Origin of the sequence: Pseudomonas sp. PDM13 (assembly GCF_025685765.1) — a bacterium.
In the GTDB taxonomy this organism is placed as follows: domain Bacteria; phylum Pseudomonadota; class Gammaproteobacteria; order Pseudomonadales; family Pseudomonadaceae; genus Metapseudomonas; species Metapseudomonas solani.
Genome location: NZ_JAOTQU010000020.1, coordinates 1 through 109199, shown reverse-complemented (window position 1 = coordinate 109199; position 109199 = coordinate 1). Strand labels below are relative to the sequence as shown.

The 109199-nt window shown below is 65.7% G+C and carries 116 protein-coding genes, 2 tRNA genes and 1 pseudogene (1 of these 119 running past the window's edge); 70 read left to right on the top strand and 49 right to left on the bottom strand.

What is annotated here, in order from left to right; translation table 11 throughout:
• The 16 genes from OEJ36_RS20660 to OEJ36_RS20585 form a co-directional block, all read right to left on the bottom strand.
• Window positions 1-394, bottom strand: the 5' portion of a protein-coding gene (locus OEJ36_RS20660; RefSeq protein WP_263403160.1) for a hypothetical protein. 8 nt of this gene lie to the left of the window's left edge; 394 of the gene's 402 nt are visible here — the first part of the coding sequence; it begins with the start codon at window positions 392-394; the stop codon falls past the left edge of the window.
• 12 nt (window positions 395-406) lie between these two features.
• Window positions 407-1333 carry a DUF2184 domain-containing protein gene (locus OEJ36_RS20655; protein ID WP_263403159.1) on the bottom strand — a complete coding sequence of 309 codons (927 nt, stop codon included), beginning with the start codon at window positions 1331-1333 and terminating at the stop codon, window positions 407-409.
• 24 nt (window positions 1334-1357) lie between these two features.
• The gene (locus OEJ36_RS20650; RefSeq protein ID WP_263403158.1) at window positions 1358-1786 is read right to left on the bottom strand and encodes a hypothetical protein; all 429 of its coding nucleotides are present in this window, start codon (window positions 1784-1786) and stop codon (window positions 1358-1360) included.
• Complete coding sequence (locus OEJ36_RS20645) at window positions 1786-2913, bottom strand: DUF2213 domain-containing protein (RefSeq protein ID WP_263403157.1); 1128 nt, start codon at window positions 2911-2913, stop codon at window positions 1786-1788. Before OEJ36_RS20645 ends, OEJ36_RS20650 begins: the two co-directional genes overlap by 1 nt.
• A 1-nt stretch (window position 2914) precedes the next feature.
• On the bottom strand, window positions 2915-4732 hold the full coding sequence (locus tag OEJ36_RS20640) for an anti-CBASS protein Acb1 family protein (protein WP_263403156.1): 1818 nt from the start codon (window positions 4730-4732) through the stop codon (window positions 2915-2917).
• Window positions 4732-6018, bottom strand: coding sequence for a terminase large subunit (locus tag OEJ36_RS20635; RefSeq protein WP_263403155.1), 1287 nt, complete (start codon window positions 6016-6018; stop codon window positions 4732-4734). The genes OEJ36_RS20640 and OEJ36_RS20635 overlap by 1 nt, the downstream gene beginning before the upstream one ends.
• Window positions 6005-6475 (bottom strand): DUF2280 domain-containing protein, encoded by a 471-nt coding sequence (locus tag OEJ36_RS20630; RefSeq protein ID WP_263403154.1) that lies wholly within the window; start codon window positions 6473-6475, stop codon window positions 6005-6007. Before OEJ36_RS20630 ends, OEJ36_RS20635 begins: the two co-directional genes overlap by 14 nt.
• A gap of 31 nt (window positions 6476-6506) precedes the next feature.
• Complete coding sequence (locus tag OEJ36_RS20625; RefSeq protein ID WP_263403153.1) at window positions 6507-7169, bottom strand: putative metallopeptidase; 663 nt, start codon at window positions 7167-7169, stop codon at window positions 6507-6509.
• Window positions 7130-7474 carry a phage holin family protein gene (locus tag OEJ36_RS20620; RefSeq protein ID WP_263403152.1) on the bottom strand — a complete coding sequence of 115 codons (345 nt, stop codon included), beginning with the start codon at window positions 7472-7474 and terminating at the stop codon, window positions 7130-7132. The genes OEJ36_RS20625 and OEJ36_RS20620 overlap by 40 nt, the downstream gene beginning before the upstream one ends.
• Window positions 7467-7868: a phage holin family protein gene (locus OEJ36_RS20615; protein WP_263403151.1), complete on the bottom strand. Its 402-nt coding sequence runs from the start codon at window positions 7866-7868 to the stop codon at window positions 7467-7469. The genes OEJ36_RS20620 and OEJ36_RS20615 overlap by 8 nt, the downstream gene beginning before the upstream one ends.
• Before the next feature lie 758 nt (window positions 7869-8626).
• Complete coding sequence (locus OEJ36_RS20610; RefSeq protein WP_263403150.1) at window positions 8627-9205, bottom strand: hypothetical protein; 579 nt, start codon at window positions 9203-9205, stop codon at window positions 8627-8629.
• Complete coding sequence (locus OEJ36_RS20605; protein ID WP_263403149.1) at window positions 9202-9660, bottom strand: RusA family crossover junction endodeoxyribonuclease; 459 nt, start codon at window positions 9658-9660, stop codon at window positions 9202-9204. The genes OEJ36_RS20610 and OEJ36_RS20605 overlap by 4 nt, the downstream gene beginning before the upstream one ends.
• On the bottom strand, window positions 9653-10219 hold the full coding sequence (locus OEJ36_RS20600; RefSeq protein WP_263403148.1) for a hypothetical protein: 567 nt from the start codon (window positions 10217-10219) through the stop codon (window positions 9653-9655). Before OEJ36_RS20600 ends, OEJ36_RS20605 begins: the two co-directional genes overlap by 8 nt.
• 1 nt (window position 10220) lies before the next feature.
• Entirely contained in the window at window positions 10221-11174 is a 954-nt protein-coding gene (locus tag OEJ36_RS20595; protein WP_263403147.1) for a DnaT-like ssDNA-binding domain-containing protein, read from the bottom strand.
• Between the two features lies 1 nt (window position 11175).
• On the bottom strand, window positions 11176-11484 hold the full coding sequence (locus tag OEJ36_RS20590; RefSeq protein ID WP_263154035.1) for a lambda phage CII family protein: 309 nt from the start codon (window positions 11482-11484) through the stop codon (window positions 11176-11178).
• A 2-nt stretch (window positions 11485-11486) separates the two neighbouring features.
• Complete coding sequence (locus OEJ36_RS20585; RefSeq protein ID WP_263403146.1) at window positions 11487-11741, bottom strand: helix-turn-helix domain-containing protein; 255 nt, start codon at window positions 11739-11741, stop codon at window positions 11487-11489.
• A gap of 125 nt (window positions 11742-11866) precedes the next feature.
• Here OEJ36_RS20585 and OEJ36_RS20580 point away from each other — a divergent pair, with 125 nt between their 5' ends.
• The 16 genes from OEJ36_RS20580 (at window position 11867) to OEJ36_RS20500 (ending at window position 20282) form a co-directional block, all read left to right on the top strand.
• Window positions 11867-12499 (top strand): LexA family protein, encoded by a 633-nt coding sequence (locus OEJ36_RS20580; protein WP_263403145.1) that lies wholly within the window; start codon window positions 11867-11869, stop codon window positions 12497-12499.
• Between the two features lie 152 nt (window positions 12500-12651).
• Entirely contained in the window at window positions 12652-12897 is a 246-nt protein-coding gene (locus OEJ36_RS20575; protein WP_263403144.1) for a DUF1654 domain-containing protein, read from the top strand.
• 432 nt (window positions 12898-13329) lie between these two features.
• A tRNA-Gly gene (locus OEJ36_RS20570) sits at window positions 13330-13405 on the top strand.
• A gap of 26 nt (window positions 13406-13431) precedes the next feature.
• The gene (gene csrA, locus OEJ36_RS20565) at window positions 13432-13611 is read left to right on the top strand and encodes a carbon storage regulator CsrA (protein ID WP_263403143.1); all 180 of its coding nucleotides are present in this window, start codon (window positions 13432-13434) and stop codon (window positions 13609-13611) included.
• Window positions 13612-13752: 141 nt separating this feature from the next.
• On the top strand, window positions 13753-14043 hold the full coding sequence (locus OEJ36_RS20560) for a hypothetical protein (RefSeq protein WP_263403142.1): 291 nt from the start codon (window positions 13753-13755) through the stop codon (window positions 14041-14043).
• Window positions 14040-14186, top strand: coding sequence for a hypothetical protein (locus OEJ36_RS20555; protein WP_263403141.1), 147 nt, complete (start codon window positions 14040-14042; stop codon window positions 14184-14186). Before OEJ36_RS20560 ends, OEJ36_RS20555 begins: the two co-directional genes overlap by 4 nt.
• On the top strand, window positions 14176-14649 hold the full coding sequence (locus tag OEJ36_RS20550) for a DUF3268 family zinc-finger domain-containing protein (RefSeq protein ID WP_263403140.1): 474 nt from the start codon (window positions 14176-14178) through the stop codon (window positions 14647-14649). Before OEJ36_RS20555 ends, OEJ36_RS20550 begins: the two co-directional genes overlap by 11 nt.
• The gene (locus OEJ36_RS20545; RefSeq protein WP_263403139.1) at window positions 14642-15058 is read left to right on the top strand and encodes a hypothetical protein; all 417 of its coding nucleotides are present in this window, start codon (window positions 14642-14644) and stop codon (window positions 15056-15058) included. The genes OEJ36_RS20550 and OEJ36_RS20545 overlap by 8 nt, the downstream gene beginning before the upstream one ends.
• A complete protein-coding gene (locus OEJ36_RS20540; protein WP_263403138.1) occupies window positions 15051-15293 on the top strand; it encodes a hypothetical protein in 243 nt (80 codons plus the stop codon). The genes OEJ36_RS20545 and OEJ36_RS20540 overlap by 8 nt, the downstream gene beginning before the upstream one ends.
• Window positions 15290-15550, top strand: a complete 261-nt coding sequence (locus tag OEJ36_RS20535; protein ID WP_263403137.1) for a hypothetical protein — start codon at window positions 15290-15292, stop codon at window positions 15548-15550. The genes OEJ36_RS20540 and OEJ36_RS20535 overlap by 4 nt, the downstream gene beginning before the upstream one ends.
• Window positions 15547-15696: a hypothetical protein gene (locus tag OEJ36_RS20530; protein ID WP_263403136.1), complete on the top strand. Its 150-nt coding sequence runs from the start codon at window positions 15547-15549 to the stop codon at window positions 15694-15696. The genes OEJ36_RS20535 and OEJ36_RS20530 overlap by 4 nt, the downstream gene beginning before the upstream one ends.
• A gap of 4 nt (window positions 15697-15700) precedes the next feature.
• Entirely contained in the window at window positions 15701-16504 is an 804-nt protein-coding gene (locus OEJ36_RS20525; protein ID WP_263403135.1) for a RecB family exonuclease, read from the top strand.
• A gap of 8 nt (window positions 16505-16512) precedes the next feature.
• A complete protein-coding gene (locus OEJ36_RS20520; RefSeq protein WP_263403134.1) occupies window positions 16513-17307 on the top strand; it encodes a hypothetical protein in 795 nt (264 codons plus the stop codon).
• Window positions 17308-17312: 5 nt separating this feature from the next.
• Window positions 17313-17513: a hypothetical protein gene (locus tag OEJ36_RS20515; RefSeq protein WP_263403133.1), complete on the top strand. Its 201-nt coding sequence runs from the start codon at window positions 17313-17315 to the stop codon at window positions 17511-17513.
• 12 nt (window positions 17514-17525) lie between these two features.
• Window positions 17526-18548, top strand: coding sequence for a DNA translocase FtsK (locus OEJ36_RS30480; RefSeq protein WP_317891594.1), 1023 nt, complete (start codon window positions 17526-17528; stop codon window positions 18546-18548).
• A gap of 6 nt (window positions 18549-18554) precedes the next feature.
• A complete protein-coding gene (locus OEJ36_RS20500) occupies window positions 18555-20282 on the top strand; it encodes an AAA family ATPase (protein ID WP_263403132.1) in 1728 nt (575 codons plus the stop codon).
• Between the two features lie 303 nt (window positions 20283-20585).
• On the opposite strand, the gene OEJ36_RS20495 is transcribed toward OEJ36_RS20500, so the two are convergent.
• Entirely contained in the window at window positions 20586-20882 is a 297-nt protein-coding gene (locus OEJ36_RS20495; RefSeq protein WP_263403131.1) for a hypothetical protein, read from the bottom strand.
• 109 nt (window positions 20883-20991) lie between these two features.
• Between OEJ36_RS20495 and OEJ36_RS20490 the strand changes: the two genes are divergently transcribed.
• The 4 genes from OEJ36_RS20490 to OEJ36_RS20475 are packed head-to-tail and all read left to right on the top strand — an operon-like array spanning window position 20992 to window position 25179.
• On the top strand, window positions 20992-22296 hold the full coding sequence (locus OEJ36_RS20490) for a DNA-methyltransferase (RefSeq protein ID WP_263403130.1): 1305 nt from the start codon (window positions 20992-20994) through the stop codon (window positions 22294-22296).
• Window positions 22293-22538, top strand: coding sequence for a hypothetical protein (locus tag OEJ36_RS20485; protein WP_263403129.1), 246 nt, complete (start codon window positions 22293-22295; stop codon window positions 22536-22538). Before OEJ36_RS20490 ends, OEJ36_RS20485 begins: the two co-directional genes overlap by 4 nt.
• Complete coding sequence (locus OEJ36_RS20480; protein ID WP_263403128.1) at window positions 22535-23260, top strand: hypothetical protein; 726 nt, start codon at window positions 22535-22537, stop codon at window positions 23258-23260. Before OEJ36_RS20485 ends, OEJ36_RS20480 begins: the two co-directional genes overlap by 4 nt.
• 11 nt (window positions 23261-23271) lie before the next feature.
• Window positions 23272-25179 (top strand): DNA cytosine methyltransferase, encoded by a 1908-nt coding sequence (locus tag OEJ36_RS20475; protein WP_263403127.1) that lies wholly within the window; start codon window positions 23272-23274, stop codon window positions 25177-25179.
• 272 nt (window positions 25180-25451) lie between these two features.
• Here OEJ36_RS20475 and OEJ36_RS20470 read toward each other — a convergent pair whose 3' ends face one another.
• Entirely contained in the window at window positions 25452-25982 is a 531-nt protein-coding gene (locus OEJ36_RS20470) for a hypothetical protein (protein ID WP_263403126.1), read from the bottom strand.
• 646 nt (window positions 25983-26628) lie between these two features.
• Between OEJ36_RS20470 and OEJ36_RS20465 the strand changes: the two genes are divergently transcribed.
• The 5 genes from OEJ36_RS20465 to OEJ36_RS20445 all read left to right on the top strand — a co-directional run bounded on the left by OEJ36_RS20465 (window position 26629) and on the right by OEJ36_RS20445 (window position 30685).
• Window positions 26629-26982: a DUF4406 domain-containing protein gene (locus OEJ36_RS20465; protein WP_263403125.1), complete on the top strand. Its 354-nt coding sequence runs from the start codon at window positions 26629-26631 to the stop codon at window positions 26980-26982.
• Window positions 26963-27349, top strand: a complete 387-nt coding sequence (locus tag OEJ36_RS20460) for a hypothetical protein (protein WP_263403124.1) — start codon at window positions 26963-26965, stop codon at window positions 27347-27349. Before OEJ36_RS20465 ends, OEJ36_RS20460 begins: the two co-directional genes overlap by 20 nt.
• Window positions 27350-27413: 64 nt before the next feature.
• Window positions 27414-27653, top strand: coding sequence for a hypothetical protein (locus tag OEJ36_RS20455; protein WP_263403123.1), 240 nt, complete (start codon window positions 27414-27416; stop codon window positions 27651-27653).
• Between the two features lie 231 nt (window positions 27654-27884).
• Complete coding sequence (locus OEJ36_RS20450) at window positions 27885-29075, top strand: site-specific integrase (protein ID WP_263403122.1); 1191 nt, start codon at window positions 27885-27887, stop codon at window positions 29073-29075.
• Between the two features lie 20 nt (window positions 29076-29095).
• Window positions 29096-30685, top strand: coding sequence for an ABC-F family ATPase (locus tag OEJ36_RS20445; protein ID WP_031286787.1), 1590 nt, complete (start codon window positions 29096-29098; stop codon window positions 30683-30685).
• Between the two features lie 64 nt (window positions 30686-30749).
• On the opposite strand, the gene OEJ36_RS20440 is transcribed toward OEJ36_RS20445, so the two are convergent.
• The 4 genes from OEJ36_RS20440 to OEJ36_RS20425 form a co-directional block, all read right to left on the bottom strand.
• Window positions 30750-31967, bottom strand: a complete 1218-nt coding sequence (locus OEJ36_RS20440) for a winged helix-turn-helix domain-containing protein (RefSeq protein ID WP_263403121.1) — start codon at window positions 31965-31967, stop codon at window positions 30750-30752.
• A gap of 22 nt (window positions 31968-31989) precedes the next feature.
• Window positions 31990-32490 (bottom strand): DUF3291 domain-containing protein, encoded by a 501-nt coding sequence (locus OEJ36_RS20435; protein WP_263403120.1) that lies wholly within the window; start codon window positions 32488-32490, stop codon window positions 31990-31992.
• 24 nt (window positions 32491-32514) lie between these two features.
• On the bottom strand, window positions 32515-33396 hold the full coding sequence (locus OEJ36_RS20430; protein WP_263403119.1) for a PhzF family phenazine biosynthesis protein: 882 nt from the start codon (window positions 33394-33396) through the stop codon (window positions 32515-32517).
• Between the two features lie 62 nt (window positions 33397-33458).
• The gene (locus tag OEJ36_RS20425; protein WP_263403118.1) at window positions 33459-33689 is read right to left on the bottom strand and encodes a DUF1127 domain-containing protein; all 231 of its coding nucleotides are present in this window, start codon (window positions 33687-33689) and stop codon (window positions 33459-33461) included.
• Window positions 33690-33786: 97 nt separating this feature from the next.
• Between OEJ36_RS20425 and OEJ36_RS20420 the strand changes: the two genes are divergently transcribed.
• The gene (locus tag OEJ36_RS20420; RefSeq protein WP_043242941.1) at window positions 33787-34638 is read left to right on the top strand and encodes a LysR substrate-binding domain-containing protein; all 852 of its coding nucleotides are present in this window, start codon (window positions 33787-33789) and stop codon (window positions 34636-34638) included.
• An 87-nt stretch (window positions 34639-34725) separates the two neighbouring features.
• Here OEJ36_RS20420 and OEJ36_RS20415 read toward each other — a convergent pair whose 3' ends face one another.
• Window positions 34726-35478 (bottom strand): sulfite exporter TauE/SafE family protein, encoded by a 753-nt coding sequence (locus tag OEJ36_RS20415; RefSeq protein ID WP_263403117.1) that lies wholly within the window; start codon window positions 35476-35478, stop codon window positions 34726-34728.
• A 100-nt stretch (window positions 35479-35578) separates the two neighbouring features.
• Between OEJ36_RS20415 and OEJ36_RS20410 the strand changes: the two genes are divergently transcribed.
• Window positions 35579-36532 carry a LysR family transcriptional regulator gene (locus tag OEJ36_RS20410; RefSeq protein WP_263403116.1) on the top strand — a complete coding sequence of 318 codons (954 nt, stop codon included), beginning with the start codon at window positions 35579-35581 and terminating at the stop codon, window positions 36530-36532.
• A 161-nt stretch (window positions 36533-36693) separates the two neighbouring features.
• On the opposite strand, the gene OEJ36_RS20405 is transcribed toward OEJ36_RS20410, so the two are convergent.
• Window positions 36694-37200: an RDD family protein gene (locus OEJ36_RS20405; RefSeq protein ID WP_021216696.1), complete on the bottom strand. Its 507-nt coding sequence runs from the start codon at window positions 37198-37200 to the stop codon at window positions 36694-36696.
• Window positions 37201-37353: 153 nt separating this feature from the next.
• Between OEJ36_RS20405 and OEJ36_RS20400 the strand changes: the two genes are divergently transcribed.
• On the top strand, window positions 37354-37806 hold the full coding sequence (locus tag OEJ36_RS20400; RefSeq protein ID WP_184489401.1) for a MarR family winged helix-turn-helix transcriptional regulator: 453 nt from the start codon (window positions 37354-37356) through the stop codon (window positions 37804-37806).
• Window positions 37807-37955: 149 nt separating this feature from the next.
• Entirely contained in the window at window positions 37956-38981 is a 1026-nt protein-coding gene (locus tag OEJ36_RS20395) for an alpha/beta hydrolase (RefSeq protein ID WP_263403115.1), read from the top strand.
• A gap of 69 nt (window positions 38982-39050) precedes the next feature.
• Here the strand turns inward: OEJ36_RS20395 and efp are convergent, their stop codons facing one another.
• From efp to OEJ36_RS20380, 3 genes are all read right to left on the bottom strand, one after another.
• Window positions 39051-39617 carry an elongation factor P gene (efp, locus tag OEJ36_RS20390; RefSeq protein WP_021216699.1) on the bottom strand — a complete coding sequence of 189 codons (567 nt, stop codon included), beginning with the start codon at window positions 39615-39617 and terminating at the stop codon, window positions 39051-39053.
• A gap of 43 nt (window positions 39618-39660) precedes the next feature.
• A complete protein-coding gene (gene earP / locus OEJ36_RS20385; protein WP_263403114.1) occupies window positions 39661-40788 on the bottom strand; it encodes an elongation factor P maturation arginine rhamnosyltransferase EarP in 1128 nt (375 codons plus the stop codon).
• A gap of 162 nt (window positions 40789-40950) precedes the next feature.
• Window positions 40951-41169 carry a hypothetical protein gene (locus tag OEJ36_RS20380; RefSeq protein ID WP_021216701.1) on the bottom strand — a complete coding sequence of 73 codons (219 nt, stop codon included), beginning with the start codon at window positions 41167-41169 and terminating at the stop codon, window positions 40951-40953.
• Window positions 41170-41352: 183 nt separating this feature from the next.
• On the opposite strand from OEJ36_RS20380, the gene OEJ36_RS20375 reads away from it, so the two are divergent.
• Window positions 41353-41574: a hypothetical protein gene (locus OEJ36_RS20375; protein ID WP_263403113.1), complete on the top strand. Its 222-nt coding sequence runs from the start codon at window positions 41353-41355 to the stop codon at window positions 41572-41574.
• Between the two features lie 77 nt (window positions 41575-41651).
• Here the strand turns inward: OEJ36_RS20375 and OEJ36_RS20370 are convergent, their stop codons facing one another.
• Complete coding sequence (locus OEJ36_RS20370) at window positions 41652-42119, bottom strand: hypothetical protein (RefSeq protein WP_263403112.1); 468 nt, start codon at window positions 42117-42119, stop codon at window positions 41652-41654.
• A gap of 343 nt (window positions 42120-42462) precedes the next feature.
• Here OEJ36_RS20370 and OEJ36_RS20365 point away from each other — a divergent pair, with 343 nt between their 5' ends.
• Window positions 42463-42780 carry a hypothetical protein gene (locus OEJ36_RS20365; protein WP_148304242.1) on the top strand — a complete coding sequence of 106 codons (318 nt, stop codon included), beginning with the start codon at window positions 42463-42465 and terminating at the stop codon, window positions 42778-42780.
• A gap of 229 nt (window positions 42781-43009) precedes the next feature.
• Here OEJ36_RS20365 and OEJ36_RS20360 read toward each other — a convergent pair whose 3' ends face one another.
• Entirely contained in the window at window positions 43010-43756 is a 747-nt protein-coding gene (locus OEJ36_RS20360) for a hypothetical protein (protein ID WP_263403111.1), read from the bottom strand.
• A gap of 268 nt (window positions 43757-44024) precedes the next feature.
• Here OEJ36_RS20360 and OEJ36_RS20355 point away from each other — a divergent pair, with 268 nt between their 5' ends.
• Both OEJ36_RS20355 and OEJ36_RS20350 read left to right on the top strand, forming a co-directional pair.
• On the top strand, window positions 44025-44417 hold the full coding sequence (locus tag OEJ36_RS20355; protein ID WP_263403110.1) for a DUF3592 domain-containing protein: 393 nt from the start codon (window positions 44025-44027) through the stop codon (window positions 44415-44417).
• Between the two features lie 147 nt (window positions 44418-44564).
• Entirely contained in the window at window positions 44565-45644 is a 1080-nt protein-coding gene (locus OEJ36_RS20350; RefSeq protein ID WP_263403109.1) for a hypothetical protein, read from the top strand.
• 75 nt (window positions 45645-45719) lie between these two features.
• On the opposite strand, the gene OEJ36_RS20345 is transcribed toward OEJ36_RS20350, so the two are convergent.
• The gene (locus tag OEJ36_RS20345) at window positions 45720-46286 is read right to left on the bottom strand and encodes a DUF4124 domain-containing protein (protein ID WP_263403108.1); all 567 of its coding nucleotides are present in this window, start codon (window positions 46284-46286) and stop codon (window positions 45720-45722) included.
• A gap of 285 nt (window positions 46287-46571) precedes the next feature.
• Between OEJ36_RS20345 and OEJ36_RS20340 the strand changes: the two genes are divergently transcribed.
• Window positions 46572-47183, top strand: coding sequence for a hypothetical protein (locus tag OEJ36_RS20340; RefSeq protein WP_263403107.1), 612 nt, complete (start codon window positions 46572-46574; stop codon window positions 47181-47183).
• A 29-nt stretch (window positions 47184-47212) separates the two neighbouring features.
• Window positions 47213-47629 (top strand): hypothetical protein, encoded by a 417-nt coding sequence (locus OEJ36_RS20335; protein ID WP_213629305.1) that lies wholly within the window; start codon window positions 47213-47215, stop codon window positions 47627-47629.
• Between the two features lie 156 nt (window positions 47630-47785).
• Here the strand turns inward: OEJ36_RS20335 and OEJ36_RS20330 are convergent.
• Window positions 47786-47875 (bottom strand) — tRNA-Ser (locus OEJ36_RS20330).
• Window positions 47876-47968: 93 nt separating this feature from the next.
• Complete coding sequence (locus OEJ36_RS20325; RefSeq protein WP_263403106.1) at window positions 47969-48187, bottom strand: hypothetical protein; 219 nt, start codon at window positions 48185-48187, stop codon at window positions 47969-47971.
• 199 nt (window positions 48188-48386) lie between these two features.
• On the opposite strand from OEJ36_RS20325, the gene OEJ36_RS20320 reads away from it, so the two are divergent.
• From OEJ36_RS20320 to OEJ36_RS20305, 5 genes and pseudogenes are all read left to right on the top strand, one after another.
• Complete coding sequence (locus tag OEJ36_RS20320) at window positions 48387-49076, top strand: crotonase/enoyl-CoA hydratase family protein (protein ID WP_263403105.1); 690 nt, start codon at window positions 48387-48389, stop codon at window positions 49074-49076.
• A gap of 222 nt (window positions 49077-49298) precedes the next feature.
• Window positions 49299-50324 (top strand): annotated as a pseudogene (locus tag OEJ36_RS30710) (cache and HAMP domain-containing protein); the annotation flags it as partial.
• A gap of 30 nt (window positions 50325-50354) precedes the next feature.
• Window positions 50355-51182: a methyl-accepting chemotaxis protein gene (locus tag OEJ36_RS30705; protein WP_371877147.1), complete on the top strand. Its 828-nt coding sequence runs from the start codon at window positions 50355-50357 to the stop codon at window positions 51180-51182.
• Window positions 51183-51230: 48 nt separating this feature from the next.
• Window positions 51231-52082, top strand: a complete 852-nt coding sequence (locus OEJ36_RS20310; RefSeq protein ID WP_263403103.1) for a substrate-binding periplasmic protein — start codon at window positions 51231-51233, stop codon at window positions 52080-52082.
• Window positions 52083-52151: 69 nt separating this feature from the next.
• The gene (locus OEJ36_RS20305) at window positions 52152-52871 is read left to right on the top strand and encodes a lysophospholipid acyltransferase family protein (protein WP_263403102.1); all 720 of its coding nucleotides are present in this window, start codon (window positions 52152-52154) and stop codon (window positions 52869-52871) included.
• Between the two features lie 70 nt (window positions 52872-52941).
• Here the strand turns inward: OEJ36_RS20305 and OEJ36_RS20300 are convergent, their stop codons facing one another.
• Window positions 52942-53811 carry an alpha/beta fold hydrolase gene (locus OEJ36_RS20300; protein WP_263403101.1) on the bottom strand — a complete coding sequence of 290 codons (870 nt, stop codon included), beginning with the start codon at window positions 53809-53811 and terminating at the stop codon, window positions 52942-52944.
• 189 nt (window positions 53812-54000) lie between these two features.
• On the opposite strand from OEJ36_RS20300, the gene OEJ36_RS20295 reads away from it, so the two are divergent.
• Entirely contained in the window at window positions 54001-54972 is a 972-nt protein-coding gene (locus OEJ36_RS20295) for a magnesium and cobalt transport protein CorA (RefSeq protein WP_263403100.1), read from the top strand.
• A 68-nt stretch (window positions 54973-55040) separates the two neighbouring features.
• On the opposite strand, the gene OEJ36_RS20290 is transcribed toward OEJ36_RS20295, so the two are convergent.
• Complete coding sequence (locus OEJ36_RS20290) at window positions 55041-55763, bottom strand: amidotransferase (protein ID WP_263403099.1); 723 nt, start codon at window positions 55761-55763, stop codon at window positions 55041-55043.
• Between the two features lie 331 nt (window positions 55764-56094).
• Between OEJ36_RS20290 and OEJ36_RS20285 the strand changes: the two genes are divergently transcribed.
• The 3 genes from OEJ36_RS20285 (at window position 56095) to OEJ36_RS20275 (ending at window position 57033) form a co-directional block, all read left to right on the top strand.
• Window positions 56095-56319 carry a hypothetical protein gene (locus OEJ36_RS20285; protein ID WP_263403098.1) on the top strand — a complete coding sequence of 75 codons (225 nt, stop codon included), beginning with the start codon at window positions 56095-56097 and terminating at the stop codon, window positions 56317-56319.
• A gap of 14 nt (window positions 56320-56333) precedes the next feature.
• On the top strand, window positions 56334-56594 hold the full coding sequence (locus tag OEJ36_RS20280; RefSeq protein ID WP_021216718.1) for a hypothetical protein: 261 nt from the start codon (window positions 56334-56336) through the stop codon (window positions 56592-56594).
• A gap of 67 nt (window positions 56595-56661) precedes the next feature.
• Complete coding sequence (locus tag OEJ36_RS20275) at window positions 56662-57033, top strand: glutathione S-transferase N-terminal domain-containing protein (RefSeq protein WP_021216719.1); 372 nt, start codon at window positions 56662-56664, stop codon at window positions 57031-57033.
• Window positions 57034-57037: 4 nt separating this feature from the next.
• Here OEJ36_RS20275 and OEJ36_RS20270 read toward each other — a convergent pair whose 3' ends face one another.
• Complete coding sequence (locus OEJ36_RS20270; protein ID WP_263403097.1) at window positions 57038-57535, bottom strand: hypothetical protein; 498 nt, start codon at window positions 57533-57535, stop codon at window positions 57038-57040.
• 408 nt (window positions 57536-57943) lie between these two features.
• Between OEJ36_RS20270 and OEJ36_RS20265 the strand changes: the two genes are divergently transcribed.
• The 9 genes from OEJ36_RS20265 to OEJ36_RS20225 all read left to right on the top strand — a co-directional run bounded on the left by OEJ36_RS20265 (window position 57944) and on the right by OEJ36_RS20225 (window position 67038).
• Window positions 57944-59215, top strand: coding sequence for an amino acid deaminase (locus tag OEJ36_RS20265; protein ID WP_263403096.1), 1272 nt, complete (start codon window positions 57944-57946; stop codon window positions 59213-59215).
• 77 nt (window positions 59216-59292) lie between these two features.
• Window positions 59293-60645: a GntP family permease gene (locus OEJ36_RS20260; RefSeq protein ID WP_263403095.1), complete on the top strand. Its 1353-nt coding sequence runs from the start codon at window positions 59293-59295 to the stop codon at window positions 60643-60645.
• Window positions 60645-61502: a MurR/RpiR family transcriptional regulator gene (locus OEJ36_RS20255; RefSeq protein ID WP_263403094.1), complete on the top strand. Its 858-nt coding sequence runs from the start codon at window positions 60645-60647 to the stop codon at window positions 61500-61502. Before OEJ36_RS20260 ends, OEJ36_RS20255 begins: the two co-directional genes overlap by 1 nt.
• 3 nt (window positions 61503-61505) lie before the next feature.
• Window positions 61506-62960 (top strand): N-acyl-D-amino-acid deacylase family protein, encoded by a 1455-nt coding sequence (locus OEJ36_RS20250; protein ID WP_263403093.1) that lies wholly within the window; start codon window positions 61506-61508, stop codon window positions 62958-62960.
• A 12-nt stretch (window positions 62961-62972) separates the two neighbouring features.
• Window positions 62973-63365, top strand: a complete 393-nt coding sequence (locus OEJ36_RS20245) for a RidA family protein (RefSeq protein WP_263403092.1) — start codon at window positions 62973-62975, stop codon at window positions 63363-63365.
• Between the two features lie 4 nt (window positions 63366-63369).
• On the top strand, window positions 63370-64275 hold the full coding sequence (locus tag OEJ36_RS20240; RefSeq protein ID WP_263403091.1) for a sugar kinase: 906 nt from the start codon (window positions 63370-63372) through the stop codon (window positions 64273-64275).
• Window positions 64276-64468: 193 nt separating this feature from the next.
• Complete coding sequence (locus OEJ36_RS20235; RefSeq protein ID WP_263403090.1) at window positions 64469-65860, top strand: putative bifunctional diguanylate cyclase/phosphodiesterase; 1392 nt, start codon at window positions 64469-64471, stop codon at window positions 65858-65860.
• A 67-nt stretch (window positions 65861-65927) separates the two neighbouring features.
• Complete coding sequence (locus tag OEJ36_RS20230; protein ID WP_263403089.1) at window positions 65928-66281, top strand: VOC family protein; 354 nt, start codon at window positions 65928-65930, stop codon at window positions 66279-66281.
• Between the two features lie 118 nt (window positions 66282-66399).
• On the top strand, window positions 66400-67038 hold the full coding sequence (locus OEJ36_RS20225) for a cell wall hydrolase (protein WP_263403088.1): 639 nt from the start codon (window positions 66400-66402) through the stop codon (window positions 67036-67038).
• 6 nt (window positions 67039-67044) lie between these two features.
• Here the strand turns inward: OEJ36_RS20225 and OEJ36_RS20220 are convergent, their stop codons facing one another.
• Window positions 67045-67539: a DinB family protein gene (locus OEJ36_RS20220; RefSeq protein ID WP_263403087.1), complete on the bottom strand. Its 495-nt coding sequence runs from the start codon at window positions 67537-67539 to the stop codon at window positions 67045-67047.
• A gap of 40 nt (window positions 67540-67579) precedes the next feature.
• A complete protein-coding gene (locus OEJ36_RS20215) occupies window positions 67580-68458 on the bottom strand; it encodes a LysR substrate-binding domain-containing protein (protein WP_263403086.1) in 879 nt (292 codons plus the stop codon).
• A 154-nt stretch (window positions 68459-68612) separates the two neighbouring features.
• Between OEJ36_RS20215 and OEJ36_RS20210 the strand changes: the two genes are divergently transcribed.
• Both OEJ36_RS20210 and OEJ36_RS20205 read left to right on the top strand, forming a co-directional pair.
• Window positions 68613-69242 (top strand): DUF998 domain-containing protein, encoded by a 630-nt coding sequence (locus OEJ36_RS20210; protein ID WP_263403085.1) that lies wholly within the window; start codon window positions 68613-68615, stop codon window positions 69240-69242.
• A 217-nt stretch (window positions 69243-69459) separates the two neighbouring features.
• Entirely contained in the window at window positions 69460-69984 is a 525-nt protein-coding gene (locus tag OEJ36_RS20205) for a VOC family protein (protein WP_263403084.1), read from the top strand.
• 46 nt (window positions 69985-70030) lie between these two features.
• Here the strand turns inward: OEJ36_RS20205 and OEJ36_RS20200 are convergent, their stop codons facing one another.
• The gene (locus OEJ36_RS20200) at window positions 70031-71083 is read right to left on the bottom strand and encodes an AraC family transcriptional regulator (protein ID WP_263403083.1); all 1053 of its coding nucleotides are present in this window, start codon (window positions 71081-71083) and stop codon (window positions 70031-70033) included.
• Between the two features lie 242 nt (window positions 71084-71325).
• Between OEJ36_RS20200 and OEJ36_RS20195 the strand changes: the two genes are divergently transcribed.
• Window positions 71326-72276: a transporter gene (locus tag OEJ36_RS20195; RefSeq protein ID WP_263403082.1), complete on the top strand. Its 951-nt coding sequence runs from the start codon at window positions 71326-71328 to the stop codon at window positions 72274-72276.
• A 186-nt stretch (window positions 72277-72462) separates the two neighbouring features.
• Here the strand turns inward: OEJ36_RS20195 and OEJ36_RS20190 are convergent, their stop codons facing one another.
• The 4 genes from OEJ36_RS20190 to OEJ36_RS20175 form a co-directional block, all read right to left on the bottom strand.
• Complete coding sequence (locus OEJ36_RS20190) at window positions 72463-73671, bottom strand: DSD1 family PLP-dependent enzyme (protein ID WP_263403197.1); 1209 nt, start codon at window positions 73669-73671, stop codon at window positions 72463-72465.
• An 84-nt stretch (window positions 73672-73755) separates the two neighbouring features.
• Window positions 73756-75066: a D-arabinono-1,4-lactone oxidase gene (locus tag OEJ36_RS20185; protein ID WP_411861038.1), complete on the bottom strand. Its 1311-nt coding sequence runs from the start codon at window positions 75064-75066 to the stop codon at window positions 73756-73758.
• A 94-nt stretch (window positions 75067-75160) separates the two neighbouring features.
• Complete coding sequence (locus OEJ36_RS20180; RefSeq protein WP_021216739.1) at window positions 75161-75529, bottom strand: c-type cytochrome; 369 nt, start codon at window positions 75527-75529, stop codon at window positions 75161-75163.
• Window positions 75530-75702: 173 nt separating this feature from the next.
• Window positions 75703-76194: a GNAT family N-acetyltransferase gene (locus tag OEJ36_RS20175; RefSeq protein WP_263403081.1), complete on the bottom strand. Its 492-nt coding sequence runs from the start codon at window positions 76192-76194 to the stop codon at window positions 75703-75705.
• A gap of 320 nt (window positions 76195-76514) precedes the next feature.
• Here OEJ36_RS20175 and OEJ36_RS20170 point away from each other — a divergent pair, with 320 nt between their 5' ends.
• Window positions 76515-77249, top strand: a complete 735-nt coding sequence (locus tag OEJ36_RS20170) for a metallophosphoesterase (protein ID WP_263403080.1) — start codon at window positions 76515-76517, stop codon at window positions 77247-77249.
• 33 nt (window positions 77250-77282) lie between these two features.
• On the opposite strand, the gene OEJ36_RS20165 is transcribed toward OEJ36_RS20170, so the two are convergent.
• Window positions 77283-77969, bottom strand: coding sequence for an endonuclease (locus OEJ36_RS20165; protein ID WP_184489438.1), 687 nt, complete (start codon window positions 77967-77969; stop codon window positions 77283-77285).
• Between the two features lie 316 nt (window positions 77970-78285).
• Here OEJ36_RS20165 and OEJ36_RS20160 point away from each other — a divergent pair, with 316 nt between their 5' ends.
• A complete protein-coding gene (locus OEJ36_RS20160) occupies window positions 78286-78642 on the top strand; it encodes a hypothetical protein (RefSeq protein WP_021222126.1) in 357 nt (118 codons plus the stop codon).
• Here the strand turns inward: OEJ36_RS20160 and OEJ36_RS20155 are convergent.
• Entirely contained in the window at window positions 78617-79495 is an 879-nt protein-coding gene (locus OEJ36_RS20155; protein WP_263403079.1) for a DMT family transporter, read from the bottom strand. The two genes, OEJ36_RS20160 and OEJ36_RS20155, sit on opposite strands and share 26 nt — an antisense overlap.
• Before the next feature lie 150 nt (window positions 79496-79645).
• On the opposite strand from OEJ36_RS20155, the gene OEJ36_RS20150 reads away from it, so the two are divergent.
• A complete protein-coding gene (locus OEJ36_RS20150) occupies window positions 79646-79882 on the top strand; it encodes a DUF3820 family protein (RefSeq protein WP_021222124.1) in 237 nt (78 codons plus the stop codon).
• Between the two features lie 254 nt (window positions 79883-80136).
• Window positions 80137-84111 carry a trifunctional transcriptional regulator/proline dehydrogenase/L-glutamate gamma-semialdehyde dehydrogenase gene (gene putA, locus OEJ36_RS20145; protein WP_263403078.1) on the top strand — a complete coding sequence of 1325 codons (3975 nt, stop codon included), beginning with the start codon at window positions 80137-80139 and terminating at the stop codon, window positions 84109-84111.
• A gap of 536 nt (window positions 84112-84647) precedes the next feature.
• Here the strand turns inward: putA and OEJ36_RS20140 are convergent.
• The 3 genes from OEJ36_RS20140 to OEJ36_RS20130 all read right to left on the bottom strand — a co-directional run bounded on the left by OEJ36_RS20140 (window position 84648) and on the right by OEJ36_RS20130 (window position 86772).
• Complete coding sequence (locus OEJ36_RS20140) at window positions 84648-85166, bottom strand: ankyrin repeat domain-containing protein (protein ID WP_263403077.1); 519 nt, start codon at window positions 85164-85166, stop codon at window positions 84648-84650.
• A gap of 154 nt (window positions 85167-85320) precedes the next feature.
• Window positions 85321-85617 carry an antibiotic biosynthesis monooxygenase family protein gene (locus tag OEJ36_RS20135; RefSeq protein ID WP_263403076.1) on the bottom strand — a complete coding sequence of 99 codons (297 nt, stop codon included), beginning with the start codon at window positions 85615-85617 and terminating at the stop codon, window positions 85321-85323.
• Between the two features lie 267 nt (window positions 85618-85884).
• Entirely contained in the window at window positions 85885-86772 is an 888-nt protein-coding gene (locus tag OEJ36_RS20130) for a LysR family transcriptional regulator (protein WP_263403075.1), read from the bottom strand.
• A gap of 182 nt (window positions 86773-86954) precedes the next feature.
• Here OEJ36_RS20130 and OEJ36_RS20125 point away from each other — a divergent pair, with 182 nt between their 5' ends.
• A complete protein-coding gene (locus tag OEJ36_RS20125; protein WP_263403074.1) occupies window positions 86955-88193 on the top strand; it encodes an MFS transporter in 1239 nt (412 codons plus the stop codon).
• A 96-nt stretch (window positions 88194-88289) separates the two neighbouring features.
• On the opposite strand, the gene OEJ36_RS20120 is transcribed toward OEJ36_RS20125, so the two are convergent.
• A complete protein-coding gene (locus OEJ36_RS20120; RefSeq protein WP_263403073.1) occupies window positions 88290-88934 on the bottom strand; it encodes a hypothetical protein in 645 nt (214 codons plus the stop codon).
• Between the two features lie 356 nt (window positions 88935-89290).
• Here OEJ36_RS20120 and OEJ36_RS20115 point away from each other — a divergent pair, with 356 nt between their 5' ends.
• From OEJ36_RS20115 to OEJ36_RS20095, 5 genes are all read left to right on the top strand, one after another.
• Complete coding sequence (locus tag OEJ36_RS20115; RefSeq protein WP_263403072.1) at window positions 89291-91966, top strand: hypothetical protein; 2676 nt, start codon at window positions 89291-89293, stop codon at window positions 91964-91966.
• A gap of 129 nt (window positions 91967-92095) precedes the next feature.
• On the top strand, window positions 92096-93205 hold the full coding sequence (locus tag OEJ36_RS20110; protein ID WP_263403071.1) for an AAA family ATPase: 1110 nt from the start codon (window positions 92096-92098) through the stop codon (window positions 93203-93205).
• Complete coding sequence (locus tag OEJ36_RS20105) at window positions 93202-93636, top strand: hypothetical protein (protein WP_263403070.1); 435 nt, start codon at window positions 93202-93204, stop codon at window positions 93634-93636. The genes OEJ36_RS20110 and OEJ36_RS20105 overlap by 4 nt, the downstream gene beginning before the upstream one ends.
• Before the next feature lie 2 nt (window positions 93637-93638).
• Window positions 93639-95480: a hypothetical protein gene (locus OEJ36_RS20100; RefSeq protein WP_263403069.1), complete on the top strand. Its 1842-nt coding sequence runs from the start codon at window positions 93639-93641 to the stop codon at window positions 95478-95480.
• A complete protein-coding gene (locus OEJ36_RS20095) occupies window positions 95477-98446 on the top strand; it encodes a bpX6 domain-containing protein (protein ID WP_263403068.1) in 2970 nt (989 codons plus the stop codon). The genes OEJ36_RS20100 and OEJ36_RS20095 overlap by 4 nt, the downstream gene beginning before the upstream one ends.
• Window positions 98447-98479: 33 nt before the next feature.
• On the opposite strand, the gene OEJ36_RS20090 is transcribed toward OEJ36_RS20095, so the two are convergent.
• A complete protein-coding gene (locus tag OEJ36_RS20090) occupies window positions 98480-101944 on the bottom strand; it encodes a response regulator (protein WP_263403067.1) in 3465 nt (1154 codons plus the stop codon).
• A 308-nt stretch (window positions 101945-102252) separates the two neighbouring features.
• Between OEJ36_RS20090 and OEJ36_RS20085 the strand changes: the two genes are divergently transcribed.
• The 4 genes from OEJ36_RS20085 to OEJ36_RS20070 all read left to right on the top strand — a co-directional run.
• Entirely contained in the window at window positions 102253-104391 is a 2139-nt protein-coding gene (locus OEJ36_RS20085) for a type I secretion system permease/ATPase (protein WP_184489449.1), read from the top strand.
• A 94-nt stretch (window positions 104392-104485) separates the two neighbouring features.
• Window positions 104486-105901: an HlyD family type I secretion periplasmic adaptor subunit gene (locus tag OEJ36_RS20080; RefSeq protein ID WP_043242904.1), complete on the top strand. Its 1416-nt coding sequence runs from the start codon at window positions 104486-104488 to the stop codon at window positions 105899-105901.
• Window positions 105902-105934: 33 nt separating this feature from the next.
• Complete coding sequence (locus OEJ36_RS20075) at window positions 105935-106483, top strand: hypothetical protein (RefSeq protein ID WP_263403066.1); 549 nt, start codon at window positions 105935-105937, stop codon at window positions 106481-106483.
• Window positions 106484-109199: calcium-binding protein (locus tag OEJ36_RS20070; protein WP_317891592.1), on the top strand; the 2716-nt coding region annotated here is incomplete at its 3' end. It lies immediately after the preceding gene.

Sequence of the window (109199 nt, the reverse complement as noted above, 5' to 3'; positions counted from 1 at the left end):
CCGCTTTGGTGGTAGCGGTGGTGTAGGCGGCGTCCAGCTCAGCCAGCGAGACGCCCTCGTCGGCCACCGGCACACCCAGCTCCTTGAGCTTGGCGGTCAGCAGCTCGGCGAGCTTCTTGCGCAGAGTCTCGTCCTTGGAGGTGGGCCCCGGGGTGGCGCCCAGTTCTACCAGCCGAGCCACCAGCTGCTCGCGGGTGTAGCCGTCGGCGGGACCATCGCCTTCCGTGGTCACGGCCGACAGCAAGCTGTGCTTGAGGTAGAAAGCGATGACCTTGTGGGCCTTGATCTTGTCCCAGACATCGCCGTCGACTTCGACGGTCTGTTGGGGCGGGACCAGTACGCCATTCGGCAGGCCGATCGGGGTGACGTTGCCGTTGTTGGTTACCTGTGCCATGTCATGCCCTCCTTACAGGCCGTCGACGTAGAGCATTTCTTTCGGACGGCGCACGTCGGTGCCGCCAAGTCGGAAGATGCCGGGGATCTCGATGCGCAGCGGGCCCGCGTCGTAGGGCTTCAAGAAGCGGTGCGGCATCGGGATGTGGATCTTCACCACGTTGGGGTCACGGCGATAGGCGACCATGCGGGCAGTGTTCCCGGCACCAGCAGTGTCCAGGCGGCGCATGGCACGAATGGTCAGCGGCAGACCGGTCTGCGCGGTGTACACGTTCTTTTCCTTCAGCCAGGACAGAATGGTGTCGGTGCCGTTGTCATTCAGCGGCGTGGTGCTGACGTGCAGGAACTTGCTGTAAGGCATCAGCAGGGTGTCAGCCAGGCCGGTGTAAAGAGTGCCAGCGTATTGACCTGCCAGCGCCTTGTTCACGTCGCCGAGGATCTGCCCGGGGGTGGCACTGTCCCAGTCGCCAGTGGTGGCAGCGGCAGCAGTAACGGTCGGGGCGTTGGTCAGGCCTACGAAGCCTTTGCGGGCATCACCGTACAGCGCGACCTGGTCGACCATCTCTTCGTAGGCGCGACGCGCAGCCGCCGCGTCAAGCCCCGGCAGGTTGATGCCGAGCCATTCCGCCTGGCTGATCTCTTCCAGGCCGTAGCCGTAGCCGATACCCGCCATGTGAACGGCGGTTTCGTGCTTGGCCATGTCGGTTCCGGCCATCGGGATGTCGTCGGCGTTGCCGTTGATCCAGTCGGCCTTACCGTACTTGTCGGAGGAGTAGTAGGTGACGGTCTTCGCCCACGGATGGGCGGAGGTATCCACCGGCACCAGGCCGGGATACTGGATTTCGGGGTACACGGTTTCGTTGACCTGGCGCTCGATGTGCGAGGTCTGCGCAGTAACGAAGCCCAGTGCGGCCTGGGCGTCGAGCAGTCGGTAAGTCATGGTTGGCTCCTGTTTGGTGGCCGATTACGGGGCGGGGGCAGACACGACGCCAAGGCGAACTTGGACGACCTGGCCGGCGGCAGTGGTGCTGGTGTCATAGCGAGCGCCGGGGATCAGTACGCCCCCCAGGGTTACGGTTCCACCGGCGCTAACGGCGCCCGGTGCTGCAACCCAGACGGGGCCTTCGGTGATCAAGCGGGCAGAGTCGTATTGCTTGAAGCCGTCGGCTTCGGCACGCAGCGAGCGCTCTCGTACGGTGATGCCGACAAACTGAGTTGCGGTGCCCGAGTTCTTGATGCCCTTGTCACTGGTGCCCTGGAAGGCAGGGAGACCGAAGCCGATGCCATTGGCATCCTCGACGGTGCGGGAGATGAGGGTTTTCGGAGACGAGTCCACCAGCTGGCCGGGGACCGCGGGGCGCATGTTTTCCGAGTAGGTGTCTTGAACGGCCATTACTTGGCACCTCCAGTTTTCCAGGCGTCCTGCAGACGCTGCTCATAGGCCGATTGACCGTTGTCGCTCGGATTACGGGGCTTGCTGTCCTGCGCGCGGAAGTGCGAACGGACCGGGTCGGGGCCGCCAGCGTCTTCGAGCAGGATGTCGAAGCGGGCGGAGATGTAGGCATCACCCTTGTCAGCGATCGCCGCATCGCCGAGCTTGGCCACCACCGCGGCCTTGCGGATCTCGTCGGCCGACTTGCCGGTATAGTCGCCGTCGGCGATCTGCTTCGCCTTGGCGATCAGGTCGGCGCGCTCTTGCACACGCTTGTCGATGTCGGCGTCGCTGAGCTGCTTGCCCTTCAGGGCGTCGATTTCGGCGTCCTTCTTGGCCAGCTCGGTGTCCTTGGCAGCCAGCACGGTTGCGTGGCTGTCGTTGACGGACTTCAGTTGGAATCCGGCGTCGCTGAGCTGCTTCTTCAGCTTCTCGATCACCTGTTCGCCCTGCTCGGTTACCTCGATGGTGAGGCCGTCGACCAGGATTTTGCGGAGTGCTTCAGCCATGTCATGGCCTCCTGTTGGGGTTGATTGCGCGGTTGGATCAGCGACGGGGGCGCGCTGATCCCCGATGCGCAGTTGCTCGCCGCCCCGAGCGCGATGCTCTTGGCTGAGATGGTTCATGGTCATGGGGCCTAGGTAGGCGTCGTAGGGTTCGCCGGCGGGCGTAAACCCATCCTTGAAGATCACTTCGGCGGTGTAGCCCATGGAAAGCTCGCGCTTCCCGGCCTCGTAATCGCGGATCGCTTCCGCATCCATCAGCACCAGCGGCACACGGACGAAATCGCCGTCGCGCAGTACCTCGCCGCCGGTCTGCCCTACCGCTAACTCCTTCCAGTTCTCGGAGTTGACGTCGGTTCCGGGGTGGCCATTGGTTATGGGCCGGTGGGCGTAGGAGTGCATGGCGTCTTTGTGGAACACCGACTCGGGAGGCCGGTAGACGCGCACGATGGGCATGTCGGGGCGGTCAAGCTCGGAACCCAGGTATTCCTGGATGCCGGTGCGGGCTACCCTTGCGTTGGCCACGAGGTAGCCGTCAGCGGTCCGGCGAACACCAGACACTGGGACGGAGTCGTACAGCAGCATGTCAGTCCTCTTTGGCGGTGTACGCCTTGGCGGGGTTGAGTTCCTCGAACACCTCGGGGCCCAGCAGGATGCGGCCGCGATACGGCACGACCTTGGCCAGGTCCAGCTCGCCGGCGTCGTAGGTGATGGTGATGTGGGGCTGGTACTCGGCGTAGTCCCAGGAGGCGCCAGCCTCACGGATAGTCATGTGTCGCCAGGTCAGTTCCGAGCAGTTGAACAGCAGGACGACCGCGCCCTCGCCGCCCAGGGGCTCGACCAGGCGCGCCCCGCCGGGATGCACCAGCAGCTCGCCGTTCTGATCCCCCCAGGAGCTGCCGACGGCCATCCAGTTCACGGCCTGCCGGCTGTAGGCGATCGTCACGTGCAGGTCATCGGCGGCCAAGGTGGTGCCGAAGCCCTGCGCCGCAGCCCATGCCAGCAACTCGTCGGCGTTGAGCACCTGGCGCGAAACGTAGAGCGACCGGGGCGCAGCATCGGTGACTGCTGTCCGCCGCTGATTCGGCAGGGCCTCGCCCTCCTCTTCGCCTTCCTCCTCGTCGGGCAGCTCGGTGCCGAACTCGTCCAGGGCGGCTTCCAGGCCCGGCAGCACGCTCTCCTCCACCAGCACCGTCGCGGCGGCCTGGCTCAGTGCGTCGCCGGGGAACAGCTTGGTTTCGGCCAGAATCTTGATCGTCTCGGCGGTGCGCTTGCCGTTCTCGGATCGCTCGGTAGCCGTTGGCTGCCACAGCGGTGCCCATACGTAATGGACCTCTGCCGGGCGCGTGCCCAGCGAGGAGCGCAGCAGACACTCGTCGAGCACCGTCATGCCCGGGCCAAGATCCAGCTCCTGGGCGGCCTGGATGCGGTCGTAGTAGTTGCGCAGGTCCGCTTCCCCCGTCGCGTTCAGTCCGGCCGGTGCTTGGCCGAGCAGCCGCGTGGCGGGGATGTCAGCGGCGCCCGACACCTGTTGCAAGAACCTGTCGATCACATCGGGGAGGCCGCTGAAGCTGGCCTGCTTCGTCTCGTAGTCCTCGTCGGCGTCGAGCAGCAGCGTGCCGTTGATGCCCTTCGCCGTGGCGGCCAGGTGGATACGCTCCATCACGCGCCGCTCAAATTCGGGGTCTTGGAGCTGATCCATGAAGTCGGGAATCTTGATGACGTCGACTTTGGCCTCGAATACCAGGCTGGCGACGTTGCCCATGGTGCTGTCGGACTGCTTCACGGCCTCGAACAGCGCCTGCAACACCGAATCGCCCCACCCGTAGTGGCTGGCCTCGCACATCTCCGGGTCGGGATGCTCGGCGCCCTGGAACAGCACCAGCCGCGACGGGTGGATGTCGACCGCGCTGTCGGCCAGGCGGTAGGCCTTGGGCTTCCCGAACAGGTCCGAAGCCGGGTCTTTCTCGATCTCCGTCGGGCTGAGCTGCCGCCTGTTCATGACGGTGAGGTACTTCAGCCCACCCGGGCCAATGCGCGAGGGGTCCAGCGGCAGCGAGGTGTCGCGGTCACCGGTCCCGATGAAGATCGCCGCCCCGCCGAACAGCCGCCCCCGAATCATCGCAGTGCGTACCTTGCTGCGCAGGTGCAGGCGCGTTTCGGTTGCCTCGATCTTCTCGATCTGGGATTTGTCGGCCTGCCATTTGCGCCACTTGCGAGTGGCGTCGAGGGCCGGGATGTCGACGATCTTGCGCGGCAGCCAGGCGCCCCGGTAGGCGTTGACCAGCTCCTGGTCGGAGAGGAACGTCGGCGCATACACGGAGCCCGACGCCTTGTCGCGGCCGGTGCCCAGGTTCGCCACCAGGTTGACCAGCTTGTCGGTGAGGAAGCGGAACGCGCCCATCAGGAGACCCCTGCGAGTGAGTACCGCTTGATGGGGTACTCGTGGTGGATGAAGTAGCCGCCGGCGTCAGGCCGGTGGTCGTTGCCGGCCTTCTTGTCCGGCTCGCCGTTGTCGCCCCACACCTGCTGCTCCAGGTCGTCGGCGTAGGTCGGGCAGCGATCGGCGTTCACGAGGTAGCGCCGCTGGCCCTGCGCGTTGCGGAACATGGCGTTCATGCAGTTGATGCGGTCCTTGACCGGGGGGTTGGCGTCCGGGGCGTGCACGCTGAAGCCCGCCTGCTTCAGGAGAGCGATGTCGGTGAGGCTTGCATTGACCGACTTGCGCGAGTCGCCCGAGGCGTCGGGGTAGATGCGGATCTGCCGCGTGTTGCGGTAGTCCTTGCCGTCGAAGAGCCAGTAGCGCTCCTTCAGCTGGCGGACCATGTCCGGGGTGTCGTAGCCGTTCACGATCTCGTCGACCGCATGGGGCAGGCCCAGGCGCTTCACGTGGACGATTGCGGACATCTTCCCGACGTTGAAGTCCATGCCGACGAAAATGGGCTCGCCGGCCTGGACGGTCTCCTTGCTGGCGTTCAGCGCCCTGTCGTAGGCGGTGTAGATGGTCCCCGCCGTCAGGTTGACGAACTGGCCGTTCAGGTAAGCCCTGATCAGCTGCTCGGGGTAGGACTCCATCAGCGACGGGATGTAGTCCGCCGGCAGGTTGAGTTCGTTCTGGAACGTGGAGGCCTGGACCAGGCCGTACAGCGAGGACAGGTGCGGCTTCTCGCGTATCCCCTTCACGAACTGCTGATAGACGAACTTGAAGCCCTCGGGCGTCGTGGTGACATCCACCCCGTTCTTCAGCCCGTCGACCTTGAAGCGCATGCGCGCAATGATCTTGCGCCAGGCGTGCTGGGCCTTCGCCAGCGCAAGCACGTCTAGCTCGTCGACCAGGGCGTGTCCGATCTTGAAGCCGACGATGGTCGAAGGGTTGTCCATCGACCGGCATATGGTGGTGCTGCGGTAGCGGCCGCCCCAGTAGTAGTCGACCTCCTTGTCGCTCACCTTCACACGGACCTTCACGCCCCAGTCGTGCGCCACCTCCTCGATGGTGGGGAAGAAGATGTCGCGGATCTGCGGGTAGGTCGGCGCGAAGTAGCCGCTGTCGATGCCTGGCCACTTCAGCACGTGCTGCAGGAGGCCCGCGCACCCTACCCAGGTCTTGCCCGAGCCGAACCCGGCGACGAAGCCGCGGAACTTGTGCGGCAGCTGCAGGAAGCGGCCCTGCGGGACGTTAAGCGTCGGCATCGTCTGGCTTCCTCGCGCTCGCGTCGACGATGGTCACCTCTACGGACGACGGGGGCACATCGTCAGGAGGCGTCTCGGCCCGAGCCTGGCGGTTCACGTACATGTCGCCGCACTCCTTGGCGGCCTGCTCCAGGGCCTGCATGGCCAAGGAGATGTTGCGCATGCCCTCGGCCTTCTCCACGAAGCGCCCCAGCGCGCGCAGCCGGTAGGCGCGGTTCGCGATCGCAATGTCGGCGGTCTGCTCCCGGAACTGCTGCCGGCAGTGGTGGAACAGCTCCACCCACTTCTTCGCCAGGCCTCGGCCGGCGTACTTGGTCGGGTCGTGCGACTCCACCTGCTGGCGGCTGACCTCGATGCCGTAGTCCTTCTTGACCTGCTCGGCCACCTGCGATGGCGTGTCGAAACAGGCGAGCGCCTGCACGATGAACGCTTTCACCTCGCCGTTAAGCGCTGCCATAGGGGGTCGTCCGTCAAAACCTGTCAGGGGATCAGGCCGACTTGAGGAGACAGGTTCCGCAGGCCCTCGCGATGTTGGTCAAACCCACCTCTGGCGGGTTGCCGGCGGCCTCGATGAGCCGCTGGACTTCGTGGGTGGGGCCGTAGCGCCGGACAACGCCGACGAACTCCTCCACATCGTGGCCGCGGAGCGTGAGCTTCGGCAGGCCGGCGTCGGTGAACTTGGGTGCGCCGTATTCATCCAGCGCCTGGGCGACGTGGTACAGCTCGTGCTCCACCAGGGCGCAGAAGTCGGCGTCGGAACAGATGGTGCTGTAGTCGGCGGCCAGGGTGATGACGATGTCGGGCACGCGGCCGAACCATTCCCCCATCTGCTGCTCGCCCCGGGCGCGCTGCCAGCCCCCAACACGGAACGCCACCTGTTCGGCCTGGCCCAGCACCATGCGGCCGGCCTTGCGGTAGGTCGTGCTGGCCCACATGAATTCAAGGTCAGCCTCTGCCAAGTGGGCGTGGTCTTCGTTGAACAGCCTGGCCCCTTCGCGGATGAAGGTGGCCATCACCCACTCGCGCAGCTCAGGCGCTGGCACCAGGTCGGCCGGCCAGCGGCCACCGTCGGGGATATGCCCTATGCGGGCAGGCGGGAGGGGTCGCCGGGTTACAGCGTCTGCCCCCTGCGTCGCTCGATTCCGGACCATGGGCGCTCCCAATCCACACGAAGAAGAGCCGCGACGTTGCCGCGTGCCCGGTACAGCTGAATGGTCAGCACCACCAGCAGGCCCACCAGCAACGGCGAGACCGGATCCACCGGCATGCCGTACACCGAGTGGAGCAACACCGACAGGCCGTAGCCGCCGGAGAGGAACGCCAGCAGCCAGGCCATCAGGGACGGGACGAGCTTGTACTGGTGCCCGTCAGGCCTCCAGAAGACGATGCGCAGGCAGAAGGCGCCGCAGGTGACTGCAGCAACTGCTGCCCAGGGGTCGAGAGGGGTGCTAGTCATTGGTGCCTCCGGAACCAGGGCGGCCCAGCGCGTGGCGAGCCCAGGACAGAGCCGCGCGTATCCAGCTCGGCATCTGCCCGCCCTTCACCCACTCGGCCACGCTGATCAGCAGCGTAACGATCAGGGCAGCGGCGACCAGCGCCGGGAGCCCACTGAACGTGGTAACGCCTCGCCCGACCATCTCGGTCGCAACGAAGTAACCACCGATCCAAGAGACCACCAGGTAGCCGAGTCGTGCCCAGATGGACAGGTCACGAGCCCAGGTCACGAAGAAGAGCGCGCCGCCGCAGGCGCCGATCACGGCGCTGATGTCAACGCCGGGGATCATGGAAGCCGCAGTGATGCCGAGGAGGCTCGGTACTGCAGAGGCTGCAATCGAGCTCGGCTCGGTCATGGAAATCTCCAAAGCGGTCGTGTGCGCATAAAAAAACCCCGCGAAGGCGAGGTAAGTTCAAATAAAAAAGCCCAGCAATTCTGCTGGGCCCTGTCGAAAGCTAAAGAACTATTTCTGTATCGATCGTCGGTTCAGGTCTTTCGGCTGTTGATCCTGCGGAGGCAGCTGCTCCTGCACTTTCGTGGGCCCTTGATGATTCCCACTTGTTGCAGCCCCTTTATTCTGGGCCTGCTGATTTTTACCTTGATTATCACTATTTCGGCTGTTCATTCTTTTTCTCCGTTGATGAGGTTGTACATTAAGCCTCTCGCGGGAAATAGATAGTCAATGTAGACCGCCGGTAATAGTGGCTCAATGACTTGTAGAGCCTTTCTACAGTGAAGGCCAGCAGGGCCGGCACCTCAATGCACTACAAGAGCTGCCTCACCTTCAATGTGTGGCATGTACTTATTCAACTCTTCCAAATTAACGAAAGCAGCTTCAAGCTTTCGCCCAACAAAGACACAAAACATCGAGTCATAACCCCCGTCACGAATTCGTTTGGGGACATCCGAACCAATTAATTGCGAAATACTAATTCGCTTACTTTTCATACTCACCTCTTCTGATAAATATCAGTATGACAGAGAAGAGTGATTAAAATATTTCGAAAGAGAAATAAAAAGCCCGACATCTAGTCGGGCCTTGATATTTAAGACATTTCTTTCGAGCGATGAATCGCAAAGTGACAAAAATCTATCAAAACACTCGTCAAATGGTCAAGCGGCCTTGTGCTGCTTGACCACAGCCGCCACCGGCCGAAGGGCTTTTGCATCGAGTTCGTCGATGGTCTTCGCTAGTGTCTCCCACACCACGGCCCAATCCCTGGACCAGTTACTGGCGTCAACGCGGTAGCCGTACCAGTCCTGCACGAACAGGCAGACGCGACCTGGCCCCCACCCTTCCCCGCCCCACACCATGCCGCGGTGCGAGTTGAACGCGGCCATGGCCATCCAGTAGGCCACCGCCTGGCGCCTGGGCGACATCGCCTGCATCTCGGTTGTGAACCAGACCAGGGCGTGAGCGATGTTCAGGTCCTGGCCGTTGCCCACCGGGGAGTAGAGCGCGTGCCCGAAGTGCTGCAGCGGCTTCGGTAGCGTGGCGATGGCGCTCTGCACCAGCCCCGAGGCCAGCATGTGGGCGCATCGGCTGTTGGTTTCCTGCCGCGACGGGAAAGTCTCGTTGGCCACCCTGCCCCGCTTCCCAAGCGTCGCCTTGTCGGCAGCGACGGCCAGGGCCGACGGGGTGCTGTCGTGGAATGCATCGTGCCATGCCTGGCGCGCTCCAATGAGCCTCATACTGCCTCCTGGTGATCTGCGGTGTAGAGCGGCACAACGCGCACCCTCACACCTGGTGTTTCCGCGTAGCGCTTGCGCACCACGGTGTCCACGACCTGGACGTCGTCGACCCACACGGCTCCGTTGAGGCCGTCGAAAATGGCCTTGATGACGTTGTCCATGTCGGGCTTCTTGGTGGGGAAGACTCGGCCGGCCACGGCCAGGGCTTTCAGCTTTTTCGACATCGACTGAGGGATGCTCAGGCCCATGTGCATCTCAACCAGCACCGGGCCGTCGATCAGTGCACGCGCTTGCATGGCCTGGCTGCCGGCATGGGCGATCAGCCCCTCGTAGTTGACGGTCTTCGCCGGTGTGAACAGCCGAGCGTGCTGCCCGACCTTCCCCACCCGCGGCCTGCCCTTCCCCACTGGCTCGCCAGGCACGAAGAACTCGACGATCTGCAGCAGCTCACGCATGGCGGGGCTCCCGGTGGATGCCCATCTTGCCCAGCAGCAACTCGCGCGCCTGCTTGCCGTCCGTGGGCAGCTCCTGCAGGCGGATCAGTTCCTGGGCCTGCTTGTGGGAATGCGCGTACTGCACCTGCATGGGCGATTTCACCTCGTGGCCGATCGCCTCCGGGATGTGGTCGTCCAGCGGCTTGCCCATCACCGCCCTGGCCCGGACGATCGCGTAGTTGCGGCTGAAGCGAGCGCGCAGCCCTTTGTCGTTGAGCCTCGCGCCCTGCAGGTCGAAGGGGCCTGTGGCCCTGGCCGCAACTCGGACGGCTTCGTGGCCATAGACGCCCTTCAGCGCCTGATCCCATGCCTCGTCCTCGGTGGGTAGGCCTTTCACGTGCTGGCAGAGCGCACGGAAGGTGTTGGCTGGCGGCGGCCAGTCGAATTCGTCGCCGCGGTCGACCAGTGCGGCAAGACCGACAGCCAGCTGCGAACCGGTGAGGCCTGCAAGCACCTTGCCCCACACGCTTTCGGGCTTCGGCAACGCCCCGTAGTTCGAAATCCAGCGATGGCCGTACATCTCAGTCATCTTGAGCCAGAAGCTGTCCAGCAGCTTCGTCGCCAGTGTCCCGGTCGGCGTCTCGCTCGGCGATGGCTTGCTGCACTCGGTCGAGGGCTGAGCCAGAGCCTTGCCCACCAGCGCCGCTGCGCGGGGGGCGGTGTGGATTGGTTTTTGTTTGAAGTGGTCCGGCACCTGTTCCTGTGGACTGTGCATAGCGGGTCTTCCTCTTGAGTTCCTGGGCCAGTGCGTGTTCCCACTGGCCCTGGGATTGGTGTTTGTCGGGGCAATTGATCCAGTACGAACGGAACTCGAGCAGGACGTCGTCGCTGAGTGCGGCCGCTTGCATGCCGTTGCGCAGCAGCGTCGCCTTCCAGCCCTTGGGGCTCGGTATCCAGTGGTCATGCATGGCGAAGCGGCCAGCGACGCCGATGGGCTCGCGCGGTAAATCAGGGGGGGTAGGAAGAACTCCGGAGGTGGGCCCCACCTCTGGCCCCACCTCTTCCGAACCTCCGTTCCCACCTACGGCCCCACCTGCCGCGTCGTAGTCGCTGAAGCCCACGTGATCCGGGGCTTCCAGAGTTTCCGGCTTGGCCCCAGCTAAGGCCCCAGGTCTGGCCCCACCTGCGCCGGAAATACGGCCCCACCTCTCCGAGGCGGATTTATCGTGTGCGGCGTGGGGGAGCTGGAACACGAGAGGGCCAACGGATGGCAGAGGCGCGAGAAGGCCCAGGCGGGCCAGGCTGTCCAGGGCGTAGCGGATTTCCTTGCGGGTGGCGGTGTACGCCGGCCGGCCAGGTGACGCGGGGATGCTTAGCAGTTCGCGCAGCATCTGCTCGCTCAAGCGGCGTTCGACCCCAGCAATGCCGGTGGCGAAGTCCATGGCTCGGCGGATCGCGCAGTAGACCTTGAGCAGGTGGTGCGGCTCGTCAAAGAGCGCATTCCACTCGTCGTCGTTGATCTGGAACGCTGGCACTTCAGTCGAACTCCAGCTGGTCGACGCCCTGGATGTGCTCCATGTAGCGCTTCGCCTGGTGGAGGATCGTTTCGATGTCGCGCTCGTGGAAGCAGCGCATTTCCTTGGGAACGATCTTCAGGTCCAGCACCGCCAGGATCTCGGCGAACTGCTGGAACTTCTCCGGCTTCATGCGGCTGATGGTCGCTTCGTCGCAACCCACTGCAAGCGCCACAGGCCCATTGCCTATCGACGCAAGGCGCTGCATGAGAACGGCGAAGTTCTTGCGGGCTCTTACCGTCTGTTCCTGGCTCAATTGCTCCGTGGACATGGCTATGCCACCGATTGGGCAACACCACCCTGCTCCGGAGTCGTGAAGCGCTCTGGATACAGGATGTGGATTTCGGTCAGGTCGCCGCCGAAGACTCGAGCGAGCTTTTCAGCGGTGGTCGGCGAAGCGCGCTGTTCGCAGCGTTCGATCCTGGAAAGGTTGCCGGTATCGATGTTCTCGCCCAGATCACGGAGGCGATCGCAGACGTCAGCGAGTCTCCACTTCCGTTCGGTCCGGGCCTTCTTGAGAGGGGTCATGGTTGGTTGCATGGCTGTGCCCTATGTGAGTGCCAATTAATTCTGCGCACAGCGCAGATTTATTTGCAAGGAAATCTGCGCCACGCGCTTTGCGTGCCACGCAGATGCAGCCGGAAAATCAGGACATGAATATCGGACAAACAATCAGAAAGGCGCGGAAGGCCAAAGGCTGGACGCTCGAAGAACTCGCGCACCGGGTCGGAACCGACACGGGCAACCTCTCTCGTCTTGAGCGTGGCCAGCAGGGTGCTCGCCAGGACCTCCTGCAGAAGATCATCAAGGAACTGGACATCACGATCGGCGCCGAAGGGCCTGCTGGTGAACCCAGCAACGTCTCGCTGGCGGTGCAGCCGGATCGCTCCTACCGCTACCCGGTGCTGAACTGGGTGTCGGCCGGACTGTGGGGCGATGCCCTACAACCGTACGAACCTGGTGCCGAGGAAACCGAGCTCAGCAACTACATGGGCAAGGGCCTTTGCTTCTGGCTGCAGGTCAACGGCGACTCGATGACGGCGCCGATCGGCGACAGCATCCCGGACGGCAATCTGATCCTGGTCGATACCGGCCTGGAGGCCCGCCCTGGACACCTGGTTATCGCCAAGCTGGAGAATGACGACAAGGCCACCTTCAAGCGCTTGGTCCAGGACGGCGGACGACAGTTCCTGAAGCCATTGAACCCCGCCTACCCCCTCATTGAAATCACCAACCACTGCCGCTTCGTCGGCGTTGTCGTAGAGACGAAGCGCAAGCTGGTCTGAGTTCAGATGGACACGAGAGCCCCGCACAAGCGGGGCTTTTTCGTTTACATGACTGAAAAGTTTACATATCGACCAAGGGATATCCCCGGCCGCTATTGAAAGCTCGGTCCCTGCCGAAATACTGTATATATATACAGCAATGGAGGTAACCGATGGATGCGCAGTCCCTACAGCAAACCACCTACCAGTCCTACCGCGCACTGGCGCAACGCGTGCAGGCACTGGTGAGCACACCCCGAGCCCAGATCGAGCACCAGATCGTGCTGGCCCGCGAGCCAGGCGACATGCAGCCAGCCTGGGACCAGTTCCTGGAGGAGATCCGCGAAACAGAGGGGGTGACGCTGACGCCTAGAACCGACGGCAGCATCCATATTGCTTGGTTCGTCTCCCACCGCTAACCCTCTCCTTCCTGTCCCCAAAGCCCGCCGCGAGCGGGCTTTGTATTTTCTGCAATTCTGCGCTTGACGCAGAATTTAATCTGCGCATAATGCAAATCACATTCTGCGCAGAACGCAGAATTACAAGCCGGGTAATCGCCGGCTAGCCCGGGACTCAGCGAATTGAGTGGGCTCACGAGATGAGCTCTCTACCCCCTGCCCCGCAATGGTTTGTCCAGCGGGACCGACAGGAGCACAGCGCCCAGCCGCAGGTGGCGCAGGAAGTAACAGCGGCCAGATTCACCAACCCTGGCGCTCCGGCGCCGGGGCTGTATCGGTGGGCGGTTCGGCGGCGCACCTGCGCCACGGCTGAGAGCCGGACCGTCCACCGATGCGGCCCCTCCGCATCACCTGCTGCTCCACACCTTGCCTCGCTCACACCGGGGCTTTTTTGCGGGCGTAGCTCAGTTGGTAGAGCACCGGCCTTCCAAGTCGGTCGTCGCGGGTTCGAACCCCGCCGCCCGCTCCACGCTTCACTCGGAAAAGGAATCCACCATGCTTCTTCTCTCGCGCCGCATCGGCGAAACAATCGAAATCGGCGAAGACATCAAGATCACCATCGCCGGCATCCAAGGCAACCAGGTCCGCATCGGCATAGACGCACCGCGAGACGTGCCGGTCCACCGGGAGGAAATAGCCCAGCGCATCCGGGATGAAGAGCAGCGCAGCACCTGACCCCCTTTTCCAAGCCCCGCAACTGCGGGGCTTTTCGTTCCAGCCCCCAGTCGAGAGCACTCGCCCCGCGCCCACCGGCAAACAGCGGGACGGACGAGTGCTGCCCACTGAAGGCTCACCAGCGAGGACACGACCATGGGCATGACCGCCATCGCTCACCAGCACCTGATCAACCGCGACCATGACCGCCGCATGGCGCACGACCGCCGCTCTGACCAGCTCCGCGACGACATGGACTGGGAGCGCCTGGAGGAAATCATGGCCGATGCTCCGAAGGCTCAGCGCAAGGAGTTCTGGAGCAACCTGTTGCCGCTGCTGGACACCTACCCGCGCTTCCTCGGCAAGCAGAGCGTCCAGCTGATCGCCGAGCCGCTGCACGACGCGGTCGCCGAGGCGATTGACGCCCAGGTGCGCAAGGAGATGACCCGATGATCATCTTCGCCAGCTTCCACGGCGAGCGCCGGGGCGACTTGCTCGCCCGGGCCATGGCCGCCGGCATCACTTCCCTCCCCCGCCGCGACTTCCAACACGGCGGCCGTGTCCTGATCACTTTCGAGGTGCGCCATGCCCATTGATCCCCGCGCGAACAGCGCTGAAAAGCTCGTGCCGCCGGCACCGCTGCCCCTGGTCAGCCGGGCCGCGCTGCGCCGTGTCCGCGATGCGATGCCGCCGCCGACTGCCTGCCCGTACTGCGAGGGCCCGGTGGCCCTGGTGTGCAACAGCGAAATCTACGGGCGCGAGTTTGGCGCCTGGCCCTACGCCTACCGCTGCGTGCCCTGCGACGCAATGGTAGGCCTGCACCCCGCCACCGACCTGCCGCTGGGCACCCTGGCGAACAAGCAGCTTCGCGCAGCCCGCGCCACCAACAAGCAGCTCTTCCACCGCGTCAAGGACCGCTTCGGGTTCACCCGCTCCCAGGCCTACGAGTGGTTGGCGCTGCAGATGGGCATCCCCAAGGCGGAATGTCATTTCGGATGGTTCGACCTGGCTCGCTGCGCGCAAGCCGGTGCGGTCTGCAAGGAGGTGCGTCGTGGATAAAGTGCTTGCGGCCATAGTGCGGCACGAGCGAGCAGCCCAAGAGAACCACCGGCTAACCACGGAAGTCGGTGCTGCCCTGGCACGGTGCCCGGTGAACGTCGAGCTACAGAACTGGAGCTTGCCCGCGCATCGTCGGAAGGAGTTGACGACAGCAGACGGCCTGTCCAAGACCCACCTCTGGGAGGCGCTGGACATCCGTGAGGCTTCGCCCACCGGGCACGGGAGCGAGCGGCTCAGCGAGAGCGAGATTGCCGACTACCTGGCAGATGACCCCGCTTGCGAGCACTGCCAGCTCGCGTGGCAGCTGCTCCAGCAGCGCAAGATCGTTCGTTCGGAACTTGGCATCGCCAAGCGGGCACTTCGCGCCATTGGCCGCGCGGCGCTTCGCAAGGAGGCTGCTCATGGATAGGAACGACCGCAAGGCCCTGGCCGCGGCCCGTCTAAAGCGCGAGAGCCGCATCGAGCGCAACCTGCGAAACGAGTACCTGCAGGGTCGGGGGCCCGAGGGCCTGGAGCTGATGAAGGACGGTAGCTGGTCCGCATGCTGCCGTCGCTGCGAACAGCCTTACGAATGGCCGGCGATGGCGGTGGAGTATTCCGAGGAAGGCAACTACTGCGGTGGAAGCGAGTGGTGCATCCCATGACCATCGCCACCCAGCAGGCCAGGGTCTACTACGCCCCCACCGCCGGCCGGCGCTTCCTCACCAAGGCCGCGGCGATCAACAAGGAAGCACGGGCGATCATCCGGAAGCACTTCCCAGTCGAACCGCCGTGCAAGTGCACCATGGAGCACTGCGGGCTGTGCGGTGACCGTGGATGGTCCCTAGAGGTGAATCAGCCAGAACGCTTCCAGCGTTACTACCGGCTCCTGACCGCCGCCCTACGGAGGTCCATCCAATGACCCCCTACCAACGCGCCAAGCGCTTCGCCTTCTGGCGCGGGCTCTTCGCCGCCCTCGCCCTGTTCACCGGCCTGCTGGTCGCCATCTCCTACGGCGGCCAGATCACCGCCGAGCAGCCGGCCACCTCCTACACCCGCCAGAGGTAACCCAATGTCCACCATCACCGTGCGAGCCTCCTCGTGGGGCTCGCTGTTCGACTGCGCCTACAAATGGGAGGGCGTGCACCTGCTGGGCATGCGATCGCCGAGCAGCCCGCGCGCCCTGCTGGGCACTGCGATTCACGCCGGCACCGCCGCGTTCGATATCGCCCGGGTCACCGGCCAGCCGCTGACGCCGTTCGACGCCGCCGCCCACTTGGTGGACGCGCTGCAGAACCCAGACCGGGAAGTCGACTGGCGCGGCGCCGACATCACACTGGCGCAGGCGGAAAGCACCGGCCTCGCCCTGCTGACCAGGTACTGCACCGACATCAGCCCCCGCTACGACTTCGTGGCCGTGGAGATGGAGACGAAGCCGCTGGAGATCGATTGCGGCGGCGGGATCATCGTCCGCCTGACCGGCACCCTCGACCGGGCGCGCATCAAACGCAACGAGTACGGCACCGGCATCGCTGACGTGAAGACCGGCACCGGCGCGGTGGTCGATGGCGTCGCGAAGACGCGGGGCCATAAACCGCAGCTCGGCACCTACGAGCTGCTCTACCAGCACACCACCGGGCATGCGACCACAGCACCGGCCGAAATCATCGGCCTGAAGACCAAGGGCAAGCCAGAGGCCGCCACCGCCGAGGTAGAGGGCGCGCGCGAGCTGATGGTGGGCACCGACGCCGCGCCCGGGCTGATCCAGTTTGCCGCCGACATGTTCCGCACCGGCCTGTTTCCCCCGAACCCCCAGAGCAACCTCTGCAGCGCCCGCTACTGCCCGCGCTGGTCCACCTGCCCCTACCACGACTGAGGCTCACCATGACCCAGACCCAAACGCTTCAAGGCCTGCAACAGCAGCAGCTCGCTGCTGCTCACCACCAACCGCCCGTGGCGATGAGCTTCTTTGACCTGCAGGGCTTCGAGCTGATGCAGCGCATCGCGAAAGCCTTCTCCAGCTCCAACCTGGTGCCCAAGCATTACCAAGGCAACCTGCCTAACTGCATGATCGCCTTGGACATGGCCCGCCGCATCGGTGCCAACCCGCTGATGGTGATGCAGAACCTGTATGTGGTTCATGGCACGCCGGGCTGGTCCAGCAAGTTCCTGATCGCCACCGTGAATACCTGCGGCCGATACAGCACGCTCCGCTATGAGTGGGTCGGCACCAAGGGAAAGGACGACTACGGTTGCCGCGCCTGGGCGATCGAGCGCGAAACCGGCGAGCGCCTGGACGGGATCGTCGTCGACTGGGCGATGGTCAAGGCCGAGGGCTGGTCCAGCAAGTCGGGCAGCAAGTGGATGACCATGGCCGACCAGATGTTTATCTACCGATCGGCGGCGTTCTGGCAACGCGCTTACGCGCCGGACCTCGGCATGGGCCTGGTGACCGAGGAGGAAATCCGCGACACCTACGACGCGCAGCGCAGCAACGACGGAAGCTTCAGCGTCGATCTCGATTCGTTGCGCGACACCGCCCCGGGCCCGGTGGTGGACATGGAAACCGGCGAAATCCTGGACGCCGAGCCCGAGGCACCAGCGCCTGCCGCTGCTGCGGCCGACGAGCCCCAGCAGCAGGACGACGAGCCGGAAGGCGGCGACCTGGTTCTCGAGTAATCCCCATGGCATCCCGCACGGTTGAAGAGCGCTTCGACCGTGTCGAGGAGTTCAACGCCCTGCTCTGCGCCGCCGAGATAGTCGCCCAAGGCGACTGGGACGAGCAGTTCACCGCCGACCTCCGCGACACCTTCAAGCGTTATGGCCCCCACACCTACCTCAGCGACTCCCAGCTCCAGCAGCTGGAGCGCATCGCCGCCCAATAGGAGCCCCACCCCATGAAGATCGAACACCGCAGCATCATCGACCGTGCCCGCAGCATGGGCCTGTATCCCAGCGAGCTCGCCCACGAGCTGCTGGTCCACGACCTGGTAGCCGCTTGCCTGGGCGAACTGCGCAACCTCAAGGCGGCCTACAGCAGCCTGAACGAGTCCACGCAGCAGGAAGTGATCGACCGCTTGACCGACGCCGCACGTGACGCGGCGACGGTCGCAATTCGCACCATCAGCACCCGCGACGTGGAACACGTGCAGGTCGAGATGAAGTCCATCAAGGTCGAAGCGAAGACGCTGACGATCACCGCCAAGGTCGATGCGCACGAGCCGAGCAAGCACGCCCTCACCGACTCCGCCGGGAAGCTGTGCCTGCTGGTGATCGCGCCGAACGACTACGAAGAGGCGATGGACGACATCGTCCCCGATCGCGACCAGAAAACCCTGGCACTGCCGGCCAGCGAAATCCTTGGCGGCCTGGACCTGCGCGGTAGCGACGACGACATCCCGGATGGCGACGACCCTCTGTACCAGGACGTTGTCCGCGTCATCAGCGAAACCCGCCGCGCGACCATCTCCGCGGTCCAGCGGAAATTCAAGGTCGGCTACAACCGCGCCGCCCGCCTGATCGAGCGCATGGAGCGCGAAGGCCTGGTCACCGCGCCGAACTCCAACGGCGTGCGCGACGTGCTGATCCCGCCGCCCGCCGGCCACGAGCAGGAGCCCGAGCCGCTGCACACCCCCGAGGAGCAGGCCGACGACCTCTACGCGCAGGCCGTAGCCATCGTGCGCGAGGACGCTGGCGGCAGCATCTCCTGGTTGCAGATGCGCCTCGCCATCGGCCAGGACCAGGCCGAGGCCCTGATCGCTCGCCTGCGTGATGCAGGTGTGGTCGGTGAGCCGGACGACAAGGGCAACCATCCGCTGCTGGATGCGTCTACGCCGGACATCGCCGTGATCAGCACCGAAGAGCCCGCGGCCCCGGAAGAGGCCGACGACCAACCCGAAGTTCCGATCACCCTGGAGTGACCCATCATGCGCCTGGACCGAATCCTGGTAGAGAACGTCCTGGGCTTGCGTAGCGCCGACCTGGCGCTGCGTACCCCAATCACCCTGGTTGCCGGCCCGAATGGCGCTGGCAAGTCCAGCCTGGGCGACGCCGTGAGCATGGCGCTGCTCGGCAGGCCCCGCCGTGTCGCGAAGAAGAAAGACCTGGCCCAGCTGGTCAGCGAGGGCGCCAAGCGCGGCCGCGCTGCAATCTGGGCCGACGGCGAGCAGATGGGCGAAATGAAGCTGCCCAGCGGCGACCACGGCGAGCACCTGCCGGCCGGCGCGCAGTACCTGCCCTATGTGCTGGACTCGACGCTGTTCGCCACCGGCAGCGCCGACGATCGCCGCCGGCTGCTGTTCCAGCTCACCAACTGCAAGGCGACCCCTGACCTGATCGAGAAGCGCCTGCTGGAACTGGGAGCGCAGCCCGACAAGGTGGCGACGATCAAGCCGCTGCTGTTGTCGGGTTTCCCGGCCGCCAGCGAGGACGCCAAGGCCCGCGCCACCGACGCCAAGGGCGCATGGCGTGGCGTCACCGGCGAGGTGTGGGGCGAAGTGAAGGCCGACGGCTGGGAGCCGGAGCTGCCTGCTGCCTCCGTCGACCAGCAGGACCTGGCCAACAGCCAGAAGGAGCTGCAGCAGGTCGAGCAGGACCTGGCCGACGCGCAGGAGGCCCTGGGCGCCCACCGCGCGAACGGGCAGAACAACGCCCAGCGCCAGGCCAAGGTCGCCGAGTTGGTGCCCGAGGCCGACCTGCTGGCCCGCCGGCGGGTCAAGCTGGAGGAGGACCGCAAGCGCCAGCTGGAGTGGTCGCAGAAGCTGGTTGACGCCGAGCAGGCCGCCAGCGTCGCAACCGCGCTGACGTGCCCGTGCTGCAGCGAGCTGCTGGTGATGGAGGACGGCAAGCTGATGAAGCTGCCCACTGTCCCTGGCGCAGATGCAGCCGAAGCGGCAAAGCGTGTCGCGGAATACGAGGGCTACCTGCAAAGCGCCATGCGCGCGATCGACAACAGCCTGCGCGACGTCGCCAGTTCCGAGGCCGCCGTCAAGCAGATCAAGGAGCTGAAGGCCGAACTGGCCGCAGAGGTGTCGGCGGAGGCGATCGAGACCGCCGAGCAGGCGATCAACGACCTACGCCAGCAGCGCGACGCGCTGCGCGCCAAGGTCGAAGCCCTGCAGGAGGTGGCCCGAGCCATCGCCGACCGCCAGGCCGTGATCGACAAGGCCGCGCGGCACCATGCGGACGTCGTCACCTGGTCGCTGATCGGCGACGCCCTGGCCCCTGCCGGCATCCCCGCGAAGCTGCTCGGCGAGGCTCTGGCACCGGTCAACGACTCGCTCGCCATCCTGGCCCGCCTGGCCAAATGGCGCCCGGTGGTGATCGGCAACGACATGGCGCTGACCTACGGCGACCGCGCCTACGGCCTGCTGTCCGAGTCGGAGCGCTGGCGCGTCGACACCCTGGTGGCGCTGGCCATCGCCCAGCTGTCCGAACTGCGCGTGGTGCTGCTGGACCGGTTCGACGTGCTGGACCTGCCGTCCCGCACCCAGATGCTGGTCCTGCTCCTGGAGCTGGCGAAGATCAAGGCAATCGACTCGGTGGTGCTGTGCGGCACGCTGAAGGAGCCGCCGGCGAAGCTGCCGGCGCCGATCGCAGCCTACTGGATCGAGAGCGGCGCAATCGTCCAGCCCAGCACCAGCCAAGCCGCATAGCCGCCCACTCGGGCGGTCCCTCCCTCATCGCCCTGCCGCGCCAGCCGCGGCCAGGGCCGGCTCGCCCCGAGGAAACCATGGCCAGACCGAACAACCCAGCCCGCCCATGTGCAGTGCTGACGCCGGACCAGGTGCGCCAAATACGCGCCGCCGGCTACCGACTCACCGCGCGCCAGCTCGCCACAGAGTACGGCGTCCACTACCGGACCATCGAGAAGGTCCGGGCCTACGAGACCTGGGGAAGCACCTGAGCAAGCCGCCCAGCTCGACATTTTCACCGACAAAAGAGGACTGGCATTCGACTCATCGCGCTAGAACTTTGTCACCAATTTCGAACAGCCCAGCCGCAACCCTGGCCACTGTTTTGCCGGGATCCCGCAACGGGCATCCCATATGGCTCAGCACAAACTCGTCCCAGATGCGCTCATGCCGCAGGCTGCCGTCTTCTCGATATACGCCAAGGAATACTTCCTGGACCACGCCAAATTCAACCCCAGCGCGAATTTCCGAATGGCAGCCATTGTCGTGCTGATAGGCCCTGACTAAGGCGTCGGGAAAGCGCCGATTGAATTCGAAAAAGCAGTCAGTTCTCTGAAGCATGTTTTCTCCTTAATCCGGCGTTGAGCCGGGCCTTCCGAACCTAGACCACTTCATTTCTAAGCGCCACTACGGTGCGGCTTTGCCGTGCCTGGCATAAGGAGCCCGCCGCATGACCCCTGACTACACCCTGCACCTTGGGGACTGCCTCGAGGTGATGCGGTCCATGCCCGACAACAGCATCGACAGCGTCGTCACCGACCCGCCCTATGGCATCCGCTTCATGGGCAAGGCCTGGGATGGCAAGGACATCGAAGACCGCGCAGCTCAACGCGCCAGGAAGCCTTCCCGCGACAGCGCATGCGGCGCTACAGGTGGCCACCGGTCTGTGGCGGCTGAGGCCGGCAAGTACGACCTGACCCCATCGGGCATGCGCGCCTTCCAAGAGTTCAGCTTCGCCTGGGCTGCGGAGGCGTTCCGCGTGCTCAAGCCCGGCGGCCACCTGGTGTCGTTCGCATCGCCGCGGACCTATCACCACATGGCCGTCGGCATCGAAATGGCCGGCTTCGAGATCCGCGACCAAATCATGTGGGTGTTCGGCTCCGGCTTCCCGAAGAGCCACAACCTCAAGGGCGAGCACGAGGGCTGGGGCACCGCGCTGAAGCCTGCCCACGAGCCCATATGCATGGCGCGCAAGCCTATGACCGGAAGCGTCGCGCAGAACGTGGCGCAGTACGGTACCGGCGCGATCCACATCGATGCATGCCGAATCGCCGGCGAGGAGATGCGGCCGAACACCGGCGCCGGCGGACTGCCACGGCGGCAGGCGGACGAGCAGCGCGGCCCTGGCATCTTGACCCAGCCGCACGCCGGCGGACGCTGGCCCGCGAACCTGATTCACGATGGGAGTCGCGAGGTAGTGGCGCTGTTCACCGCCGAGGCAGGCGCCGCCGCCCCGGTGAAAGGTACCGAGCCCACTGCGAACGGGTTCAGCGGAGCGGTGGCGTACAGCGGCATGCTCCAGCGGGTGGCTGGCGTCTTCCACAACGACACCGGCAGCGCGGCCAGGTTCTTCTACTGCGCAAAGACCAGCAGAAAGGACCGCAACGAGGGTTGCGAGCACATGGAACGCAAGCCCCTGAACTGGTCGAGCGGCGATGCAAACCCCGGCAGCTTCCAGAGCGAGGGCACGGACAAGACCAGCCCGAACAACCACCCGACCGTGAAGCCGACCGACCTGATGGCCTACCTGATCCGCCTGGTAACGCCTCCTGGCGGTACCGCGCTTGACCCTTTCATGGGCAGCGGAAGCACCGGCAAGGCGGCCATCCGCGAAGGCTTTCGGTTCATCGGTTGCGAACTCTCGCCGGAGTACTTGGCGATCGCAGAAGCCCGCATCGCCCACGAACAAAGCCGCGTTACAGCTGAGAGCAGCCAGCTCGACATCTTCAACGACAGCAAGGAACCAGCCGCATGAACATCTATCGCCACACCTTCGTGGCCCGCTGCCCCAGCGATGGCGAAATGATCATCTACCGGATGGAGATCAAGACAAAGGGCATGGTCATGGTCGAGCACATCAAGACCGCCACAAGCCTGATCAAGGAGGGATACCAGGAGCAAATCGCCGACCAGTTACAGCAGCAACTGGGTGGCGTGCTTCGGATAGAGGCAACGCACCAGGGCGTGGAAATCGAGAGCATCAGGGGGGTGCCGTGATCCACTACCACGGCACCCCGATCGGCGGTACCCGGCAAGATGCTGCCCGGTTCCTCGCCGGCCGGCACGGCCTGGTCCCGTTCCCACGCCAGGACGATGTGGGAATCGTCGCCGAGGTCTGCCAGTCCTTTGTCTTCGACAATGGCGCTTTCAGCGTCTGGAAGCGCGGCGGCCTCTTGGACGTAGACGGGTACACCCGATGGGTGGACGAGTGGCACCGCCATCCTGGTTTCGATTGGGCCCTGATCCCCGACGTGATCGATGGCGACGAGACCGCCAACGACCGGTTGCTCGAACAGTGGCCTGCGCACCTTCCTGGCGTCCCGGTCTGGCACCTGCATGAATCACTGGAGCGTCTGCATCGCCTGGCCGGTACCTGGCGGACCGTGGCACTCGGTAGTTCGGGGCAATGGGCAACGCCTGGCACTGCCCCATGGTGGACACGCATAGGCGCAGCGATGGACGCCATTTGTGATGAACACGGCCGCCCATCTTGCCGGCTCCACGGCCTGCGAATGTTGGACCCGGCCATCTTCAGTCGGCTGCCCTTCGCCAGCGCTGACAGCACCAACGCCGCAGTGAACGGCGGGAGCGTCACCCGGTTCGGCATGTACTGCCCACCAACCGCGGGGCAGCGCGCAGCCGTGATCGCCGACCGCATCGAAACCCACAACTCCGCATCGACCTGGACGCGTAACGCCCAGGGCGAGCTTGCTATATAGGAACCAGCTGCATGATCAAGCGCACCCTCTACCACTTCCACTTCTGCTGCGGCCTCGGCGGCGGCGCCAAAGGGTTCAACCGCGCCAAGCCCATCGTCGGGAACCTGCAGGCGGACTGGGAATGCCTGGGCGGCATCGACGTTGACCCGCGCGGCTTGGCCGACTTCTCCCGCCTCGCCGGCGTGCCCGGCACCCTGCTGGACCTGTTCACCCGTGACCAGTACATCCGCTTTCATGGCAAGGAGCCGCCGCCCGGCTGGCGCGAGGCGACCCCGGAGGACGTCCGGCGCGCCGCCCGTGGCATCCGCCCGCACGCGGTCTTCATCTCCAGCCCCTGCAAGGGCGCCAGCGGCCTGCTGTCGGAGAAGATGAGCCTGACGCCGAAATACCAGGCGCTCAACGAACTGACCCTGCGCTGCATCTGGCTGATGGGCGAGGCCTGGAAGGACGACCCGGTCCCGCTGATTGTGTTCGAGAACGTCCCGCGCCTGGCCACCCGGGCCCGCCACCTGCTGGACCAGATCAACAGCCTGCTCAGCTTCTACGGCTACGCGGTCGCCGAGACCACCCACGACTGCGGCGAGCTGGGCGGCCTGGCCCAGAGCCGAAAGCGTTTCCTCCTGGTGGCGCGCCACGTCGAGAAGGTGCCGCCGTTCCTGTACGAGCCGGAGAAGAAGAGCCTCCGCGCCGTGGGCGACATCCTCGGCCGCATGCCGCTGGCGGGCGACATCGCGGCGGCCGGCCCGATGCACCGCGTTCCGTCCCTGCAGTGGAAGACATGGGTCCGTCTGGCCCTGGTCGAAGCCGGTGGCGACTGGCGCAGCCTGAACAAGCTGGCGATCGAGGACGGCTACCTGCGCGACCTGGTGATCGTGCCGGCCTACCGCAGCGGCTACATGGGCGTGCATGGCTGGGACGAAAGCATGGGCACCGTCGCCGGTCGCAGCAGCCCCACCAATGGCGCGTTCTCGGTTGCCGACCCGCGCTACGAGGCCTCCGCCCGCTGGAACTACGGGCAGCAGTTCGGCGTTCTGGACTGGCGCGAAACCTCCGGCACCATCACCGGGCAAAAGTCGCCCGGGCAAGGGAAGTTCGCGGTGGCCGACCCGCGCGGCCAGAGCTTCGGGAAGTACCCGGTCACCGATTGGGATGATCATGCCGGCACGGTCATCGCGGCCAGCACCACCGGCCAGGGCGCCTTCGCCGTGGCAGACCCGCGGCCGACCGGGGTGCGCCATAACAACGTGTTCCGCGTCGTCGGCATGGACCAGCACGCCGACACCGTGACCAGCGGCCACGGGCCCAGCTCGGGCGGCCAGGCCGTCGCAGATCCTCGCTACCACAACTGGCACGCCGGCGCGTCGAGCCGGAAGCTGAACGTGGTGCCCTGGGATGGCACCGCCGGCACCGTCACCGGTTCCCAGCAGGTGGCCAGCGGCGCCCTGTCGATCGCTGATCCCCGTGCGCTGCATCGCCAAGAGGGTGACGCCTGGGTAGGTGGCGGCCACTACGGCGTGGTGGGCTTCGACCAAGCAGCCGGCGCCGTCTCCGCCAGCGCCCGCTACGACAACGGCCGCTGGAGCGTCGCCGACCCGCGCATGCCGGCGGCTGATGAACGCCTCACCTGCATCATCCAGTCGCTCGACGGCACCTGGCACCGCCCCTTCACCACCCTGGAGCTGGCAGCCCTGCAGAGCCTGGTGGACCCCGAAGAGCAGTTGGAGCTGGACGGGCTCAGCGACAGCGACTGGCGCGAGCGCATCGGCAACGCCGTTCCGCCGGCAGCGGCCGAGGCGATCGCCCACGTCATGGGCACAACCCTGCTGCTGGCCGAGCTGGGTGAAACCTTCATCCTGAGCAGCATGCCGGTTTGGGTGCGGCCGGTTGCCGTGGGGCTGAGCGTTGCCCAGCAGCAGTAGATTCACAGGAAATGGCGACCTGGCGACAGCTATTACCCCGACAACCCACAAACCGTAGGAGGTAATCATGTGCTGTTGCTGCTAAACAATCATTTTGGTTCTGCTCATCATCGCTCTGATTGTTTTTTCTGAGTGACCGCCCCGCCCGGCCGCGCCTATGCGCGGCTCGGGCCACAACCTTGCGCTGTGACAGACGAAACGCCGAAGGCCTAACCTAATTAAGGAAATCGGCAATGGGCACACCTGAACGCATACAGGAAGAAGTAAAGCCGTTAACCCACGTATATTCCAACTTCAAAGTTCTCCATGCTAATAGCGTACAGCCGCCCCCAGCTTTTACCATCATGAGAGAGTTCAAGGCCATCTTCGCCACCTCTTAGGTAACAGCCGTTGTATTGCATGTTTATGCGCTCAACCGTCATTCTGTGAGGCGGCTCTAGATATAACGAGAGCGCTATATCACCAGGCCCCCTTCTAATTACAACCCTCGGCCCAGTACTTTCAACATCCCAATTATCAGCACCAACAACCAGAACATTATCATCGATTTTTAAAGTGCATGCCCCCGTCTCGTCCGAGAAAACTCCGGACAATCGAAATGGCTGTCCAAGTTCCAAAGGAGGGGCTACGGATAAAATGTCACATCCCCCCAAATGAATTAGAGTCCGGCAATTTTTAAAGCGATTACCTGCCACGATCACTTCAATGGGCTCAATTCCAAAGTCGAAGGTCTCGCTTGAGTAACCGGACTGTTTGCACTTTGGGTTATCGTTGCTCCTTGCAACTGTTTCGCGAGACAGCATACCGCGCGCCCTTTTTTGATTACATTGCATGCAAAGCAACGTAATTCCATCAGCCTCATGGGTAAGCGCATCTTTGAAGTCAGGATTAAAGTGCTCATAGTCGTAGAACGCGAGTCCACATATTACGCAGCCAAATCCACAGCGCTGCCGAACCACCCGCCGAACTTCACTTGGTACGTAGCGACCTAGGCCATGTTTGTTTCTTTCCCCCATAACTCCTCCGCCCTCTTCAAATACGAACTATATTTGTGCGCCTGTGCCGCATACTGATTCTTTTATTTAGAGAATGCTGCCACTCTGCCCTGGTTGATTAATAGGTTCTAGCCATCAGCTTCGCGAATCGCCCGCACTCGTTCTCCGCTCGATTCACAGGCGGCATCTCGAATCCTCTTATAAAGGGCAAAGCTGCCGTCTGCATAGTCGTTGCCATACCAAGCTCCAGTTGTTGAAGCGGCGAATGTAGCCGACGAGGAGTCCCCATGAAATTGGCCTCTCCCGCACCGTGAACGCTCCAACCCACTGCCGCTCCACCGGCCTGCACATCGGGCTCTGCTCCTGCACTCGCTCCAGCACGCCGGCCACCGCACAACCCCTGTAAACCATCCCCCACTTACCGACTCTGCGCACAGCGCCGGAGGGTTTCCCCATGCACCGTATTTACCTGGCCGGGCCAATGACTGGCCTGCCCGACGAGAACCGCCCGGCCTTCAACGCTGAGGCGGCACGCCTGCGCAAGCTGGGCTACCAGGTCGAAAACCCCGCAGAGCTGAATCCGCCTGGCACGCCGCGCCACATCTGCATGCGCGTCGACATTCAGGCGCTGCTGGGCTGCGACACCATCGCCCTGCTGCCTGGCTGGATCGATTCCTCTGGCGCCCTGCTGGAGCGAACGCGGTGCAGTTCGGCTTCCAAGTCATCGCCACCAAGAACATCACCGAGCCCTACCAAGAGCCGGCCGACGCCGCCCTGGAGCATTGACCATGAACAAAGAACAACGTGAACAGCTCGCCAGCGACCTGCTTGCCGAGGCCGAGCACCGGCGCGGCCGCGTCGTGGATCTGCTGCGCAACGCGGCTGCCGCGCTCTCCGCCCCGACTGCTGCTGGGGTGCCAGTGGTGGGCACCAGGCCTCAGACTTGCAACGGAAAGCGCTGTGGCTGGTGCAAGGAGGGTGCCGAGCCTTGCCACTACACCCCGCCGGCATCCGCACAGCAGCCGGCAATCGTGCTACCGCAGCGCTGCACGGAGTACGTCGGCGACCGCGACAATCTGCAATGGGCCAGGGGCGCCAACTTCATGCTCGACGAACTCCTGCGCCTGAACCCGCACCTACAGCCGCCTGCGCCGGCGCAGGGAGGTGAGGCGTGACAGGCCCCTCCCGACTTAGACCGTTGGCCATCGTCACGGGGACCAAGACGGTCCCTTCCTGGAGGTGGCCGACGCGAGCGAGCTCTACGCCGACGGCCTGCTGCCGCTAGGCACCGAGCTGTGCCGCCTGGCCCACGCCGAGGTGCTGCGCGACCAGGTCATCGCCCTGGCCGCCGAGAACCAGGAGCTGCGAGAGCGGCTGCAACTGCGCGCCGGGCGCGTGCGCAGCTTCGACCGCGAGCGCCAGAACGGCACCGGCATCATCAGCCAGTGGCTGCGAGCCTACGGCAGCAAGACCCCCTGACCTATTCAACGAATCAGCCTGCCGGCGCTGCCGGCGGGGAGGCCTCCCTATGTCTGCAGCACACCAAAGCGTTGAGGACGAACACGACAAGCTCACCGAGGTGCAATTCGCCGCCTTCCTCGGCACCACCGTCGCAGCATTGCGCACCAGGCGCTTCCGCAAGCAGATCCCTGAAGGGGTCTGGATCAAGCTCGGCCGCGAAACCATCTACAGCAAACGGAGATACGATGAATGGCTGGAAAACCAATGGACTTGCCCGCCGGGGTGGAAATCTTCCGCAACTCCCTCCGCGTCCGCTTCACCTGGAACGGAAGACGCCGCAGCGAAACACTTCCGCTTCCCGTCACGCAGAAAGGCATCCAGGCTGCATCCCGACTGCGTGCTCAGGTAGTTGGCCTGATAAAGATGGACCTGTTGGACGACGCCAAGTACGCCGAGCTTTTCCCAAGCTCGGCGAACGTGGCAGGGCTCAACACCTTCGGTGAATACGCCCAGCTCTGGCTGGACAGCCGGGGGATGTCGAAGGGCACCAGGGGCAACTACGTCAGCGCTCTGAACCTCTACTGGCAGCCGCATCTGGCCAAAACCCGAATCGACCTGATAACAACCACCCTGCTCCGAAAGATCATCGCGGACACCGAATGGTCATCCCCTGGGGTGAAGCGCAACGCCATCTGGCGCCTCGGCACCGTGCTGCGCACGGCCGTTGAAGACGGCGTCATCGACAAGAACCCTGCAGAGCCCATTGAGTTGCCACGGCGCGGGAAGAAGGAGGTTGACCCATTCACCCAAGCAGAGGCGGACCAGATCATCGAGGCGATGTATGCCCGTGATTTCTGGCCGAGCAGCATCTACGCGGCGCTTTACGAATTCATGTTCTATTCGGGGCTGCGGATCGGCGAGGCAATTGCGCTGCAGTGGGACGCCGTCGAACTCCAGAAGAGGACAGTGCGGGTATTCCGGGTAGTTGCATTGGGGGAAGTAGAGGAGCGCACCAAGACCCACAAGGACCGAACGGTGCTGCTGAACGATCGCGCCATCCACGCGCTGGAGTTCGCCCTGGCATATGCCGAGCGCCGGAAGATGGGAGAGGGGCGCATCAAGGAAACGCCGTTCGTCTTCCCGCCGTCGAAGAACAGCGAGTTCATCAAGCAGACTTCCGACGTCCACCACCAGTGGCGACCGATCCTCAAGGGCCTGGGTATCCGGTATCGCAAGCCATATAACTGCCGTCACACCTATGCGACAATGTGCCTAATGTCAGGCATGAACCCCGCCTTCATCGCACAGCAGTTGGGCAATAGCGTCCAAATGCTTCTCTCTACGTACGCCCGCTGGATCAACTCTGGCTCCGATTGGACCGAGATTGCGAAGTTAAATACTGGTATCAAATCGGTATCGACTTCGGCAGACAGCTTGTAAGTCATTGAAAGGTAAAGCTCTTGATCTCCACCGCAAATATCACCATGCAGTTCGGCCCCAAGCCGCTGTTCGAGAACGTTTCCGTCAAGTTCGGCAACGGCAACCGCTACGGCCTGATCGGCGCCAACGGCTGCGGCAAGTCGACCTTCATGAAGATCCTCGGCGGTGATCTGGAGCCTTCCGGCGGCCAGGTGATGCTCGAGCCGAACGTGCGCCTGGGCAAGCTGCGCCAGGACCAGTTCGCCTATGAGAACTTCAGCGTCATCGACACCGTGATCATGGGCCACGAGGAACTGTGGCGGGTGAAGGCCGAGCGCGACCGCATCTACTCCCTGCCGGAGATGAGCGAGGAAGACGGCATGGCCGTGGCCGAGCTGGAGACCGAGTTCGCCGAGATGGACGGCTACACCGCCGAATCCCGTGCCGGCGAGCTGCTGCTGGGCCTGGGCATCCCGCTGGCCCAGCACTTCGGCCCGATGAGCGAAGTCGCCCCCGGCTGGAAGCTGCGCGTGCTGCTGGCCCAGGCGCTGTTCTCGGACCCGGAAGTGCTGCTGCTGGACGAACCGACCAACCACCTGGACATCAACACCATCCGCTGGCTGGAAAACATCCTCACGGCGCGTAACAGCACCATGATCATCATTTCCCACGACCGCCACTTCCTGAACAGCGTGTGCACCCACATGGCGGACCTGGACTACGGCGAGCTGCGCCTGTTCCCGGGCAACTACGACGAGTACATGACCGCGGCGACCCAGTCGCGCGAGCAACTGCTGGCCGACAACGCCAAGAAGAAGGCGCAGATCGCCGAGTTGCAGACCTTCGTCAGCCGCTTCTCCGCCAACGCCTCGAAAGCCAAGCAGGCCACCTCCCGCGCCAAGCAGATCGACAAGATCCAGCTGGCCGAGGTCAAGCCGTCCAGCCGCGTCAGCCCGTTCATCCGCTTCGAGCAGCACAAGAAGCTGCACCGCCAGGCGGTGACCGTGGAGAAGCTGGCAAAGGGCTTCGAAGACAAGCAACTGTTCAAGGGCCTGGACCTGCAGATCGAAGCCGGCGAGCGCGTCGCCATCATCGGCCCCAACGGCATCGGCAAGACCACCCTGCTGCGCACCCTGGTCGGTGAAATGACCCCGGACGCCGGCAGCGTGAAATGGACCGAGAGCGCCGAGCTGGGCTACTACGCCCAGGACCACGCCCACGACTTCGAAGACGACGTCACCCTGTTCGACTGGATGGGCCAGTGGACCCAGGGCGGCGAGCAGCTGGTGCGCGGCACCCTCGGCCGCATGCTGTTCTCCAACGACGAGATCCTCAAGTCGGTGAAGGTGATCTCCGGTGGTGAACAAGGCCGCATGCTGTTCGGCAAGCTGATCCTGAAGAAGCCCAACGTGCTGGTGATGGACGAACCCACCAACCACCTGGACATGGAATCCATCGAGGCGCTCAACCTGGCGCTGGAGAACTACCCGGGCACGCTGATCTTCGTCAGCCACGACCGCGAGTTCGTCGGCTCCCTGGCCACCCGCATCATCGAGCTCTCGGAGACCGGCGTGACCGACTTCAGCGGCACCTACGACGACTACCTGCGCAGCCAGGGCGTGATCGTCTGACGCACGCTCCAGCGCCCTGAAAAAGCCCCGCCGATGCGGGGCTTTTTCTTGCCTGCGTGGCGCCCTAGCCGGGCAGCCCCGCCAAGGCGGCGCGCAGCCGCTGGGTGCCGGGGCGCTGGCAGGTGATGGCCACCGCCTCCAGCCCCAGCCAGGTGGCGAGGCTGCGCAGCTGCTCGGCCAGGGCCTGGATGCCCGCCTCGCTCAAGCCCCGGGGCTCTTCGTGCAGGGCATGCACCGCGAGGCGGTCCTGGGCGCGTTCGGCGCGCAGGTCGACCCGGGCAGGCAGGCGTTCGTCGTGCAGGAAGGGCAGCACGTAGTAGCCGTACTGGCGCTTCTCCGCCGGGGTGTAGATCTCCAGGCGGTAGCGGAAGTCGAACAGGCGCTCGGTGCGGGCGCGCTCCCATACCAGCGAGTCGAAGGGGGAAAGCAACGCACTGGCGCGCACCTTGCGCGGCACCGTCGGCTCGCCGATGCAGTAGCCGGGCTGTTTCCAGCCGCGCACCGTCACCGCCTGCAGGTCGCCGCTCTCCACCAGCTCGGCGAGGGCCTGGCGGCTGTCGGCCGGGTCCAGCCGGTAGTAATCGCGCAGGTCCTTCTCGGTGGCCACGCCCAGGGCCTGAGCCGAGTGCAGCAGCAACTGGCGGATGGCGGCGTCTTCCGGCAGTTCGGCGGCGTTGAGCAGGTCCGCCGGGATCACCCGCTCGGGCAGGTCGTAGAGACGCTCGAAGCCCCGACGGCCGGCAACCGTCACCTCCCCCGCGGCGAACAGCCATTCCATGGCGTGCTTCTCGGCGCTCCAGTCCCACCAGGGGCCGGCGCGCTCCTGGCGGGTACTCAGGGCACCAGCACCCAGGGCGCCCTGCTCGCGCACGGCGGCGAGCACGCGCTGGATCACCTCCTGCTGCTCACGGCCGAAGCGCGCCAGCTGCTGGTAGATGCCCCGCCCCTGGGCCGCACGCTGCATACGCCAGCGCAGCGCCGGATAGAGGTCCAGCGGCAGCAGCGAGGCCTCGTGGCCCCAGTACTCGAAGAACTCGCGGCGACGCAGCTTGCCCCAGGCCAGCTCGTCCAGCAGCTCGCGCGGGTAGTCGCCGAGGCGCGAGAAGAACGGCAGGTAGTGCGAACGCACCAGGGCGTTGACCGAGTCGATCTGCACCACGCCAAGACGCCCGGCCAGCGCACGGACGTGGCTGGCGCGGATGGCGCCACGGGGCGGCCGCATGAAGCCCTGGGCGGCCAGGGCCAGGCGGCGGGCTTCGGCGGCGCTGAGTTCGAGGGGCATCGGCGGGGTCCTGGCGGCGGGATCAGCCCAGGACATTAGCACCCGTCGCGGCGGCTTTCCCATCGTTCGGCAAGGGCGCCGGCGGCGGGAAGGGATGGCGGAAGGTGAAGGCCCGTGGCCCCGGCCCCTGCTCGCGCAGCAGGGCCAGGCGTTCGGCGGCTTCCCGGGCATCAGGGCGATGCCCGGCAGGCACCCACCAGCACACCAGGTGCGCTTCGCTGATGCGCGCGAACCACTCGTTGCGGCGCTTGAGCATCTCGGTGTGGGCACCGCGGTAGGTGAAGTCGCGCAGGGATTCCATGTCCCGCCAGACCGAGAGGTTGACCAGCACGTCGTCGCCGAAGGGGCGGATCGCCGTGGCGTCACCGCCCTCGTCCTCCAGGCGCCACACATAGCCGGGCGACGCTTCCGCCAGGCCATTGATGCGCGCCAGGTTGGCGACGAAATCGGCCATGCCGGGGGAATCCAGCGGCGCGGTCATCAACGCGATATTCAGTTGTGCCAGTTCGAAGGCCGGGGCCATCGGGGGTCTCCTTTCCGTGTGGCGTCAGATATCGAGGGTCAGGGTGTGCATCACCTGGGCATTGCCGCCAGCCATCAGGCGCTGGATGCGGCCTTCGCCGTCCAGGTCCAGGTCGACGGTGATCAGGCTCGGCGAGGCCGGTTGCATCAGGTAGCCCTGCTCGATCAGCAGCTGCGCCCCGGGCAGGCCCATGCGGTCGTGCAGGTAACAGGCCAGTGGCCCGGCGGCCATACCGGTGGCCGGCTCCTCGGGGATGCCGAAGCGCGGCGCGAACATCCGCGCTCCCGCCACGCGGCCAGGCTGGCGGCTGTCACGGGAGAAGGCGTAGAAGCCCACCACGTCCAGTTCCTCGCTGATGCGTTCGAGGGCATCCAGGTCGGTGCGGATGCCGGCGACATCGGCTTCGCTGCGCAGGGGCACCACGACAAAGGCGACCCCGGTGCTGACCCGCGACGGCAGCAGCCCCTCGGCCAGTTGCCCAGGCTCCAGGCCCAGGGCCGCGAGGCTTTCCGCCAACAGGCGCGAGCCCTGCTCGACGTCCTGATACTGCGGCGCGCGCTGCTCCATGAACACCCGCTCGCCGTCGATGAAGATGTCGCGATTGCCGTCGATGGTTTCCTTGTTGCTCCAGCCCTCGCCGACCCGGCCCAGCTGGCGCAACAGCGAGAAGGTGGCCACGGTGGCGTGGCCGCAGTGGGGGATCTGCCGGTTGGGGGTGAAGAACTCCAGCTTGAAGGCGGCCTGCCCGGAGTCGGAGACGAAGGCCGTCTCCGACAACCCGAGCTGGGCGGCGATCGCCTGCTTCTGCGCCGCGCTGAGCGCATCGGCACCGACCACTACACCGGCGGGGTTGCCACCCTGCCCGCCATCGACGAACGCATTCACGATCCTGACTTCGACTTGCATCGCTTTTCCTTGTTGTATGGGTGTTGCGTGGGTTCATTGTTGCTGGGGGTAGCTGCGTGGGTTCATTTGCCCAGCGGGTCGTCCCAGAAATGCCGCTCGCTTTCCTGCATCACATCGCCCCGGGTCAGGCCCAGGTCCTTGAGCATGGCATCACTCAGGCCGGCCAGCTCACGGCGCTGGCTGTACAGCTGGTACCAGCGCAGCAGGCGGGTACCGAGGGAAAGATGGGAGCCACGAACGGCGGGCCGGTGGGTGGGGTGCAGCGTGCCTACGAAACCGAATTGACCTTTCATCGCATCGCCCTCCTTGTGGGGTTGGCGCCAGTTTCCCGCGACGCTTATGATCAATCCAACGAATGTTTCTTATGCACTGCATCTCAGGAATTGATGAATGAGCTACCCCGCCATCGACACCGAACTGCTGCGCACCTTCGTCGCCATCGCCGACAACGGTGGCTTCACCCGCGCAGCGGAAGTGGTCAACCGCACCCAGTCGGCCGTGAGCATGCAGATGAAGCGGCTGGAAGAGGACGTGCTGGAACGCACGGTGTTCGAGCGTGACGGCCGCCAGGTGCGCCTGACCGCCGAGGGGCAGATATTGCTGAGCTATGCGCGGCGCATTCTCAAGCTGCACGGCGAGGTGATGACCACCCTGCGCGAGCCGCACATGGTCGGCTCGGTGCGCATCGGCACCCCGGACGATTACGTGATGCGCTTCCTGCCCGGCATTCTTTCGCGCTTCGCCCAGTCCTACCCGCTGGTGCAGGTGGAGGTGCATTGCGAGTCGTCCTCGCAGCTGCTGCAACGCCAGGACCTGGACCTGTCCATCGTCACCCGCGAGCCGGGCACCGAGATCGGCCAGTTGTTGCGCCAGGAGCGTTTCGTCTGGGCCGAGGCCATCGGCTTCAGCCCCCACGAGCAGACCCAGTTGCCGCTGGCGATGTTCAACACCGACTGCTTCTGCCGCGCCTGGGCCTGCAACGCGCTGGACGCCATGGAGCGCCCCTACCGCGTCGCCTACACCAGCCCGAGCCTGTCGGCGATCATGGCAGTGGTCAGCGCCGGTCTGGCGGTGACCGCCCAACTGCAAAGCCTGATCACCACCGACATGCGCATCCTCGGTGAAGCGGAGGGGCTACCCACCCTGCCCGCCTGCAGCATCGTGCTGGTACGCAACCCACGCAGCAGCTCGCCGGTCACCGAGACCCTGGCCGAGCACATCGTCGAAGGCTTCCGCCTGTAGCTCCGGCAGCGGAATGTTGAAGGGCGTTCTGCACTCGCGGAACGCCCGTCCTGCCCACGTCACGCACAGCGCCCGCTTCGAGGTCGATCACTCGAACGCCAGCATCACCGCACACACCAGCAGGAACACGCAGAACGCCGTGCGCAGCACCCGCTCCGGCAGGGCATGGGCCAGGCGCACGCCCCAGCTGATGCTGAGCAGGCCGCCGACGGCCAGCGGGATGCCCATCGCCCAGTTGACGTGGTGGTTGAAGCCGTAGGTGGCGAGGGTCACCGCCGTGCTGGGCGCGGCGAGGGACAGTGACAGCCCCTGGGCAACCACCTGGGTGGTGCCGAAGACGCTGGTGAGCACCGGCGTGGCGACCACCGCCCCGCCCACACCGAACAGGCCGCCCATGGCGCCGGCGAAACCGCCGAGCACGCCCAGCCAGGGCCAGGGGTGGCGCAACTCGGCGCTGGTGGCGGCCTTGGCCATGAACATCCGCGCGAAGTTGTACGCCGCCAACACCAGCAGGAAGGCGACGAAGGCCAGGCGCATGTTCTCCGCCTCGATGCGCACCGCGAACAGCGACGCCAGCCAGGCGAAGCCAAAGCTGGTCACCGCCAGCAGCAGCGCATAGCGCGGGTCGATGCGGTTGCGCTGGTGGTAGCGCCACAGCGCCAGCAGCACGTTGGGCACCACCATCACCAGTGCGGTGCCCTGGGCCAGTTGCTGGTCGAGGCCGAAGAACACCCCCAGGGCGGGAATGGCGATCAGCCCGCCACCGATGCCGAACAACCCACCCAAGGTGCCAAGAGCCGCACCGAGCACCACATTCAACGCAATTGCCAGCAGATCCATAACGCCTCCGTTCCGATGACGCGCATGCTACGCAGCGGCGGCTACCACGGAAACGCACAGCAGCGCACAATGGCTTTGCGAAATCCGCATAGGCACCCTCATGAACCCCGATGCACTGACCGACCAACTGGCCCTCTTTCTCGATGTACTGGAAGCGGGCAGCTTCTCCGCTGCCGCCCGGCGCCACCCGCTGACGCCTTCGGCCGTGGCGCGGCGCATCGACGCCCTGGAGCGCGGCCTCGGCAGCGCCCTCTTCACCCGCAGCACCCACGCGGTGCGCGCCACCCCGGCAGGCCTGGCCTTTGCCGAGCGGGCAAAACGGATACTCGCCGAACTGCGCCTGGCACGTGCCGAGGCCGTGTCCCTGAGCAGCGCGCCGGAGGGGTTGATCCGCATCGATGCACCCGCCCCGTTCGGCCGCCGACACCTGGCACCGGCCATCGCCGAATTCCTCGTCACCTACCCGGGCCTGGACGTTCAGTTGCGGCTGATCGACAGCTTCATCGACATGCACGGCGCCCACCTGGGCGAGGTGGACCTGGTGCTGCGCATCGGCCCGCTGGCCGACACCCGCCTGGTGGCGACGCCGCTATCGCCTCTGGTGCGCGTGCTCTGCGCCAGCCCCGGTTACCTGCGCCGACGCGGCGTACCCAGCGACGCCCGCGAGCTGACCGAGCACGACGGCCTCGACTGGGATGCCCTCGCGCCGCCCTATGCCTGGCGCTTCGAGGTGGAGGGCCGCGCCCAGGTGATCCGCCCCCGGCGCATGCGCATGACCGCGAACAATGCCGAAACCCTGCTGTTCAGCGCCGTCGCCGGCCTGGGCGTCGCCCACCTGCCGACCTGGCTGATCAGCGATTACCTGCTGCGCGGGGAACTGGTGCCGCTGCTCTGCGAAAACGGCTTGCCCGCTCCGGAGCCGAGCGGCATCTACGCCCTGCGCCTGGAGGGCGAAGCCAGCTCGCGGAGCCGGCTGTTGCTGGAGTTTCTCAAGAACCGCTTCGGCCCCGTGCCGCCCTGGGACCTGGCGCTAAGCGGCCTGGGGCAGTCTTGAGGGTACGGTGCGGCAACGCCGGCGAAACGCTTCGCGAGCAGAGCTCGCTCCTACCGATCCAGGGCAGAGCAGGCAGAGCCGCAACGTAGGATGGCGTAGAGCGAAGCGAAACCCATCACCACGGAATAACCGCCCGGATCAAAGCCCGGGCGGCCGCGCCATCAATTGGGCAGTTGCACCACGCGGGTGCTGGCGGTCAGGTCATGCAGGCAACGGCGATCCGCGCGGAAGATGAACAGGTAGTTCGCCAGCAGTATCAGGCCGCCGATGATCGGGATGTAGGCAACCAGGCCCCAGAGCAGGTAGCGCTTGAGGTACATCGTGATCCACTCGGGCTTGTTGCCCTGCAGGTCGACGATGGCGAGCTTGAGCACACGCTTGCCGACGGTCTGGCCGTAGTTCTTCAGGAAGTGCCCGTTGATCGCCAGGAACACCACGATGCCCACCAGCGAGCCCAGCGCCTGCTGGCCGAAGCCGGGCTGCACGCCCTCCATGAGCCCATCGTAGACACCCAGCAGGTAGCTGATGGGGATGGTGACGCACAACAGGATCAGCCCGTCGATCAGCGCAGCGCCGAAGCGCGAGCCGCGGGCGGCCAGCGGCAGGCCGGTGGCTTCGTGGGTCAGCTCCGCCTGGGGCGATTGGTAGGGGTTCTGGGCATCGGTCATTTACAGCTCTCCTTGCAGGGGTCTAGCCGGCAATTCTGGCTGCTGCGCACGGCGGCGCAAGTCCCAGTGCGCCGGAATGAGAACCGGTCAAATTTTGCTCACGAAAGGCTTGTGCGCTAAATTACGTCCATTCCCGCCCCCAAGGAGGCCGCCATGAATACCCCGCTGGAACGTTGCGACGACCTGCTGCTCGATAACCAACTGTGCTTCGCCCTCTACTCCACCTCCCTGCTGATGACCAAGGTGTACAAGCCGCTGCTCCAGGAACTGGGCCTGACCTACCCGCAATACCTGGCGATGATGGTGCTCTGGGAAGGCGACGGCATCACCGTGGGCGATATCAGCGCCCGCCTGCTGACCGACCCGGGCTCCCTCACGCCCCTGCTCAAGCGCCTGGAAGCCGAAGGCCTGATCACCCGCACCCGCAGCAGCGCCGACGAGCGCGTGGTGGAACTGCACCTCACCGAAAAAGGCCGCGCCATGCACCAGCAGGCCCAGCGCGTGCCGGCCTGCATCCTCGCCGCCAGCGAGATGGACATCGCCGGCCTTGGCCAGTTGAAGGACGAACTGGTGAGCCTGCGCAGGAGCTTGCAGAAGGCCGTCTGACGGCCTTATTCCCCTCTGGCTGAGCGCTATTCGTTTTTCTTCTGAATAAATATCTTGCGCGCAAACTAAATGATCGCTAACGTTCGCCCTACGCATTTAGTTAGCGCGCAGTATTTTACGAAACCAAACGAATCCAGCGGAGAATCACCATGAACACCCAGCGCATCGCCACCTTCCTCACCGGTAGCCTCCTCGCCCTGTCCGTCGGCAGCGCCTTCGCCGCCGGCAGCCCCGGCGTCGAACACAACACCCAGGCCTTCCTCGAAGCCCTCGAAGCCGGCAACGGCAAACCGCTGGAAACCCTCGCGCCGAAAGATGCCCGCGCCGTGCTGGTGGGCGCCCAGGCCGGGGTCAAGGTCGACCTCTCCGGCACCCGCGTCGAGAACAAGACCATCAGCATCAAGGGCCAGCCCCTGGAGCTGACCATCGTCCGCCCCGAAGGCGCCAAGGGTGACCTGCCGGTGTTCATGTTCTTCCACGGCGGCGGCTGGGTGCTGGGCGACTACCCCACCCACGAGCGCCTGATCCATGACCTGGTGGTGAACTCCGGTGCGGTGGCCGTGTACGTGAACTACACCCCCTCGCCCGAAGCCAAGTACCCCACCGCCATCAACCAGGCCTACGCGGCGACCCAATGGGTGGCCGAGCACGGCAAGGACATAGGTGTGGACAGCTCGCGCCTGGCGGTGGCCGGCAACAGCGTCGGCGGCAACATGGCGGCGGTGGTGGCGCTGATGGCCAAGGAACAGGGCACCCCGAAACTGCGCGCCCAGGTGCTGCTGTGGCCGGTGACCGACGCCAACTTCGAGACCGCCTCGTACAACCAGTTCGCCCAGGGGCACTTCCTCACCAAGCCGATGATGCAGTGGTTCTGGGACAGCTACACCACCGACCCGAAGCAGCGCGCCGAGATCCACGCCTCGCCGCTGCGGGCCACCACCGAGCAGCTCAAGGGCCTGCCGCCGACCCTGATCCAGACCGCCGAGTTCGACGTGCTGCGTGACGAAGGCGAAGCCTATGCCCGCAAGCTGGACGCCGCCGGCGTCGAGGTCACCGCCGTACGCTACAACGGCATGATCCACGACTACGGCCTGCTCAACGTGGTCAACCAGGTTCCGGCGGTGCGCTCGGCCATGCTCCAGGCCGGCGCCGAACTGAAGAAGCACCTGCAATAACCGCGACGGTTGAATCGCAGGCAACAAAAAGCCCGGCCTAGGCCGGGCTTTTCACATCTCGCGAAAGGCTTAGGCCTTGACGCGGGATTTGTACTCGCCGGTGCGGGTATCGATCTCGATGGAGTCGCCGATTTCGCAGAATGCGGAAACCTGCAGCTCGGCACCGTTGTTCAGGCGAGCGGTCTTCATCACTTTGCCGGAGGTATCGCCACGCACGGACGGCTCGGTGTAAGCGATCTGGCGAACGATGGTGGTCGGCAGTTCAACGGAAATGACTTTCTCGTTGAAGAAGATGGCTTCGCAGACGTCGGTCATGCCGTCTTCGATGAAGGTCAGTACGGCTTCCAGATCGTCTTTCTCGATCTCGTACTGGTTGAATTCGCTGTCCATGAACACGTACAGCGGATCGGCGAAGTAGGAGTAGGTAACTTCCTTGCGATCCAGGATTACCGGTTCCAGCTTGTCGTCGGCCTTGTACACGGTCTCGGTGGCGGAACCGTTGAGCAGGTTCTTCAGCTTCATCTTGACGACTGCGCTGTTACGGCCGGACTTGTTGAACTCGGCTTTCAGGATGACCCAGGGGGAGCCATTGATGTTGGCAACCTGGCCAGCGCGGAACTCTTGAGCGGTTTTCATACGAATATCCGATTTGGATGAGTGACAAAAAACAGGCCGCGTATCATATCCAATTTGTATAAAAATGCACCAGCCCCGCAGCCAGATCCCGCCGCCCCGCCTGCAAGCCGCACCATTGCTCGGTGTGAGCCTGCAGTTGGGCCTCGAACGGCTGCAGCGCCAGCCAGGCGGCGCCCATGTCACCGCCCTGGTTCCAGGCGCGCCAAGCCGCCAGCAACGCTTGCGCCGGGGCATCGTCCAGGCCGGCGACATAGAGCGCGAGGAAGGCCTCGAGCTTCTCCAGGTGGACGTCCTCTTCCTGCTGGTAGATGTGCCAGAGCAACGGCCGGCCGGCCCATTGGGCGCGCACGAACGAATCCTCCCCACGCACGGCGTTGAAGTCGCAGCACCAGAGCAGGCGGTCGTAATCGTCCTGGGGCATGAAGGGCAGGACCTGCACGGACAGGTTGCCGCGCAGGCCCTTGGCGCCGACGGCCAGTGAATCGACACCGAGCCAGCGCGCCACATCACCCAGCACACGCCCCTCCGGCACCAGCAACTGGGTGGGGCGCGACGCTGCCGCCAGCACATCGAGCCAACCGGGCAGCGCCGCGTTCTCGTAGGCGAACAGGGAGATCAACCGGGCACCGACAACCCGCTCCACGCCAAGCGTTCGCAGGAAGTCAGCCTGGGCGGCGGCATCACTGCGCAGCGTGTCGCGTCGTTCGAGCAGCCCACGCTCACGCAGCAGGCCGCCGGTGCCTTCGCTGAAGCCGGGGAAGAAGAAGAACTTCTGCAACCCGCCGGCCTGCGGAGATGGCAGGCCGTGAAAGCTGCCGACCCAGTCTTCGGCACTGAGGTATTCCAGGTTCAACCAGAGCGGCGCCCTGTCGCGTGCGGCCATGGCGTCTATGTAGGTGGCGGGCAATTGGCAGGCGAACGCCTCGATCACTGCATCCGCAGGCTCCACCGGCTGCCACTCGGTCGCCCAGCGGCGTACCTCCACGCCCTGGCGCAACTGGCAGTCGGCCGCCGCGTCGGCATCCGGGCACAGGCGCGCGAAGGCGGCCGGCTCATCCACCCACAGGCGCACCTGCAGGCCATGCTCGGCGACCAGCTGCCGTGCCAGGCGCCAGGTCACGCCGATGTCGCCGTAGTTGTCGACGACGCTACAGAAAATATCCCAGTTCACATGGGGGCTTCCGCGATAAAAGCCGGCAGTTTACCTGCAGCCGGCCCGGCCGGAAAAAACAAGGCCCGCCAAGTGGCGGGCCAAAGGGGGTGCGGGATGGGCACCAGGAATAAACGGGCAGCCCCACGCTGCCAAAATGCGCCGGAGCGGGCGCAAGAAACCTCAGGCGGCCATGGCCAGGAAACCCTTGTGGCGCTTGGCCATTTTGGCCATCTCCAACTCCCAGATGGCCTTGCTGGCGCTGGCCATGTCCTGGGTGGTGTAGGGGCCGGATTTGCGCTGGCCGTCGATCACCACGAACCAGCAGGCGAGATGCCCTTGCGCTCGCAGCGCCTCGGGGACTGCACTTCCAACCAGGGACATGATGTCGATATGTGGCATGGCGACCTCCTTAACTCTGTTGGGAGCCACTTTATGGGGGCCTGGCGCGGCTTTGAAATCAGTCGTCTCGATAGTGCTTATGGATAAGCGCAATCACAGCCGGCAGCCCGCTCGGGAAAATCGGCAAAACCAATTCCCGCCCTGCCCGTCTATTGGCAAGGACACCCCGGCAAGGAGGAAGACATGAACGGGCACAACCGCTACGAGATCATCTACAAGGAAAACGGCAGCCCACGCGCCTTCATGGTCGAGGTGGATTACCAGCCGTCCAGCACCGACATCTACGGGTTGCTGATGGAGAAACACGGCATCCCCTTTACCGGGGAGCCGCGGGACAACGGCGACTACCTGCGCATGACAGCCGAGAAGGGCATTACCGACGTCGCGGTGCGGCGCAAGTACTGAAAGCAACGAGGATTAGAAGCAAGAAGCCCCGGTCGATGCCGGGGCTTCTCTATTGCTGCACGTCTTCCGCGCAGTGATCAGCTCAGGGTGCCAAGGTTGAAACCGGTCACCGAAGCGAGGGTACCGCGCCACAGCGTCAGCCCGGTGCAGGTCAGGCCACCGGCGGCATAGACGTTGACGTTCTTCAGGTGGATGTACTGCGGCGGCAGCAGCTTGGGGTCGTCGCCCGTGGTCTTGGTCATCACCCCGATGTTGGCGAAGGTGGCGCGGATCTCCTCCCTGCCCTCCTGGGGCCAGGAGTTGGCGTACTCGTCGGCGAACTGGGCGAAGTAAGTCTCCACGGAAATGAGCGTGCCGCTGATCATCCCCGCCCCGATGGTCAGCGTGATGCCGACCTCTACACCCAGGTCGTTGGCCTGACGCACCAGCATCTGCAGGAACCAGTCCATGCTGCGGCCCGTCCACTCGAAATCCTTGGCCTTGCTCAGGTCGTATTCGGGCAGGGCTGCGGGTTCCTGCTTGGCGAGTTTGCTTGTATCGCTCATGTGTCCGTCTCCGTGGCGTTGTGGCTTTAAACCATAGGGTTATAGCACGCGCCTTCGTTGGACCCGCTACGCCACGCAAGAGTTGCGGCTAATGCGCCAGGTGCTTAGGGGATCTAGGGGTCACCCCTAAGCCGTGTAAGAGATTGCCGACAAATGGTTAAGAAATGAGCTAGCTATCACCTAGCCATCACCGTACACTTGGCGCCAAGTTCATGGCGAACCTGCTGGCGTAGCGCCCCCTGCAACGCAGCGTTCAATCAATCCAAGGAAAGCAATCCAAGCTGTCAGTTGTGACTCGACCAGGAAGGCCGATCACCGTCAGCTTCACCGTCGAGCAGTCGGAATGAGTACGGCCTTCAAGCGCTCCATCTTCGCAGCGTTAATGATCACCAGTGCTTTTTTCTCCACCACCAGCAATGCCGGCCAAGCCGTTGGAAACATGGGCGTCAGCTTGACGATCTCCAGTTCCTGCGCGGTCGACAGCGGTTATGACGCCAGCTCCCGCTCCTACAGCGTGACGCGTCAATCCTGCTCCAAGGGCGGTGAATACCAGGTGCGCACCGAGCACGCCAATGGTCACAGCGAAACCCTCGCCGACCAGGCCGTGACCCAGGTCAGCGGCGACGCCAAAGGCGACACCCGCGTAACGCTCTACTGGTAACAGCGATGCTTTCCATCGCCAGCGCGCAAGCCTGGCGATGCCCCCGCACCAATCCGCCACACCCGCGCCACCCGCCGTTTTCCTAGGGGCTCCCCCTAGCGCCTCTTTGCCATCATTTCCTGCCTGGCCAGCCCATGGATGCCCCAGGCACTCCCTCAGGGCGCTTCTTGCCGGGCCAACCTGACAAAAAAGCCCGGCACTTGGCCGGGCTTTCTTTACAGGCGCTGAATCAGTTCTGGATCATCTCTTTGCCGGTGGCAGTGATGGAGTACGACGCCATCGGCGTGGTGCCTTGGAACAACTCGACCACGAAGGTGAAGTTGGCCCCCTGCTTGGCGTCGTTGACGAAGTTGGGTGCAATATCCTTCAACTGGAATTGCCCTGTGGTCGTCAGCCCGGTCTTCATGACCGTGGAGTTCCCACCGTTCAGGTAAGACGTGGTCTTGATGGCGTAGTTGCGGGAAGGCGCCGTCCAGTTGGTGTTCAGGTTGACGCGCAGCTCTCCTGGCTTGCCCACCGGGCGAGCCAGCTCCACGAACATGTGCTGGAAGAACTTGACCGAGTTCGAAACCCCCGGCGAAGAAGTGATTGAACAGCCGGCAACGGTCCCGTTGTCCTTGGTGAAGAAGTTATAGGGCCTGATGGGCGGCGCAGCACATCCCACCATCCCATCCTTGAGCAGTTCGATCTTGAACTGCTGGATGGTGCCGATCTTGGTGACGCTTGTGACTACGTAGGGAGGCTCCCAGCCGTGCAGCTCCTGGGGCTTCGGAATGATCATCCCCGAGTAAGGCGTTTCATACTTGATCGCCTTTCCGGTCGGGCAGCCACCGGTGGGAATGGCTTCCTGGACCGTCAGGTACCCAGCAGGCCGCGAGATGTTCTCGCACTGGGTCTTGGTAGCAGCAGCCGCCGTGGCAGCGACGCCCATAGCTGCAGAGATAATTGCCAGACGCGCAATCATGCGGGTTTTCATCAATAACACTCCTTGTGGTAAAGATCCCTCCGGATCCATGTCTGATCCGAACGAAACCACTCTAGCACGGTACTTTCAGGCGACTTGAGCACCCTCTGGCAAAGCAAAATCCAACCAGTTGGCAAGAATCGAAACACGCGCTGAACAAGGATTACAGCAACTCGCACGGACTCACCCGGGAGGGAAGCGCTGACAGAACGCACCTTGCACAACACATGCTCGCTCTGTAAAAGCGCCCCTCTGCAGCTCCCTCTCAAGGAAGAGACCCATGAAGATCAACAACCTCCTCGGCAGCGCCATCCTGGTCGCCGTCGTCTGCTACGGCACCTTCCACCTGATAAGGGTGCAGTCCTGGCCGGAAACCCAAGGTGTCATCAGCGGGGTGACCATCGGCAAGCGGACCGATCACGAAGACAATCGCCTGGTCAGTTATTACTACCCCAGCTTTACCTACACCTATGAAGTCGACGGCAAGCACTACCAGGAGAAGGGCCGCACCCAGGAAGAGTCGACCTTCTATTCCGATGCCCAGCGCAAGATCGCGGATTTCCCCGACGGCACTCCCGTCCGCGTCAAGTACAACCCCGACGCCCCCGAGAACTCGGAGCTGGCGACAGCGCGACTGGCACGGCAGAAACAGCGCCTGTTCGGCCTGCTCTAGCCCACTCGCTCCGATGTACTAGTACACCCCCAAGCGTGAGCTGGTTGGCGTAACGTAACGGCCACCGCCGCTATGCTCGGCTGCCCCGAATATTCCCCGCCCCTTTCAAGGCGGAATTTCCAGGACCGCATCCAGAAGGAACGCCCCATGAACAAAGGACTCCCCTGCCTCAGCCTTCTCGGCCTGGCCCTGCTCAGCGGTTGCGTCGCCCGGCCGCCCATGGCCTACCAGCAGCCCACATACGAGCAGAGCCTCGAGGAGCAGGTGCGCCAACTGGAGGCAGCCACGGACGCCCTGTTCGAATCGGCACAGGCCAATGGCATGGCGATAGTCGTCACCACCACCGTCAACCTCGACAGCCAGCAATACAATTTCGAGAACAATGACGACACGGTCCGCTTCGAGAAGCTGCGCACCGCCACCGCCGTGTGGCGCAACAGCGCCAACCCCGACAGGCAGCTGTTCGTGGGCAACAACATGCAAGCCACCAAGATCGGCCCCCACGGCTCCCACTACCAGACGGTGTTCGGCCGCACCCTCTACCAGGTCTTCATCGTCCAGCCCGGCCACTACAGCCTGGTCGGCAGCATCTACGACTCGCCACGCACCAGCACGCCCAACCCGCGCACCAACCAGGACATCAAGCCCTCGAAGCTGGGCCAGGTGACACTGGTGGAAAAGGACTTCACCGAGTACGACCACGGCCAGCGCTGGCAAGATGCCCAGTACCGCACGGAAACGGTGAACGAGAACTACTGCTCCTCCGTGCGCGTGGTGAGCGGCGAATGCATGAGCTGGGGCACCAACTCCTACAACGTCACCAACCAGACCGCCGCAGCCGGCTGGGTTTCCAGCATCAGCGCGCGCAAGGTGGCGAACGTCGAAACCCACAGTGAACTGCAGAAGGACTTCGCCTCCTTCGACGTCGCCCCCGGCGAAGCCATCGTGGTCGACGGTTTCTACCCCGAAGCCCCCAACGTCGGCTTCGAGGAGAAAGACTGCCGCCGCATCGCCAACGACAAGCTCAAGTGCGAGCTCTCCGCCCTTTATATGGTGCGCATCCCCACCGGCCTGCAGGAGTTCCGCGGCGCCACCGACCCGGCCGAGTACGGCTACGTGAAGATGAGCAAGGCCCTCGCCAACCTGCAGTACCGCCCGGTGAAGCTCAACGCCAAGCCGGTCAAGGATGAAACCATCTGGGGCGAAACCTACGTGCTCAAGCGCTGAGCCAACGGCCGGCCTGGAAACGCAAAAGCCCCCTGGAGTCCTCGACTCCAGGGGGCTTTTTCATGCACGCGAAGATCAGCGCTTGATGAAGGTGTACGGCGGCCGCTTGAACAGCGACTGATCCGGCAGCAGCTTCAGGCTGCCCGCCTCGACACCGAGCAGGGTGTACTCGGAACGCTCCGTAGCCTCGCGCTCCCCACCGCCCGAGAAGCCGTCCTTGAAGGTGTTGCGGGTCACCACCCGCAACGTGTCGCCCTTCAGCTCCCAGGTCCCGGCCGAGCGCCCGGTTCCCATGCTGTCGACCAGGGTGCCGGCAAAGCTGCCGTCGGCCTTGAAGGTCCAGTCCAGCGTTTCTTCATCGTTCTTCATGTACCAGCGCCCGACGATATCGGCGCTCTTGAAGGCCGAAGGCTCCACAGGCGCGGCTTCGGTGGCCGGTTTCGCAGCCGCCTCGGGCGCCTTCTCGGCCGGGGATGCAGCCGCCCCCTTGATCTGCTCCGCCCCACTCGGCGGCGGCACGTTGCCGAACTGCACCTTGCCGTTGGCATCCACCCATTTGTAGATCTGCGCACCCGCCACCACCGGTAGCCCCGACAACACCATCACTGCGGCGAGCGCCGCCAGCCATTTCCCTGAAACCACGATGCAGCTCCCGATGTACCCATGAGTGAAGCGCCGACCGGCGCAGGCAAGGCAGTTTCCGGGTTGCGTCACCAACCGGCAACCCATGCAGCAATGACCCCACACGGAAAAACCGGCACTGCGCCACAGGCAGGTTGCGACGCGACGCACAACCTGCCTGACGGCACCGCGCCACTAGCTCATGCGCCCTATTCAAGTCGCCACGAGCGCTCGCTAACGTCCGCGCTTTGCCGTGCAAGGGACTGGCCTCTCCAGTTGCCGAGCGGCCCTTCATGGAAGACACGCATGAACATCAAGAACAAAGTCGTACTGGTCGCATCGCTGGCACTGCTGCTGATCCAGGTCCAGCAATCGGCGATGGCTGCCGACTGGTGGGTGATCTTCGGCACCGGCGACCAGCCAAACCGTGACCTCTTCTACGCCGACGGCGCCTCCGTCGCCGAACTCAAGATGGAATCCGGCCAGGCAGAGCCCGCCCGCTCCGTCACCGTCGTGCAGATATTCGAAACCGCCGACGCCCCCGACTTCGTCGCCTACGACCTGCAGTTCCAGTGCAAGAAGCGCCTGCTGAAGATCAACGCCGTCACCGCCTACAACCGCTCCGCCACGGCCTCGTCCCTGCCGGCGCCCCAGGGCTGGAAACCGGTCCCGCAGAGCTGGGTCGACCGCTCCTACGACTTCACCTGCAAACCCGACGAGCGCGAATCCAACGCGATGATGCGCCTCGGCAACACCACCGCCGACGTGCTCGCCACCGTCACCCGCACCAAGATGTGGGGCATCACCCGCCCGAGCGCCTACGAAGAGAACCACGGCCCCAACGCCGTGAAGAACAGCAGCCAGGGCGTCCTGCGCGACCTCGACCTCCTCCTGGGCAACAAGCCCGCCAACCCGTGACAGGCAGCCAGGCCCCAGGAGACAGACAGATGAAAACGCTACGGATACTCGCCCTGGCCTGCCTGCCGCTCGCACTGGGCGGCTGCATCCAGATGGACACGCTCCCCGAGCTCTACGCCGCCAGCCAATGGAAGGGCCGCTCCGCCGAGGAGGCCATCAACTTCTTCGGCAAACCGGACCAGATGAACCCCACCGGCACCGGTGAAGTCGTGCTCAGTTGGTACAGCGACACGTCCTACTACCGGAACGAAGTGGTCGGCACCTCGTCGGAGCAGCAAGGCAACGTCATCGTCACCACCAACTACTGGGACAACGTCCACCACCCCAACCGCTGCATCATCACCATCACGGTCGACAAGTCGAAGACCATCACCGCCTTCGAGGCCGATGACGGGCAGATGCTGCTGTCCCACGGCTGCGCCCAGATCGAGTTCGGGCCGCCTTAAGAGACGTAACGACCGGATACCTCAAAAGCGCAACCCCTGGCTCCACCGGAGATCAGGGGTTTTGGTTTCTGGAGATGCAAGGTGTATAGGCACTATTTCAAGGGCAAACAAAAAACCCCTGACTCTTTCGAATCAGGGGTTTCTGTATACGGAAAGTGGCGGTGAGGGTGGGATTCGAACCCACGATACGGTTTCCCGTATACACACTTTCCAGGCGTGCTCCTTCAACCGCTCGGACACCTCACCGGAATCTCTCCGAGGCGTCAGCCCCGTCGAGGTGCGCTAATTTAGTGGAGTGTTTTCCGGAATGCAAACATTTTTTTGAGAATTTTCATGCGCTTATGGAGAACGGGGCGAGTCGCCGTCCTGGCCGCTGCGGTAGTCGTCGAATTTGAGGCTGCCGAAGAAGATGAAGCCGAAGGAAACGAACACCCCGGCGACGAATAACAGGAGCACGCCGGTGGGGTTCTGCAGGGTGGCGCTGTTGGCCACGAGCAACGAGCCGAGCAGCAGAACGACGGCGAGGATGATGCTGGCGCTGTGGGCGAGTCGGTCCATGGGAGCTCCTTTCGACAATGGAGGCGAACTTACCGGCCTCCCGCAGCCCCGCCCAATTGTCCCTGCCCATCACCCCCATAGAGAACGCCTTATAGGGAGGAAACGCCCGGCCCGCCTGACTTGTCAGTCAGTCAAAGCGCTTTACCTGAATCCTGCGCCTGAGTAGTGTCTGCCCCATTCCACAACAAGGACCCCTGCCATGAGTGAGCTGATCTCCTACCAATTCGAAGACGGCGTCGCCACCCTGACCCTTGCCAACGGCAAGGTGAACGCCATTTCCCCGGACGTGATCGCCGCCTTCAATGCTGCGCTGGACCGCGCCGAGCAGGACCGCGCCATCGTCATCCTCACCGGCCAGCCGGGCATCCTCTCCGGCGGCTACGACCTCAAGGTGATGACCTCCGGCCCGCAGAACGCCGTGAACCTGGTCGCCGCCGGCTCCACCCTGGCGCGCCGCATGCTCGCCCACCCCTTCCCCATCATCGTTGCCTGCTCCGGCCACGCCGTGGCCAAGGGCGCGTTCCTGCTGCTGTCGGCGGACTACCGCATCGGCGTCGAGGGCTCCTTCAGCATCGGCCTGAACGAAGTGCTGATCGGCATGACCATGCACCACGTCGGCATCGAGCTGGCCCGTGACCGCCTGACCAAGGCTGCCTTCCAGCGCTCGGTGGTCAACGGCGAGATGTTCGACCCCAAAGGCGCCCAGGAAGCCGGCTTCCTCGACAAGGTGGTGCCGGCCGAAGAACTGCTGGCCACCGCCCAGGCCGTTGCCCAGCAGATGAAGAAGATCAACTCCACCGCCCACAAGAACACCAAGCTCAAGGTGCGCAAGGCGCTGCTGGAAACCCTGGACGCCGCCATCGAGCAGGACAAGCAACACCCGCTCTGATCGCGTCGTCGCTGTCGAAAGCCCGGCCCTGTGCCGGGCTTTTTCATTTCCTCCTCCCGCCTCGCTATAGCCGCCTAAACTCCCCTCCCAGACGAGCTGCATAAATTTCCGACAAATGATGGCACTTTGCTTCGGACAAGCACGAAAACCTGTATTACTTTTAAGCCATGACGCCAGGCACGGACGGAAGGCATCAGGCATTTCACTCGCCAGGAGCTCCGCATGAAGATTGCCCACAAGGTCAGCCTTGCCGCCGCTGCAGTACTCTTCCTCACCACCGCGCTCCTGTCCCTGGCTCAAGTGAGCCAGGTCCGTAGCACCCTTCGCGCCCAAGCTGAATCCAGCATTTCCGAATCCAGCAACGCCCTGGCCCGCCAGATCGAGAACTGGTTGAACGCCAAGCTGCGCCTGCTGGACCTGATGTCCCAGACCATCGACAGCAAATACAGCCCCGAGGAAACCCAGCGTGTCGTCGACTCGACGATGCTGAAGAACGAATTCATCCTGGTGTTCGGCGCCCTCGAAGCCGACGGCAAGCCGATCAAGAACGACCCCTCCTGGCAGCCCAAGCCCGACTGGGACGGCCGCCAGCGCCCCTGGTACGCCACCGGCAAGGCCGGCAGCCAGGCGGTGCTCACCGAGCCCTACGTCGACTCCACCACGGGCGAGATCCTCATCTCCGCCGTTGCCCGCATCACCGATGCCGGCAAGTTCCTCGGCGTGATGGGCGGCGACATCCGCCTGAAGACCGTGGCCGACGCGGTCAACACCCTGGACTTCAACGGGGCCGGCTACGCCTTCCTGCTCAGCCGTAACGGCAACATCATTTCCCACCCCGACACCCAACTGAACGGCAAGCCCTACAGCGAGCTGTTCGGCGGCAAGAGCCCGGCCCTGAACAAGGACCTGCAGGAAGTCGACACCGGCGACAAGCAACTGCTGGTGTCCTTCACCCCGCTGCCCAACCTCAAGGGCATGGACTGGTACATAGGCGTGGTGCTCGACCAGAGCAAGGTGATGGCCGAAGCCAACGCCCTCAGCTGGCGCGCCGTGGTCGGTACCGTGCTGGGCGTGATCATCAGCCTGGTGCTGCTGGGCGTATTGATGAAGAGCGTGCTGCGCCCGCTGGATGCCCTGGGCGACTCGCTGCACGAGATCAACAGTGGCCAGGGCGACCTGACCAAGCGCCTGCCGGCCGCCGGCAACGACGAAATCTCCCTGGTGGCCCGCGAGTTCAACAGCTTCCTGCAGAACCTGCAGACCCTGATCGGCGACGTGATGGGCAGCTCCCAGCAGGTGCGCGGCAGCACCGACCTCACCTCCAACGAAGCCGGCCAGGCCGCCAACCGTTTGCAGGTACAGCTGATGGAGCTGGACCAGTTGGCCACCGCCATGCAGGAGATGGCCTCCACCGCCGAGGAGGTGGCGCGCAACGCCCAGGCCGCCGCCCAGGCCGCGCTGGCCGCCAACGAGGAGACCGAGAACGGCGTCACCGTGGTCTCCCGCTCCACCGAGGCGATCAAGCAGCTCGCCAACGAGATGGACGACACCGGCCAGGCCATCAACGAGCTGGCCAAGCTCAGCCAGAGCATCGAATCCATCCTCTCGGTGATCACCAGCATCGCCGACCAGACCAACCTGCTCGCCCTCAACGCCGCCATCGAAGCGGCGCGGGCCGGCGAATCCGGCCGTGGTTTCGCGGTGGTGGCCGACGAGGTGCGCTCCCTCGCCTCGCGCACCCAGCAGTCGACCCAGGAAATCCGCCAGATGATCGACCAGCTGCAGACCGGCGTCCGCCAGGCCGAGCAGCGCATGCAGCAAAGCCGCGACACCGCCAGCAAGACCGCCGACGATGCCGGCGCGGCCAACGATATGCTCGGGCGCATCCGCGATGCCATCAACCGCATCAACGACATGAACCTGCAGATCGCCACCGCCGCCGAGCAGCAGAGCGCCACCACCGAAGAGATCAACCGCAACACCACCAACATCCGCGACATCAGCCACGAGGTTGCCGGCGGTGCCGAGCAGCAGGTGCGCCAATGCGCGGTGATGGTGGAACAGGTCGGCCAGCAGGACAGGTTGCTCAGCCGCTTCAAGATCTGACCCGGGCAGGCCGCGCATGAAGCGCGGCCGCTTTGCCGGAGGCATGCCATGCGCGCATTTCTGCTGGTGGCCCTGCTCTGCGCCACGGCCCTGTGCCGTGCCCAGGCACCAACGCCCATCGAGGTCACCATCCTCTGCGACTCGGGCTATCCGCCCTACAGCTACGAGGAGAATGGCGAGGCCAAGGGGCTCTACACCGACATCCTGCGCAGGGTCTTCGCCCTGATGCCGGGCTACCACGTCACCATCCGCCCGGTGCCCTGGCCGCGCGGCCTGGCGGAAGTGGCCAAGGGCAACGCCTTCGCCCTCTACCCGCCCTACTACCGCCCGGACGAACGCCCGTGGATGGAGTACTCGCGGCCGATCATGGAAGAGCGCCTGGCCGTATTCATCCGCCCCGGCCTTGCCGGCACACGGCATTTCGACGACTTCCCCGCCGCCTACGCCGGGCTGCGCATCGGCCTCAACAGCGGCTTCGTCACGGTCAACGACGCGCGCTACCGGGAAATGGTGGAGAACGGCGAGATCGACCAGTCCTACGCCCGCGACAACCGCACCAACCTGCTCAAGCTGCTGCGCCAGCGGATCGACGTCTACATCAACGATCGCCTGTCGATCCTCTGGGAGCTGCGGCAGATGCGCGAAGACGGCAGCATCACCGAAGAAGAGGCCATCAGCCTGGTGGAAGGCCCGGTTCTGGCCAGCGAACGCGGCCACCTCGGCTTCACCCGCCTCAATGCAGCCGCCTATCCGTACAAGGCCGACTTCATGCAGCGCTTCGACGCGGCGCTGACCCAGGTGCAGGCCAACGGCACCCTCGACCGGCTGGCCGAATACTACAGTTCGCCGGAGTTCCTCCCTGCCACGGCCAGCGGTACAGAAAAGGTTACAACCCCCTGACCGGCAGCAATTGCCCAATAAAGTGCACACCCGTACACTGCGCGCCTTTTGTCTGACTGGGCGATATCGATGCTTTTCCTTCTGCGCACGATCCTCATGGGCGTGCACTTCATAATCGCCGGCATCGCTGGCCTGCTGCTCGGCATCTGCCGCCCATTCAACCCGGATAACAGCCGCCTCTGCGCCCGCTTCTACTCCCTGCCGGCGCTGCGCATCCTGCGCCTGGACGTGAAGCCCGACGTGAAGCTGCTGGAGCACGACAAGGCCTGCGTCATCGTCGCCAACCACCAGTCCAACTACGACCTCTACGTACTCGGCCGCGTGGTACCGCCACGCACCGTCAGCATCGGCAAGAAGAGCCTCAAGTGGGTGCCCTTCTTCGGCCAGCTCTACTGGCTCGCCGGCAACGTGCTGATCGACCGCGGCAACGCCCGCAAGGCCCGCGAAGCGATGCTCACCACCACCGAGACGTTACGCAATAAAGACACCTCCATCTGGGTCTTCCCCGAAGGCACCCGCAACCTCGGCGAGGAGCTGCTGCAGTTCAAGCGCGGCGCCTTCCAGATGGCCATCGCCGCCGGCGTGCCGATCATCCCGGTGTGCGTCAGCAACTACGTCAAGCAGATGCGCCTGAACAGCTGGAACAGCGGCAAGGTCATCATCCGCGCCCTGCCCGCCATCCCCACCGCCGGCCTGAGCCTGGACGACCTGCCCATGCTCATCGAGGAATGCCGGCAGAAGATGCTCGACTGCATCAACGCCATGGACCGCGAACTGGCCAAGGCCTGATCGCCCGCCCATGAAAAAAGCCCGGCTCGATGCCGGGCTTTTTCGTTTGGGCGGGCTTGTAGGGTGGGCTTCAGCCCACGCGGCTCGAAGCCTGCCCCTGTGCAATCAGGATGCCCCGCTCCACCAACCAACCCAGCACGAACTCCGCCACCGAACCCGGCGCTCGCAGCCAGGCGCTGTGGGGGTTTTCGTGGGGTGGCCGTGGCGACGGCAGGCGCTGCACCCGGGCCGGTGCCTGGACCAGCGCGGCCAGGCCGAGGGTGGAGGCTTCCGGCGAGAAGTTATCGCCTTCGATATTGACGAAGAGCGAGGTCACGCCCACCCGCGCCGGCTCCGCCAGGGGCAGGCCCACATGCTTGAAATTGCCGCTGAAGGCCACCCGCCCCCACTGGCGGATCAGGCTGCGCGCCTCATAGCCGCCGAAGCCGATGCGCGGCCCCGGCAGGTAGCCGAGCACCGCCGTCATCAGGTTGAAGCTCAGCGCCACCAGCGGCGTCATCAGGCGCTTGCGGCCACGCCAGTGGCGGTAATGGATGTTGCCGCAGGCGACGCCGATCACCGCCACCTCGGCATCCGGGTTGGCCGCGGCGTAAAGCGCGGCGACATGCCCGCCCAAGCTGTGCCCCAGCAACACCTGGCGGCTACCGGGGAAATGCCGCGCGGCCATGGCCAGCAGCTTGGGCACGAAATCCTCCACCAGCTCGCGGTAGCCATAGTCATGCCGACGGTCCGGGCGCGGCTGGCTGGTGCCCTGGCCCGGCCAGTCGGCCACCAGCACATTGCAGCCGGCGGCCACCAATGCCTGGGCCAGCGCCTCGTACTTGCGCGCCGCCACGCCCATGGCGGGCATCACCACCAGGGCCGGCGCACCCGGTTGCCCCGGATGGATCGTCACCGGGCAGTCGAAGGTGCCCGCAGCGAAAGGGAATGCCTCGTTCACGCCTGTTCTCCTTGTTATGAGCGGGAGCCGCCGAATCTAGAGCAAGCGCCGCGCCGGCACCATGACCCGCCGGGTAATTCGGCCGAAGTGCCCGCCTTTGTGGAAGAACTCCCCGCATCCACCGACACTCTCAAGCAGGGGCGGGTTAAGCTCACCGCCGCTCACCATTCGAACAAGGAAAACCAGCGCATGGGTCACGTGGTTGCCGCAGCCGTCTACGCCAAGGGCAAGAAGATCACCGACATCAGCCTCGACGAGGGCAAGGAGTGGGCGAAGAAGCCCGGCCACTTCGTCTGGATCGGCCTGCACGACCCCGGCGCCGAGGAGCTGACCAACCTGCAGCGCCAGTTCGACCTGCATGAACTGGCCCTCGAAGACGCCCTGGTGCGCCACACCCGGCCCAAGCTGGAAACCTTCGGCGACGCGCTGTTCCTGGTGCTCTATTCGCCCATCCGCACCGGCGATGGCCTGACCTTCGTCGAGACCCAGCTGTTCGCCGGCACCGGCTACGTGATCAGCGCCCGCTATGGCGAATCGGCGCCCTACTCCCAGGTTCGCCAGCGCTGCGAAGCGCGCCCGCTGCTGCTGGAGCATGGCGAGGACTTCGTGCTCTACGCGCTGCTGGCCTTCGTCATCGAGAACTACCGCCCGCTGATGGACGGCTACCACCTGGAACTCGAAGCCCTCGAGCAACTGGTGCTCGACCGCCCCCTCAGCCAGGAAGATGTCGAGCACATCCAGGGCGTGCGCCGCGACCTGCTGCGCCTGCGCCGCTACATCGGCCCGCTGGCGGAAATCTGCCAGGAGCTGCAGCGCCTGGAGTTCCCTTTCATCGACAAGAACATGCGGCCCTACTTCCGCGACATCGCCATCCACGTCAACCGCCTGCTGGAAGACCTCACCGGCCTGCGCGAAATGGCCGACCACGCCATCGAGATCGGCCTGCTGCTGGAGTCCTCGCGCCAGAGCGTGGTGCAACGCAAGTTCGCCGCCTGGGCCGCCATCCTCGCCTTCCCCACCGCCGTGGCCGGCATCTACGGGATGAACTTCCAGAACATGCCGGAACTCACCTGGCACTACGGCTACTTCGGCGTGCTCGGCTTCATCGCCGTCGGCTGCACCGGGCTGTTCGCCAGCTTCAAGCGCTCGGGCTGGCTCTAGCCACGAGCCTCGCCGCGCGCCCATGAAAAAGCCCGCCATCAGGCGGGCTTTTTCATGACACGAAGCGGTCAGGCCGCGTTACGGCCCTGGGCGACGAAACGCATCATCCACTCCGCCACCGTCGTGCCCTGGTGCTGCTTGTCCAGGCTGGCGACGCCCTTGCCGTAGATCTCATCGCCGAGGAACTGCTGGCGGATGTCCAGCAGCGCGCGGGAATAGTCGTGGATGAACTCCGGATGGCCCTGGAAGCACAGCACCTGGTCGCCGATGGCGTAGGCGGCGTTCGGGCAGAAGTCGCTGGAGGCGATCAGGGTCGCGTTCTCCGGCAGCTGGGTGACCTGGTCCTGGTGGCTGATCAGCAGGGTCAGCTGGTCCAGCGCCGGGCTCATCCAGGCCGGTTGCTCGGCGATGCGATAGGCGTGGGTACCGACGCCCCAACCCTGGGTCGCACGCTCGGTGCGACCGCCCAGCAGCAGCGCCAGCAACTGGTGGCCGAAGCACACGCCCAGCAGCTTGTCGCCATTCTCGAAGCGCTCCAGCAGGTAGGTGCGCAGGGTCTGGATCCAGGGGTCGTCACCGAAGGAGTCGGCCTTGCTGCCGGTCACCAGGTAGGCATCGAAGCGCTCACCGGGCGGCGGGTAGTTGCCCTCCACCACGTTGTAGACACTGAACTGGGCCTCGATCGGCTGCTTGGCGAACAGCTGCTCGAACATCTTCCCGTAGCCCTGGTACTGGTCGACCAGTTCGGGGCGAAGGAGATCGGTTTCCAGAATGCAGATACGTAACGGCATGGCGGACTTCCTGAAGCAATGAAAGGGGCAGCGCAAAGTGTGCGATTTATTTAACACAGGCGCCCCTATAAGGAAATAGCGCCTACACCGAAGCACCATAGAGGCTGACTAACAGCGGGATAGAGAACAGCACCGGAGGCCCCACATAGGGCGGCCTTTCAGCAGATTCCCTTGCCACTCAGGCACTTGCATCGATCGTCAATAAAATTTTACGAACCCGCCCAGACCTATTGGTTTCGTCGATAGTTGAAATGCCTGATATCCGTTTTTCTATCGAATCGCTTTTCGCGAAGCTGTGCCCACTCCACGGAACAGCCAAGCGGAAACCACCATGAGCAACCTCACCCTCAAATACGCACGCAATGGCGCCCTGGCTTCGCTCGGGCTCTACACCATCGCCATCTCCCTGCTGCTGGTGGTGAGCTTCAGCTATGAAAAGGCCCGCCTGGGTGTCAGCCCGGTGGACGGCTCCATGGGCTTCTACCAGCAGCTCAGCCAGAGCGTGCCGGCGATGCTGATGAGCCAGAAACCGGTCAGTAGACGGCAAAGCGGCTGAGGAGCGAGATCGCCATGAAGGCACAACGCAAACGGCTTCTCCTGCTCGCCGGCCTGGCGCTGATGACCAACGGCTTTTCGCTGATGGGTTACGCCCACGGCTCGGTGGGCGGCGTGGCCAAGAACATCGAGGCCCGCCACGAGATCGACCGCCAGCTCGCCAACGAGGTGGCGCTCAAGGGCGAACTCGGCAGCCCGCCGATCCGCCGGCAGTTCCAGCTGCCCGCCGCCTTCGTCATGGATTCACTGCTCTGCTGCCGCGACCGATTGGCATGAAAGCCGGCCGCCGCGTCGTGCATCGGGTAGACTGCCGGCCCGTTTTCCGCCGCAAGGGTTACCAACCGTGTTCATCAAGGCACTCCGCATCGGCCTGGGCCAACTGATCATCCTCATCGACCTCGTCACCCGCCCGCGCAAGCTGCGCCGCAGCCCCGAGGCGCAAGCCCGGGTCGAGGAGGAAACCGCCGGCCTCGCCCTCTACCAGTTCCACGCCTGCCCCTTCTGCGTGAAGACCCGCCGCACCCTTCACCGCCTCAACCTGCCGGTGCAGCTGCGTGATGCCAAGAACGACGAAAGCCACCGCGCGGCCCTGCTGGCCGGCGGCGGCAAGGTCAAGGTGCCCTGCCTGCGCATCGACGAAAACGGCGAAAGCCGCTGGATGTACGAATCCAACGACATCATCCGTTACCTCGAAAGCCGCTTCGCCCAGGCCTGATCCGCTAGTTACTACCGCCCGCGCCTCCAGCACCGCCCGCCGCTCCACCCGCAGTGCCCGACCCCGTGGTCGAACTGCCCTGGCCGGTGGTCGGCGCGCCGGGCGCGGCGGTGGAGGTGCCGGGCAACGCCGTCGAACGCCCCTGTCCCGTGGTCGGATTGCCCGGCGCGTTGGTCGGCATGCCCTGCCCCGTCGTCGGTGTACCGGGAGCCGCGATGGAGCTGCCCTGGCCAGGGGTCGGCGAGCCCGGCGCGGTGGCTGGATTGCGCGTGGTAGAGGTCGGCGTCCCCACCGAGCGACCGGAGCCCTCGGCGCCTGGCGTAGCCGCCGAAGACGGCACCCCGGAATTGTTCAACGCCGGCTGCTCGCCCTTGCGTTCGGCCTCCATGTTGGCGCCGATCTGGTCGCGCTCCTGCTCCATGGTCAGGTCCTCGTCATCGGCCAGCACCGCCGTGGAAACGGCGCCGACCAGCAGCAGCAACGGAAGATTCAGCCGTCTCATCTCAACCTCCAGCTCATTCGGCATGACCTAGGGTGGACCCTGGCCAACGGCCGGGCGTTCAGCCAAAAGCATGCGCGCATCCTTGATCTGCAAACCTGGCGCGTCGTTGAGCGCGATACTCACCGCACGATGAGTCCATGAGTCGGCGCTAGCCGGATGCCAGTCGATGTACCGTCTCGCACCGCCAGCGTACCCGACCACCCGAGTTCGAGAATCAGGAACAGCGCAGGTCAGAGAACACGAAGCCACGACAAGGAATCTGGTCCACACCCCGGCAATACGCTGTTTGCCGCAGATCCGCCCGCGTTTCCCCTCCAGCTCCGAGGCTGCAAGGCAGGCCCGCCGGCACGTAGCGGAACGCCGGGAGGTAGTGGTACTTGTTTTCAGCGAACCAAGGAGGAAGACTCGATGGCTGAAAACAAATTTCAAGAACGGCCGCTCGACCCCAACGGCAAAGGCCTCGGTCCGGCGCCCAGCGGCTGCCGCATCACCGACGTTGCGAACCTGGGTTGGGACATCCTCGCCGACGATGTCAGCCTGCCGGTCGCTGTACTGCGCCAGAGCCGCCTCGAACACAACCTGGCGTGGATGAGCCGGTTCATCCGCCATTACGGCGTACAGCTGGCACCCCACGGCAAGACCACCATGAGCCCCGCACTGTTCCGCATGCAGCTCGAACAGGGCGCCTGGGGCATCACCCTGGCCACCGCTCCACAGGTGCAGGCCGCCTACAACCACGGCGTGCGGCGCGTGCTGATGGCCAACCAACTGGTAGGCAAGGCGAACATGACGCTGGTCGCGCACCTGCTCCGGGACCCAGGCTTCAGCTTCTGTTGCCTGGTGGATTCCAGCACCAACGTCGAGGCACTGGGGCGCCACTTCTCCGCCACCGGCCAACGCCTGCGGGTGCTGCTGGAGTTCGGCGTTCAAGGCGGTCGCACCGGTATCCGTGACGAGCGACAGGAAGCCGAGGTGCTCGCAGCCATCGGACGCTGGCCCGGCACCCTCAGCCTGGTGGGCTGTGAAGTCTACGAAGGCGTATTGCAGGACGAGCCCAGCGTTCGGAACCTGCTGCGCCATGTACTGGAACGCACGCGGCAGTTGGCCGCCAGGGGCTGCTTCGACGAGCCCGAGGTGATCCTCTCCGGCGCGGGCTCCGCCTGGTACGACGTGGTCGCCGAAACCTTCGGCGGCCAGGACATCGGCCAGCCCCTGCAGGTGATCCTGCGCCCGGGCTGCTACCTGACCCACGACGAAGGCATCTACCGCGAAGCGGCCCAGCGGATCCACGCCAGCAACACCGTGGCCAGGGAAATGGGTAGCAGCCTGCTGCCAGCGCTGCAGCTCTGGGCCCATGTGCAGGCGCGGCCCGAACCGGGCTTGGCGATCATCGGCCTGGGCAAGCGCGATGCCGCGTTCGATGCGGGCATGCCCCTGCCGGCGCTTCACCACCGCCCTGGACGCGAGGCGCCGCCGGTGGTCGCTCCGGCTGCCTGGAAGATCACGCGGATGATGGATCAGCACGCCTTCCTGGAAATGCCCCCCGACGCTGACCTGCAAGTGGGCGACCTGCTTGCGTTCGATATCTCCCACCCCTGCCTGACCTTCGACAAGTGGCGCCAGTTGCTGCTGGTGGATGACCACTACCGGGTCATCGGCGCGGTGGAAACCTTCTTCTAGCTCACCCCGTGGAACGAGCCGCTTCCCGCCTCATCAGGCGGGGCGGCCGGCCTTTGCCCCGAGAAAAGGAGCACACCATGCCCGCCAGTTCCGGCACCTACCTGCTGATCCATGCATTGCTCGCCATCATCGCCCTGGTGCTGCTGATCGCGCGCTATCGGCTCAACCCCTTCATCGTCATCACCCTGGTGTCCATCGGCCTGGCCCTGACCACCGGCATGCCGGCCCAGGACATCATGGGCGCATACGAGGCCGGCGTCGGCAGGACGCTCGGCCATATCGCGCTGGTGGTGGCCCTCGGCACCATGCTCGGCAAGATGATGGCCGAATCGGGCGGCGCGGAACGCATCGCCCAGACCCTGATCACCCGCTTCGGTGAGCGCAACGCGCACTGGGCCATGGCCGCCATCGCCTTCCTCTGCGGGCTGCCATTGTTCTTCGAAGTGGGCTTCGTGCTACTGGTGCCCATCGCCTTCACCGTGGCCCGACAGGTCGGGGTATCGATCCTGATGACCGGGCTGCCCATGGTGGCCGGGCTGTCAGTGGTGCATGGGCTGGTGCCCCCACACCCGGCGGCCATGCTGGCGGTGGGTGAATACTCGGCGCAGGTCGGCAGGACGGTTCTCTACGCCATCGTTGTCGGCATCCCCACGGCGGCGATCGCCGGGCCCCTCTTCACCCGGCTCGTGGCCCCGCGCATCCAGTTGCCCGCCCACAACCCCATCGGTGAACAACTGCTCGGCTCCGGCAAGCCCGTGGCCTCGCTGCCGGGCTTCGGCATCACCATCGGCACCATTCTGCTGCCGGTGGCGCTGATGCTGCTTGGCGGCTGGGCCGATCAACTGAGCACCCGGGGCAGCGGGCTTAACCAGTTCCTGTCCTTCGTCGGCAACTCGGTGATCGCCCTGCTGATCGCCACCCTGTTCAGCTTCTGGAGCCTGGGTCTGGCCCGTGGTTTCAACCGCGATTCCATTCTCAAGTTCAGCACCGAGTGCCTGGCCCCCACCGCCGCCATCACCCTGCTGGTGGGTGCCGGCGGCGGCCTCAACCGCATCCTCATCGAAACCGGCATCACCACCGAGATCGTCGCCCTGTCGTCCCGCTTCGAGCTCTCGCCGCTGTTGCTGGGCTGGCTGGTGGCGGCATTGATGCGCATCGCCACCGGCTCGGCCACCGTCGCCATGACCACGGCCGCCGGCATCGTCGCCCCCATTGCGCTGGCCAGCGGCTACCCGCACCCGGAGCTGCTGGTACTGAGCACCGGCGCGGGGTCGCTGATTCTCTCCCACGTCAACGATGGCGGCTTCTGGCTGATAAAGGAGTACTTCAACATGACCGTGGTGCAGACCCTGCAGACCTGGACGGTCCTGGAAACGCTGATATCGGTGGTCGCCCTGGCCCTCACCTGCGGCCTGGCCCTGGTGCTGTGATGGACATCCTCTACACCATCCGCAGCCGCCAGGGCCGGCTCAGTGGCAACGCGGCGCGCATCGCCGAGACCGTGCTGCACGACGTGGCCTTCGCAGCCGCGGCCAGCATCGATCAACTGGCGGCCAAGGCCGGGGTGAGCAAAGCCGCGATGTCGCGCTTCGCCCGGTTGATGGACTGCAACGACCTGCGCGACCTGCGACTCAAGCTGGCCCGGGCCTCCCTGGTCGGCCGTCGCTTCCTCGCCGGGGCTGCCACACCGGCGCTGCCTTTCCACGAACAGATCCTGGCAGACGTGGAAGACAGCCTGCGCCGCCATCTCGACGGGCTCGCCCAGGCGCGCCTGACCGCCGCAGTGGATTTGCTGGCCTCCGCCCACCGCCTCTACGCCTTCGGCATGGGCGGCTGCTCCACGCTGCTATCGACCGAGTTCCAGTTCCGGCTGGTGAGGCTGGGCTATCCGGTGTCCACCTACCACGACCCGGTGATGATGCGCATGGTGGCTTCCACCCTGGCGGAGGACGACCTGCTGATCGTGCTGTCGCTCACCGGCACGCCGCCCGACCTGCCGAGCGTCCTGCGCCTGGCCAGGGACTACGGTGCCCGGATACTCGCCCTCACCCGAGCGGACGGCCCCCTCGCCGCGCTGGCCGACATCGTGCTGCCCGTGCACCTGGACGAAACCGAGTTCATCCACAAACCGACAGCCGCCCGCTACGGGATGCTGCTGATCATCGACCTCCTCGCCACCGAGCTCGCCTTGCGCAACGCCGAAGCCAGCCAGGAACTCCTGCGCCGGGTGAAGCTGGCGCTGGACGGCTATCGCCAGGGCGAGGACCGACTTCCGCTGGGGGACTGACACATGAACCACTACGACACACTGATCCGCGACGCACAGGTCATGGACGGCAGCGGGACGCAAGGCTTCGTCGCCGACGTCGGCCTGCTGGACGGCCGCATCACCCTGATCGGTGAGGCCGGCAATGCCACAGCCGAGCGCACCGTCGATGCCGATGGGCTGATCCTGGCCCCGGGCTTCATCGACGTGCACACCCACGACGACCTGGCGCTGATCCGTAATCCGGCCATGCTGCCCAAGCTGAGCCAAGGCGTGACCACGGTGGTAGTCGGCAACTGCGGCATCAGTGCCGCCCCCGTGCGCCTGACCGGCTCTCCGCCGGACCCGATGAACCTGCTCGGGACGGCCGAAGCCTTCTGCTACCCGCGCTTCTCGGACTATCGCGCGGCGGTGGAGCGGGTCCGTCCGGCGGTCAACGTCGCGGCACTGGTGGGGCACACCGCCTTGCGCAACAACCACCTGGACCGCCTCGACCGCAGCGCCACGGAAGCCGAGATACGCGCAATGCGCAGCGAGCTGGCAGCCAGCCTGGCCGAGGGCGCCATCGGCCTGAGCAGCGGCCTGGCTTATGCCTCGGCCCATGCAGCCGACGCCAACGAGGTGCGCCAACTGGCCGAAGAACTGACCCGCTTTGGCGGGCTCTACACCACCCACCTGCGCGACGAGTTCGACGGCATCCTCGGTGCGCTGGACGAAGCGCTCGCGACAGGCCGCCATATCGACAGGCCGGTGGTGGTGTCCCACCTGAAATGCGCCGGTGTCGGCAACTGGGGTCGAAGCGCCGAGGTGCTCGCCCACCTGGACGCCGCCAGCACCGGGCAACCCCTGGGCTGGGACTGCTACCCCTACGCCGCCAGCTCGTCCACCCTCGACCTCAAGCAGGTCACCGACGCCTACGAAATCCTCATCACCTGGTCGGAGCCGCACCCCCACATGGCCGGGCGCACGCTGGTGCAGATCGCTGCCGACTGGGCGCTTCCCCTGCTGGAAGCCGCGCGCCGCCTGCAGCCCGCCGGCGCGGTGTACCACTGCATGAGCGAAGCGGACGTGCAGCGCATCCTCGCCCACCCGCTGACCATGATCGGCTCGGACGGCCTCCCGGAAGACCCGCAACCCCACCCGCGGCTGTGGGGCACCTTCCCCCGCGTGCTCGGCCACTACGCCCAGGATATCGGCCTGTTCAGCATCGAAGAGGCACTGCGCAAGATGACCTCGCTTCCGGCCAACCGCTTCGGCCTGCAGGAGCGAGGCGTGGTCGCCAGCGGCTACTGGGCCGATCTGGTGCTGTTCGACGCCCTGACCCTTTCCGACGTCGCCAGCTACACCGACCCGCAACGCCCTGCCACCGGCATCCACGCCGTCTGGGTCAACGGCACCCTGGCCTATTGCCCGGGCGAGGCCTTCCCAGACAGGGCGGGCCGCTTCCTGGCCCGCGACATCCCCTCCCCCGTGAACTGAAAGGAGCGCCCCATGAGCGAACTCAAACGCTATACCCGCGCCAGCGGCACCGCCGGCCAGCCCATGCCCTTCGCCCGCGCCGTACAGGCCGATGGCTGGCTCCACGTCTCCGGGCAGACGCCCCTCCGCGACGGTGTGCTGGTGGATGGCGGCATCGTCCCGCAAGCCCGCCAGTGCCTGAACAACCTGCTGGAGATACTCGACGAGGCCGGTTATCGACCCGAGCACGTGGTGCGCTGCGGGGTCTGGCTGGATGACCCGAGGGACTTCGGCGCCTTCAACGCGGTGTTCCTCGAGTTCTTCGGCGACCACCCTCCGGCCAGGGCCTGCGTGGTCTCCAGCATGGTCATCGACTGCCGGGTCGAGGTCGACTGCATCGCCTACCGTGCGCCCGAAGGGAGGTAGCCGCATGCGCATCGCCTGCCTTGGAGAATGCATGGTGGAGCTCGCCGGCAATCCGCTGCGGCGCGGCTTCGGCGGTGACACCCTGAATACCGCGCTCTACCTCGCCCGCCTGCTGGCCGGGACGGCGCACCGGGTCGAATACCTCAGCGCCCTCGGCGACGACACCCTGAGCGAGGAGATGGAGCAACGCTGGATCGAAGAAGGCATCGACACCCGGGAAGTGCTACGGCTGCCGGGTCGTCGCCCCGGCCTCTACCTGGTGGAGGTGGACGCGCTGGGCGAACGGCGCTTCCACTACTGGCGCGAAGACAGTGCCGCACGCCACTGTTTCTCCAGCGGCGCCGCACTGGCGCGCTGGGTCGACCGCTCACGCATCGACATGCTCTATCTTTCCGGCATCAGCCTCGCGTTGTTCCCGCAGTCGCGCCGGGAGGAGCTGCTGGCCACGCTCGCCGCGTTCAAGGCCGAAGGGGGTCGGATCGGCTTCGACAACAACCTGCGGCCAGCACTCTGGAGTGCCGCGCAAGCCCGCCCGGTTCACGATCAGGTACTGGCACTGACCGATACCGCCCTGCTGACGCTGGCTGACGAATGCCTGCTGCACGGCACGCTGGGCGCACAGGCAGTTGCTGATCGGGCATTGGGCCTGGGCTGCATGGAAGTGGTGATCAAGCGCGGAGGCGAGCCCTGCCTGGTGGCCACGGCGGAGCAGCGCATCGAGGTCCCCGCCCAACCGGTGGCCCGGGTGGTGGACAGTTGCGCGGCGGGCGATGCATTCGCCGCCGGCTACCTCGCCGCACGCATCCAGCAGCAGCCACTCCGGTTGGCGGCGGAAAGCGGGCACCGCCTGGCTGCAGCCGTGATCCAGCACCCGGGCGCGATCATCCCCCATAGCGCGATGCCCATCTGAGCTGAAACCGAAAACGACGAAGCCGGCCCGGGGGCCGGCTTTGCGGCACCGCGCCGTTCACCGCCAACCCGTTGCTCCAGGTCACTTTCTCCAGCGGCGGCATCGCCATCCCGACGCCCTCGAAAAGCGCCTTCTATAATCCACTCCAGCCTGCAGGGAGCCATGTGGAGAGCAGGCTGTACGGGAACGCCGAATGATTGCGAAATCACGCTTCTTCAAGCGCGTCAGACAGCTCTGGCACGCCGCCGACCTGGTGTCGGTGGCCCAACGCCGCGAGCGGCGCATGCGTTTGCTGGCGAGCTGCGTGATGCTGGTGCTGGGGGTGATCTGGGCGGTGATCTTTGCCCTGCAGGGGTTCTGGGCCATCGTCGCGATGGATGCGGTGCTCATCGTCTCCGGCCTCACCGTGCTGATGCTCACCGTGCGCAACAAGGCCCGCAGCGCCAACCTCATCCTGTTCAGCGTGCTGATCGTGATCATCGCCGGCACCGCCATCGTGCTCGACGTGCCCAATGCCGCCGCGCCCCGTGCCACCCACCTGTACCTGTTACCCCTCACCCTCGCCGCGCTGATGGCGTTCCGCGACGAGGGCCCGTGGCTGCGCTACGGCATCGCCCTGCTGTGCCTGCTCACCTTCACCTGCCTCGCCTCCAGCAACTGGGCGCCCATCCTCGGCTACAGCCTGCCGGACGAGGTGCGCACACCAGGTTCCTGGGGCCAGGCCGGGGCGGCGATGGCGATGTTCTTCGCCCTGCTCCACGTGCTGCAGACCGACGCCGCCGAGCGCTCGGTGCTGGAGCGCGAGCTGCAGGCCGCGCTGCGTGAACAGCAGTTCGAACTCCACTACCAGCCTCAGCTAAACGTTGCCGGCCGGGTGATCGGCGCCGAGGTGCTGATCCGCTGGCGCCATCCGCAGCGGGGCCTGCTGCCCCCCGGCGAGTTCATCGACCACGCCGAGCGCAGCGGGCTGATCATCCCCATCGGCAAGTGGGTGCTGGAACAGGCCTGCGCGCAACTGCGCACCTGGGCGGACGACCCGACCCGCTGCGACCTGTGCCTGGCCGTCAACATCAGCCAGAAGCAGTTCCGCCAGGCCAGCTTCGTGCCCGAAGTCCTGGAGATGCTGCGGCGCTACGGCATGGACGCGCGGCGCCTGGAACTGGAGTTGACCGAGACCGTGCTGGTGCAGGACCTGGAAGACCTGACGCAGAAGATGTCGGTCCTGGTGCAGCACGGCGTGTCCTTCTCCCTGGACGACTTCGGCACCGGCTTCTCTTCCCTCAGCCACCTCAAGCGGCTGCCCCTGGGCAAGCTGAAGATCGACCGCTCGTTCATCTGCGACCTGCTCACCGACGCCAGCAGCGAAGCCATCGTGCGCAGCGTCATTGCCCTGGGCCAGAGCATGGGACTGACGGTGATCGCCGAAGGGGTGGAGACCGAAGCCCAGAAGGACTTCCTCCTGCGCCACGGCTGCGCGCAGTTCCAGGGCTACCTGCTGAGCAAGCCGCTGCCACTGGACGCCTTCCTGGCCTTCACCCAGGCCATCACCGAACGGGAAAACCGCGCGGGCAGCGGCATGTCGTAGGCGCAGCTGGCAAGACGGTTCCGACCCCGGTAAAAAGTGACCTCGAGCCACGCCACCGGAGCCCCCCATGCCGCTCACGCCCTTGCTGCGCTGCCACGACCTGGACGCCACCCGCCGTCACTACCGCGATGCCCTGGGCTTCACCACCCTCGACTCGGCGCACGCGAGCCTCACCGTGCAGCTGCAGGATTGCCGCCTGATCTTCACCGAGCAGGACCTGTGGGCCGCTCCCGTTGCCTGCTCCGGCACTCTCTACCTCGCCGTCGCCGATGTCGCCCGCTACTACGAACAGGTAAAGGGCAAGGCCGAGATCGCCTGGCCCCTGCAGGAGATGGACTACGGCTCGAGGGAGTTCGGCATCCGCGACTGCAACGGCTACACCCTGGCCTTCACCCAGGTCGCGCCCGCCACCGGGGAATGATTGAGCGGCGCCGCAGTCTATCCCTCAAGCGCGGCAAGCCAGACGGCAGCCACGCCGACAACCGCCCCGCCTTGCCCCCAGGGGCGGCCTCGAACGCACAGCGATGGCGAGGTCGATCATGCGCTGGATATCAGGAATGCTCTGCGTCGCCGCCCTGCTGATCGGCGGCCCAACCTTCGCCGGGGAAACCCGGCAAAAAGCCCAGGCGGCGGAAACCAAGGCCGAGGTGCTGGAAGAAAAAGCCGCCAACCAGGCGCCGCTCCCCGCTGGCACCCCGCCCATCACCCGTAGCGAAGCCAAGGCCGTGGACCCGGCCGGCGAAGCACCGCTGGACGACCCCATCACCTGCCTCGCCCGCTCCATCTACTGGGAAGCCAAGGGCGCCCCGGCGCAGGACATGGAGTCGGTGGCCAACGTGGTGATGAACCGCCTCGGCAACGAGCAGTTCCCCAAGACCGTTTGCGCGGTGGTCAAGCAAGGCTCGGAAAGCAAAAGCTGCCAGTTCTCCTGGTGGTGCGACGGCCGCCCCGATGAAGCCGTGGAAGAAGAACGCTTCACCCTCGCCCGCGAAATCGCCCGCAAGGCCCTCAACGGGCAATTGCAGGACCGCACCCACGGCGCCCTGTATTTCCACGATCGCAACGTCTCGCCGTCCTGGGCGAAGAAGTTCACCCGCACGGCACAGACCAAGCGCCTGCTGTTCTACAAGCCGCGCCTCGAACAACCCCTGGCCGGCGCGGAAGACACCCGCCCCTAGGGGCCGTCAGGTGGTTTCCCGGCGCGCCGGCTCGGTGGCGTGTACGAACACCGTGTAGGTGTCCGCCGGGTGCGCCACGCCGGCCAGGTCCAGCGCGTGGGCGATGTTGCCGCGGTGGTAGGTGGCATGGTTCAGCACGTGGAAGAACATCTCCTCGCGGGTCAGCCGGCCCATGCGGCCATCGGTGAAGCGGAAGGTGATTGCCTCGGCGGCGGCGGCAGGCTCCAGCGCCGCCACCTGCTCGGCGTACCACTGGCCGGAAGCGAGCAGCCGGCGCCGCAACACCTCATAGCCCGGCACCGCCTCGGTGTTGGTGGCCGGGTGCGGTTCCGCCGTGCCCATGAGCCGCGCGCGGAACAGGTCCTCGACTATCACCATGTGGTTGAGCTGTTGCAGGGTGAAGGCCAGCGATTCGGGGAAGCGCTCGGCGTCGATGAGGCCGATGGCCTCCAGCGCACGGCGGTCCGCCCAGCACTTGTACTGAAAGGCCTTGGTCAACATCGGGGGTCCTCGGGGTCGGGTGGCTCGGAAACGGGGGTCGTCACATCGGCGATGGAGCTTCGCCTTCGGCGAGCAGCCAGCGGGTGAAGGTCGCGAGCGCAGGTGGCGATTCGGCGGCGGGCCGGGTCACCAGTACATAGCGCTCGCTGAGTTGCGGCAGCGTCGGCCAGGGCGCGCTCAGCCGGCCTTCGCCCAGGTCGTCCTCGACGTAGCGGCGCGGCACCAGCGCCATGCCGAAGCCCGCCTTGGCAGCCTCGATGAGCAAGGCATAGCGATCATAGACCGGGCCCGTGGTGGCGCTGGGCAGGGCCATGCCGGCCAGCTCCGCGTAGCGCGACCAGCCATAGGGGCTCTCGTGCTTGTGCAGCAGCGGCATGCGCGCGTGCACCTCGTCCGCCAGGCGCGGGTGGCAGACCGCGACCATCGGCGCCTCGAACAGCGGCTGCACCTGCATGGAACGCCAGATGGGGTGGTCGTAGTTGATCGCCGCGTGCAAGTCGCTGTCCTCCAGGGTGAAGGGCTGCGTGCGCTCGCGCAGGTTGATCTCGATATCAGGGTGGCGTTGGCGGAAGCGTGCGAGCCGGGGAATCAGCCAGCGGCTGGCCAGGGTGGGGATGACGCCGATCTCCAGGGCGGTACCAGCGGATGTCTCGCTCATCACCTGGCGGGTGTGGCGCTCCATGTCCGCCAGCAGTGTGCGCATCTGCGCCGCGTAGCGGGTACCGGCACTCGAAAGCTCGACCCGGTTGCCCACGCGAAGGAACAGGCGCACCCCGAGGAACTGTTCCAGCTTGGCGATCTGCCGGCTGATGGCGCCTTCGCTCAGCGAGAGTTCCTGCGCGGCCCTGGCGAAGCTCTGGTGGCGCGCGGCAGCCTCCAGGGCGAGCAAGGCGGAGGTGCTGGGCAGGCGTCTGGTCATCGGTGGCCATCCGTGGATCGATGGGGCGACAGGATGACGCATGCGCAAGCTGCCTTGCAAAAAATTCGGTAAGCGTCGGCAGGGGCGCGCCCTAGCATGGAGCCGTGATTCCGCAGGAGTCGGAACGCTATCCGTGATGAGTGGGAGTACTGCCGTGAAGACGATTGACCGGGCCCTGCTGGGGCTGGGCGTGCTGATTCCGTTCTGGCTGTTCGCCGGTGTCGCGCTGACCGCGCTCGCCTACCCCGGCTACAGCCACCTCGACCAGGCGATGAGCCAGCTGGGGGCCGCAGGCGCGCCTAGCCGGGGCTTCTCCGCCTGGGTGAACAACGCGCCCCTGGGGCTGCTGTTCCTGCTCTTCGCGGTGGGTGTGGCGAGGCGCTTCCGGGCCTCGCGCCTGGCCCTGCTGAGCGCTGCACTGATCGCCCTGCACGGCCTGGCCAGTTTCGCCACCGGCTACTTCGCCTGCGACCAGGGCTGCGCACCGGCACAACCGTCGCTCTCGCAACAGGTGCACAACCTGGCGGGGCTGGTGATGTTCCTCTCGCTGACCCTGGCCAGCGCACTGTGGGTGTTTCTCGGCCGGCGCCTGCTCGGCGCCCCTGGCTTCGGGCTGTTCTCGGCGCTCTGCGTGGTGCTGGCCCTGGCCACCGTGGCGCTGATGGGCAAGGCCTTCGCCGATGGCCACCTCTTCGGCCTCTACCAACGGCTCAACTACGGGGTCTCGGTGATCTGGATCGCGGCCCTGGCGCTGCTCGCCCTGCAGCGCGATCCACAACGCTAGTTCGCGGATCCCCCCTCACCACGAACGGGCTTGCCGACACAGAAGCCCTTCCCTCCTCGAAATGCCTCGCCTATCATCCGCCGAGGCCGTTGCTGCCTGCCGCTCGCACCCTTCGGGGACGGTGAAAGCATCGCTCCACCCCCTCCCATTCAGCACCCTCTTGAATGTCGAAGATCGGCAATGCGAGCACCCTCAGGCTTCGACCTCTGGAGGCATCATGCACACCCTCGAACAGGCCAAGCTCATGGCCAAGCGGCTGCGGGCCCAGCTCGCGGCGAGCAACCACGACATCAGCCACTCCGCCGCCCTCGAACTGGTCGCCCAGCAACTCGGCTACCGCGACTGGAACACCGCCTCGGCCATGCTCCCGGGCGAGCCGCAGGGCATCGTCTTCGAACGCAGCATCCCCATCCTGCGGATGTTCGATGAGGCCAAGGCGCGGGAGTTCTACTGCGACTTCCTCGGCTTCACCATCGAGTTCGAACACCGCTTCGAAGCGGACCTGCCGCTGTACCTCGGCCTCGACCGCGTCGGGCTCAAGCTGCACCTGTCCGAGCACCACGGCGACGCCAGCCCCGGCGCCACGCTCTTCGTGCCCATGCGCAACATCACCGCCCTGCGCGATGAGCTGCTCGGCAAGCGCTACAACTACGGCCGCCCGGACATCGTCCAGCAGGACTGGGGCCAGGAGCTGCAGGTGTACGACCCCTTCGGCAACCGCATCAGGTTCTGTCAGTACTGAGTGAAAGGATGGCTGGCTGGGGGGATGCGTCCGCCCAGCCCGCTAGCTAGTCAGCGCCCGTGGATAGGGATGGCGCCTCATCGCGATACGCCGAAGGACTGAGCCCCGTCCAGCGCTTGAAGGCCCGACGGAAGCCGCGGATGTCGCTGTAGCCCAGCTCTTCGGCGATACGCTCGATGGGCATCTCCGGGTTGCTCAGCAGGCTCATGGCCCGCGCGCGGCGCACCTGCTCCTGCAGGGCGTCGAAGGTCATGTCGTGCTCGGTCAGGCGGCGGCGCAGGGTGCGGCTGCTCATGTTCAGCTCGCTGGCCACCTTGTCGATATGGCAGCCCTGGGCCAGGTCGCGGGCGATTGCGCGCTCCACCGTCTGCAGCAGGCCCATCTTCTGTTGCACCTGGGCACACTCCAGCTCCAGCAGGTTGAGCGCCTGGCGCAGGGCGACGGGCTGGTGGCTGGGCAGCTGCATGTCCAGCCAGCGGCTGTCGATCACCATGCGGTTGTGCAGGCAGCCGAAGTGCAGGTTGGGGCCCAGCAGGCGCTGGTATTCGGCCTCGTAGGCCGGCGCGGCGTGGGTGAACTCGAAGCGCAGGGGCTGGAACTCGCTGCCGATCAGCGCGTTGTTGTAGACCACCAGGCTGGCGAAGAACTCCTCCACCGCGAACAGCTGCACATCGGCGTAGGGCAGCCGGCATTCCACTTCGACGAAGCTTTCGCCCGCGCCCTCGCGCAGGGTGTAGACGGCCATGCCGCCGGAGGTGTGCTGGAAGCGCTGGCCGATCTCGAAGGCGTCGCGCAGGGTCTTGCACAGGGACAGCACATGGCCCAGCAGGCCGAGGGTGCCGAGCACGTTGCGGTGCCCGACCCAGAGGCCGAGGCCGCGCTCGGGCAAGGCGGCCAGCGCGCGCTGGATCATGGTCACGGCCTGGCGGTAGGAGATGCGCTGGGCAGGGTCCTGCAGCTCTTCGAGGGTGAAGCCGAGCCCGCGGCACAGGCGTTCGCCGCTGACGCCCTTGTCGTGCGCCACCTCCGCAAGGGTCTGCAGGAGGAAGGGCGAAACCAGGGCGAGGTCGAACTGGGCATCGGTGGTGGTAATGGACATGACGAGCGGTTCCCCAGCCACGCGCCCGGAATTCTTGTTCTGGGGTGGGGCGTGGCGGCGCCATCATATCGCGTTAGCGGGTGTCCCAGATGAGGGTGTAACTGAATATTGCGGCCTGGCCCCGAAAGGCCCCCTGGTTGTCCGGCAATGCCCTGCATCCCTTGGCCTTGAGCGCTTATTTCTATGCAGCGGCCCGGGCCACGCCCCGGAGCCGTCCGCCAACAATAAGAAATGAGCTCACTATGAAACCGACCCGTGTCCCCCGGCTGTCCGTGCTGGCAGCCTCCCTCGCCATTGCGACCTCCCTCTCCTCACCGGCCCAGGCCACCGAAAACGGTGTCGACAACATCGGCCCCGGCACCGACGGCTTCTTCGTCCTGCCACTGGACGTGAACAACCTGCCGGACCACATGTTCGCCTTCAACCTCTACTACAACCACTACGAGTCGAAGAAGCTGGACATCAGCTCCCTCGGCGGCAAGGTGCCGGACGTGAAGATCACCTCCGACGCGCTCATCCCGCGCCTGGACTACCTCAGCCCGCTGCGGCTGTTCGGCGGCCGCGTCGGCGGCTACGTCGCACAACCCTACATGCGCCAGCAGGTGGCCATGTTCGGCATGCAGGGCGAACGCGAAAGCCAGGGCGACACCACCGTCGCACCCGTCATCCTCTGGGACATGGGCAAGGACCTGACCCTGGGCGCCGCCCTGGAGATCACAATCCCCACCGGCAGCTACGACGCCGCGCGCCCGGCCAACACCAGCAACAATTTCTACACCTACAAGCCGATGCTTTCGGCGACCTGGCTGCCCGACGACCGCACCGAGCTGTCGATCAAGGCCACCTACAGCTTCAACGAGGAAAACCACGACACCGACTACCGCTCCGGGCAGCTGTTCCACTTCGACTACTCCGCCAGCTACCGGGTGACCGACAACCTGCGCCTGGGCCTGAACGGCTACTACGTGAAGCAGACCACCGACGACAAGCAGTTCGGCAGGACGGTGTCCTTCATGGGCGAGGACGTGGACGACGGCGTGCGCGGCCAGGTCTTCGCCATCGGCCCGGCCGTGCACCTCACCTTCCTCAAGTACGCCAGCGTGGAGATGCGCTGGGCCAAGGAATTCGCCGTGGAGAACCGCCCGGAAGGCGAGATGTTCTGGGCCAAGCTGAACCTGCCCTTCACCCTCTGACAGGCAGACACGAAAACCCCGGGCAAATGCCCGGGGTTTTCGTTTTGCAGTGCGGGGCGATCCAGCCCATTGCGGCACCATCCCGTAGGTTGGGCTGAGGTACGAAGCCCAACACAGCGCGGCCGAGACATCGCACCGTTGGGCCTCGCTATGCTCGGCGCCAACCTACGGCGTTGCCCCATCCACTCAGCTGTACACCGGCCAGGTGTCGACGATGCGCCCATCGCGCACCGCCAGCAGGTCGCCGAACTGCAGCAGGATGGATTCCGACTGGGTCGGCCGCAGGAACACCTGGTCATCCACGCCCAGGCCGACGGCGTGGGAACCGTTGACCATCTCCTGGTTGGAACTGCGCCCGTAGAGGCCGTTGAACTGCAGCCCCCTGGGTGACTCCGGCTCGGCCATCCAGTTGCCGCCATAGATGAAGAAGGTCTCGCGCTGGTTCGGGTCCCACCAGGAGAACAGCGCCGACTTGCCGTCCAGCGCCGGGATCCGTACCGCGCCGGTGCTCTTCAGTACCGGCGTGGCGATATAGGCCGCCGGCTGGTGCTCCTCCAGGGACGGCAGGTCGTAATGGGTGGGCTTGAGCAACGCCGAGCCCACCGACACCTCGCTGCTGGTGCGCTCGCGCTCGTGCATGCGGTAGCTCGGGCTGCCGGCGGTGTTCAGCGTCAGGCCCGGGCGCCACAGCGCGGCGTGCTGGGTGCGGGTGTAGTCGACGAAGCCGTCGTAGAGGGTCATCACCTTGGCGAACAGTTCCTCGGGCGAGCCAAGGATGCCTGGCACGCCCATGCCGACGAAGGGGTCGTAGCCCATGAAGCCGGCGAACTCCAGGTGCTGCGGGTTGGCGCCGATCAGGCCGAGCATCCGCCCCAGGGTCGCCTGGTCCTGCACACCGCCGCGGTGCAGCCCCACATCCAGCTCGATGTTGATACGCATGCGCGTGTTCAGGCCCTTGGCCAGTGCCAGGTACTGCTCCAGCCGCTCGGGGGTGTCGAGCAGCCATTGCAGCTGGGTCGTCGGGTCGAAAGTACCGCGGTGGCTTTCGTAGAACAGCTGCGCCGAGCGCACCGGCATCGGCTTGCCGAGCAGCAGGTCGGAGTCGGGGAAGCGCTCGGCGTCGTGATTGAGGAAGGGCTGGTGGAACGACATCATCCGCCGGGTGCCCGCGCGCTTGGCGATGTAGTCGAGCAGTTGCGGCGACGGCAGCGATTTCTCCACCAGGCGCAACGCCTTGCCGGCACGGCGCACCGACTGCATCACCACGTCGATGTTGTGGTCCAGCCGGTCCAAGTCGATCAGCATCACCGGGTGCATCGGCCCCCGCTCCTTGAGCTCGCGGTTCAGCCGTGCGAAGTAATCGCTGTAGGGGGCGCCCTTGTCGGCCGGGCGCATCCAGGCACCGACACCGGCGAGCAGCACGCCGGCACCGGCGGTACCGACGAGGAATTTGCGACGGTTCATGGTTTCTCCTTGTTATCAGGCCACGCCGAGGATCGAGGACAGGTGCGCATTGAGGAACTTGCCACTCGGGTCCAGCGCCTGGCGCACCTCGGTGAACTCCTTCCAGCGCGGGTAGAGCGGCTGCAGGGTGCGCGCATTCAGCGTGTGCAGCTTGCCCCAATGCGGCCGGCCCGCGTACTTCCAGAAGATCGGTTCGACGGCGGCGAAGAAGTTGTGGTGATCCATGCCGTAGTGCTGGTGCACGGAGATCGAACAGCTGTCGCGCCCCTCGAACATGCTCAGGGGGATGTCGTCGGCCTTCACGTAGCGGTACTCGATGGGGAACCAGGTGCGCAGGTCCTTCTCGCGGATCAGCGCAAGGATCTCCCGCAGGCAGGCCGGGCCGTGCTCGGCGGGCACCGAATACTCCATCTCGTTGAAGCGCACATTGCGCACGTTGGCGTAGATCTCGTAGGAGTCGCCGACCCGGTCATCGAAGCTGGCGATATGGCGCAGGCTGTTGAGCAGCGCACGGCGCGCGGCGGGGAAGTCGCTGCCGTATTTGTCGAGGTTCTCGATGATCTTCACGAACTCGTTGCCCCCCTCCTCCGCCGGGTCCAGCGGCGGTGTCGCCGGGTCGGTGGTCTCGTTGAGGGCGATGGACAGCGCGTAGTCGGAATGGGTGATCACCAGCATTTCCCAGTGCTGGTTGTCGCGGGTGAGGTTGTCCACGTCCTCCAGCAGCTCCTCGGTGCTGGCGATCCACTGCTTCTCGCGCAGGCGGTAGGCCTCACGGTTCTGCATGCGCACCCGGGTGGCGATGCCGAAGGCGCCGAGGGACACCCGTGCGGCATTGAACACCTCGGGGTGGCGCTGGGCGTCGCAATCCAGCACCTCGCCGCTGGCGGTCACCAGCTGCAGGCCGGTGACATGGGCGGAATAGGAGCCGAAGCCGACGCCGGTGCCGTGGGTCGAGGTGGCGATCGCCCCGGCCAGGGTCTGGTAGTCGATGTCGGCCATGTTGTGCAGGGCCTGGCCCACATCCTTGAGCGCCGGGCCCATCAGCGACATCGGCGTGCCGGCGGCGAACTCCGCCTGCAGGGTGGCCGGGTCGTGGCTGAGCAGGCCATTGAAATAGGCGAGCGACACCAGGGTGCCGTCGGTGGGCACCAGGGCGCTGAAGGAGTGGGCCGAGCCCACGGGGCGGACCTTGCCTTCGGCCTGGCGGATGGCCTGCACCAGTTCGTCCAGGTTCTGCGGAGCGAGGCGCGCCTGGGGCAGGCAGCTCTGCCCGCCGGACCAGTTGCGCCAGGGAATCAGGCGGGGGGCGCGGACCAGTTCCGCCATCGCCGGGGTGCAGGCCAGGGCCGTGAAGGCGCCAGCGACGCCGGCCCGCTGCAGCAGCTGGCGTCGGGTGAGATTCATAACCATGGAGGACGCCTTATTCGAGGTGCTGACCGGACATGAAGGAAATCAGCGCCAGGAACTGTTCTTCCGAGCACTGCATGCACATGCCCATCGGCGGCATGCCCTTGAAGCCATTGATGCTGTGGTCCAGCAGGCTGTCCGTGCCCTGGGCTACACGAGGTGCCCAGGCTGCGGTGTCGCCACTCTGCGGGGCACCGGAGGCGGGGTTGGCGTGGCACAGCTTGCAGCTGGTGTCGTAGACCTTGGCCAGGGCCGGGTCGGTGGGGGCCAGGGTGGCGGCGTTCTGCGGCGCGGCCGGCTTGGCCTCCTCGCCACAGCCGCCAAGCAGCCCGGCCAGGGCCAGCAGGGCGGCGGGAATCAGCAGTGTTCTGGGTTTCGGCATCGCACTCCCCTCTTCTACCGTGCCAGGCAGCCGGCACGGGCTCTTGTTGTGGTGGGTAGAGGGCCACGTTAAGCCAGCTGTTCGACAAGGGCTGAGGGCATTGGCGGACAGCCAGGGGGGCTTAAGGGGACAGCGCGGTGATTTCCGGCCAGGGACGGTGCCTGGATGGCGACTCAGCCAATGGCCTTGGCCATCTCGCTGGTGGCCGCCCAACCCAACGCCTCGTACACCGGGCGGCCGACCTGGGTCGCATGCAGCACCGCAAAGCCCAGGCCGCGACGGGTGAATTCGGCCTCCGCCAGCTGCATCAGCGCCGACGCCAGGCCCCGGCGCCGGTAGTCGGGCTCGACGAACACGTTCAGCACATAGCCGCGCTGGTCCTGCTCAGGATGGGCGGGGTGCGGCGGCCATTCGATGCTCATCAGGCCGATGGCCGCCGCGACGCGCGCCTCGTCCATCAGCGCGAAGCCGTAGTAGCGGCCGTCGGCCAGGCGCTCCCGCAGCCAGGGGCGGAAGTGCTCGGTCATCACCCGCAGCCCCGCCGGGTCGCCTCCCGCCTCGAGGAACATTGCCTCGCGGTGCACGCAAATCCGCTCCAGGTCGTCCGGCACCAGCCGCCGCACCTGCAAGCCAGGAAATTCGATACCGCCGGGAATCCCGTCCATCGCACCACCCTCTTCATCGATGACCGATGCTAGGGCGCAAGGCGCGGCGGCCGATAGGCACAGATCGCTGGGAAAAACGGCATACAGCGTCGGGCTCCCTGTAGGGGCGACTTCAGTCACCCTGGACTATCCGGCCATTCGCAACCGGGTGCCTGCGGAAGGTCTTTCGCGGCTGAAGCCGCTCCCACAAGGGGTGCCTCCACTGCCGCCTCGTGGGAGCGAATTCATTGGCGATTGGCCTCGCTACCCGCCCCGTGGGTGGCGAGAACTTCTCCTGCAGTGGCATGCTCACCGTCGCCCCACACGCGAATGAGCGACGCATGCGCCTCCACATCCTTTCGGATCTGCACAACGAATTTCACCCCTATGTGCCCACGGTCAACGACGCCGATCTGGTGATTCTGGCGGGTGATATCGATGTGCGTGCCCGCGGCGTCGCCTGGGCAGCCGGGGCCTTCGATTGCCCGGTGCTCTACGTTCCGGGGAATCACGAGTACTACAAGGGGCACCTCACCGGGACGCTGGAAAAGATGCGCGAGGCGCAGACCGACCACGTGCGCGTGCTCGATAGAGATGAGTTCAGGCTCGAGGATGTGAGGTTCCTGGGGGCAACCATGTGGACGGACTACAGCTCGATGGGTGACGCCACACTCGCGGCCCTGTCCGCGCAGATGACCCTGAACGATTTCCGCAAAATCCGGACCGGGAGCTATCGTCGGCTGCGACCCGCCGATGTGATCGAGGAGTCGGCCAGGACCCGGCAATGGCTGGTCGACAAACTGGCTGAACCCTGGGATGGCAAGACCGTGGTCATCACCCACCACGCGCCCTCCCTGCGCTCCATGGAAGGACACCCGCATTCGGGGGATCGCCTCGATGCAGCCTATGCGAATGCCTGGGATGACCTGATGGGGGAACGGATAGACCTGTGGGTCCACGGCCATGTGCATACCCGGCAGGACTATGAGCTGTCGGGCACGCGGGTGCTGAGCAACCCGCGCGGCTACCCGGAGCAGCAGACCGGCTTCGATCCGGATCTGATCATCGAGATCTGACACCGGCCCCGCCGCCAGGCAAGGCCGCCGTCCTCACTTGCACAACTTCAGGTTCACCGCCCCCACGAAGTGGTTGCCGTGGCCCATGGCGCAGGCGACGCGCTGGTTGCGATTGCGCTCCCAGGCTTCGGCCGGGTACTGCTTGTTCCAGGCGCTGTAGAGCTGGCGGTCCTGCTTGGAAAGGCGCAGGCCGTAGCGTTCGCTCATGTAGAAGTAGGTGCGCGCGATCATGCCGCGCACCTGCTGGCGCGGCATGGCCTTGCGCGCCTTGAAGTCCACCACCATCGGGCAGGCGCCGTACTGGCTGGGCTTTTGCGGCAGCCAGCCGAAGCCGTAGTTGCTGCGGTCGCCGTTCACCTCGCCGATGCTCGGCACCAGATTGTGCAGGTCGGCCTCGGCGCGGCGGAACGCGGCGTCGTGCCTGGCGCAGTTCTCGCGCCCGCCCTTCTGCCAGCACTGGCGCTGATGGCCGATGACCCAGGCCGGGACGATGTGCTCCCACTCGATGCGCTTGGCCCGCTGGGCATTGGTGCGGGGCACGTAGCCGCAGCTCTTCAGGTCGACCTTGTTGCCGCTGTAGCGGCAGCCGCAATAGAACTCGACGGGGTGGGGGGCGTAGAGCTTCCAGGCGACTTTCTTGGCTTCCTGGAAGGTGCGGGGGGCGGAGGCGTGGGCGGTGCCGGCCAATAGAAGGCTCAGCAGCAGGACGAGACGGATCATTACTTCTGGGGTTCCCGGTACGGCTGTTTTCAAGGCCTTCACTGACAACGTTTATTCATCGGAGTTTGGTTGCAAACGAAGCGGCGAAGCTGATAGATGTATAAATATACAGTATTTCAGAGAAGCGTCCTATGAACCTTTCAGCCCCAACCGCCTTGCCAAAACCACTGTCACAAATCCCTGGGATCATCGTCTCCCAGGTCGCCGGTCTCGGCTTTCCACCCCGCTCGCCGAAGCGGCCGGCCCCCCGCCCCCTGCGCCAGTCGGCTGGAAGCCGCAACAAGGCGCAAGGCCTGCATTGAGGAGGAGAACAGGGATGGTCGACGTACTGCAGCTGAAATACACGGTCAATCGCATGGCCGTGGACGAGGTGAGCGAGGCGGTCGCGGAACTGCGCCTGGAAGGGCTGGTGACCGACGGCAAGACGCCGTTCACACGGGTGCACTTCAACACCTGCCTGGCGGAGATCGAGGCGCTGTTCCAGCGTGCCGGTTACCACAAGCAGCTCGATGTGGTGGGTTACCAGGGGCTGGCCTATGCCCTCTTCGACCCGGCCCGCTGGGAACCGGTGGAGGTGCTGCGCTGGCTCAAGGAGTACGTCGACAACGCCCAGGCCAGCCACACGCTGGCCCGCAGCGCCGACGACTTCAGCGCCGCTGCGCGTAGGCCGTGAACAGGCCGCTGCCGACGATCACCAGGATGCCGGCGATACCGATGGCATCCGGCGCGTGGCCGAAGAGCACGAAGCCGAGCAACCCGGCGAAGACGATCTGCCCATAGCTGAACGGCGCCAGCAGCGCCGGTGAGGCATGGCGGAAGGCCTGGGTGAGCAGCACGTGCCCGCCCATCCCGCAGGCACCCAGCGCCAGCAGCAGCAGGCCGTGGGCCAGCGTGGTCGGTGCTTCCCAGAAGAACGGCACCAGGGTGCTCATGATCAGGGTGTTGGTGATGCCGGTGATGAAGTTGCTGGTACCCGGGCTGTCGGTCTGGCTCAAGCGTCGGGTGAACAGCTGGTAGAAGCCGAAGCACAGCGCCGAGGCCAGCGGCAGGAGAATCGCCGGGGTGAACAGCGAGCTGCCCGGCCGCACGATCAGCATGACCCCGCCCAGGCCCAGCAGCACCGCCACCCATTGCCCACGGGTGACGCGCTCGCCGAGGAAAGGCACCGACAACGCAGTCACCACCAGCGGTGCGAGGAAGTTCACCGCGGTGGCCTCCGCCAGGGGGATGTAGCGCAGGCCGGTGGTGAAGAACAGGCTGGTGCCGATCAGGCACAGCGCCCGGCCCAGCTGCAGCAGCGGGCGCTGGGTACGCAGCACGCGCAGGCCCTCGCGGGGCAGCAGGAAGCCCGCCATCAGCAGCGTGTGCACCAGGTAGCGCACCCACACCACCATGACGATCGGGTAGAACGCCGACAGGTACTTGGAGATCGCGTCATGGCTGGAGAACAGGAAAATCGCCAGGCACACCAGCAGGATGCCCTTCAGGGGCTCCTCTCGTCGCAGCGATGGGGGGTTGGTGCTCATGGGGATTCCGGGGTGGTCCGCGCCCGATTTGGTAGCAGACTAATGATTAGGCGGCTCAAAAATATCGGCTTCGTGACTCAGGCTCAAGTGACAGTAGCCGGTTAGCAGGTATTCTTGCCCACTTCCCTCCTCCCGGCCGGCGCGAGACCGATGAAACCCGAAGACCTGCTGCTCCTGGTGACCCGTGAAATGCCCTACGGCAAGTACAAGGGCCGCCTGCTCGCCGACCTGCCCGGCCATTACCTCAACTGGTTCGCCCGTGAAGGCTTCCCGAAAGGTGAGATCGGCAGACTGCTCGCCCTCATGCAGGAGATCGACCACAACGGCCTGAAGCCGCTGCTCGACCCCTTGCGCCGCCCCGGTGCAGCCCGTCGGCCCGCCGATTGATTCCACAGGTGCAACCAGAAAGCGTCTAGGCTTGTGACTGGCCGGTTACCCTGCCACCGGCCACCGGGTTGCACCTTATAAGGAAGCGCTACAGGCCACGGGCACCAAGGCGGTGCGGCTTTTACTGCGCGGCCCGGCCAATGGTCGGATTGACTGGAAAAACTTAGGTTGCACCTGGTTGCACCTCGCTTCATGCGCAGCTACTCTTGGCGCCGCAAAAGCCGTCGCGACCACGGCAAGAATGAGGATAAGAAATGGCAACCACCACCACCCTGGGCGTGAAGCTCGACGAAGCCACCCGTGAGCGCCTGAAAGAGGCCGCCCGCCAGATCGACCGCACGCCCCACTGGCTGATCAAGCAGGCCATCTACAGCTACCTGGAGACCCTGGAAAGCGGCAAGACCCTTCCCGAGCTCCAAGGCATCGCCGCGCGCCTGGCCGAGGGTGACCTGGAGGCCGTGGAAGCCCTGATCGACCCGATCCACCAGCCGTTCCTCGATTTCGCCGAAAGCATCCTGCCGCAGTCCGTGCTGCGTGCCGCCATCACCGGGGCCTATCGCCGCCCCGAGGAAGAAGTGGTGCCGATGCTGCTGGAGCAGGCCCGCCTGCCCGCCGACATGGCCGACGCCACCTACAAGCTCGCCTACGGCATCGCCGAGAAGCTGCGCAACCAGAAGAGCGCCAGCGGCCGCGCCGGCATCGTCCAGGGCCTGCTGCAGGAGTTCTCCCTCTCCTCCCAGGAAGGCGTGGCGCTGATGTGCCTGGCCGAAGCCCTGCTGCGCATCCCCGACAAGGGCACCCGCGACGCCCTGATCCGCGACAAGATCAGCAACGGCAACTGGCAGCAGCACCTGGGCCAGAGCCCCTCGATGTTCGTCAACGCGGCCTCCTGGGGCCTGCTGATCACCGGCAAGCTGGTGTCGACCCACAACGAGGCCGGCCTCTCCAGCTCGCTGAACCGCATCATCGGCAAGTCCGGCGAGCCGCTGATCCGCAAGGGCGTGGACATGGCCATGCGCCTGATGGGCGAGCAGTTCGTCACCGGCGAAACCATCGCCGAAGCCCTGGCCAATGCCAGCAGCTTCGAGACCAAGGGCTTCCGCTACTCCTACGACATGCTCGGTGAAGCCGCGCTGACCGAGGAAGACGCCCAGCGCTACCTGGCCTCCTACGAGCAGGCCATCCACTCCATCGGCAAGGCGTCCCACGGCCGCGGCATCTATGAAGGCCCGGGCATCTCCATCAAGCTCTCCGCCCTGCACCCGCGCTACAGCCGCGCCCAGTACGAGCGGATGATGGACGAGCTGTACCCGCGCCTGCTGTCGCTGACCCTGCTGGCCAAGCAGTACGACATCGGCCTGAACATCGACGCCGAAGAAGCGGACCGCCTGGAAATCTCCCTCGACATGCTCGAGCGCCTCTGCTTCGAGCCGCAGCTCAAGGGCTGGAACGGCGTCGGCTTCGTCATCCAGGCCTACCAGAAGCGCTGCCCGTACGTGATCGACTACGTCATCGACCTGGCACGCCGCAGCCGCCATCGCCTGATGATCCGCCTGGTGAAAGGCGCCTACTGGGACAGCGAGATCAAGCGCGCCCAGGTCGACGGCCTGGAAGGCTTCCCGGTCTACACCCGCAAGGTCTACACCGACGTTTCCTACATCGCCTGCGCACGCAAGCTGCTGGCGGTGCCGGATGCCATCTACCCGCAATTCGCCACCCACAACGCCCACACCCTCTCGGCCATCTACCACATCGCCGGGCAGAACTATTACCCCGGCCAGTACGAGTTCCAGTGCCTGCACGGCATGGGTGAACCGCTGTACGAGCAAGTGGTGGGCAAGGTCGCCGAAGGCAAGCTGAACCGCCCGTGCCGCATCTACGCACCGGTGGGCACCCACGAGACGCTGCTGGCCTACCTGGTCCGCCGCCTCCTGGAAAACGGCGCCAACACCAGCTTCGTCAACCGCATCGCCGACCAGACCATCTCCATCAAGCAACTGGTGGAAGACCCGGTCGTCAGCATCGAAGCCATCGCCGCCGCCGAAGGCGCACTGGGCAAGCCGCACCCGCGCATTCCCCAGCCCCGTGACCTGTACGGCGCCGCCCGCGCCAACTCCAGCGGCATCGACATGTCCAACGAGCACCGCCTGGGCTCGCTGTCCAGCGCCCTGCTCAGCAGCGGCCACGCCGACTGGCGTGCCCAGCCGATGCTCGGCTGCAACGCCAGCACCGGCGAAAGCCTGCCGGTGGCCAACCCGGCGGACCGTCGCGACATCGTCGGCCACGTGCAGAACGCCAGCCTGGAAGACGTCGGCAACGCCGTGCTCGCCTCGCTCAGCGCCGCGCCGATCTGGCAAGCCACCCCGCCGGTGGAGCGCGCCGCCGCCCTGGACCGCGCCGCCGACCTGATGGAAGCCGAGATCCAGCCGCTGATGGGCCTGCTGGCCCGCGAAGCCGGCAAGACCTTCGCCAACGCCATCGCCGAAGTGCGCGAAGCCGTGGACTTCCTCCGCTACTACGCCGCCCAGGCGCGCCACGACTTCGCCAACGACAGCCACCGCCCCCTGGGCCCGGTGGTGTGTATCAGCCCGTGGAACTTCCCCCTGGCGATCTTCAGCGGCCAGGTGGCCGCCGCCCTGGCCGCCGGCAACACCGTGCTGGCCAAGCCCGCCGAGCAAACCCCGCTGATCGCTGCCCAGGCCGTGCGCATCCTGCTGCAAGCCGGCATCCCGGAAGGCGCCGTGCAGCTGCTGCCGGGTGAAGGCCACACCGTCGGTGCCGCACTGGTAGCCGACGAGCGCGTCAAGGGCGTGATGTTCACCGGCTCCACCGAAGTCGCCGGCATCCTCGCCCGCAACGTCGCCGGCCGCCTGGACTCCCAGGGCCGCCCGATCCCGCTGATCGCCGAAACCGGTGGCCAGAACGCGATGATCGTCGACTCCTCCGCGCTGGTTGAGCAGGTGGTCACCGATGTGGTCGCCTCCGCCTTCGACAGCGCCGGCCAGCGTTGCTCGGCCCTGCGCGTGCTGTGCATCCAGGAAGACGTCGCCGACCGCGCGCTGGAAATGCTCAAGGGCGCCATGGCCGAATGCCGCCTGGGCAACCCGGACAACTTCGCCATCGACATCGGCCCGGTGATCGACGCCGAAGCCAAGGCCGGCATCGACAAGCACATCGACGCCATGCGCAAGAAGGGCCGCCACGTGTTCCAGGTCGCCCGCACCGAAGGCGATGTGATGAGCCGCGGCACCTACGTGATGCCGACCCTGATCGAACTGGAAAGCCTGGACGAGCTGGAGCGCGAAGTCTTCGGCCCGGTACTCCACGTGCTGCGCTACAAGCGCCAGGACCTGGACCAGCTGCTGGACCAGATCAACGCCACCGGCTACGGCCTGACCCTGGGCGTGCACACCCGCATCGACGAGACCATCGCCAAGGTGGTGGACAAGGCCCACGCCGGCAACCTCTACGTCAACCGCAACATGGTCGGCGCCGTGGTCGGCGTGCAGCCCTTCGGCGGTGAAGGCCTCTCCGGCACCGGCCCGAAAGCCGGCGGCCCGCTGTACATGTACCGCCTGCTGGCCACCCGCCCGGTGGACGCGGTGAGCCGCACCTTCAAGCGCATGGACGAACAGGCCGCCGACACCCACCTGCGCACCAGTCTGCAGCAACGCCAGGGCAACCCCCTCGCAGCGCTGAAGGAGTGGGCGGGCAAGGAAGGCAAGGCCGAGCTGGCCAGCCTCTGCGACGGCTTCGCCGAACTCTCCCAGAGCGGCCTGACCCGCACCCTCCCCGGCCCGACCGGCGAGCGCAACACCTACATGCTGCTGCCCCGCGCCAACGTGCTGGGTCTGGCCGACGACGAAGGCGACCTGCTGGTACAGCTGGCCGCCGCCCTCGCGGTCGGCAGCGCGGTGATCTGGCAGGAAGGCGACCTCACCAAGGCCCTGCGCGGCAAGCTGCCCAAGGCGGTACAGGCGCGCATCCAGCTGGTCGCCGACTGGAAAGCCGAAGGCGTGGAATTCGACGCCGTGCTGCACCACGGTGACTCGGACCAGCTGCGCGGCATCTGCCAACAAGTGGCTGCGCGCAAGGGCCCGATCATCGGCGTCCAGGGCCTGTCCCAGGGCGAGACCGCGGTACCGCTGGAGCGCCTGCTGATCGAGCGCGCCCTGAGTGTCAACACCGCAGCGGCCGGCGGCAACGCCAGCCTGATGACCATCGGCTGATGGCGGGCGGGCCCGGCGAACACCTGGCCCGCCACCCGTTCCAACCAGGGGCTTCTGCCCCTGGGGCCCGCCTCCTCAAGAGGGATGTGGGCACCCAAGGTTCCCGGTGATCCGCCTGGCGCCTTTTCCAACAGGCGGCTCGTCCCGCCATCCAAGGCCTTCGGGCAAAGGAGCAGCGCCACAAGCGCCGCTCCTTTTTCATTTCTGGTGTTTGGAAATCTGAGAGGAAGGCTTTCGCGGATTGCACCCGCCCTACGGCCGCCCCTTTCCACGCCCTGCCGCCGACAGCTTTGCAGGGTGGATGGCGCTCTTTTCATCCACCAGGCGGCGCTACCTGTGACACCGAGCCATAGCAGCCCTGCGGTCTGCTTGGCGACTGAAGTCGCCCCTACATGGGTGGTGCCCAATGCGTCTGAGCCGAGCGGGAATTCGCGGTGTTGGGCCTCGCTACGCTCGGCACCAACCTACGGGGATGCGGCGGGCACGGAGGCAATCCAGTCGAGGATAAATCCGCGCCCACCGGGCCCCATCCGGGATCAATGCCGGGCGGACAGCCGCTCCAGCGCTTGCGCCGCACCCATCTGCCGGGCGGCGGACAGGGCGGTGGCGCCGCCGGCGTCGGTGGCGTCGATGCGGGCGCCATGGGCCAGCAGGCTGTCGATGATCTCGCCCCGGTTGAACATGGCCGCCATCATCAATGCGGTCTTGCCGTCGGGCGTCGCGCCTTCCACATCGGCGCCGTGGGCGAGCAGCAGCTCGACCATGGCCAGGTCGCCCTTGAAGGCGGCACCGGCGAGCGGGGTCTGGCCGTTGTTGTTGCGCAGGTCCGGGTCGGCGCCGCGCTCCAGCAGGGCACTTACGACACCGGCATGGCCGTGGTAGCTGGCCAACATCAGCAGGCTGTCGCCCTTGTGGTTGCGCAGGTCCGCCGGCAGCCCCTGGTCGAGCAGTGCCACCAGGTTGTGTGCATCTCCGGCGCGGGCCAGGTCGAACACCTTGTTGGCGAATTCCAGGGTGGCGTCATCCAGTGCGGCCGCTTTGTCTTGCTCGCTCATCAGGCTCTCCTTGAAGTGGCAGCCAGGCTGCGGAAATCAGTGGGGCCGATGATAGGGAAGCAGCCGGGGCGCGGCTCTTAGGGATTCTCTATAGGGTTGAAAGCCGCCGTGGATGGGGCGGGTACGCCTGCGCCATTGCAGCGCCGCGGTGAAGCTAGAGGGTGTCGCTGGAGTAGCTCGCCTCCAGCACCAGGGCGCCTTGCAGCACCTCGGCCAGGCATTGGCCACAGGTGCCGTCGCAATAGTGCTCCAGCGCCGCCTGGCTGGCCCAGCGGCCCTGCAGCAACCACAGGTCGGGGTCGCCCGGGGCGCGCAGCACCTCGTGGCTGATGCAACCCTCGATGCGCCGCGCCGGTTCGACCAAGGCGAGCAGGCGCTCGCCCAGCTCGGCCGAACGCCCATTGCGGGCGCGGATCGAGGCGAGGCTGGTAAAGGATGGGGATGGGGTCATGGACTGTTCTCCTCTTGCACGTGGCCCAGGACACAGGCCTCGATCAAAGGCGTGGCGAGAAAAAGGGACGTCAGCACCAGCAACCACAGGATCACCGGAAGTGCTGCACGATCGGCCTTGCGCGGGTTGCTTCGCTGTTGCTCTCGCATCGCCTTCGACCTCGGCATGCGGCGCCCGTAGTCAGCGCCGATACAGCGAAAGACTACGGGCGGGAAGGCTTTCCCGGTTAGACGATTCCTGCGTGATGCTTGCCTGATCCTGCGAATCTCACGCGGTCAGCATCTGGATGAAGGAGCGCGACAACGGCGAACGCTCGTCGCTGCGGCGCACCAGCCATACCGCCGTGGTCGCCACGGGGTCGAGCAGGCGGCGGTAGACCACGCCATCGAACTGCATGCGCGTGAAGGACGCCGGCAGCACCGAGACGCCGAGCCCCGCCGCCACCAGCCCGATGATGGTCAGCGCGCTGTGGGATTCCTGGGTGATGCGCGGGCTGAAGCCCATCTCGTGGGTCAGGGCGATCAACTGGTCGTACAGCCCGGTACCGGCGGTGCGCGGGAAGTACACGAAAGGCTCGGCGGCCAGGGCCTGCAGGTACAGCCCGGCGTCCAGGGCCGGGTCCGTCGCCAGGGGATGGTCGGCGTGCAGCACCGCCACCAGCGGCTCGCGGAACAGCTCCACCGCCACCAGGGATTCCGGCAGTGGCAAGGGCCGGATCAGCCCCACCTGCAAGCGGCCGTTGAGCAGTGCCTCGACCACGTCGCGGCTGACCATCTCGTGCACTTCCAGCTGCACATCGGGGTAGGTGCGGCGGAAGCGGAAGATGGCCTGGGGAATGATCGAGGTGAAGGGCGCCGAGGAGGTGAAGCCGACCTTCAACTCACCCAGCTCGCCGCGCTGGGCCCGGCGCGCCACCTCGGTGGCCTGCCCCACCTGGGCCAGCACCTGGCGCGCCTCGACGAGGAACAGCCGCCCCGCCTCGGTCAGCGCCACGCGGCGGTTGGTGCGTTCGAACAGGCGCGCGCCCAGCTCTTCCTCCAGCGCCTGGATCTGCTGGCTCAAGGGTGGCTGGGAGATGCCCAGCAGCTCGGCGGCGCGGCCGAAATGCAGCTCTTCGGCGACGGCGATGAAGTAACGGAGATGACGGAGTTCCATGGCGGGAATGATATGTCCTGCCTATCAAAGATGCCGAACAATATATTGGAAAGTATCACTCCCCGCCGATAGGCTTTGCCCAACTCCCCCACGAAGCAGCCACTCCACCCCCGATCAGCGGGTGCGACGGCGCACGCCTGCACGACAGGCGCCGGGGCCCTGATGAAGCCTTGCCGAGGTCCATGATGAATCCGTCCGCCCAGGACAGCGCCCTGCCCAGCCATATCGAAAAAGGCACTCCTGCCTTCCTGCGTACCAGCCTCGCCCTGTTCTGCGGCGGCTTCGCCACCTTCGCCCTGCTCTACTGCGTGCAGCCGATGATGCCGGTGCTGGCCCAGGCCTTCGCCATCAGCGCGGCGCAGAGCAGCATGATCCTCTCCGTCTCCACCCTGGCCCTGGCCTGCGGCCTGCTGGTGACCGGCTCGCTCTCCGACGCCCTCGGGCGCAAGCGGGTGATGGGGGTCTCGCTGCTCTGCGCCGGGCTCTTCACCCTGGCCAGCGCGGCCATGGGCAGCTGGGAGATGGTGCTGGCCATGCGCGTGCTGGTGGGCCTGTCGCTGAGCGGGCTGACCGCCGTGGCCATGACCTACCTGAGCGAGGAGATCGACCCGCGCCACACCGGCCTCGCCGTCGGCCTGTACATCGGTGGCAATGCCATCGGTGGCATGAGCGGGCGGCTGGTGGCCGGGGTGATGGTCGACTACGTCTCCTGGCACTGGGCCCTCGCCGCCATCGGCGCCCTGGCGCTGGTGGCAGGCCTGGTGTTCTGGCGCGTGCTGCCCGAGTCGCGGCACTTCCAGGCGCGCCCCATCACCGCGAAGAACCTCTTCGGCGGCTTCGCCCTGCATTTTCGCGACGCGCGCCTGCCGCTGCTGTTCCTCGAAGCCTTCCTGCTCATGGGCAGCCTGGTGACCGTCTTCAACTACATCGGCTTCCACCTGCTGGATGCGCCCTACCACCTCAGCCAGGCGGCGGTGGGCATGCTCTCCATCGTCTACCTCTCGGGCACCTACAGCTCGGCCATGGTCGGCTCCCTGGCGGACCGCGTCGGTCGGCAGAAGGTGCTCTGGGTGGTGATCCTGCTGATGCTGGCCGGCTTCGGCCTGACCCTGCTCACGCCGCTGCCGCTGATCCTGCTGGGCATGCTGCTGTTCACCTTCGGCTTCTTCGGTGCCCACTCGGTGGCCAGCAGCTGGGTCGGGCGCCGCGCCTTGCAGGCCAAGGGACAGGCGGCCTCGCTGTACCAGACGTTCTATTACGCGGGCTCGGGGATCGCTGGCACGGTCGGCGGGCTGTTCTGGAATCGCGCCGGCTGGAACGGCATCGGCCTGTTCGTCGGCCTGATGCTCAGCCTGGCGCTGCTGATCGCCCTGCACCTGGCCCGCAGGCCCCAGGGCGCGCCCTGCGCCAGCAAGCCATGACCTGACTCGCCTGCCGCAAGGCTGGACCCACGCTCACGAAGGGACGCACGCACAGCCGTCCTCCTCGCAAACGCAGGGCCTATCGCGTGGGCCTCCTCAACCCAGTTGCATGCCCAACGACCTCAACCGCGCATCGGGGTCCTGGCTGACCGCCAGCCCCGTGCCCTCGGTCATGGCCCGCAACGCGGCGGCGGGGTCTTCGGTCTTGCCGGCAAGGGCCTTGTAGTCATCCGGCAAGGCGGCATTGAAGGCGGCCATCTGCCGCCCGATCTCCTCGTCACTGGCACCGGCTGCCACGGCCGCCTGGTACAGGGCGACGCGTTGGCGCGAAACCTCGTCGATGCGCGCCTCGGCGTCAGCCTGGGTCTCGGCGGTCAGGGGCTGGCCGGCGGAGAGGACGCGCCAGGGCGGGCCTGATGAGTCGACGGCAGTGCCATCGCGGGTGGCGGCCTGGGTTTCCGGCTCGCTAGCGGCGGCAGACGATTGCAGGCTGGCGGGGCTGTAGGTCGCCTCGGGCGCCACCCCGCTCAACGGATCGTCGGCGAGGGCTGGGTAACCTCCATCGACCTGGCTGAGGAGGCTCTTGGCCTCCGCGGAAATGGACACCCTGTCCTGGTAACGGGAAGCGTTCTCCTCCTGGACCTGGACGGACTTGTCGAGGGCGGAGATCGAGGGGTCTTTCATAGCGTTGGACTGCCTGATGTAGGAATACCAGTCGTTCACTCCTGCGTTGATCTTCATGGGGTTTCCTTTTGGCCTTGCCCGGCGGACCGCTGCCGGGGTTGGAGGGCTGGGGCTTGCAACTGCACCAAGCCGGCGTGTGCTGCCATACGGAATTTCAAGCACAGGGCCTGGGGAGCAATGGCCGTGCCAGCCCTGGCCCACCACACCGGCACTCGGCGACAAAAACCTTTGCCTTCAACCGCTTGCAAACCCACGCCGGGCGCGGCTTGCAGCCCACAACGAGCCTCCGGCGAGGCCAGGGCTTGCCGGAGGCGGCAGGCCCCTGCCGCCCGCTTGCCGTAATGGCAATCGGCCCGACTCCTGCTTTACTAGGCGGACTTCAGCGAAGACCAACAGCGACCAGGGAGCGGCGGATGGAAGACCAGTACAAGGCGGAACAGGACCGGATCACCTGGCGCCGCAAGGCCCTCGGCCTCGACACCGACAACGAGTCGCCGCGCCGCCCCTGGGCCGTCGCCCTCTCCGGCGGCGGCATCCGCAGCGCCACCTTCTGCTTCGGCGTGCTCCAGGCCCTGGCCCGCGCACCCGTCGACCCCGGCGCCAACCGCCAGCCGAAGAACAGCGAAGACGATCCCCGCGCCCGCCTGCTGCCCCGCTTCGACTACCTCTCCACCGTCAGCGGCGGCGGCTACATGGGCTCGTTCTTCTCCAGCCTGTTCCAGCCCGAGCGCCTGCGCCCGGTCAACGGCGACGAGCAGGAAAAGGCCCGCCAGGCCGCCCTCGACGCCTACCGGGTGATGCGCTATCAGCCGCCGGGGCGCATCCACTCCTCCGACAACTACCAGGCCGCCCCGGTGGGTGACGGCCCCACCGCCTGGCTGCGGGAGAACGGCCGCTACCTGACGCCCACCGGCGCCGGCGACCTGATCTACGCCCTGGCGATGACCTGGCGCAACTGGCTCTCGGTGCAGTACGTGATCGGCATGCCGATGCTGCTGGTGCTGGCCCTGATCGCCCTCACCCAGGGCGCCGTCTGCCATTTCTGGCCGGGCAGCCCCTTCTGCGGCAGCCTGCTACTGGTGCCCGGCGTGGTGACGCTGCTCAGCGTGGCGCCGCTGATGCTCGCCTACTGGCTGATCTACTCGCGCAAGAGCCAGGACGAACCGCCGGCCCTGGCCAACTGGGCGACCCTCTGCGCCGTGGTGATCATCATCGCCATGGCCATCCCCGCCATTTACCTGCAATCCCACACGCCCGACACCACCAACCCGGTGGAAATCCTGCTGTGGCTGGTGATCGTCGTCACCGTGTTGGGGCTGCTCTGGTGCGCCGCGCTGGTGTTCACCCAGGAACGCAAACCGAGCCGAGACGACGCCGGCCTCGACGCCAACAACGTGCGCAATTACCGCCTGCGGGTGACCCGCGCCCTGAGCCAGTCCATCACCTTCACCGCTGCCCTGCTGGCCCTGGCGCTGCTCCACCAGTTGGCCCAGGAGCTCTATGTGGTGCTCGCCCAGGGCTACTGGCAGGCCTCCGCCCCCGCCGCGCTACTGCCGGCGCTGGCCTGGATCGCCCGCCACCTGGCCCGCTCCTCCGACGATAAGCCGCTGCCCAGCTGGCTGAGCAAGCTGCCGCTGGATGTAATCGCCCTGGTCGCCGGCACCGTCATGCTGGTGTGCATCGCCCTGGTCTGGGGCCTGCTGGTGCAATGGGTGGCCTGGAACGGCCAGGTGCCCGGCCCGGACGCCATGCCGCCCTTCGCCCTGCAGCGCCTCATCGGCCTGGCGGTGGTCGCCGCCCTGCTGGCCTGGGTCTCCGGCCAGTTCATCGGTTTCATCAACCTCTCCACCCTGCAAGCCTTCTACGCCGCACGCCTGACCCGCGCCTACCTCGGCGCCTCCAACGGCCAGCGCTTCGACGTGCCCAGCCGGCAGAGCCGCAAGCGCATGAGCGTGGCGCAGACCCTGTCCCGCGACGACATCGCCCTGGACGCCTACTACCGCACCCGCACCGCCGGCCCGCTGCACCTGATCAACGTCACCATGAACCTCACCGTGGACCCCTCCGAGCAGCTGGTGCAGCGCGACCGCAAGGGCAAGCCGCTGTGCGTGGCGCCCTACTGGTACGCCCCGGGCAACCCGGACGCCGAAGCGGTGAGCTTCATCCTCGACGGCGAACGCAAGGTGCGCATCCCGCCCAGCGGCAAGGGCGAGATCAACCAGCCGCTGTCCCTCGGCCAGTGGGTGGCCACCTCCGGCGCCGCCTTCAGCACCGGCCTGGGCCGTGCCACCAGCCTCGGTACTTCCCTGGCCCTGGGCCTGGCCAACGTGCGCCTGGGCACCTGGTGGCAGAGCAACTTCCCGCCGCGCCAGGCCGGCCCGTCGAAGAACTCCGAGCGCCTGTCGCGCTGGCTGCCGGCGCAGACCTACCTGTTCTACGAACTCACCGCGCACTTCCACGGCCATCGCCGCGACAAGCTCTACCTCACCGACGGCGGCCACTTCGAGAACACCGCCACCTATGAGCTGGTACGCCCGCAGCGGGACATCGAGCTGATCGTCATGTGCGACTGCGGCTGCGACCCGGACTACCGCTTCGACGACCTGGCCAACCTCATCCGCCTGTCGCGCATCGACCATGCCCTGGAGATCGAGGAAGACAGCGACGTGCTCGACCACCCGCTGCTATCCCAGGTGTTCTCCAGCCTCGATGGCTTCCGCCAGCCACCGGCCGCCGGCGACCGTCGCTGCGCCATGCTGCTCAACGTCTTCAGCAGCGGCGGGCGCGACGATGCCGAGGCGCCGCGCACCCTCACCAGCCGCATCCTCCTGCTCAAGCCGCGGCTGATCGAGTCGCTGCCGGTGGACGTGTTCAACTACGCCCGCGCCAACCCGGTGTTCCCCAACCAGAGCACCGCCGACCAGTTCTTCGACGAGGCCCAGTTCGAGAGCTACCGTCAGCTCGGCCTGTGCATCGGCCAGCAGCTGTTCGGCGACGGCCTCAACCACAACGCCATCGCCAATGCCCTGTGGAGCTACCTGGCCAAGCCACCGCGCGGCGTGCGCCTGGCCTCGCCCACCATCGACTGAGCCGCCCGGCCCGGCTCCCCACGGAGCCGGGCCGGGATGTGCGCCAGCCGACGAACTGCCGTAATAGCGCTTTGACAGCGCCTGCTTTTCCCGGAAAATCCGCACCTCGCTCACAGGGAAGAAGCAGTCTTGAACGATATCCACGAGGCCGCCCGGCACATCAGGGACGCCATCCGCACCGCCACCACCGGCCTTATCGGCCGCAACCAGCTCGCCGAACTCATCGTCCTCGCCGCCGTGGCCCAGGAGCACCTGCTGGTGGTCGGCCCGCCCGGTACCGCCAAGAGCGCCGTGGTGCGCCGCGTCGCCCAGGCCATGGGCGGGCGCTATTTCGAATACCTGCTGGGGCGCTTCACCGAACCGTCGGAACTGTTCGGCCCGGTGGACCTGCGCAAGCTGCGCGAAGGCACCGTGGAAACCGACGTCAGCGGCATGCTGCCGGAAGCCGACATCGCCTTCCTCGACGAGGTATTCCTCGGCTCCACCGCCATCCTCAACACCCTGCTCGGCGTGCTCAACGAACGGCGCTTCCGCCGTGGCCACACCCAGCTCGACTGCCCGCTGCGGGTTTGCGTCGGCGCCGCCAACGGCCTGCCCGAGGACGAGGCCCTGGCCGCCTTCGGCGACCGCTTCCTGCTGCACCTGTTCGTCGAAGCGGTGCCGGACCACCAGCTCGAAGCCATGCTCGCCGGCGGCTGGCAGGCCGAGCAGACGCCCATCGTCGGGCAGCACAACCTGGGCTACCTCGATACCCTCGGCCGCGCCATGAAGACGGTGAACCTGGACGCCGCGCGCCCGGCCCTGGCCGATGCCATCCGCCGCCTGCGCCAAGCCGGCGTGCAGCTCTCGGACCGCCGTATCGTCAAGTCCCAGCGCCTGATCGCCGCCGCCGCGCTGCTCGGCGGGCGCCTGCACGCCACCGAGGCCGACCTCTGGCCGCTGCTCTACGTGCTGCCGACCCAGGAAGCCCAACAGCACGGCCGCGAGGTGCTGCGCGAGCTGTTCGCCCATGCCAGCAACGACAACCTGTTCAATGCCGTGGAAGAAGCCACCCTGCAGCCGCTGTCGCGGGTCAGCCGCCTGGCCGAAGAAGCCCGCGCCTGCCTGGACGACGCCCAGGGCGCGAGCGTGGAAGCGGTGCTGCGGGAGATCGACGCCAACTTCCTCGCCGACGCCCTGCCGCCGATGCTGGCCGAGCTGCGTGAGCGCCTGGTCGCCCGCCTCGCCACACCCGCATGAGCCCCCTGAAGCAGGCCTGGCGCTGGCAACCCCGCGCCCAGGCCCTGGAACCCCGTGCCGCCGTGGCCTGGGGCGAAGCCGCCCGGCGCCTGCATGCGCGCCTGTCCGCCCTGCCCGGAGAACAGCTGGCGAGCCTGCACGCCACCGCCAGCGATGACCTGCTGGTGGTGATCGGCGAGCCCGCGGCCCTGCCCTGGGTGGACGGCATCGACTATGCCGCCCCCTGCGAGCTGGCCCCCGAACTCTGGTTGCCGACCCGGCTGAGCCCCGATGCGCCGCTGGACCTGCTCGCCCGCGCCCTCGCCAAGCGCCACGGCCGCGTTCCCCTGCTGCTCTGGCCCACGCCGGCCAGGGCGGTGCCGCTGGACCGCCAGCTGCCGCTCTCCGAGGGCCACCTGGCGCGCATCCTCGACCACTGGCAGGAACGCTGACCATGCAATTGCCCGACGCCCTGAAGCCCTGGCACCCCCTGCTGGAAGGCGTGGCTCCGGAACTCGCCGAACAGCTCGCTGCGATGCTCGGTCGCCTGCAAGCCCTGGTCGGCCCCTTCCGCGAGCGCACACCCAACGGCCCGCCCGAACCCGATGGCCTGGGTGACCTGCAACGACGCGGGCCCTATGAGCGGCTGCTCTCCAGCGAGTGGCTGCTGGCCGACGAGATTCCCGATGAGTTCCTCCGCCGCGCCGCCGGCGGCGAGCACCTGTTCCTCGCCCCCCAGCAGCGCGCACGGCACAGCAGCCGGCTGATCGTCGCCCTGTTCGACGCCGGCCCCCGGCAACTGGGCGCACCGCGCCTGGCCCACCTGGCGATGCTGATCCTCCTCGCCCGCCGCGCGCGGGAAGCCGACGGCGAACTGCGCTGGGGCATCCTCCAACGCCCGGCCTGGCACGACGGCCTGCAGGGCCCCGCCGACCTCACCCGGGTGCTCGAGGCCCGCAGCTGGACGGCTGCCGAACCCGCCCACTGGCAAACCTGGCAAGCCATGGCCGACGCGCTGCCAGCGCAGCCGGACGAGCGCTGGCTGATCGGCGGCACGGCCGAAGACGCGGGCATCAGCCACGGGCTGCAGATCACCACCCACCTCGATGGCAAGGCGCTGGAGATCACCCTGCAACAGGCCCGCAGCCGTCGCAGCCTCGACCTGCCGCTGCCACCCCCGACCATCGGCAAGCGCCTGCTGAGCGGGCAGTTCGGCCTGATGACCCAGCCCGGGCCACAGGCACTCGCCCAACCTGGGGTGCTGCACACCCAGCGTGTGGCGCTGACCCTGCCGCCGGTGATCGCCCGTTCCGGGCAGATGGTGGCACTGACGCTGCTCGACCAGAAGGGCGCGCTGGTCTTCAAGCTGCCACCGCTCCACGGCAAGAAGACCATCGTCACCAAGGTGCGCCAGCAGAACTGGCCCGCCGGCAACCAGCCGCTGGCCATGGCGTTCCAGGGCAAGAGCCTCGGCGCCATCGTGGACACCGGCGCCTACCTGCGTTTCTGGCAGTTGCAGGGCTTCGGCGCCATCAAGCGCCCGCCGCTGGAAGAGCTCAAGGCCCCACCGGGCACCGCCAACCTGTTGCCGCTGGCCCTGGTCAACAGCAATCACAACGGCCAGCGTCTGTACCTGCTGGATGCCGCCGGGCACCTGCTGTACTGGAACCGCGACAAGCAGGCCGCCAGCCACGAACCGCCACCCCTGCATCGGCTGGACTCCGATGTGCTGGCCATGGCCAGCTTCGAGGACGGCCGGCTCTACTACCTGTACAAGCGCGACCAGAGCGTCGTCCTGCAGGAAATGCTGTCGAGCCACCGGACCAATGTTCGCCTGCGCGTCGGTGAGGCCGGCGGCACCTGCAAGGCCTTCATCGCCCGCGTTGCCAATTCGTACTCCCTGCCCGCCTGTGCCCTGCTGATGGATGCCACTCCCCATGAACAATGGCGGCTCTGCCGCCCCAAGGGGCTTCAGGGCGAAGGCGCGGAGGACTGGACACTCGATGTGCCCGGCGGCTGGAGCGCCCAGGGCCTGGTGGCCGATCGCGAAACCCAGGCCCTGTCGCTGGTGCTGATGACCAGCGACCGCAAGGGCCTGAGCCTGTACGACGGCAGCACCCATCACAGATTCTTCGATTCCCCCGATCCCATCGCCCGCCTCAGCGTCTGCCCCGCCAGCGGCCTGCTGGCCATCCTCACCCATGCCCGCGAGCTGGTGGTGTATTGCAGCCAGCGCCGGGTGATACGCCTGCGCGCCCAATGCACCCTGGCCGATGACCCAGGAGCCCAGCCATGAACGCGGCGGATGCGCAGGTTCGCCAGCCGCTGCTCAAGGGCCGCCACAAGGTGGCCGGGCTCTGGCTGCCGGCCGACTGGCTGGGCGCCGAGGAACGCACGGCGTTGCTGCTGCACCACTGGCACGCCGACGCCAGCGCCTGGCGCTTCGCCGAAGGTGACCTGCTGCGTTTCGCCAGCGCCCGGCCCATGGACTGCGACGGCCTGGTCGGCTGGCCGCTGCTGGCGCTGAAGAGTGGAGGCCTGTGCTCCGCGGAGCTGTCCGCCGAAGAGCGCGCAACGCTGCCGGCCGCCGATCTCTGGCTGGTGCGTGGCGGCCGGGTGCAGGCACTGCGCCTGGCCGATGCCCGGCGCCTGGCCCTGGAGGAACACATCGCCCTCGACGGCTACCCGCTGCTGGACACCTACGACTGCCGTGCCATCCTGCCGCCGCCGATGCTGGAGGTGCTGCCGCCGATCAAGGACATCCACGCCATCCTCGATGGCAAGGTCAAGCCGCCGAGCCCGGAGCGCGACGCCTTCCTCGAGTCGCTGCTGCAGCAACAGGCCGCCGCCGGCAAAGGCACTGCCAGCCGACCTACCCCGCGCAAGACCCCCTCGCGCGCTGTCTCCGGCAAGTCGGGGATCAGCGCCAGCTGGGCGTTCTGGCTGTCGCTGTTCGCCATCATGATGGTGGGCAACTTCATCCGCGATGCGATGAGGCAACCGACGAACCTCCCGCCGCCCACCCTCAGCGCGACACCGGTGGTGGAAGCGCCGAGCGACGGTTCGGACACCGTCCTGATCGTCATCCTGATCACCCTTGCGGTGCTTATCGCGATGCTGTTCTTCGCCGCGCTGCGACGCTTCTTCAAGGGCGACCCGCAAGGCTGGACCGCACAGCCCTCGGCGCCTGCTCAAGCGTCGGCCAAGGCCCCTGCCGCCCCGCCCATCAAGTCCCGCGCCACCCAGGCGCCACGCGGGCCGAGCGCCTGGCGGCGCTTCCTCACCTCCCTGGCCATCACCTCGAAGTTCAGCGAGCTGCTCAACCGCCGCCAGAGTGCCTACATGCGGCGCATGCTGAAGATGTTCGAGGAAGGCGACATCGCCGAAGCCCTGCGCCACGCGCTGCCCCTGGGCGGCGAACAGGGCAACCTGGGCCAGGCCTTCGGCACGCCGACACGGCGCGACGATCTCGACCTCGGCAAGCGCACGGGCCCGGGCACCGCCATCTCCCTGGGCGAGGACCTCGAAGCGCACCTGCGCACGCTCTATCGCCAGCACTTCGAGAAGCTCGACCGCGAGGGGCGCATCGACGAGGCGGTGTTCATCCTCGCCGAGCTGCTCAAGGCTCGCCAGGAAGCCCTGGACTACCTGGAGCGCCACCTGCGCTTCCGCCAGGCCGCCGACCTGGCACTGGCCTGGGACATGCCGGCCGACAGCATCGTGCGCCTGCACTGCCTGGCCGGCGACTGGCGCACCGCGCTGCAGGTGGCGCGCCGCGACAACGCCTTCGCCAATGCCGTGGAGATGCTCGGGAAGAAGTGGCCCCAGGCCGCGCAGCGCCTGCGCCAGGACTGGGCCGAGATGCTGGTGGCCCGGGGCGACTGGCTGGAAGCCGTGGACGTCATCTGGCCGCTGCCGGACAAGCAGGCGCTGGCCGCCCAGTGGCTGCTGTGTGCCGAGGAAGCCGGCGGCGGCCTCAGTGCCGAAGCCCTGGTGAAGCGCGCCGTGCTGCTGCCCGACACCCTGGATGCCTACGCGGCACGCCTGAAGTCGCTGCGTGACGACCCGACGCTGGCCAGCGAGCGCCTGGCCCTGGCCCAGGCGCTTAACCGGGTCGGTACCGTGCCCCGCGCCCGCAGCAACGAACAGCTGCAACGGCTGGCGCGGCTGGTACTGCCGCCCCTGCTGGAAGACCACGCCCGGAGCCGGATCAACCTGTCCCGGCGCGACCTGCAGAGCCTGCTCAACCTCAGCCAGGACAAGCTGCTGCAAGCCGACCTGCCGCCCAAGGGGCTGCCGGAACAGGACGCCTCGCCATTGCTGCAACAGAACCCGCCGCTGCAGTGGCAGGCTCCGCCGGCCGGCCAGCGGGCCATCCTCGACGCCGCGCCCCTGGCCGAGGGGCGCACCCTGGTGGCCCTAGGTGAAGCCGGCCTGGCGGTGCTGGACGACCTGGGCCGAACGCTGTTCCGCTTCGCCGAGCCCGGCCACCGCATCGTTCTCGCCCGCAACCGCCGCGCGGCCCTGGCGCTGGCCCGGCGCGACCAGGTCTGGCGCATCACCAAGCTCGACCTGGTCAGCCGCAAGGCCACCGACCTCGGCGTGCTGGCGATGGACTTCCACGCCCATGAATTCGACGGCACCTCCTGGACCATCGGCAACAGCCGCAGCGTGCGCGTGGTGGATGTCGACCGGGCCTTCGCCGTGGTCTGGCACGTCAGCGACCTGCCGGGGCACTTGCTCGCCTTCCAGGGTTGCGCCGGCTTCGAGCAATGGCTGGTGGAAGATGGCCGCGGCGGCACCGAGCTCTGGCGCTACGCCCTGCCGACGCGGCGCCTGACCCATCGCTACGAGGTGCTGCCGTCCCGCCATGAAGGGGGGTTCTACGTCCCCAACCCGGACGGCGGGTTGCTGGAAGTCTGGTTCCGCGGCAACGAGGCGGGCGAGCAAAGCCTGCTGATACACACCCACGGCGGCAGCCGCGAGATCGCCCTGCCGGACGTCACCGCGGACCAGGTCGACAAGACGAACCTCAAGCTGGCCGACGGCTGGCTGCTCCTCGGCACAGCGACGGATACGGAAATGACGCACTGGCGACTGGTCAACCCGCGCACCCTGAAGACCTGCGCCGAGCTGGAGTGGCCGTCCGATACGCCCCTGCAGAGCCGCTCCCTGGAGCACGACTGGCGGCTGTTCGACTGCACCGGGCGCCTGCTGCGCCTGGACACCCTGACCAGCGAACTCCGTGAACTGCGCAGCTGAACAGCGGCACAGCGACCCTCGCCGCGCCCTGCTTCAGAAACGCTCCAGCTTCGGCAGCCACACGCGGATCAGCGAGAACAGGCGCTCCAGGTCGATGGGCTTGGCCAGGTAGTCGCTGGCACCGGCGCGCATGCATTGCTCCTGGTCATCCTTCATCGCCTTGGCGGTGACGGCGATGATCGGCAACTTGGCCCAGCGCGGCTCCTCGCGGATGCGCCGGGTGGCTTCGAAACCGTCCATCACCGGCATCATCACGTCCATCAGCACCAGGTCGATGTCGGGGTTTTCGTCCAGCTTCTCGATGGCCTCCTGGCCGTTGCGCGCGGTCACCACCTGGGCGCCCTTCTCGTCCAGCGCGCTGATCAGGGCGAAGATGTTGCGCACGTCGTCGTCCACCACCAGCACCTTGCGCTTCTCGAACACCTTGTCGCGGTTGCGCGCGGTCTGCAGCATGCGCTGGCGGTCGCTGGAGAGGGTCGACTCGACCTTGTGCAGGAACAGCGTGACCTCGTCCAGCAGCCGCTCGGGGGAGCGCGCCCCCTTGATGATGATCGAGCGCGAGTGCTTGAGCAGGTCCTCCTCCTCGTCGCGGGTGAGGTTGCGCGAGGTGTAGACGATCACCGGCGGGAAGGCGCCGAGGTCTTCGGCGGCCATGCGCTTGAGCAGCTCGTTGCCATGCATGTCGGGCAGCTTGAGGTCGATGATCATGCAGTCGAACTGGGTTTCGCGCAGTTGCTCCAGGGCCTCCTGGCCGCGCTCGGCGGTGACCACCTGGATGTCCTCGTCGCCCACCAGGCGGGCGATGCTGTCGCGCTGGGAGGCATCCCCTTCGACCACCAGCACGCGCTTGACCTTCTGCGTGAGCTTGGCCTCCAGGCGCGAGAAGACCTCCACCAGCAGCTCGCGGGTGGTGGGCTTCTGCGCGTAGCCGATGGCGCCCAGGTGCAGCGCCGGCTCGGTGCGGTCGTCGGTGGAAACGATATGCACCGGGATGTGCCGGGTACGCGAGCTCTCCTTGAGCCGCTGCAGCACCGAGAGGCCGGAGTCGTCTGGCAGGCGCATGTCGAGGAGCACCGCATCCGGCCCATGCTCGCCGGCCAGGCGCAGGCCCTCGCTGGCGCTGTGGGCCACCAGGCAGCGGTAGCCGAGTTCGTGGGCCAGGTCGTAGAGGATCTGCGCGAACTTGGGCTCGTCCTCGATCACCAGCACGCAGCGCCCGCCCCGGTGGGGCAGCTCGCGGTCGTCGGGGAAGCTCGGCGCCTCCGGCCTCTCGTCACCCAGGCGCGGCGGCTCGGGCAGGGGTTCGGGCTGGGCGGGAATTGGCGCGGTTTCCTTGGCCAGGTAGTTTTCCGGCAGCCAGAGGGTGAACAGGCTGCCCTGCCCCGGCTCGCTGCTGACTTCGATGGTGCCGCCGAGCATCTCCGCCAGGTTGCGCGAGATGGACAGGCCCAGCCCGGTGCCGCCGAAGCGCCGGTTGGTGGTGCCGTCGGCCTGGCGGAAGGCCTCGAAGATAAAGCCCCGCTGCTCCTCGCTGATGCCAATGCCGGTGTCGGCGACATCGAAAGCGATGCCATTGTCGGCGGGCCGCACGCGCAGGCGCACGCTGCCCTCCTGGGTGAACTTGAAGGCGTTGGAGAGCAGGTTCTTGAGGATCTGCTCCACCCGCTGGCTGTCACTGAAGAACTGCCTGGGCGCGGCGGCTTCCACCTGCACTTCGAAGACCAGCGACTTCTCCGCCGCCTGGGGCCGGAAGAGGTTCTCCAGGTTCTCCACCAGGCGTGCCAGCTCGGTCTGCTCGGGGCGGATCTCCAGGCGCCCGGCCTCGACCTTGGCGATGTCGAGGATGTCGTTGATCAGGCGCAGCAGGTCGTTGCCGGAGTTGTAGATCAGTTCGGCGTATTTCACCTGCTGCTCGTCGAGGTTGCCCTTGCGGTTCTCCGACAGCAGCTTGGAGAGGATCAACGAGCTGTTCAGCGGTGTGCGTAGCTCGTGGGACATGTTGGCGAGGAATTCGGACTTGTAGCGGCTGGCCCGCTCCAGCTCGTCGGCACGCCGCTCCAGCTCCTTGCGGGCCTGGTCGAGGGCGTGGTTGCGCTCGTCCAGGGTGTCGCGCTGCTCCTGCAGGCGCAGGGTCTTCTCGTTGAGCTGCTCGTTGGTCTGCTCCAGTTCCGCCTGCTGGGTCTCCAGGCTGGCCTGGGATTCGCGGATCACCCGCGACTGGTCTTCCAGCTCTTCGTTGGCGGTGCGCAGCTCCTCCTGCTGCACCTGCAGTTCCTCGTTGAGCTGCTGGGTCTCGGTGAGGATGTCGTGCAGGCGCTGGCGGTAGCGTGCCGCCTCGATGGAGGCGCCGAGGCTGCCGCCGATAGCCTCCAGGAAGGCCTGGTCACGCTCATCCAGCGCCCGCAGGAAGCCCAGCTCGACGATGCCATTGACGCTACCTTCGGTGGCGATGGGCGCGAGCATCACCGCAACCGGGTCGTCGCTGCCCAACCCGGAATTGACCTTGAGGTAGCTCGGCGCCAGGCCCTCCAGCACCCGGGGGCGACGCTCGACCGCCACCTGCCCGACCATCCCCGCACCATCGGCGAAGGCCTGGTCGCGGGCCTGCTCCTCGGGGGAAAAACCGTAGTCCGCCACGCGGCGCAGCTCGCCATTCTCCTGGCGCACATAGAGCGCCCCCACCACCATGCCCAGGTACTGGGCGAGGAAATCCAGCACCGCGCGGCCGATGCTGGTGGAGGACTGCTGGCCGATGATGCGCTCGGCAAGGCGCGACTGCCCCTCGCGCAGCCAGGCCTGCTGCTGCAACTGCTGGTTGTCGGCGATCTGCCGTTCCAGCGTCGCGCCGTAGGTGCTGGAGAGGCCCAGCAGCTCGCGCCGGCCGAAGTACGCCAGCAAGCCGCTGAACCCCAGGCTGAACAGCAGGTAGGCGACGATAGTGAGCACCGCCGTGTTGCTGGCCCGCTCGTTGCGATCATGGCGCAGCTGCTGCTCCACGGCGATGAACTCGGCGAAGGTCTGGCGGATGCCATCCACCAGTTGCTTGCCGCGTTTCTCGCGCACGGCGGCGGTAACGTCCTGGCCGGCGCGACGCTGCTCGATCATCTGGTTGGCGAAGCGGGACCATTGCTCCTGCATCGACTCGATACGGCGGATCTTCTCCACCTGGATGGGGTTGTCCTTGACCAGCTCGGTCAGCTCCTCCATGCGCGAATCCAGGCGCGGCCCGGCGTCCTCGAAGGGGTCGAGGAACACGTCCTCCCCGGCGATCAGGTAGCCGCGCAGGCTGGATTCTCGGTCCAGCGTGTAGCGGAAGCCCTCGTTGGCCTTGCCCATGACGATATCGGTGTGCTCGACCCAGCTGAGCACGTAGAGCAGGTAGCCGATCAGGGCGATGAACAGCGTGGCGCCGAGCACGCCGACACCAATCGGCAAGGCCACGTTGCGGGCGAGAATACGGCGGAAACTGCGTTCGTCGATGCTGGCGGTGGCGTTCATCGGCCTTCCCTGAATTGAATGCGCGAAACCCGGAAACGGGTGGCCAACGCGTCGCCGATTCCCTGACGACCGCTGGCCCGTGATGCGCAGCGCTGCGGCTGCCTGAGGAAAATGTAGCTAGTTGTGCCCGTTTCGCCCGGGAAGATCGCCCGGCGAACCCATCCGACCGGTCAAAATCGGGCCTTGCTCACTTTCGCCATCAGGAATGAGAACCGCTCATCAACTGCCGGCTTTGCGGCCTGAGCGGGTATTGGCAGAATGACGCGCGCATTGCATGGCGCTATGCCACCACCAAGGACGGAATCCTGATGCAGGACAGCACCCCTAACGAGCCAGGGCAAGGGCTCGACGCGGGCCTCGCGTGCCTGGTCATGCTCGCGCGTTTCCATAACGTCGCCGCTTCCCCCGAACAACTCGCCCACGAATTCGCCGAAGATGGCCGCCCATTCGGCAAGGCCGAGCTGCTGCTCGCCGCCAAGAAGCTCGGCCTCAAGGCACGCCCCGCGCGCAGCACCATCGCCCGCCTGGAGCGCACGCCGCTGCCGGCGATCGCCTGTGACCGCGAGGGCGGCTTCTTCATCATCGCGCGGCTGGACGACGGCAAGGCGCTGATCCACGACCCGCGCGCCCAGCGCCCGGAAGTGCTGGAGTTCGAAGCCCTGGCCGAGCGCTGGGGCGGTGAGCTGATCCTGATCCGCTCCGAGGCCTCCCTGGCCGGCGAGCTGGCAAAGTTCGACTTCACCTGGTTCATCCCCGCCATCGTCAAATACCGCAAGCTGCTGGGCGAAGTGCTGCTGGTGTCCTTCGTGCTGCAGATCTTCGCGCTGCTGACGCCGCTGTTCTTCCAGGTGGTGATGGACAAGGTGCTGGTGCACCGCGGCCTGTCGACCCTGGATGTGATCGCCATCGGCCTGCTCGGCATCATGCTGTTCGAGACGGCGCTGTCGGGCCTGCGCAGCTACGTGTTCGCCCACACCGCCAGCCGCATAGACGTGGAGCTGGGCTCTCGGCTGTTCCGCCACCTGGTGACCCTGCCGCTGGCCTACTTCCAGGCGCGCCGGGTGGGCGATTCGGTGGCGCGGGTGCGCGAGCTGGAGAACATCCGCAGCTTCCTCACCGGCAACGCCATCACCCTGGTGCTGGACGTGCTGTTCTCGGTGGTGTTCATCGCCGTGATGTTCTTCTACAGCGGCTGGCTGACGCTGGTGGTGCTGCTGTCGCTGCCGCTGTACTTCCTCATTTCGCTGATCATCACCCCGGTGCTGCGCGCCCGCATCAACGAGAGCTTCGCCCGGGGCGCGGAGAACCAGGCCTTCCTGGTGGAGACGGTCAACGGCATCGACACCCTCAAAGCGATGGCGGTGGAGCCGCAGATCAACCGCAAGTGGGACAACCAGCTGGCCGGCTACGTGGCGGCAAGCTTCAAGACCCAGACCCTGTCGACCATCGCCAACGAGGGCGTGGGGCTGGTGGGCAAGCTGGTGACGGTGGCGACCCTGTGGCTGGGCGCGCGGCTGGTGATCGACGGCGACCTCAGCGTCGGCCAGCTGATCGCCTTCAACATGCTCGCCGGGCGGGTGTCGCAGCCGATCATGCGCCTGGCCCAGCTGTGGACCAACTTCCAGCAGACCGGCGTCTCGGTGCAGCGCCTGGGGGACATCCTCAACACCCGCACCGAGCTGTCCCAGGCAGCACGCAGTGCGCTGCCGCCGATCCGTGGCAACGTCGAATTCGACCAGGTGCACTTCCGCTACCGCCCGGACGGCTCCGAGGTGCTGCGCGGGGTGAGCCTGAGCATCCAGGCCGGCGAGGTGATCGGCGTGGTCGGGCGCTCCGGCTCCGGCAAAAGCACCCTCACCCGCCTGCTGCAGCGCCTCTACACGCCCGAGCGCGGGCGGGTGCTGGTGGACGGCATGGACCTGGCCCTGGCGGACGTCTCCTCGCTGCGCCGGCAGATAGGTGTGGTGCTGCAGGACAACATGCTGTTCGCCCGCAGCATCCGCGAGAACATCGCCCTCACCGACCCCGGCGCGCCCATCGAGGTGGTGATGCAGGCGGCCAAGCTGGCCGGCGCCCACGAGTTCATCCTCGAACTGCCCGAGGGCTACGACACGGTGGTGGGCGAGCACGGTGCCTCGCTCTCCGGCGGCCAACGCCAGCGCGTGGCCATCGCCCGGGCGCTGATCGGCAACCCGCGCATCCTCATCTTCGACGAGGCCACCAGCGCGCTGGACTACGAGTCCGAACGCATCATCCAGCAGAACATGAAGGACATCTGCCGAGGCCGCACGGTGATCATCATCGCCCACCGCCTCTCCGCCGTACGCGATGCCAACCGCATCGTGGTGATGGACCGCGGGCAGATCGTCGAGCAAGGCACCCATGCCGAACTGCTGACCCACCAAGCCGGCCACTACTCGCGTCTGCACCGCCTGCAACAGGGCTGAGACGCATGCCAACCCGGACCGAACCGAATCACGCCCTCCCCCGCCGGGAGAGGGCCGGGGCGAGCCTCGCCCCCCATGCACGGATGCCCAGGCCATGAGCGCAAAACGCGAACTGATCAACCGCTACCGCAGTGCCTGGCGTCACGCCTGGCGCCACCGCAAGGCCATGGACGCGCCGCAGCGCCTGAGCCACGAGGTGCAATTCCTCCCCGCCGCCCTGGCCCTGCAGGAGCAGCCGCCGCACCCGGCGCCGCGCTACATCCAGTGGGCGATCATCGCCTTCGCCGTGCTGGCGCTGATCTGGGCCTGTGTCGGCGAGATCGACGTGGTGGCCACCGCCACCGGCAAGATCGTGCCCAGCGGCAAGACCAAGATCATCCAGCCCAGCGAGGTGGCGGTGGTCAAGGCGATCCACGTCTACGACGGGCAGAAGGTCAAGGCCGGCGACCTGCTGGTGGACCTCGATGCGCAGATCACCGGTGCCGACGTCGACCGCCTGAAGAGCGACCTGCTCGCCGCCCAGGTGGACAGCGCCCGCGCCCGCGCCCTGCTCGACGCCATCCAGGACGGCGGCGAACCCACCTCCCTCGCCGCGCTCATCCCCGAGGCCAGCCCCGAGCAGCAACTGGCCGCCCAGCGCTGGCTGCAGGGCCAGTACCTGGAACTGCGCAGCACCCTCGACCAGGCCGACTCGGAGATCGACCAACGCGTCGCCGAAATCCAGGCGGCCAAGGCCTGGGTGGCCAAGCTGGAGGAATCCCTGCCCATCACCCGCCAGCTCTCCGCCGACTACAAGCGCCTGCTGGACAAGGCCTACGTGGCCAAGCACGCCTACCTGGAGAAGGAGCAGGCACGCCTCGACCAGGAGCGTGAACTGGCCATCCAGCAGGCCCGCGTCATCGAACTCACCGCCGCCCGCAGCGCCGCCGAACGCCAGCGCAATACCGTACTGGCCCAGACCCGCCGCGCCATGCTCGACCTGCAGCATGAATCCGAACAACGCGCCGCCTCCCTCGCCCAGGAACTGAAGAAGGCCGAACAGCGCGACCGCCTGATGCGCCTCACCGCCCCGGTGGACGGCACCGTGCAGCAACTGGCCATCCACACCAACGGCGGCGTGGTCACCGAAGCCCAGCCACTGATGGTCATCGTCCCCAGCGACCAGCCGGTGGAAGTGGAAGCCATGCTGGAGAACAAGGACATCGGCTTCGTCCACCCCGGCCAGGAGGTGGAGATCAAGGTAGAGACCTTCACCTTCACCAAATACGGCGTGGTGCACGGCACCGTGCAAAGCATCTCCAACGACGCCATCGACGACGAAAAACGCGGCCTGGTCTACAGCACCCGCATCCTGCTCAAGGAAAACAGCATCCAGGTCGGCGACAACCGCATCGAACTCTCCCCCGGCATGGCCGTGCGGGCGGAAGTGAAGACGGACAAGAGAAAGGTGATCGATTATTTCCTGAGTCCGTTGAAGGAATATCAGGATGAGAGTTTGGGGGAGCGGTGAACTCTCTCACCAGCAATAGTTCGGAGCACACTTATGTTGAGAAAAATCATTCACCTATCAATAAAAACAGCCACAAGCAAATACTGCTTACTTGCCATACCATTTTTTGCGCTCTGCTTATGGCTCCCCACTTATCAAGAAACGCTGCATGCAGCAATACAATCAAAGCAATACTGGACACTCTGGTACCCAAACATAAAAAGGGTCTTTGAAGTACCCTTTAAAGACCCTCAAAGAATATCCAGCACTGTGGCCATGACAGACCTAGCCATAACAGCATGGTTACTACTAATAACTCTCTACCTGCCAAGCTACATAAGAGAAAACAAGATCCTCGAGAACATCCAAAATCACAACACCACAGAAACGATCAAGATAATCATATCCACTCTATTCGGCGCCCTCGTCGCCGGGACATGCGCATTTTGGTACAACGGAAAATATCTCTCACCATGGGGTAGCCTTTTATATACCCATGACTTCTTATTCATACTCCTCATAACAACGCTTGGCTGGACAACAGCAGTCTGCCAATTTGCTGCTACCGCCTTCATCTTGAAGCAATTTTACGGAACAAAATAAATGGACATAATACCCAAACCTGAAGACCTCTACAGCAACATACCCACCCTAATAGAAAAACTAGGGAAAGAGATTAGCGACCATTTAAACGAAGACACAATAAGCAAACTAACAACACAAATAAGAGAAAAATTCAAAGACTTTGCTGACGCAACTGATTTCTCTCCAAAGTACATAGAGCGCATCACTGATGCAGAAATAAAAGAAAGCCTTAGAAAAGGGCTAAACAAGCTATCCAGTGAAATCAAAGAGTCCGTCTTAAGTGCAAGCGCAGAAATAGATGACTTGACAAAGGCGAGAAAAATAGTTGGAGAGCTACTACGACGAGGCGGTTCCGTGACTGGTGCCATCATGCCCTTGATTGAAGGCTATGAAGCCTATCAGAAAGGCGACAGCACCAAAATGGGAAAGGTAGTTGTGGGCGCGGCCTTGGGGGCAGCAGGGGCAACCTTTGGAGCATATATTGGCACTGCTATCGCCGCAGCGGCGGGCGGAGCAGCCTCTGCTATTAGCGCTCCTGCCATAGGTGCATTCATGGGAGGGGTTATTTTTGGGACAATCTTCAACGACCTCTTGGCAGAATGGTTCCCAGAGTTCTACTTCGAACTAGGAGAGGTCATTTTTGACGTAGTAGAGCTCACTAAAGAGACTCAACAATTAGCAGTCGATTACTGGTCCGACATTCTGGTCTCTTGGGATCCATTAGGAATAATGCCCGAGGTCAATAACGACTTTAACTCTGCCAACTCCTTCGTCGAACGCCGCGACCCTCTCAGCCTTGACCTTGACGGCGACGGCATCGAGACCGTCGGCGCCAGCGCTGGCATCACCTTCGACTTCGATGGCGACGGCCTGAAAACCGGCACCGGCTGGGTCAAGGGCGACGACGGCTTCCTCGTGCTGGACCGCAATGGCAACGGCCAGATCGACAATGGCGGCGAACTGTTCGGCGTCGACACCGTCAAAGCCAACGGCCAGAAGGCCAGCAATGGCTTCGATGCGCTCAAGGACTTCGACAGCAATGGCGATGGCGTCTTCGATGCCCAGGACACCCAGTTCGCCAATGTGAAGATCTGGCAGGACGCCAACCAGGACGGCATTGCCCAGGCAGGTGAACTCAAGACCCTGGCCGAGCACAATATCGTCGCCATCAACCTGGATTCGACGGCGAGCAACCACAACTCCAACGGCAACCTGATCAGCGCCGTCGGCAGCTTCGTCCGTGGCGATGGCAGTGAAGGCACCGTCAACGCCAACCAGAGCCTGGCCGCCAACCTGGACCTGGCCAGCAACCCCTTCTATCGCGAGTTCACCGACCCCATCGCCCTGGACGACACGGCCAAGGCGCTGCCGGACATGAAAGGCTCTGGCGCGGTGCGTGACCTGCGCGAAGCCTCGATGCTCAATGCCGAACTCAAGACCCTGCTGGCCACCTACTCCCAGGCACAGACCCGCGAAGAGCAGATGGGCCTGCTGGATCAACTGATCGCCGAATGGGCCAAGAGCGCCGATTACCAGACCTTCGATGAACGCATCGACGCGCTGGATAACGGCACCACCGATGTGCGCTTCCAGTACTCCTGGGAGGCCAACTCTGCTCAACCGACCGAAGCACAGCAGAGCACCCAAAAGCTTCTTGAGCGTGTGAAAGCCCTCGAAGTGTTCAATGCGCAGAACATCCTCAAGTTCGGCAAGGTGGGTTCAGACGCAAACAGCCTGACGCTGTCGTTTGGTATCGGCGCCAATACCGGCAACAACACCTACTCCACCAGCCAAGGTGTGGTTGTAATCGATGAGAGTAGCCTTGGCTTCAATGCTGCCCAGATTGGCCTGCTGGACCAAGCGTACGAGAAGCTCAAACAGTCCATTCTTGATGGTCTTGCGTTGCAGACAACACTGAAACCCTACGTGGATCTGATCGACGTAAATCTCACAACCTCCGGGTTAAAACTGGATTACACCAAAACCTTCGAGCTATTAAACACCACCGCTGCAAGCAACCCGCTCAAAGCTACCAGTGATGCATTGGACTTCACTCGCATCTGGAAAGATAAGCCGGCAACTTACAGTGTGATAAGCAATCTACTTCCAAACTTGATAGAGCAACTTTCCACCACCAATTTGCAACATCTCAAAAGCCTCTACACCAACACAGGATTACATCTGCAATTTGGCGACGCATCCAGTAACTCACTTGCGGGAACAAGTAGCAGTGATTTGATATTTGCCGGTAACGGTGATGACACAGTTGTTGGCAATGGCGGCAACGATACCCTGATCGGTGGTGCCGGTAACGACTCACTGACCGCCTACAAGGAAAACGACCTCCTTATCGGCGGTAAGGGCAACGATACGCTCGATGGTCATGAAGGTAGCGACACCTATGTCTTCGACCTTGGCGATGGCCAGGACGTGATCGTCGACACCTCGGTGGGCTGGGGCCTGCCCAGCGTCGATGTCATCCGCTTTGGCGAGGGCATCAATCGCTCCGACCTGAGCCTGAGCCGATCCGGTGGAAACCTCACCGTTCACTACAGTGCCAACGATCAGGTAACGATAACCAACCAATACACTGGATACGGAAATCGCATCGAATTCATCGAGTTCGCTAATGGCGCCCGCATGGACATCAAGGCGCTCGAAATGGAGTTGGGCGTGCAAGGCACAGACGGTGATGACGCCTTCGGCCCTCTTGGCAACGACCCTGTTCACTTCA

Coding starts and splice junctions, on each gene's coding strand:
- OEJ36_RS20655 (WP_263403159.1), bottom strand. CDS start 1,333: ATGACTTACCGACTGCTCGACGCCCAGGCCGCACTGGGCTTCGTTACT.
- OEJ36_RS20650 (WP_263403158.1), bottom strand. CDS start 1,786: ATGGCCGTTCAAGACACCTACTCGGAAAACATGCGCCCCGCGGTCCCC.
- OEJ36_RS20645 (WP_263403157.1), bottom strand. CDS start 2,913: ATGCTGCTGTACGACTCCGTCCCAGTGTCTGGTGTTCGCCGGACCGCT.
- OEJ36_RS20640 (WP_263403156.1), bottom strand. CDS start 4,732: ATGGGCGCGTTCCGCTTCCTCACCGACAAGCTGGTCAACCTGGTGGCG.
- OEJ36_RS20635 (WP_263403155.1), bottom strand. CDS start 6,018: ATGCCGACGCTTAACGTCCCGCAGGGCCGCTTCCTGCAGCTGCCGCAC.
- OEJ36_RS20630 (WP_263403154.1), bottom strand. CDS start 6,475: ATGGCAGCGCTTAACGGCGAGGTGAAAGCGTTCATCGTGCAGGCGCTC.
- OEJ36_RS20625 (WP_263403153.1), bottom strand. CDS start 7,169: ATGGTCCGGAATCGAGCGACGCAGGGGGCAGACGCTGTAACCCGGCGA.
- OEJ36_RS20620 (WP_263403152.1), bottom strand. CDS start 7,474: ATGACTAGCACCCCTCTCGACCCCTGGGCAGCAGTTGCTGCAGTCACC.
- OEJ36_RS20615 (WP_263403151.1), bottom strand. CDS start 7,868: ATGACCGAGCCGAGCTCGATTGCAGCCTCTGCAGTACCGAGCCTCCTC.
- OEJ36_RS20610 (WP_263403150.1), bottom strand. CDS start 9,205: ATGAGGCTCATTGGAGCGCGCCAGGCATGGCACGATGCATTCCACGAC.
- OEJ36_RS20605 (WP_263403149.1), bottom strand. CDS start 9,660: ATGCGTGAGCTGCTGCAGATCGTCGAGTTCTTCGTGCCTGGCGAGCCA.
- OEJ36_RS20600 (WP_263403148.1), bottom strand. CDS start 10,219: ATGTACGGCCATCGCTGGATTTCGAACTACGGGGCGTTGCCGAAGCCC.
- OEJ36_RS20590 (WP_263154035.1), bottom strand. CDS start 11,484: ATGTCCACGGAGCAATTGAGCCAGGAACAGACGGTAAGAGCCCGCAAG.
- OEJ36_RS20585 (WP_263403146.1), bottom strand. CDS start 11,741: ATGACCCCTCTCAAGAAGGCCCGGACCGAACGGAAGTGGAGACTCGCT.
- OEJ36_RS20580 (WP_263403145.1), top strand. CDS start 11,867: ATGAATATCGGACAAACAATCAGAAAGGCGCGGAAGGCCAAAGGCTGG.
- OEJ36_RS20575 (WP_263403144.1), top strand. CDS start 12,652: ATGGATGCGCAGTCCCTACAGCAAACCACCTACCAGTCCTACCGCGCA.
- csrA (WP_263403143.1), top strand. CDS start 13,432: ATGCTTCTTCTCTCGCGCCGCATCGGCGAAACAATCGAAATCGGCGAA.
- OEJ36_RS20560 (WP_263403142.1), top strand. CDS start 13,753: ATGACCGCCATCGCTCACCAGCACCTGATCAACCGCGACCATGACCGC.
- OEJ36_RS20555 (WP_263403141.1), top strand. CDS start 14,040: ATGATCATCTTCGCCAGCTTCCACGGCGAGCGCCGGGGCGACTTGCTC.
- OEJ36_RS20550 (WP_263403140.1), top strand. CDS start 14,176: ATGCCCATTGATCCCCGCGCGAACAGCGCTGAAAAGCTCGTGCCGCCG.
- OEJ36_RS20540 (WP_263403138.1), top strand. CDS start 15,051: ATGGATAGGAACGACCGCAAGGCCCTGGCCGCGGCCCGTCTAAAGCGC.
- OEJ36_RS20535 (WP_263403137.1), top strand. CDS start 15,290: ATGACCATCGCCACCCAGCAGGCCAGGGTCTACTACGCCCCCACCGCC.
- OEJ36_RS20530 (WP_263403136.1), top strand. CDS start 15,547: ATGACCCCCTACCAACGCGCCAAGCGCTTCGCCTTCTGGCGCGGGCTC.
- OEJ36_RS20525 (WP_263403135.1), top strand. CDS start 15,701: ATGTCCACCATCACCGTGCGAGCCTCCTCGTGGGGCTCGCTGTTCGAC.
- OEJ36_RS20520 (WP_263403134.1), top strand. CDS start 16,513: ATGACCCAGACCCAAACGCTTCAAGGCCTGCAACAGCAGCAGCTCGCT.
- OEJ36_RS20515 (WP_263403133.1), top strand. CDS start 17,313: ATGGCATCCCGCACGGTTGAAGAGCGCTTCGACCGTGTCGAGGAGTTC.
- OEJ36_RS30480 (WP_317891594.1), top strand. CDS start 17,526: ATGAAGATCGAACACCGCAGCATCATCGACCGTGCCCGCAGCATGGGC.
- OEJ36_RS20500 (WP_263403132.1), top strand. CDS start 18,555: ATGCGCCTGGACCGAATCCTGGTAGAGAACGTCCTGGGCTTGCGTAGC.
- OEJ36_RS20495 (WP_263403131.1), bottom strand. CDS start 20,882: ATGCTTCAGAGAACTGACTGCTTTTTCGAATTCAATCGGCGCTTTCCC.
- OEJ36_RS20490 (WP_263403130.1), top strand. CDS start 20,992: ATGACCCCTGACTACACCCTGCACCTTGGGGACTGCCTCGAGGTGATG.
- OEJ36_RS20485 (WP_263403129.1), top strand. CDS start 22,293: ATGAACATCTATCGCCACACCTTCGTGGCCCGCTGCCCCAGCGATGGC.
- OEJ36_RS20475 (WP_263403127.1), top strand. CDS start 23,272: ATGATCAAGCGCACCCTCTACCACTTCCACTTCTGCTGCGGCCTCGGC.
- OEJ36_RS20470 (WP_263403126.1), bottom strand. CDS start 25,982: ATGCTGTCTCGCGAAACAGTTGCAAGGAGCAACGATAACCCAAAGTGC.
- OEJ36_RS20465 (WP_263403125.1), top strand. CDS start 26,629: ATGCACCGTATTTACCTGGCCGGGCCAATGACTGGCCTGCCCGACGAG.
- OEJ36_RS20460 (WP_263403124.1), top strand. CDS start 26,963: ATGAACAAAGAACAACGTGAACAGCTCGCCAGCGACCTGCTTGCCGAG.
- OEJ36_RS20450 (WP_263403122.1), top strand. CDS start 27,885: ATGGCTGGAAAACCAATGGACTTGCCCGCCGGGGTGGAAATCTTCCGC.
- OEJ36_RS20440 (WP_263403121.1), bottom strand. CDS start 31,967: ATGCCCCTCGAACTCAGCGCCGCCGAAGCCCGCCGCCTGGCCCTGGCC.
- OEJ36_RS20435 (WP_263403120.1), bottom strand. CDS start 32,490: ATGGCCCCGGCCTTCGAACTGGCACAACTGAATATCGCGTTGATGACC.
- OEJ36_RS20430 (WP_263403119.1), bottom strand. CDS start 33,396: ATGCAAGTCGAAGTCAGGATCGTGAATGCGTTCGTCGATGGCGGGCAG.
- OEJ36_RS20425 (WP_263403118.1), bottom strand. CDS start 33,689: ATGAAAGGTCAATTCGGTTTCGTAGGCACGCTGCACCCCACCCACCGG.
- OEJ36_RS20420 (WP_043242941.1), top strand. CDS start 33,787: ATGAGCTACCCCGCCATCGACACCGAACTGCTGCGCACCTTCGTCGCC.
- OEJ36_RS20415 (WP_263403117.1), bottom strand. CDS start 35,478: ATGGATCTGCTGGCAATTGCGTTGAATGTGGTGCTCGGTGCGGCTCTT.
- OEJ36_RS20410 (WP_263403116.1), top strand. CDS start 35,579: ATGAACCCCGATGCACTGACCGACCAACTGGCCCTCTTTCTCGATGTA.
- OEJ36_RS20405 (WP_021216696.1), bottom strand. CDS start 37,200: ATGACCGATGCCCAGAACCCCTACCAATCGCCCCAGGCGGAGCTGACC.
- OEJ36_RS20400 (WP_184489401.1), top strand. CDS start 37,354: ATGAATACCCCGCTGGAACGTTGCGACGACCTGCTGCTCGATAACCAA.
- OEJ36_RS20395 (WP_263403115.1), top strand. CDS start 37,956: ATGAACACCCAGCGCATCGCCACCTTCCTCACCGGTAGCCTCCTCGCC.
- efp (WP_021216699.1), bottom strand. CDS start 39,617: ATGAAAACCGCTCAAGAGTTCCGCGCTGGCCAGGTTGCCAACATCAAT.
- OEJ36_RS20380 (WP_021216701.1), bottom strand. CDS start 41,169: ATGCCACATATCGACATCATGTCCCTGGTTGGAAGTGCAGTCCCCGAG.
- OEJ36_RS20375 (WP_263403113.1), top strand. CDS start 41,353: ATGAACGGGCACAACCGCTACGAGATCATCTACAAGGAAAACGGCAGC.
- OEJ36_RS20370 (WP_263403112.1), bottom strand. CDS start 42,119: ATGAGCGATACAAGCAAACTCGCCAAGCAGGAACCCGCAGCCCTGCCC.
- OEJ36_RS20365 (WP_148304242.1), top strand. CDS start 42,463: ATGAGTACGGCCTTCAAGCGCTCCATCTTCGCAGCGTTAATGATCACC.
- OEJ36_RS20360 (WP_263403111.1), bottom strand. CDS start 43,756: ATGAAAACCCGCATGATTGCGCGTCTGGCAATTATCTCTGCAGCTATG.
- OEJ36_RS20355 (WP_263403110.1), top strand. CDS start 44,025: ATGAAGATCAACAACCTCCTCGGCAGCGCCATCCTGGTCGCCGTCGTC.
- OEJ36_RS20350 (WP_263403109.1), top strand. CDS start 44,565: ATGAACAAAGGACTCCCCTGCCTCAGCCTTCTCGGCCTGGCCCTGCTC.
- OEJ36_RS20340 (WP_263403107.1), top strand. CDS start 46,572: ATGAACATCAAGAACAAAGTCGTACTGGTCGCATCGCTGGCACTGCTG.
- OEJ36_RS20335 (WP_213629305.1), top strand. CDS start 47,213: ATGAAAACGCTACGGATACTCGCCCTGGCCTGCCTGCCGCTCGCACTG.
- OEJ36_RS20325 (WP_263403106.1), bottom strand. CDS start 48,187: ATGGACCGACTCGCCCACAGCGCCAGCATCATCCTCGCCGTCGTTCTG.
- OEJ36_RS20320 (WP_263403105.1), top strand. CDS start 48,387: ATGAGTGAGCTGATCTCCTACCAATTCGAAGACGGCGTCGCCACCCTG.
- OEJ36_RS30705 (WP_371877147.1), top strand. CDS start 50,355: ATGGGCAGCTCCCAGCAGGTGCGCGGCAGCACCGACCTCACCTCCAAC.
- OEJ36_RS20310 (WP_263403103.1), top strand. CDS start 51,231: ATGCGCGCATTTCTGCTGGTGGCCCTGCTCTGCGCCACGGCCCTGTGC.
- OEJ36_RS20305 (WP_263403102.1), top strand. CDS start 52,152: ATGCTTTTCCTTCTGCGCACGATCCTCATGGGCGTGCACTTCATAATC.
- OEJ36_RS20295 (WP_263403100.1), top strand. CDS start 54,001: ATGGGTCACGTGGTTGCCGCAGCCGTCTACGCCAAGGGCAAGAAGATC.
- OEJ36_RS20290 (WP_263403099.1), bottom strand. CDS start 55,763: ATGCCGTTACGTATCTGCATTCTGGAAACCGATCTCCTTCGCCCCGAA.
- OEJ36_RS20285 (WP_263403098.1), top strand. CDS start 56,095: ATGAGCAACCTCACCCTCAAATACGCACGCAATGGCGCCCTGGCTTCG.
- OEJ36_RS20280 (WP_021216718.1), top strand. CDS start 56,334: ATGAAGGCACAACGCAAACGGCTTCTCCTGCTCGCCGGCCTGGCGCTG.
- OEJ36_RS20270 (WP_263403097.1), bottom strand. CDS start 57,535: ATGAGACGGCTGAATCTTCCGTTGCTGCTGCTGGTCGGCGCCGTTTCC.
- OEJ36_RS20265 (WP_263403096.1), top strand. CDS start 57,944: ATGGCTGAAAACAAATTTCAAGAACGGCCGCTCGACCCCAACGGCAAA.
- OEJ36_RS20260 (WP_263403095.1), top strand. CDS start 59,293: ATGCCCGCCAGTTCCGGCACCTACCTGCTGATCCATGCATTGCTCGCC.
- OEJ36_RS20255 (WP_263403094.1), top strand. CDS start 60,645: ATGGACATCCTCTACACCATCCGCAGCCGCCAGGGCCGGCTCAGTGGC.
- OEJ36_RS20250 (WP_263403093.1), top strand. CDS start 61,506: ATGAACCACTACGACACACTGATCCGCGACGCACAGGTCATGGACGGC.
- OEJ36_RS20245 (WP_263403092.1), top strand. CDS start 62,973: ATGAGCGAACTCAAACGCTATACCCGCGCCAGCGGCACCGCCGGCCAG.
- OEJ36_RS20240 (WP_263403091.1), top strand. CDS start 63,370: ATGCGCATCGCCTGCCTTGGAGAATGCATGGTGGAGCTCGCCGGCAAT.
- OEJ36_RS20235 (WP_263403090.1), top strand. CDS start 64,469: ATGATTGCGAAATCACGCTTCTTCAAGCGCGTCAGACAGCTCTGGCAC.
- OEJ36_RS20230 (WP_263403089.1), top strand. CDS start 65,928: ATGCCGCTCACGCCCTTGCTGCGCTGCCACGACCTGGACGCCACCCGC.
- OEJ36_RS20225 (WP_263403088.1), top strand. CDS start 66,400: ATGCGCTGGATATCAGGAATGCTCTGCGTCGCCGCCCTGCTGATCGGC.
- OEJ36_RS20220 (WP_263403087.1), bottom strand. CDS start 67,539: ATGTTGACCAAGGCCTTTCAGTACAAGTGCTGGGCGGACCGCCGTGCG.
- OEJ36_RS20215 (WP_263403086.1), bottom strand. CDS start 68,458: ATGACCAGACGCCTGCCCAGCACCTCCGCCTTGCTCGCCCTGGAGGCT.
- OEJ36_RS20205 (WP_263403084.1), top strand. CDS start 69,460: ATGCACACCCTCGAACAGGCCAAGCTCATGGCCAAGCGGCTGCGGGCC.
- OEJ36_RS20200 (WP_263403083.1), bottom strand. CDS start 71,083: ATGTCCATTACCACCACCGATGCCCAGTTCGACCTCGCCCTGGTTTCG.
- OEJ36_RS20195 (WP_263403082.1), top strand. CDS start 71,326: ATGAAACCGACCCGTGTCCCCCGGCTGTCCGTGCTGGCAGCCTCCCTC.
- OEJ36_RS20190 (WP_263403197.1), bottom strand. CDS start 73,671: ATGCGCCCGGCCGACAAGGGCGCCCCCTACAGCGATTACTTCGCACGG.
- OEJ36_RS20185 (WP_411861038.1), bottom strand. CDS start 75,066: ATGGCGGAACTGGTCCGCGCCCCCCGCCTGATTCCCTGGCGCAACTGG.
- OEJ36_RS20180 (WP_021216739.1), bottom strand. CDS start 75,529: ATGCCGAAACCCAGAACACTGCTGATTCCCGCCGCCCTGCTGGCCCTG.
- OEJ36_RS20175 (WP_263403081.1), bottom strand. CDS start 76,194: ATGGACGGGATTCCCGGCGGTATCGAATTTCCTGGCTTGCAGGTGCGG.
- OEJ36_RS20170 (WP_263403080.1), top strand. CDS start 76,515: ATGCGCCTCCACATCCTTTCGGATCTGCACAACGAATTTCACCCCTAT.
- OEJ36_RS20165 (WP_184489438.1), bottom strand. CDS start 77,969: ATGATCCGTCTCGTCCTGCTGCTGAGCCTTCTATTGGCCGGCACCGCC.
- OEJ36_RS20160 (WP_021222126.1), top strand. CDS start 78,286: ATGGTCGACGTACTGCAGCTGAAATACACGGTCAATCGCATGGCCGTG.
- OEJ36_RS20155 (WP_263403079.1), bottom strand. CDS start 79,495: ATGAGCACCAACCCCCCATCGCTGCGACGAGAGGAGCCCCTGAAGGGC.
- OEJ36_RS20150 (WP_021222124.1), top strand. CDS start 79,646: ATGAAACCCGAAGACCTGCTGCTCCTGGTGACCCGTGAAATGCCCTAC.
- putA (WP_263403078.1), top strand. CDS start 80,137: ATGGCAACCACCACCACCCTGGGCGTGAAGCTCGACGAAGCCACCCGT.
- OEJ36_RS20140 (WP_263403077.1), bottom strand. CDS start 85,166: ATGAGCGAGCAAGACAAAGCGGCCGCACTGGATGACGCCACCCTGGAA.
- OEJ36_RS20135 (WP_263403076.1), bottom strand. CDS start 85,617: ATGACCCCATCCCCATCCTTTACCAGCCTCGCCTCGATCCGCGCCCGC.
- OEJ36_RS20130 (WP_263403075.1), bottom strand. CDS start 86,772: ATGGAACTCCGTCATCTCCGTTACTTCATCGCCGTCGCCGAAGAGCTG.
- OEJ36_RS20125 (WP_263403074.1), top strand. CDS start 86,955: ATGATGAATCCGTCCGCCCAGGACAGCGCCCTGCCCAGCCATATCGAA.
- OEJ36_RS20120 (WP_263403073.1), bottom strand. CDS start 88,934: ATGAAGATCAACGCAGGAGTGAACGACTGGTATTCCTACATCAGGCAG.
- OEJ36_RS20115 (WP_263403072.1), top strand. CDS start 89,291: ATGGAAGACCAGTACAAGGCGGAACAGGACCGGATCACCTGGCGCCGC.
- OEJ36_RS20105 (WP_263403070.1), top strand. CDS start 93,202: ATGAGCCCCCTGAAGCAGGCCTGGCGCTGGCAACCCCGCGCCCAGGCC.
- OEJ36_RS20100 (WP_263403069.1), top strand. CDS start 93,639: ATGCAATTGCCCGACGCCCTGAAGCCCTGGCACCCCCTGCTGGAAGGC.
- OEJ36_RS20095 (WP_263403068.1), top strand. CDS start 95,477: ATGAACGCGGCGGATGCGCAGGTTCGCCAGCCGCTGCTCAAGGGCCGC.
- OEJ36_RS20090 (WP_263403067.1), bottom strand. CDS start 101,944: ATGAACGCCACCGCCAGCATCGACGAACGCAGTTTCCGCCGTATTCTC.
- OEJ36_RS20085 (WP_184489449.1), top strand. CDS start 102,253: ATGCAGGACAGCACCCCTAACGAGCCAGGGCAAGGGCTCGACGCGGGC.
- OEJ36_RS20080 (WP_043242904.1), top strand. CDS start 104,486: ATGAGCGCAAAACGCGAACTGATCAACCGCTACCGCAGTGCCTGGCGT.
- OEJ36_RS20075 (WP_263403066.1), top strand. CDS start 105,935: ATGTTGAGAAAAATCATTCACCTATCAATAAAAACAGCCACAAGCAAA.